Origin of the sequence: Burkholderia crassaminum (assembly GCF_964265005.1) — a bacterium.
GTDB lineage: Bacteria > Pseudomonadota > Gammaproteobacteria > Burkholderiales > Burkholderiaceae > Burkholderia.
In genome coordinates this window covers 2,728,841-2,839,894 of record NZ_OZ183800.1, presented here as the reverse complement: position 1 = coordinate 2,839,894, position 111,054 = coordinate 2,728,841, and the positions used below count along the sequence as shown (strand labels likewise).

The window sequence follows — 111,054 nt, the reverse complement described above, 5'->3', positions numbered from 1 at the left end:
GCCGGCCGTTGCCGGATAGCGCGTGAGCACGCGCACGAGCCGGCCTTCGTCGAGATACGGCAGCACATGATGCGCGCCGAGCCGCGCGAGCCCCATGCCTGCCACGGCCGCATCGCAGATGGCATCCAGGTCGGTCAGCACGATGTGTCCGTCGACCGGGACGGTCACCGTTTCACCATTCACCGTGAACGCCCAGTCGCGCACGCGACCCGTCGTCGCGGAGCGCAAGCGGATGCAGTCATGGCGCGCCAGCCCGGCGAGCGTCGCCGGTTCGCCGTGCTTCGCCAGATACGCGGGGGAAGCCACCGTCAGCAACCGGATCGGCACCAGCTCGCGCGCGACGACGTTCGCGTCGTCCTCGACGCCCGAGCCGATCGCGGCATCGAAACCTTCCTTTACCAGATCGACGTGGCGGTTCTCGAGGCTCCAGTCGAGCCGGAGGTCCGGATAGCGTTCGAGAAACGCCGGCATCAGCGGCAACACGTACTGGCGTCCGAACCCCGGCGCGACGCTGATGCGCAGCGTGCCGGCGGGGCGCGCGTCACGCTCGGTCAGGGTTGCCATCGCCTGGCTCAACGCGTTGGCCGCCGCCGACGTTTCCGCGTACAGCCTTTCGCCGGCTTCCGTCAGCGTGAGGCTGCGCGTCGTGCGGCGGAACAGCCGCGTGCCGAGGCTGCGCTCCAGCTTCGCGACGTGCTTGCTGACGGCTGCAGGCGTGACGCCCAGCCGGCTGGCCGCCGCGGAGAAGCTGCCGGCTTCCACGGTCCGGAGAAAGCTTTCCAGCACACGCAGATCGTTCATGACGATTCGATCGAAAGCGTTGAAATTGATTCGACGCATTATGGACTATTCGGCATGAATGGGCGCGACTAGGATGAGGTCCGTCGTGTCGTGTTCCGCGGTCCGGCAATACGGCGCGCATTCCATTTGCGATCAGGAGGCACATCATGTCCCACACCATTCTCGTGACCGGCGCGACCGGGAACATCGGGCGCGAACTCGTCGCGCAACTGACGGCGGCCGGCGCGCATGTGATCGCCAGCTCGAACAGCGGCAGGGCGGTCGACGGCGTCGAAACGCGTCGCGCGGATCTTGCCGATGTCGCGAGCCTGACGCGTGCGTTCCAGGGCGTCGACACGCTGTTCCTGTTGCTGCCGTTGCAGGCCGACATGGTGACGCTGGCCGGCAATGCGGTCGCGGCGGCCAAGGCGGCCGGCGTCTCGCATATCGTTCGCTCGTCGGGCGCGGGTGCCGATGCCGCGTCGCCGGTCGAGATCGGGCGCGTGCAAGGCGAGATCGACCGGCTCGTGATGGAGTCGGGCATCGCATACACGATCACGCGGCCCAACTGTTTCATGCAGAACTTCGTGACGTACTACGCAGGCATGATTCGCGACGGTGCGATGTATCTGCCGCAGGGCGACGCGAAGGTGTCGTTCGTCGATGTGCGCGACATCGCCGCCGTCGATGCGACGATCCTGCAGCACCCGGCGGATCATGCCGGCAGGATCTACGAGCTGACGGGCGGCGCAGCACTGTCGAACGCCGATGTGGCCGCACGGATCGGCGCGGCGCTCGGTCGCAAGGTCGCGTATGTGGCGGTGCCGGACGATGCGGCGATCGATTCCATGCGCGCCGCGGGTGCCGACGCGTGGTCGATCGATGTGCTGATGAGCCTGAACCGGATGATCGCGGCCGGTCAGGCGGCAGCCGTTAGCGCCGATGTGCAGGCGCTGCTCGGCCGGGCGCCGATCGCGTTCGAGCGGTTCGTTGCGGATCACGTCGAAAGCTGGCGCTGAGCGGAGCCGACGCCGCGCAGGTGCGGCCGCCGCCGCGGCAGTACGCGCGATGCACGTCGGGGTCGCGCGTGCGGCGTCGTCGACGCATTGCACGGTCGATGTGCCGGGCGACACCCGGGCAGCTTATGCCGTCCGGTGTGCGTTGCCGTGTCAGGCGTCGATCGCCGGCTCCGGAAACACCGGCTCGCCCAGCGTCAGCATCAACCGGTTTGCCCACGCGAAGATCGCGACCGCGTGCGACAGGTCGAGAATGTCTTCATGGGTCAGCCCTTCGGCTTCCAGCGCGGCGATATCGCTCGCGTCGACGGTATCGGGCCGCTCCGTCAGCGCGATCGCGTAGCGGACGATCGCGCGTTCGCGCGCTGTCGTGCCGGCCGTCGCCGGATCGTTGAATACCTGTTCGATCGCGTCGGTGCGTTTCGCGAGCTGCGCGAAGCGCTGCGCATGCACGGACGCGCAATACACGCAGCCGTTCACGCGCGACACGGCCGTGCTGGCCAGCTCGCGTTCCGCGCGCGACAGCCCGCCGGGGCCGTACATGATTGCGTTGAATACGCCCGAGCGTTGCCGCAGGATCTTGGGGAGATGGACGAGCAGCCGGTAATAGTCGGACGTCTTCGCGTGCGGGTGGCTCGCTTCGAGCACGGCAAGCTGATCGGGCGTCGCGGCATCGAGCGAAACGGTGTCGAGCCAGGCGCGCCAGCCGAGCGTGTCGGACGTGAAGCCGTGGGCGGTCGTCGTCATGCGGCCTCCGCTGCGGCACGTGCCTGAAGCGCTTGCGCGGCGACGGCGACGCGCAACTGGTACGCGACGAACGCAACGAGCTGCGACAGCGCGACGATCGCGGGCGTCGTGAGTCCGGCCGTCTTCAGCGCGTCGAGATCGGACGGGCGTGCATCGACAGGGGAGCGCGTCAGCAGGCGTGCATGCGCGAGGATCGCGCCGATGCGTCGAGGCAGTGCGTCGAACGCATCGGCATCCGCGCGTGCGATATCGTCGAGCGTGCCGCCTGCGTCGATCAGTCGTGCGCGATAGGTCTCGGTCAATGCCGGCGCATTCGATTGGTGTGCGACATAGCGAGCCGCGTGCAGTCTTTCGATCAACGAAAGGTCGGGCAGCGCGGGATCGAACAGGGCAGCTTCGCTCAGCCGCGTATGAAGCCGCACCTTCTCGCGCGCGCGGCGCAGTGCGGCGACTGCGTCGCCGTCGCGCAGGCCGGCCACCGCATCGATCGTGTCCCGCGCATCGGCCTGTGTGATGGATTCAGTCATCGTTTGGGGTTCCCTTCGTCGTCAATGTGTTCGATGGACACTCGCTCATGCATCCGCGTCGTGCCATTCGTCGCCTTGCAGTTCGGCGTTCGCGTATGCGACGAGCGCGTCGTAATGGCGCTCGCGGTCGGCGTCGAACAGCCGGCTCGCGATGCCGCGCGCCAGCCGTTTCGCACCCGCGCTGATCGCCGGGATATCGCCGGACAGCTTGCCCTGGCTCAGGCTCGCCGCATGGTTGAAGCAATGGATTTGCGTGACGGCCGGGCATGTACCGGGCTCGCGTTCCTGGAACGCGAACGCCGGGCCGAGATCGGGCGACTCGGCGAGCTCGTCGAGCCACGTGCCCGGTGCCGGCCGATAGCGATCCTTCCAGCGCCGCACTTGCGAGCCGAACGACGCGAATTCCGCACGCGTCGTCCAGTCTGAATGAAAGCCCGTCGCGAAGATCAGGAAGTCGATGGTGTAGCGCCCGCGCGGTGTCGTGACGTCGAGGCCGTCCGCGTGTTCGGCAAGCGTCTCGATCGGGCTGCCCGCATGAAAATGCGCATGTTCGTGGCGCGATACGCGCAGCACGCTGTCGCGGGGCGGCGGCGTCTGTGACGTCAGCGCGTAGTGCATGAAGCGCCACTTCGTCGCGTCGTCGAGATCGGCGTAGCCGTGCACGAGGCCCGGGCTGCCGATGCCCGTCAGCTTGTTGATGCGCGGAATATCCGCGCGGCGGAAGAACAGGTCGACGCGCGCGGCGCCGGCTTCGAGCGCGGTGCCCGCGTTGTCGAACGCGGACGCGCCCGCGCCGACTACACCGACGCGCTTGCCCGCGAGCGCCGCGAAGTCGATCGGCTCGGACGAATGCGCCCAGCGCGCGCGTGGCACACGGTGCGCGACGGGTGGCACATAAGGGCCGCCGAGTCCGTCACGGCCGGTCGCGAGCACGACGTGACGCGCGAGCAGCGTCTGCGCTTCGCCGTTGCCGCGCACGTCGAGTGCGAGCAGCCCGTCGTCGCGCGGGCGCAGCGCGACGAGCGCCGTGTCGTTGCGCACCTGCAGGTCGAGCACGCGCCGATACCAGCGCAGGTAGTCCATCCATTGCGTGCGCGGAATCTTGTAGAGCGCGTCCCACGCGTCGCGGCCGTACTGCGCTTCGAACCACGCGCGGAACGTCAGCGCGGGCAGGCCGAGCGAGGGGCCGGCGAGCTGCTTCGGCGAGCGCAGCGTGTCCATCCGCGCGAACGTGACCCACGGCCCTTCGTATCCGGCCGGCGAGCGGTCGATCACGCACTGGTTGTCGATGCCGAGAAGGCGCAGTTCGGCGGAAGCCGCGAGCCCGGCCATGCCGCCGCCGACGATCGCGACGTCGAGCACGCGTGTGCCGTCAGCCTCGCGCGGCGGTACCCACGACGGCGCGGGCAGGTCGAGCCAGCGCAGGTCTTGCGCGAGGCGGGCTTCGAGTGCGCGGAGTGCATCGAGTGGTGTCGTCATGCGGCCTCCGGGCGCGTGCGGCGCGACCGTGTCGTGCGTTGCGGGCTTGAAGGACGTGACGGGCGTCCGGCACGCAACCGGTCGCCGCGCAGCAGCGCGTCGTGGGCGGCGGCATCATGAAAGATCACGTCGTCGAGCAATGCGCGTGTCGTGCGGTGCAGCGCGTCGAGCAGCGCATCGACGGCCGCCGTGCGTGCCTTGCCGGCCGGCGTCGCGACGCCGAACGCGAACGGGATGTCGACGTCGAGCGGACGTGCGACGACACCGTCCACCGGTAGCGCCACGCCCGTCGCCGGATCGACGATGCCGATCCCGATGCCCGCGCGCGCGGCCATCACCGCATTCAGCGACGCATTGGTTTCGATGAATACGCGCGCGTCGACGCGCGCGGCCGCGAATGCCGCATCGATCCGCTGGCGCAGCCGGTGCCGGTTCGCGACCGTCACGATGCGGCGGCGCGCGAGATCGCGCAGCGCGATGCGCGGCTGTGCCGCGAGCGGGTCGCCGGCGGGCAGCACGGCGACGCACGGTGTCTGCGCGATCCAATGCACGTCGAGCCCCGCATGCGCCATCGGCAGCGTGACGACACCGACATCGGCCGTGCCGGCGAGCACCTCGTGCACGACATGCTCGGCCGATTCGCTGCGCAACTGGTAGTGCGGCGCCTGCGCGCCGTCGGGCAGCGCGGCGAGCGCGGCCGGCACGAGCGTCGCCGCGAGCGAGGGCGTGGCCGCGATGCGTACGGGTTCGGCGGTTTCATCGCCGAGCGCCCGTGCGCGTGCCTCGATCGCGCGCAGGCCGACCAGCGAGCGCTCGACTTCCTCGTAGAGCAGGAACGCGCGCCGCGTCGGCGTGACGCGCGGGCCGTGCCGGTCGAACAGCGCGTAGCCGAGATCGGCTTCGAGCTCCTGGATCTGCCGCGTGACGGCCGGCTGCGAGCGGCCGAGCAGTTCGCCCGCGCCGGTCACGCTGCCGGCCGACATGACCGCGGAAAAGGCTTCGAGTTGATGCAGCTCCATGACACCTTCCGATGATGCGATTTGCGCATTGTAGAAGTGTGAGCATGCGTGATTCATATAATGATTTTTGCTATCGACAGCGCGAAAACTGCGAAGCGTGCGATTGCTGCCGCGTCCGGTTGCACAGGCATGCGCATCGGTTGAGCGTGACGACGCGAAGGAAACGCCAATCGAATCAACGCGATGCGATACATGCCGATGCAACGTGCAACGCGAGTCGAACGGATGACCGTTCGCGGGCGCGATCCGCGCCGCGCCGCGCACGATATCGATAGATGCAAAACTTCGTTGGATCGTTCTGAACCGGATGGTTACATGCCCTCACTCTTTTCGACTGACTGAAGGTGGGGGCGGCATGAACGTTTCGGGGAACGACGTACGCGGCGCATGGCGTCGCGTGCTGGGCACGGTGGCGGCGCTCGCTGCCGCATGGGGCTTGTCGACGGGCGGCGCGCTCGCGGCGGGCGTGTCGGGCGAGCCGGTGGTGGTCGGCGTGAGCGGGCCGCTCACGGGCCAGGACGCGCAATACGGCGAACAATGGAAGCGCGGTTTCGACCTGGCGCTCGACGAGATCAACGGCAGTGGCGGCATTCACGGCCGGCCGCTTGCGGTCGACTTCCAGGACAGCCGCAGCGACCCGCGCCAGGCAGTCGCGATCGCGCAGAAGTTCGTGGCCGATCCGCGCATCGCGATCGAGCTGGGTGACTTTTCCAGCGCGACGTCGATGGCCGCGTCGCCGATCTACCAGCGCGGGCAGCTGATCCAGTTCGGCTTCACGAACTCGCATCCGGACTTCACGAAGGGCGGCGACTATCTGTGGAGCACCGCGCTGAGCCAGGCCGAGGAGCAGCCGCTGCTCGCGCGCTACGCGGTGAAGGAACTCGGCTTCAAGCGGATCGCGGTGCTGTACCTGAACACGGACTGGGGCCGCACCAGCAAGGACATCTTCGCGAAGGCGGTGGCCGGGCTCGGTGCGCAGGTCGTCGCGGCCGAAGGCTATCAGCCGGCGGAGAAGGATTTCCGTTCGACGCTCGTGCGGATCGGCGCCTCGAAGCCCGATTCGATCGTGCTGATCTCGTACTACGCGGACGGCGCTCAGATTGTGAGGCAGGCGCGCACGTCGGGCGTCGCGCTGCCGATCGCGGCGGTCGGCTCCGTGTATTCGCCGAAATTCCTCGAGCTGGGCGGTGCGGCCGTCGACGGCGTCTATACGGAATCGAACTTCTTCCCGGCCGAGCCGCGCCCCGAGGTGCAGGCGTTCGTGCAGCGTTATCGCGCGAAATTCCATGCCGATCCCGATTCGTTCGTTGCGCGCGCATACGATGCGCTGATCCTGTCGGCTGAAGTGCTGCGCCGCTACGGCACGACGCGCCAGGCCGCGCACGACGGCTTCGCGAAAATCAGCGACGTGCCGAGCGTGATTTTCGGCAAGGTGCGCTTCGATCCGCAGACGCGCCGCGTCGCCGGTGCGCGTACCGTGTATCTCGTCGTGAAGCAGGGGCAGTGGGCGCTGTGGGACGGCGCGAAACCGCAGCTCGCTGCGCGCTGACCCTGAACCGCATGCAAGTGACGGACGCATCGTGATGGCTTCCTGGCTCGACTACACGCTCAACGGCCTCATCGTCGGCAACATCTACGCGCTGCTCGCGGTCGGGCTCGCGCTGATCTTCGGCGTGTCGCACCTGATCAACTTCGCGCACGGCTCGGTCTACATGGTCGGCGCATTCATCGGCTGGCTGTGCCTGACGCGCTTCGGGCTGCCGTTGCCGGTCGCGCTCGCTGCCGTCGTTGTCGGCTGCGGCGCGCTCGGCGTCGCGATCGAACGGATCGGGTTGCGGCCGCTGCGCCACGCGGCGCGCATCGCGCCGCTGCTCGCGACGATCGGCATCAGCTTCATCCTCGACCAGCTCGCGCAGCTCGCCTTCGGCGCGGACCCGCGCGCGGTGCCGACGCCGCTGCCCGACTGGCACGTGCGGATCGCCGGCGCGACGTTGGGCTCGCTCGACCTGCTGATCGCGGGCATCGGCATCGCGGCGGCCGCGCTGCTGTACGGCTTCCTGCGCTTCACGCGGCTCGGCTGGGCCGTGCGCGCGACTGCGCAGGATCGCGACGCGGCGCTGCAGATGGGCGTGGACGTCGACCGCGTGAACCAGACTGTGTTCGCGATCGCGTGCGCGCTCGGCGGCGTGAGCGGGCTGCTGGTCGGCATGTACTACAACAGCATCGATCCGGCGATGGGCTTCCAGGCCACGCTGAAAGGCGTGGTTGCGCTGCTGATCGGCGGGCTCGGCAACGTGCCGGGCGCGATCGCCGGCAGTTTGCTGCTCGGCCTCGTCGAGAGCTACGGCGTCGCGCTGTTCGGCACGAGCTACCGCGACCTGTTCGCGTTCGGGCTGCTGATCGTGTTCCTCGTGTGGCGGCCGAACGGCCTGTTCAGCGCGAACCGCGCGCTGCCGCCCGAGCCGATGACGGGCACCTTCCTCGCGGCTGCGAAAGCCGTGCGGGTGCCGCGGCCGGTACTCGTCGGGCTGATTGCGCTGGCGGCCGTGCTGCCGTGGCTCGGCGCGTCGCCGTACGTGCTGCAGACACTGACCAACGCGTGGCTGTACGGGCTGCTCGCGCTGAGCCTCACGCTCGTCGCGGGCACGGTCGGGCAGATTTCGCTCGGCCATGCGGCGCTGCTCGTGATCGGCGCGTATGCGTCCGCGCTGCTGTCGTCGGATCTCGGCTGGTCGCCGGCCGTGACGATTCCGTGCGCGGGTGTCATCACGGCCGTGCTCGGCACGCTGCTCGTCTACCCGGCATTCCGGCTGCGCGGGCACTACGTGTCGATCGCGACGCTCGGCATCGGCGAAGTGGTGAGCCTCGTGATCCTGAACTGGGACGGCCTCACGCGCGGCCCGCTCGGCATCGCCGGCATCGCGCCGCTGCCGTGGGCGAGCACCGCGCGCGCCGCGTACTGGTTCACGTTCGCGGTGCTCGTCGTGTTCGCGCTCGTGCAGGTGCGGCTGCTGCGCTCGCATCTTGGCCGCACGCTGCGCGCGGTGCGCGAGGACGATGTCGCCGCGCGTGCGCACGGCATCGCGCCGAACCGCTACAAGGCGATCGCGTTCGCGGTCGGTGGCGTCGCGGCCGGCGTGAGCGGCGGGATCGCCGCGCACCTGTACAGCTACATCAATCACCAGACCTTCGATTCGCAGGTGTCGATCCTTGCACTGACGATGGTGATCCTCGGCGGCCTCGGCAACGTGCTCGGCGGCATCGTCGGCGCGATCGCGCTGATCGGGCTGCCGGAGTTGTTCCGCTGGGCGGCCGATTACCGGATGCTGATCTACGGCCTCGTGTTGCTGCTGCTCGTCCGGTTCCGGCCGCAGGGCCTGCTCGGCACGGTGTGAGGAGGAATGCGATGACCACCACCAATCGACCCTTGCTCGACGTACAGGGCCTGACGCGCCGCTTCGACGGCGTGACCGCGCTCGACGGCGCGAGCCTGACGCTCGCCGCGGGCGAACTGCTGAGCGTGATCGGCCCGAACGGCGCGGGCAAGTCGACGCTGTTCAACCTGATCGCGGGTGCGGATCGTCCCGACGCCGGCCGCGTGACGTTCGACGGCCGCGACATCACGGGCACCGCGCCCGAGCGCCTCGCGGCGCTCGGCATCGCGCGCACGTTCCAGCACGGCCGCGTGTTTGGCAACCTGAGCGTGCTCGACAACGTGCTGATCGGCGCGCATGCGCGGCTGCGTGCGGCGCGGCCGGGCTGGCCCGCGCTCGGCGCGGCGGCCGAGGTGTGGCGCGCGCTCGTGCGGCCCGCGGCGGTGCGGCGCGAGGAAGCCGCATTGCGCGACGAGGCGCGTGCGATCGTCGCCGGGTTCGGCGAACGGCTCACGCCGCGCATCGATCATCCGGCACACAGCCTGTCGTATGCGAACCGGCGGCGCGTGGAGATCGGCCGCGCGCTTGCGCTGCATCCGCGCCTGCTGCTGCTCGACGAACCGACGGCCGGGATGAACGAGACGGAGACGGCCGAGATGCTGCAACTGATCCAGTCGCTGAAGGCGCGCGGCCTGACGATCCTGTTGATCGAGCACAAGCTCGAACTCGTGATGCGGGTGTCCGACCGCGTGATGGTGCTCGACAACGGCGTGAAGATCGCCGAAGGCGCGCCGCGCGACGTGCGGCACGATCCGCGCGTGATCGAAGCCTATCTCGGCCGCCGCCATGCTGGCGGCACGCCGGCCGATCGCGCGGCGCAGGCGGCCGCATGACCGCCTCTTCTTCCGGATTGCGAACCAACATGACCGACGCGCTGCTGAAACTCGAACACCTCGACACGTTCTACGGGCCGGTGCAGGTGCATTTCGACGTGAACTTCGAAGTCGGCCGCGGGCAGATCGTCAGCCTGCTCGGCGGCAACGCGAGCGGCAAGTCGACGACGATGAAGCTGATTCTCGGCTTGATGCGGCCGAAGCGAGGCGTCGTGCGCTTCGACGGCGACGACGTGACGGCGCTCGCGACGCCGCAGCGCGTGCGGCGCGGGATCGCGGCCGTGCCCGAGGCGCGGCGGCTGTTCGGCGACATGAGCGTGCGCGAGAACCTGCTGATGGGGGCGTACACGCGCGGCGACCGTACGGCGGTGGCGGAGGACTACGAGCGCGTGCTCGACCTGTTCCCTCGGGTGCGCGAGCGGCTGACGCAGCGCGCGGGCACGCTGTCGGGCGGCGAGCAGCAGATGCTGGCTATGGCGCGGGCGCTGATGGCGCGGCCGAAGCTGATCTGCATGGACGAGCCGACGATGGGGCTGTCGCCGCTCTACGTCGACAAGGTGCTCGAACTGATCGACGCGATCAACAAACAGGGCGTGACCGTGTTCATGGTCGAGCAGAACGCGAGCCTTGCGCTGGAGATCGCGCATTACGGGTACGTGCTGCAGACCGGGCGTGTGGTGCTTGAAGGGCCCGCGAAGGCGCTGCTCGACGACGAGCGCGTGCGCGATGCGTATCTGGGCGGGGAGGCAGTGGCGGCGTAGGTGGCGACATGCAAGGCTGTCGGCAACATTGACGTTCCATGCTGATCGGCCGATCGCATGAGACCGCTAGGGGAGTTTTGCTAGCAAGCGGTCGATCAACGACGGGGGAAGCGTGATGATGCCGTCGCCGTCCGAGGCGGCGGCGTCATACACGACTGCGTCCCGGTCCCAAGTCAGTCTGACCGGTTCGTCGCGGGGATAGCTGAACAGGCGCTCCGCCAGCAAGTTCATGCTGCTGGAGCGATACAGGCGCAGCACGACATTTTCACCTGGCCCATAACAATACGTTGCCGTGTAGCGTTCATCGTCCGCGCGTGATCGCTCCGTATGGCACTTGTTCAGCTCGGCCGTTCTGTTGCGGACGTCTGCTCGCCATAAATAGGGAATAAGAATGGCGACCAGTGCCAACGCAATTGCAGCGCGCACGAAGTGTTTCGAAGCGAGTGTCATGACAGGGATAGATAGACGGGGTATTGAAGGCGAATGATCCGTCGATCGGAGTAGATGAGGAAATCGCCACCGCGACGATGCCTTGCTTGCCAGGCTCTGAAATCCTGATTCCGAACCGGGTAGAGGAAGTTGTCCTTCTTGCGCAGATCGCCGACACCAACCGGATAATCTATCCACGGTTGACCAGCCGCGCTTGCCGCAAGCGTCGCGGGGACGAGATTGACGCTTCGCGCATTCCAGTGGCCCAAATACTGAGATGGTTCGCCCGGTTCGCTTCCGAAGGTGTAGTTATCCTTGACGTAGACAGATATGTGCGTGACCGCAGCCGTGGTCCCATCAAGGCTGATCTCTGCACGCTCGATAGCCGCGTATAAATTGAATGATCCAAGCGCGCCGGTCAGATCGTCGGGAATGCCGTCGGACTCGATCAGGCGCTTCAGGTACTGCCATGCTTTTTGTTCGAAAGTCCCTTCTACCCGGGCGTATTGAACATGAAAGTGGCGATGGATCGACTGAATGTCGTCGCCGCATACGTCGGAGACGGACAGGATCGGATATCGGTTTTTGTACGGCAGCAAGCGGTCGCGCATCACGCGTGACGCGGCATTGCTATAAATCGCCGACGAAGTGAGGTTGTCGAACTGTTCTTTCGCTCTTGCGTATTTCAATACCCACTCCAGCTTCACCGTCGTCGTGTCGATCATGTCAGGGGGATATGGAACACCATCCTGATTGATCCCGTTTCGCTCGTCTTCAACGGTCGGGGAGTAATTCAATCGCCCGGCGAACCACTTTTCCATGAGTGCCGCTGATACCGGCATCATGAGTTTGCGCATTGCACCGGGTATTTCCTGAATGTCAAACGGCTCGACCGTTGCGCCATTCTTTTGCGGCTGGGGAATGGGGGGCTTCGGTGCGGAAGGCGTATCGAGCCATTTTTTGAATCTGGAGTAGGTGTTTATCATGCGCTCGATGTCGTCGAGCATCTTCATGGCAGGGTCGGGGCGAGCTGTCTTCCGTGACCTCATCGTTTCTTTCGCCGCTGGCTTCGAATCGGGAATGGGCGGCAGGCGGTCCATCGAGAGACGCAATCCACGGACTATTCTGCATCCCTCATCATCTTCGCAGCGTATCCATTTCCAAAGCAGCTTGTTCGGCTTGTGATACGGCAACTTCTGACCTTCGACTTCCATTTGGTTGCGTTTCCTCATGTCGTGAGCAAAGTGCAGCGCGATTCGAGCACAATCGTGGAAATCGCACAAATACTGTCACGCTTTTGTAACACTTGCCCGATTGAGAAAATGCGAATACCTGTTCCTGTAGCGAAATAGAGCGGGTCATCGTTCTGCATGGACGAACCGACGATGGGGCTGTCGCCGCTCTACGTCGACAAGGTGCTCGAACTGATCGACGCGATCAACCAGCAGGGCGTGACGGTGTTCATGGTCGAGCAGAACGCGAGCCTCGCGCTGGAGATCGCGCACTACGGGTACGTGCTGCAGACCGGCCGTGTGGTGCTCGAAGGGCCCGCGAAGGCGTTGCTCGACGGCGAGCGCGTGCGTGATGCGTATCTGGGCGGGGAGGTGGTGGCGGCGTAGCGGGCGGGGCGCCAGCCTATCGCCCGGCGATGGCCGCGTTCGCCGCTTCGGTTTTGCGCTGAAGCCTGCGCGCGGGCTCCGTCCGGTGCAGATGAACGGCGTAGGTGTCCCACGGCAGCTTGATGTCCTGCCCCGAACGCGCAGCTGCCTGGATCATCAGTCTTCCGGCTTCGCCGCGATGATAGCCGCCGTGCGTGACGACATGGGTCAGCATCTCTTCGCGCGTCATGTATCCGTTGTCGCCGTCGGTGAACGCAAAGGGAATCGATTCGGACAGCATCCCGGGCGTGGCGGTTTCGGCATAGTCGAGATACCAGCGATCGAGCGCGGCGAAGGCCGCACGTAGTGCGTCGGGCTCCGGTGTGTCGGGTGTGTTGTCGGACACGAAGCCATGACGCTCGCCGCTCAGGTGCGCGGCGAAAATCCGGTTCACGACGAGGCAATGGTTCATCAGCCGCAGCGCGAGGTGACGCTCGTCGGCGTGTTGCACCGCGTCGAGCCCTGCGATGGCTGCCAGCATTTCGTCATTCGCCCACGCCTGATAGCGCAGCATGCGGGACAGGAGTGTGTTCTCGCTCATGGCCGTTTCCTTGTGGGGTTCATCTAATATGTGAGCTTCGCCACCATTATTTTCAGTCGGAGCCCGCATGTCCACTCGCGTTTCCGATGCCGCCGCCGTGATGCGGAAAGCCCCGCGCCAGGCGCGTTCGCGCGCGACGGTGGACGTGATCGTCACGGCCGGGGCTCGCGTTCTGGATACGCAGGGGTGGGCCGGATTCACGACCAACGAGGTCGCGCAGGTTGCCGGCGTCAGCATCGGCTCCGTGTACCAATACTTCCCGAACAAGCTCGCTTTGGTCGATGCGATCCGGCGCCGCCATTTCGATGACGTGCTCGCCGTGCTGCAGCGCGCGCACGACCGTCAGGCGAGCCTCGGGCGTCGCGTTGAAGCCTTGATCGGCGACCTGATCGCCGCGCACCGCGATTACCCGTCGCTGCACCGGGCGCTGCTCGATCTTCCCGATCCGGGGGGGGCGATGGACGCGTACGACACGTTCCAGAACGAGTATTTGCGCCGGTATGCGTTGATCGTTGCCGCCTGTCACGGGCGGGCGCCCGGCAAGGCCGATGCGATGACGGCGCAGGTGCTGTCTTCCGCGCTCGAAGGCGTCGTGCACAACGCGGCCCGGCGGGGGTTGCTGGACGATCCGAAACTGAAGCGCGAACTCGTCAGGCTGGCGCGCAGCTACCTGGAGCGTCCTCGCGATACCGCGGCGAAAGCACGTTCGTGAGCCGTGGAGAAAATAATAATGGACACCGAAATTCAGGGTAGATTGATGCTCTCCTGATCTCGAATGCCACGGGGGCTACCGCGCCATGTTGACGTATTCCATTCAGAAAACCGGCTACGACTACAATCAACTCGACCCTCAGGGCGCGACCGACTACGCGTCGTTCGCGCGTGCATTCGACACGTTCCCGTGGGCGGCGCAGCATGCCGAATGGGACGATACTCAGGAAGGCCCGTTGCCGGCCCTTGTACTGCAGCATGCCGACGATCAGCGGGAGTTATGGGTGACTGCGCTGAGCGACGCGCATGCGGACGGCTTTCAGTTGAATGCCGTCTCCACGCGGATGAAGAAGGGGCTGTTCGGGATCGGCAAGGAAAAGCCGGAGCAGCATGTCGACACGATAGACGTCGGCACGCGTGCGGAAGTCGACGCGTTGTGCCGGCTGTTCTGCGATCGACAGTATGAAGAACTGGACCGACTGGTCGCGCGGCATGCGGAGCGCAACCGCTTCGACAACGACGACGATTGAGCGCCTGCCGCGCACGACCCGGCACAGGTCCGTCCCTTCATGCCTGCGCGGCGCCGATCCCCGCCGCGCGCGGAAACGTCAGCACGACCGCGAACCCGCCCGCATCGGGAAATGCAAACCCGATGCGCCCGCCGTGGGCCTTCATCACTTCCTGCACGATCGCGAGCCCGAGGCCCGACCCCGTGCGCCGTTCGCTGCCGTCCGGCGCGATTCGCACGAACGGTTGCAGTGCGGCATCCCAATGCTCGCGTGGAATGCCGCGACCGTTGTCGGTGACGGTCAGCGTCACGGCATCGCCGCCATTGCCCTTCGTCGCGATCGACACGACGATGTCATCCGCATGCCCATGCAGCAACGCGTTGTGCAGCACGTTCGACAGCGCCTCCTGCAGGCTGATCGCATCGCCGTCGATCCACGCGAGCGGTGCGTCGCTCGCGAATGCAACGGCCACATCGCGCTCGCCCGCGAGCGGAATCGCGCGGCCGAGCACGTCCTTCGCGAGCGCGACGAGTTCGACCGGTTGCAGCGGCACGGCCTCGGTGCGGTGGATCACCATCGCATGATTCAGCAACTGGCCGGTGAGCCGCCCGACATCCGAGCAGGTCGCGCGCAGCGCGTCGAGCCGCGCCGCGTGGCGCGCCGGATCGGCTTCGCCGTCGAGTAGTTCGATCTGCGCATCGAGCCGCGCGAGCGGCGTGCGCATCTGGTGCGCAGCGTCGGCGATGAAGCGCTGCATCGCGTTGATGCGTTCGGCGAGGCGGCGCATCAGCCCGTTGATCGACCCGATGATGGCGTCGATCTCGCTCGGCGTGTCGACGACCACCGGCCGCAGGTCGGCCGGGTCGCGCGCGGCGATGATCGTGCCGATCTGCGCGAGCGGGCGCAGGCCGCGCCGGATCGCGAGGCCGCTCGCGCCGATCGCGAGCACACTCATCAGCACGATCAGTGTCCATACCTTGAGGCTCATGTCGTTCGTGAGCTGCTGGCGCGCATTGGTGGTCTGCGCAACGGTCACGAGCGCCCAGCCCGGCGTGCTTTCCTCGGGCATGTAGCGCGCGATGGTCGCGGTGCGGATCCGGTGCCCCTGGTACACGCCGTTCGCGAACGCCGGGCCCTGTTTCGCGGCGGCGAGCGTCACGGGGCTCGCGAGATCGTTGTAGCCGGCCACGACCATGCCGCGCGAATCGACGACCTTGTAGTAGACGAGGTCGTAGCGCGACAGCGTCGACAACGCGGCCACCGGCGGATTCAGCGCGAGCACGCCGCCCTGCACGTAGAGGTTTTCCGCGACCTGGATCGATGCGCCGGCGAGCAACTGGTCGTATGCGCGTTCGGCCGCGACGCCCGCGTAGTAGCGCGCGATCGCCGCGAGCGCAAGCGCGCCGGACGCGACGACGAGCGCGATGAAGAGCAGCGTGCGCCCGAACAGCGTCTTCGGGAACCAGTCAGTGCGCCGCAATCTGATACCCCATTCCGCGCGCGGTACGGATCTCGACCGAGCTGCCTTGCAGCTTCTTGCGCACGCGTGTCACGTACTGCTCGACCGCGTTCGCGGTCGGCTCGTTGCCGAAGCTGAACAGCTGGTTCAGCAGTTCGTCCTTCGAGAAGATCCGCTGCGGGCGGCTCGCGAGGATTTCGAGCAGCGCGAATTCCTGGCGCGACAGCGACAGCGGCTGGCCATCGAGTTCCGCGAGACGGCTGCTGCGGTCGATCACGAGGCCGCCGAGCGTCAGCACGTCGTTCGCGTGGCCGCTGTTGCGGCGCAGGAGCGCCTGCACGCGCGCATCGAGCTCGCGGTAGTCGAACGGCTTCACGAGATAGTCGTCGGCGCCGAGGCCGAGGCCGCTCACGCGGTCGTCGATCGCCGAGCGCGCGGTGACGAGCAGCACGGGTGTCGTGCTGCCCGACGCGCGCAGGTTACGCAGTACCGCGAAGCCGTCCATGCCGGGCAGGTTCGCGTCGAGCACGACGAGGTCGAAGCGCTCGACGCGCAGCAGCCCGTTCGCGGTCGCGCCGTCGGTCTCGAGATCGGCGGCATGGCCGAGCCGCGCCAGGCGGCTGCGGATCGCCGCGCCGATTTCGGCATCGTCCTCCACGACGAGAATGCGCATGGTGCCGTTTCGCAGATGGGTGGGTTAGGGGTTTTCCCGGGGCCGGGATGTCAGCATTTTCTCAGACTCGGTCGATAACCTGTGTCGAGCCGGATGCAGCACGCAAGGACGGCATTAATACCAGAAATATTCAAGGAGACGGCAGCATGCAGCATGACACGGGCACGACGAGCGCGCGGCGCAGCGCGACGCGGGCCTTCGCGCGGCCGTTTGCCGTCCGTCGCACGGCGGCATGCGCATGACGACGTCGCCGCGCCGCCGCGCGCTGATCGCCGCCGGGCTCGGCGTGCTGGCCGCGCCGTCGCTCGTGCGCGCAAAGGCGCGCACGGTCCGGATCTCGAAAGGCTATGGCGTGTTGTACCTGCCGCTGCTCGTGATGGAGAAGCAGCGGCTGTTCGAGCGGCATGCGGCGCGCCACGGCGTGCGCGATGTCGCGGTCGACTGGGTGCTGCTCGACGGCGGCAATTCCGTCAACGACGCGATGATGGCCGGCACGCTCGATTTCGCAGGTGCCGGCGCGCCGGGTTTCATCGAGCTGTGGGCACGGGCGCGCGGCATTCCGAACGTCGAGGTGATCGGCATCAGCGGGCTGTCGACCACGTCGCTGTCGCTGAACGCCAACCGGCCGGGCCTCGTGTCGCTGCGCGACTTCACGCCGTCCGACCGGATCGCGGTGCCCGGCATCCGCACGTCGCTGTCGGCGGTGGTGCTGCAGATGGTCGCGAGCCGGCAGCTCGGGCCCGCACATTTTGCGCGGCTCGATTCGATCACCGTGAACCTGCCGCATCCGCAGGCGATGCAGGCGCTGATCCGCCGGGAGAACGGCGTCACCGCGCACTTCACGTCGCCGCCGTTCTCGACGCTCGAGCTGCGGCAGCCGGGCATTCACCGTGTCGTGAATTCGGTCGACGTGCTCGGCCCGCTGACGCTCGACGTCGTATTCGCGCCGAAGCGGCTCGTCGATACCGAGCCGGCGCTCGCCTCGGCGTTTCTTGGCGCGCTCGACGAAGCGAACCGCCTGATCGCGCAGGACCCGCGCGCGGCGGCCGCGCTCTATGCGGCCTCGTCGGGCGTCGGCGTGTCGCACGACGACGTGATGCAGATGCTCGCCGCGCCCGACACGCGCTTCTCGGTGCTGCCGAACCAGCTGATGGACTACGTCGAATTCCTGTATCTCGCCGGCACGATCAAGGCGAAGCCGCGCGCATGGCACGAGATGTTCGCGCCGATGCTCGACGACTACCGGTCGCGTTGATGCCGCCGCTTCCTTTCATCGACCCACCCCGCACCCGCGCGATCGTCGCGCACGGCGCCGATTCAACCGATTTGCAACCGAGACGCAACCGATATGCAACCGATATGCAACCGATTCACGCAAGGAGCCTGAAGTGAACGCTACCGACACCCTGGACCCCGCGTCCGCCGAAGAGCAGCGCATCATGTCGAAGATGGCGCGGCGCCTGCTGCCCATCCTCGTCGTGATGTTCCTGATCGCGTTCATCGATCGGCAGAACGTCGGCTTCGCGAAGCTGCAGATGGTGCACAGCCTCGGGATGACGGAGGCCGCGTTCGGGCTCGCGTCGTCGCTGTTCTTCATCGGCTACCTGCTGTTCGAGGTGCCGAGCACGCTCGCGCTGCATCGCTACGGCGCACGCGTATGGCTCGCGCGGATCATGCTGACGTGGGGCCTCATTACCGTGCTGATGGGCTTCACGACGTCGATGCCCGCGTTCTGCACGCTGCGCTTCGTGCTCGGCATCGCCGAGGCCGGCTTCTATCCGGGCGTGATCTACTACCTGACGTTGTGGTTTCCGCAGAGCTATCGCGCGAAAGTGCTTGGCATCTTCACGCTCGGCAGCGCGCTCGCGAACATGCTCGGCTCGCTGGTCGGCGGTGTGTTGCTGAGCCTGAACGGCGTGTGGGGGCTCGCGGGCTGGCAGTGGGTGTTCGTGGCGACGGGCATCCCGGCGGTGATCGTCGCGATCGTCGTGTTCCGCGTGCTGCCCGCATCGGTGCGCGATGCCCGTTTCCTGGACGAGCGCGAGAAGCAGATCGTCGAGGCCGCGCTCGAACGCGAGAAGCCCGCTCAGGCCGAGCACGGCCAGCCGTGGAAGGCGCTGCTCGATCCGCGCGTGATGCTGTTCGCGGCGACCTACATGCTGATGTCGACGTCGCTGTACGGCGTGACGTACTGGCTGCCGACGCTCGTGAAATCGTTCGGCGTGTCGAGCAGCACGAACGGCTTCCTGAGCATGCTGCCGTGGGCGCTCGCGGTGCTGCTGCTGTTGTGGCTGCCGGCGAAGCTGCGCCGCGCGAAGAGCATCGTGCGCACGATCGCGATCGTCGCGGCGCTCGGCGCGCTCGGCTTCCTGCTGAGCCTCGTGCTGCCGTCGACGCCGCTGCGCTTCATCGCGCTGGTGCTCGGCGGCGCATGCATCCCGCTGCTGTATCCGTGCTTCTGGTCGATGCCGCCGCGCTACTTTACCGGCGCGCGGGCGGCGGCGAGCGTCGCGGCGATCAATTCGATCGGCAACCTCGGCGGCTTCTTCAGCCAGAACCTGATGCCGTTTGCCGGCAAGGTGACGGGCACCGCGTTCGGGCCGATGATCGTGCCGATCGTGTGCCTCGCGCTGCTCGGGATCGGCGCGCTGGTCGCGTGGACGCGCTCCGAGCGGGGGATGGTGGCGGCGCGGGTGTGAGGCGGCGCGGCCGGATTGTGGTCCCGGATACGTTGGTCAGGCCGAATGGCCGACTGCCCGCGAAAAAGCGGGTGTGCTATCATGCATTACATATGTAATACACGGAGTGTGCGATGAAAACCGCGACCATGCCGGCGCTGCGTGTCGATCCGCAATTGCGGGAGGCGGCAGAGTCGGTCCTCGAGGAAAACGAGACGTTGTCTGCGTTCATGGAGTCGGCGCTGCGCGATGGTATTGCGCGTCGCCGCCTGCAGCGCGAGTTTGTCACCCGTGGCCTCGCATCGCGCGACGAGGCGCGTCGTACCGGTGAATACGTCGATGCCGCCGACGTGCAGGCCGAACTCGAGGGCATGCTGAAGGCTGCGAGAGCAGCGAAGGCGGCTGATTGATCTATCGGGTCCGATATACACGTGCGGCCCGTGAGGATCTGGTACGGATGTATCGATACCTGCTCGAACGTGATATCGATGCAGCGGCGCGGGCTGCGGACGCGATCGAACAAGGTGTCGCCATGCTCCGAATGTTTCCGTTCACATGCCGCAAGATCGACGATGGAAATCCGTTTCTACGTGAGCTGATCGTGTCTTTCGGCACGTCGGGCTATGTCCTGCTGTTCGAGATTGAAGCGGCCGAGCAAGTCACGATTCTAGCCGTACGACATCAACGGGAAGATGATTACCACTGACGCGTGATCGACGCGGCAACCGGCATTCGCCGATATTGCCGCCTCGATCAGCGATCGATCCGCGAACCCCCATCCCCGCCGTGCACGACCGCAACAGGCGTAGGCTGCAGCGGAATCTCCACCTCGACCGTCGTGCCTTCGCCGAGCGTCGTCGCAATCCGCAACGTGCCGCCGACCAGATACGCGCGCTCGCGTAACCCGACCAGCCCGAACGATCCCGACTTGCGCGGCACGCCGGGATCGAATCCCGCGCCGTCGTCGCGAATCGTCAGCTCGATCGCATGGCTCGCCCGCACGAGTTCGACGTTCGCATGCGATGCGGCCGCGTGCCGCGCAACGTTCGCGAGCGCTTCCTGGGCGATGCGGAATACCGCCGTCGCGTAAGGCTCGTCGAGTTGCAGTTCGGGCGGCTCGACGTGCAGCGAGCACGCAATCCCGTGACGGTGCCGGAAATCCTCCACGAGCCATTGCATGGCCGCGGCGAAACCGAGGTCATCCAGCATCAGCGGGCGCAGATCGGACGCGATGCGCCGCGTCGCGGCCACCGCACCGCGCGCGAGCGTATGCATCGCCGCGATCTTGCGCGCCAGCAGCGCATCGTCCTGCGGCACGCGGTCGATCAGCCATTCGAGATCGTTCTTCAGCGCCGCGAGTGTCTGCGCGAGTTCGTCGTGCAGCTCGCGTGCGATGCGGCGCTGCTCGGCTTCGCGTGCGCTCGCGCTGATCGCGGCGATCTCGCGCAGCTCCTCGCGCGACGCCTGCAGCGCGCGCTCGGCACGCACGCGTTCCTCGACTTCGCGCCGCAGGTCGCGGTTCGACGCGCTCAGTTGCGCAGTGCGCGCGGCGACGCGCTGTTCGAGCCGTTCGTTCGCGTCGTTCAATTGCGCGCTTTTCTGCACGACGAGCAGATGCTGGTAGCGCGCGCCGGCCAGCGCACGCACCGTCTGCGCATGCAGCCGGCCGTTTTCGAACAGCATCGCGAACAGCACGACGCCGGACGCGACGAGGCCGTACGCGCGCCCCGCGTAGAAGCCGAGATCGTAGCGCCCGTGGTTCAGCATCGACGACAGCGCGATGTCGAACAGCCACGCGACTAGCACCGTCATCACCCACAGGTCGAGCACGGAATGACGCCGCCGCCGCTGCCACATCAGCATCAGCGCCACCAGGTTCAGCCCCCAGACGATCGTGATCGCGTTCGTCATCGTCGCGGCCATGCGGTTGCCGTTCATGATGCGCGGCAGCAGGTCGTGGCCGGCGGTCGCGAGCAGTGCGAGTGCGGCCGTCGCGCCGAGCGCGGCCGCGATGCACAGCACCACGGGAATCGCCGCGCGGCGCTGCGCAGCCGCGATTGGCCCCGCGGCAGGCGATGCCGCGCGCAGCAGGGCATACGCGGCGACCGCCAGCGGAAAGCCGCCGTGCCAGAACAGGTAAAGCCAGGCGGTGGTCTGGTCGCCGGCGCCGAGCAGGCCGGTCGGTGCGAACAGCCCGGGAAAGGTCAGCATGTGAGTGCCGGCCATGAAGCCCGTGAACAGGTAGCCGCCCGCGAGCACGAGCAGCGGCTTCTCGCGCAGGATCGCGTACTGGCCGAGCAGCAGGCCGGCCGTCACCATGTCGTTGACGACGATCGCCGACTGGTACACGGGGATGAACGCCCAGCCCGGCGCAAGCGGCCTGCCCGCGAACGGCGCAAGCGCGGCGAAGATCACGGCGGACACGAGCACGGTCGCGAGCGCGAGCCGCCGTTCACGCCGGCCCGGCGGCAGCGACGACATGAACAGGCGCGACGCGTCCGGGTTGTCGTCGTCCGACGGTGAAGGCGGGAAGTGGAAGGCGGTCGTCATGCGTCGCTGCCGGGGTCGAGGTCGTGGCGCACCGCGTAGCGGACCAGCGCGGCTTCGTGCGGCAGTTCCATCTTCTCGAGGATCCGTGTCTTGTACGTGCTGACCGTCTTCGCGCTCAGTGCGAGTTCGGTCGCGATCTGCGTGACGGTCTGGCCCGCGACGATGCGGCGCATCACGTCGAGCTCGCGCGCGGACAGCCGTTCGTGCGGCAGCGCCGTGGCCGGCGCGCGCAGCGTGAGCGCGAGGCTCTCGGCTGCCGACGGGCTCACGTAGACGCCGCCCGCCGCGACCTTGCCCACCGCCTCCACGAGCTCGGCGGTCGCGCTGTCCTTGGTCAGGTAGCCGGTTGCGCCGGCCTTGAACGCGCGCGCCGCGTATTGCGCCTCCGCGTGCATCGTCAGCACGAGCGTGCGCAGCGACGGTGCGTGGTGTTTCACCAGGCGGATCAGCTCGATGCCGGTCGGCGCGGGCATCGACAGGTCGAGCAGCAGCACGTCGGCGGCGCCGCGCTCGACCAGCGCGAGCGTGGCCGAGCCGTCGCTCGCCTCGCCGACGATTTCGAAACCGCCGGCCGTTTCCAGGATGTGACGCAGTCCGTCCCGCATGACTGCGTGATCGTCAGCCAGAATTACCCTGATCATCTAGCGATCCTCTTCGGGATGACGCCGCGCACTGCTGTCGGGTGATCGCCGCGGCCGTTCTTCTGATCAATATATTCCGCCGAATCCGAAAACGATACACATCCGGGAAATTTTCGAGACAGGAGATCGGGGAATGGGTACTGAAACGAAATAATCATCGGGAAAAAGTACGCGGCGGCGCGGGCGAGAATCAGGGTATTCCCGGGTAATCGCGGCGGCCGGAACAGGGCGGCGCGGCGCGTCGCGAACCGTCCCGCGAACCGTCCGGATTCGGGACTAAACTGGTGCCCGATGCCACTACACCACCCGAGGAGCCCCACGATGATCGACCTTGCCGAAATCCTGCCGTCCGCACTGCCCGCCGCCGTCGCATGGGCCGAAGCGGAGGCGGCGCGCGGGATCGCGCAGGGTGCGCCGCTGACGCCGGCGCAAGCCGACGACGCGCGCACGGTGGGTGTCGCGCAGCCGGAACGGATCCGCGTGGTGATCGTCGAGCGCATGCCGTTTCCCGAGACGCCGACGCTGGCCGCGATCGCCCGCGACACGGGGCTGCTGTCGCCGGGGACGATCGGACTCACGCTCGGTCACGCGGTGTACGTGCTGCGCGGGCAGGACACGCGCCGCCTGCTGACCCACGAATTTCGCCACGTGCATCAGTACGAGGCCGCCGGATCGATCGGTGCGTTTCTCGCGCGCTATCTACAGGAGATCGCGACGGTCGGCTACCACGACGCGCCGCTCGAGGCCGATGCGCGGCAGCACGAGTTCGACTGATCCGTCACACCGGCGCGACCGCGCGCATCACCCGATGAACGTTCCCCATGCCATCGCCGGCCCGGTGTTCGCACGCCGGGTCGCTTCGCCATGGAGCGCGCAATGAGCGACACGATCCACGCGTGGATCGGCGCGATCGGTGCGCATCCGCTGCTCGTGCTCGCGATCGTGTTCGTGACTGCGTGCGCCGAGGCGATCGCGCTGATCGGCACGGTCGTGCCGGCCGGCGCCGTGATGTTCGCGGCCGGTGCGCTGATCGGCGCGGGCGCGCTCGACGGCTGGACGACGATCGGTGTCGCGGCGCTCGGCGCCGTGATCGGCGACGGGATCAGCTACGAGCTCGGGCGGCACTACCGCGGGGTGATCCGCAACGCGTGGGCGCGCTTCGGCTATGCGGCTGTCTACGGGCGCGGCGAGGAGTTCGTGCTGCGCCATGGCATGAAGAGCATCGTGCTCGCGCGTTTTATCGCGCCGGTGCGCGCGGTCGTGCCGGTGGTCGTCGGCTGCGCGACGCTGCCGCGCCGGTCGTTCTATCCGGTCAACGTCGTCTCCGCGCTCATCTGGGCGCCCGTGCACGTCGCACCGGGCATCCTGTTCGGGGCGTCGGCCGCGCTGGCCGCGGCGATCAGCGTGCGGGTTGCCGTGATCCTGCTGGTCGTCGCGGCGCTGGTCGCGCTTGTGTGGATCGGCGTGCGCGTCGCGCTGCGGCGCGGTTGGCCGCTGTTGCGTCGTGCGCTCGTCGAAGGGGTGCACGCATGCGCGCACCGCTGGCCGCGGTTCGGCGCGCGGCTGCACGACGCGATCGCCTATGTACGCGGCCTGCCGGGCGCGGTGCCCGTGCTCGCGCTGCTGTTCGTCGGCTGCGTGTGGTTGTTCGCGGGCCTCGTGCAGGATGTCGTCGCGAACGATCCGCTGATGCACGCGGACATTGCGCTGTATGCGTTCCTGCAGAACCTGCGCACGCCGCCGGTGGACGCCGCGATGCGCGCGCTTGCCGTGCTGCACGGGCACGATACGGGGCTGATCGTCGCGGCCGCGTTTCTCGTCTGGCTGATGATCCATCGCTGCTGGCTGACAGCCGCGTGGTGGCTCGTGACGGTCGGCGTCGCCGTTGTGCTCGTGCCGGCGTTCGGCGCGGGCGTGCCCGGCGCGACGCCCGCGAGCCTGCCGCCCGGTGCGCTGCACGTGCCGCTGCCCGATGCCGACGCCGCGTTCGCGATTCTCGCGAGCAGCGGCCTCGGCTGGGTGCTGACGCGCGACCGGCCCGCGCTGTGGCGAATCCCGGTCGTGACGGCGGTGGTGCTGTGGATCGTGCTCGGCGGCTTCGCGCGGCTGTATGTCGGCGACACGTGGCTGTCGGGCCTGCTTGGCGGCTGGAGCCTCGGGCTGGCCTGGTTCGCGTTGCTGGCCGGCGCCTATGCGTACTGGCGCGTGCGCGAGCATGTGCAGCCGAGGGGTGCGCTCGTCGCGGTGACCGTGGTGCTCGCGACGGCCGGCGTATGGACGGTTCCCGCGCAATGGCAGCTCGACCGCGCGGCACGCCCGCATGTCGGCGACGTGGTCGCGATGACCGTCGACCAGTGGCTGCGCGGCGGGTGGCAGCGCGTGCCGGTGCGGCGCACCGAGATCGGCGGCGACCGCGAGGAGTATCTGCCGCTGCAATGGAGCGCGACGTCGGACACGCTCGACCGGCATCTCGCGCAGGCCGGCTGGCAGCGCGCGACGCCGTGGTCGCCGGCCACCGCGCTGCGCTGGCTGTTGCCGCAGGCGCCGCCCGAGGCGCTGCCGGTGCTGCCGCGTTACACGCACGGCGAAAGCACGCGCCGCGTGTTCGTCCGCGTCGATCCGGGCCAGCCGGAAAGCCGCCTCGTGCTGCGGCTGTGGCGTTATCCGTACGTGTTGCAGGACGCGCTCGGCATGCGGCCGCTGTGGTACGGCGCGCTGTATCGCGAAACGCTGCATCGGCCGGCGCGGTTGATGACGATCGTGCGCTCGACGACGATCGACGATGCGGCGTCGATTGCGAAGGCGCTGGCGGTCGAGCCGACGATCGAGCATCCGCCGGCGGGAATGACGGCCGCGCCGGCCGAGATGCTGCTGGTGTGGATGGTCCGGCCGTGAGCGGGCGGTGCGCCGCTTACGCGTGCGCCGGCTGCGCAGGGACGACGGACAGGCGCAAGCCGACGGTCTTGAGCACCGCGAGCAGCGTTTTCAGCGTCGGGTTGCCGTTGGGGGACAGCGTGCGATACAGCGATTCGCGGCTGATGCCGGCTTCGGCCGCGACGGCGCCGAGCCCGCCGTACGCTTCCGCGACGGTGCGCAGCGCGAGCAGGCCGGCCGCGCGGTTGTCGGGATCGTCGAGCGACTCCATCGCGACGCGCAGGTAGGCCACCGCGAGTTCGCGGTCGGCGCCGAGTTCGGCGACTTCCGCGTCGTGGTGCGATACCGCACCTTTGAGCTGGGTCATGTTTGCCTCCGTTTCCAGTTCGACCAGTGTTCCTTCGCGCGCCGGATGTCGTCGGGTTGACTGCGCTTGTCGCCGCCTGACAGCAACAGCACCAGTGCGCCGCCGTACCGCCCGAAATACACGCGATAGCCGGCGCCGACGTGGACGCGCAGTTCGATCACGCCTTCGCCGACAGGCTCGCAATCGCCGAAGTTGCCTGTCTGCACGCGGCGCAGGCGTTCGCGAATCCGGGCCTGTGCAAGCTTGTCGCGCACGGCGTTCAACCATTCGGTGAAGGGCTCGCGACCATCGTCGCGCTGGTAGCGAAGAAGTTCGAACTTGGAGAGCATTGTAACTTATAAGCTACAAAAAGGGTGGGTGGAAATAGAGGTGGCCGTGCGAGCTGCCGGGTGGTGCGCGCAGGGGCGTACGCGCATTGGCGAGCCGGGACCACACACAACGCCGCATGCGCGGCAGTTGCAGTGCATGCGGCATCGTCGAGGTGCCGGATTTCAGGCAGCGAAACCGGCTTCCCGGACGACGATCATTCTTTCATCCGGTGCGCTGGGTGACGATTCGGCCGAATGGCCAAAGTCGGCGGCCCGATGACGGGCACGCGCGGTGGGAGGCGGGGCTGGAGGGAATGATGGGAAGGGCAAACCTGTCGGCGCCGGCGCATCGTGCGCCGTGCGAGCCGACAGGCCTTCGTGCCTTACTGCTTCGTCGGTGCGGCCGTCGCGACCTTGTCGAGCGCGGCGGGGATATACGTGTCGAGCTGCGTGGTCACCGATTCGTAGAAGTCGATCGGCTTGCCCCACGCGTCGGGCACGTCGACGTGCTTTCCGGACGCATATTCGGCAAGCGTGAACACCTTGCCGGCGGCCGACGGATAGAGCGAGAGCACCTTCTCCTTGTGCTTGTCGGTCATCGTCAGGATCACGTCGGAATGCTTGACGTCGTTTGCGTTCAACTGCACGGAACGGTGCGCGGACGTGTCGATGCCGCGGCGCTTCATCAGGGTCACGCCGTTTTCTTCGGGCTTTTCGTCGTACGGATCTTCGTCGACCGCGCGCGAAATCACCGCGATGTGCGCGTGGCGCTGCGCGATCAACTGGCGGGCGATCGCTTCCGCCATCACGCTGCGCCCGGTGTTGCCCGTGTCGACGAACGCCACCTTCTTCGGCTCGTCGGCGAACGCCGAGGTCGCGCACTGGATGCCGACGCAACAGAGCAGCGCAAGCGTGTTGAGGGTGTGCCTTCTTTTCATGATGTCTCCGCGAGGGTGGGGAGCCCCGGCGGCGCGCCAGGGCTTGCGGGAGATCATGACGGCCGCATGCGACAGAAAAAAATAAACAGCCGGATTTCGCAAGACGGCGTCGCTTCGTGGCAAGCGGGCCCGGTGACGACGCATGCGCCGTGCGCCCGCCCGGGGCCGCCGCGGACCACGGCCTCACGCGCGGCGCGCGCCCGCTTCATCGTCACGCTGTCACCGCCACGCGTTCGGCGGCAAACCCCGCGAGCGTCCGCAACGCGTCCCGCGCCGACCGCAGGTAAAACGCCTGCAGATGAAACACGTGCCAGCGCGCCGCATGAATCTCCAGCCGGCACGGCACGCCGCACGCCTGCGCATGACTGGCCAGCCGCTGCGCATCCGACAGCAGCACCTCCTGGTCGCCGGCCTGGACGAGCATCGGCGGCAGGCCGCGCAGGTCGGTGTCGAGCGGGCCGCGGGCCGCCACCGAACCGACGCCGTGATACCAGCGCAGCCCCTGTTCGAGCCAGCCGCGGCGGATCATCGGATCGTCGTGGCGGCGCGAAGCCAGCGTCGCGCCGCCGAGCGCGGGGTCGGTCACGGGCGAGATCAGCAGGAGCGCGGCGGCGGCCGGCTCGCCGCGCTCACGCAGTGCGATGGCCAGTGCCAGCGCCAGTGCGCCGCCGGCCGAATCGCCCGCGATCGCGATCCGGTGCGCAGCATGACCCTGCGCGCGCATCGTGTCGTAGACGGCCAGCGCATCGTCGAGCGCGGCCGGGCTCGGATGCTCGGGGGCCAGCCGGTAATCGGGCACCCACACCGGCAGGCCGGCCTCGTTCGCGAGCCGCGTCGTCACGCCACGATGCGTATGTGGCCCGCCGAGGCAGAATGCGCCGCCGTGCAGATAGAGGATCGCGCCGCCGGTGTCGCCGTGTTTCGGCGCGACCACTTCGACCGGCACGCGGTGCGCGTGGGTACGGTAGCGCAGCGTGCCGCCGGTGCCGGGCATCAGCGGCGACAGCAGCGCGACGACGCGGCGTTGCATGCGTGCGCCGAACGGCGGCCCGATCAGCGGCCGGAACGCCACGCGCAGGAAGCCGCGCAGCGATGCGGCCGTGAGCGCCTCCAGCCGGCCGGCGGGCGGCGCGACCACCACGTCGCGCGTCGGGGCGACCGATTCGGGCAACGGATGCGTGAAGCGGTAAGCGGACATCCCGGTGAAGCGGGTGATCCACCGGTAGGTCAGCGTGAAGCCCGGCCAGTTCGTGCTGTTGTGGCCCGATGCATCGACGTACCAGCTCTTGCAACTGTTCCACACCGAACCTTCGAGCCGCTGCTGTACGTGCGTGTTGAAGCGCCGGTAGCGGCACGCGTCGACGTCGATCTCGCGCGCGCCGTCGCGCCGCATCGCGCGCAGGCAGCGCATCACGTGCGCGATCTGGCTTTCGAGCATGTAGACGATCGAGTTGTGGCCGAGATTGGTGTTCGGGCCGTACAGCATGAAGAAGTTCGGAAAGCCGGGCACGGTGAGCCCGAGATACGCCTGCGCGCCGCGCCGCCACGCGTCGTTCAGGTCGAGCCCGTCGCGGCCCGTGATGCGCATCGGCGACAGGAACTCGGTTGCCGCGAACCCCGTGCCGTACACGATGGCATCGACCGGATGGTGCGCGCCGTCGACGGTCTCGATGCCGCTCTCCGTGACGCGCCGGATCCGCTGCGTGACGAGCTCGACGTTGTCGCGACTCATCGCGGCGAGGTAGTCGCTCGACAGCAGGATGCGCTTGCAGCCGATCGGGTAGTCGGGCGTGAGCCGCGCGCGCAACGCGGCGTCCGGCACGTCGCGTGCGAGCAGCGTGCGGAACGGCCGGCCGACCGCGACCTTCATCAACGTGTGCAGGCGCGTGAACGCGATCGCGCGCGATTCGTAGCGCAGGTAGATCGATGCGCGATGCAGCTTCATCGCCCACGGAAGCTTGCGGAACAGCGCCTGCTCCCACGGGCGGTACGCGCGGTCGGGGCGCGGCATCACGTAGGCCGGCGAACGCTGGAATACGGTCAGGCGCTGCACGTCGCCGGCGATCGCCGGGACGAACTGGATCGCCGACGCACCGGTGCCGACCACCGCCACGCGCTTGCCGGCGAGCGAATAGTCGTGATCCCAGTGCGCGGAGTGGAACGCGCGGCCGCGAAACGTGTCGATGCCGGGCAGGTCGGGCATCGCGGGGCGGCTCAGCTGCCCGGTGCCGCTGACGAGCACGGCGGCGCACAGTGCCGTGCCGTCGGCGAGCGTGACGCGCCACAGCGCAGCGGCTTCGTCGTAACGCGCATGCGCGACTTCGGCGCCCAAGCGCAGGTAGCGCGCGAGGCCGTACTTGCGCGCGCAATGCTGCAGGTACGCATGGATTTCGGGCTGCGGTGCGAACACGCGCGACCAGGCCGGATTCGGCTCGAACGAAAACGAGTACAGGTGCGAGGGCACGTCGCAGGCGGCGCCCGGGTAGCTGTTGTCGCGCCACACGCCGCCGACGTCGTGCGAGCGTTCGACGATCGCGAAATCGTGGATGCCCGCACGTTGCAGCGCGATCGCCATGCCGATGCCGGCGAAGCCGGCGCCGATGATGATCGCCGCGAGCGGTGCGACGGAGTCGGTCAGGTGGGCAGCGTCACGCGACGACATGGCGGGTTTCCTCCGGCTGGACGGTTTCGTGCGCGGCGCGCGAGGCAGGCATGGTGTCGGTATCCGTCGTTATCCTGACGGTTTCGTGCTGCTGCCGAACGGACGTGCGGCACACGCCGCGGATCAGGTCGACGGCTTTCTCGGCGATCATGATCGTCGGCGCATTGGTGTTGCCGCCGATGAGCGTCGGCATGACCGACGCATCGACGATGCGCAGCCCCTGCAGGCCGTGCACGCGCAGTTGCGGATCGACGACGGCGAGCGCGTCGTGCCCCATCCGGCACGTGCCGACCGGGTGATACACGGTGTCGGTGCGCCGCCGCAGGACGTCGCGGATTTCATCGTCGGTGTCGACGTTCGCGGTGAACAGGTCGCGCGTGGTCCAGCCGGCGAGCGCAGGCGCTTCCATCAGCCGGCGTGTGAGCCGGAAGCCCGCGACCATGTCGTCGAGGTCGCGCGGATCGGCGAAGAACGCGGGATCGATGCGCGGCGCCGCGAGCGGATCGGCGCTGTCGAGCGTGACCGAGCCGCGGCTGCGCGGCCGCAGCAGGCACACGTGGCACGACAGCCCGTGGCCGGCGTGCAGCTTGCGCGCGTGATCGTCGACGAGCGCGACGACGAAGTGCAGCTGGATGTCCGGCGCGTCGAGGCCAGCGCGGGTCTTCAGGAAGCCGCCGCCTTCCGCGAAATTCGACGTCAGCATGCCGCGCCGTTCGCGGCGAAAGCGCGCGAGCTCGCGCAGCATGCGCAAGCCGCCGCGCGCGGATACGCCCATCGTATCGACGCTGCGCGTGCGGTAGCCGAAGATGAAATCCGGATGATCCTGCAGGTTGCGGCCGACGCCGGGCAGGTCGGCGTGCACCGTGATGCCTCGTTGCTGGAGCTCGCGGCCGGGGCCGACGCCCGACAGCATCAGCAGCTGCGGCGTCTGCAGCGCACCGGCCGCGAGCACGACTTCACGCCGTGCGCGCAGTGTGCGGACCTCGCCATGCTGCCGGACTTCGACGCCGGTCGCGCGCGTGCCGTCGAACAGGATGCGCAGGACCTGTGCGTGCGTCTCGACCGTCAGGTTCTCGCGCCGGCCGATGTGCGGCAAGAGGTACGCGCGCGCCGCACTCCACCGTTCGCCGTGCTTCTGCGTGACCTGGTAGATGCCGATGCCTTCCTGCTGCGCGCCGTTGAAATCGTCGGTGAGCGGCAGGCCGGCCTGGCGCGCGGCCTCCAGGTAGCGCGCATGGAACGGGTTGCCGGTGCGCAGGTCGCTCACCCACAGCGGGCCGTCGCGGCCGTGCCACGCATCGTCGAAGCGCTCGTTGTGCTCGCTCAGGCGGAAGTACGGCAGCACGTCGTCGTAGGCCCAGCCTTCGTTGCCGAGCGCGGCCCAGCCGTCGTAGTCGACGCGATGGCCGCGGATATAGACCATCGCGTTGATGGCCGACGAGCCGCCCAGCGCCTTGCCGCGCGGCTGGTAGCCGATGCGCCCGCCGAGGCCCGGCTGCGGCACCGTGTCAAAGGCCCAGTTGTTGATGCGGGTTGGCATCATCGCGACCGCGCCGGTCGGCACGTTGACGAGCGTGCCGTCGCCGCGGCCGCCGGCCTCGAGCACGCAGACGGTCACGGCCGGGTCCTCGGTCAGCCGCCCGGCGACGACGCAGCCGCCCGAACCGCCGCCGACGACGATGTAGTCGAATGTCTTGCTCATGGATGCATCCTTTGATGGTCGATGGGTCAGGCGGGGCGCGGCAGCGCGCCCAGGCGGCCGGCGTGCGGCGGACGGATCGCGAGCAGCGGGGCGCGGGCAAGGGCTCGGGCAAGGGCTCGGGCGAACGCGGCGCGCCGGCGTGCGAAGCGGGTTGCGGGGTCGGTCGTGCGACTGTGTCGCATGGTGTCTCCTCCGGAGGGCGATGGCGTCGTTCGGGCGACGACTGGATGACGCCGATGGTGCTGGCCGCATGGGAAAACACCAATGCTGCTTCGGGACAATTGTTTTAGTATTTGGGCCAAATCGGCGCTTCGAGGGTTTCTCCGCATGAGCTTCTGGGATTTCACCCGGAGTCCGGCCAGCGCCCGGCTGCTGGTCGATTTCGGCGACGAACGCGGCGTGCCGTACGCGACGCTGCTGGCCGGCACGGGGCTCGCCAACGCACAGCTCGACGATCCGAAGGTCGAGGTGACGGCCGCGCAGGAGCTGCGGTTGACCGGCAACCTGCTGCGCGCGCTCGGGCGCACACCGGGCCTCGGGTTCGAGGTCGGCCTGCGCTACCACTTCTCCGCGTACGGCGTGTGGGGCTACGGGCTGATCGCGAGCGCGACCGCGCGCGACGCGCTCGCGCTGGCGATGCGCTTCCTGCCGCTCACCTACGCGTTCACCGTGATCACGTACCGCGAGGAGGACAGCACGTGCGTGCTCAATTTCGGCGCGCCGGAACTCGATGGCGCGCTGAGCCGGTTCCTCGTCGAGCGCGACATGACGGCAGCGGCCGTGCTGCTGCAGGAAATCGGCGGCGACGCATTCGCGTTGTCGCGCTTCACGGTGCAGGCGACGCGCGCACCGTCCGTACCGGTGCCGTGCATCGCCGGCGTCGAGCCGGCTTTTTCGGCGCGCGCGAATAGCCTCGCATTCGACCGCGTGTTGCTCGACCGGCTGCTGCCGCACGCGAATCCGCTGACGGTGTCGATGTGCGAGCAGATGTGCGGCCAGCTGCTCGAAGCGCGGCGCGCGCGGGTGGGCACGTCGGAGATGGTGCGCCAGTACCTGGGCGCGACGCCCGGCCCCGCGCCGTTCTCGCTCGAGGACATGGCGCGGCTGATGAACACGAGCCCGCGCACGCTCAAGCGCCGGTTGCAGGAGGAGGGCACGACGTTCCGGGCGCTGCTCGCGCAGGCGCGCGGCGCGATGGCCGAGACACTGCTCGGCGACGCGCGCCTGTCGCTCGCGGAGGTGGCCGAGCGGCTCGGCTTCAGCGACCTGTCGAGTTTCTCGCAGGCATTCAAGCGCTGGTACGGCGTGCCGCCGGGCGCGTATCGCAGCGCGGCGCAACGGGACAGCGGCCGTTCCTGAATCACGGTACGATCGCTGGCGTTCCTGCCGACATTCCAATCACGAGAGAACCCGCATGATCACGATTCGCCCGATGACCGACGACGATTTCCCGCGCTTCTGGCCGACCTATCGCGCCATCGTCGCTGCTCAGGAAACCTATGCATTCGATCCCGATTCGACGCCCGAAGCGGCGCGTGCGCTGTGGCTCGATGCGCCGCTCTGCACGTGGATCGCCGAAGAGGACGGCGTGGTCCTCGGCTCGTACTACCTGAAGGCGAATGCGGCCGGCCCCGGCAATCACGTGTGCAATTGCGGTTACATGGTGAGCGAGGCCGCGCGCGGCCGTGGCGTCGCGCGCCTGATGTGCGAGCACTCGCAGCAGGTTGCGCGCGAGCGCGGTTTCCTCGCGATGCAGTTCAACTCGGTGGTCGCGACGAACGAGGTGGCCGTCGCGCTGTGGCAGAAGCTGGGATTTGAAATCGTCGGCCGCCTGCCGCACGCCTATCGTCACGCGCGGCTCGGGTTCGTCGATTGCCTCGTGATGTTCAAGTGGCTCGGCGACACACCTGCCGCCGGAGCCTGAGCGCGCAACTGCCGAATCAGACGGCGAACGCGCCGTCGAACACGATCCTGTCGTCGAGCGCGAGCGTGCCGCGCGCGAAGATCAGGTCGAGATGGTGGCTGCCGTTTTCGCCGCCGCCGAGCCCGAGGTGCAGGCCCGGATGACGTTCCTCGAACCCCGCGTTGCGGCCGTATAGCCCGCGAATGCCGAGGTTCGTGCCGATGCCGAATTCCTCGATCCGCCGGTGGTTCGCGTGCCGGTCGAGGTAGGCCGCGAAATCGCGCCGGAAGCCCGTGTCGTCGGTCTCGAAACCGACGATCGTGCTGTTCTCGACCTGCAGCGTCGCGAGTCGCTCGGCCACCTTGTACTTGATCGCGAACGGCACGGTGCCGAGAAACGTGCCGCTGAAGACGACCGTGCCGTTGAGATCGGTGACGTGCGTCGCGATCTCGCCGGGCACGACGTCGAGGTTGCCCATCCCGTCCACGCTCGTCCATTTCTGGTCCGGTGCGAGCGAGCCCGTCAGCGTGTTGCCGGCTTCGTCGATGAAGCGGATCTGCGATGCGCGCGCGGCCGCGTCGATCAGCCGGCCGTTGCGTGCCGCGATGTCGTCGAGCGATTCGGCGAACGCCTCGTCGAGATGCGGGCCGTAATCCTTGAATAAAACCGACTTGCTCCAGTGCTCGACGATCGCGGGGCGGATCGCGGCGAGGAACGGCGGGCCGCTTGGCGACGGTGTCGGGAGGCACGACGAGTCGTACAGCAGTACGAACAGGTCGGCTTCATCGAGCGCGGCGGCGATGTCGGCGGGCGGGGTGCTTTCGAGGCAGAGGGTCGTGGCGTCGAACGAATCGGGCAGGGCGGCAAATGCGCGCAACGCGATGTCGCGGTTGCGGGTGTCGTGGCCGACCAGCAGTTTTCCCGATTCGCCGCGCGCCAGCTTGTCGCGCAGCGCCGGGTGGAAGCCGAGTGCGCGGTGCAGATTCAGCATGCGTGTCTCCGGAAACGGCGGAAGGGCCGCGGCCCTTCCGCGAGAACGGGTGGCCCGCTCAGACCGGCCAGAGCGCGGTGCCGAACGGCACCACGGCGTCCTCGACCATCATGTCGACGGCCTCGGGGTGCGTGTCTTCCTTCATCCAGTCAAGCAACTCGATCTGCTGGGTGTCCTGCATGTCAATTCTCCTGTGATGAACATGAGCGTTTCAACATGAATGCGCGGCTAAAAAGTTGCCACTCCTCATCAGGCATTTCGTGAATGCCGGATGAGTGGCGTTGATATTAGTCTGACGAATTTACGAATGCAATGCGTTGCAAGGTTTTTAGCCTCGGCATGCTAAACAAGGGGGATTGACGAGTCGCGTGCGGTAAAACACGGATAAAGCGAATGACGGATTCAATGTCATTTTTTCAATGACCTGAATCGGAATCGACGCATTGCATTCGGCGATTTTTCATCGGGAATTCGATCGCCTCGATCGATGGCGATCGACGTCGTTCGCGGCGGCCATGCGCGCGAACGCGTCGCCGGTCGGCGGGGGCGAGTCAGCGACTCGATTCGATGCCTGTTTCAGCCGAGCAGTGCCTTGCCGAGCGGTTTGACCGGCTCGGACCGAAGCACCAGCGACGTCGTGACCGCGCCGAAACGGGCGATCGCGTCGATGAGGGTTTCCAGTTGTCCCGGTGTCGGCACCAGGACCTTCAGCAGGAAGCAGTCCTCGCCGGTCATCCGGTGGACCTCGATCACGTGCGGCATTTCGGCGAACGCGCGCAGCGCAGGCTTGATGTGTTCGTGCGTCGTCTTCAGCCGGATGATGGCCATCATCCCCAACCCGAGCGCGGCCGGGTCGATCCGCGCGCCGTAGCCCGCGATGATGCCGCGTTCTTCCAGCCGCTTGACGCGCTCCGACGTGGCAGGCTGAGACAGCCCGATGCGTCGGCCCACTTCGGACAGCGGCATCCGTGCGTTTTCCTGTAGCGCCTCGAGGATCGAAAGATCCAGGCGATCGAGTTCTCCGTTCGACATGTCCGCTTTCCCGCTCCGTTAATTCATCGGCATATTGTCTCAATATCCGATGATTTGCCATTCCCGGCCGGTTTCCGGCAAGCCAGACTGCGAGCTCGCCTGTTCATGGAGACGGAGATGGAGATGGACCAAACGATCGTGATCGTGCCGGGAATCGGCAACTCGGGACCGGATCATTGGCAGAGCCACTGGGAGGCCGCGCTTCCCGGCGCGACCCGCATGGCGCCTGCGTCATGGGATGCTCCCGACCTGCTTGACTGGATGGCCGCGCTGGATGAAGCCGTCGCGCAAGCCGCGGCGCCGCCGGTGTTGATCTGTCATTCGCTGGGTTGCCTGCTGTTCGCGCACTGGCGTGCGGCGTCGGCGCGCGTCGTGCGCGGTGCATGGCTCGTTGCGGTGCCCGATCCGGGCGGCCTGCGTTTTCCGGCTGCGGCCCGTGCGTTCGCGAAGGTGCCGGGCGGCGATTTCGGCGGCTTGCCGGTGCTCGCGATCGCCAGTTCGGATGACGGGTACGACCCGTCCGGACACGGCATCGCATGGGCGAGCGAGCGTGGCGCGACGCCGCTGCTGCTCGGCCCGCGCGGCCACCTGAATGCGGCAGCGGGATTGGCGGAGTGGCCGGAGGGGCGCGCATTGTTCACGGCCTTCGTGGCCGGATTGCGGCGGTAGCGTACGCAAGCGGCGGCCGTTCTCCCATGCTTGCCGCCTGCCTGCCCGTGACGGCTCAAGTATGATCGGTCGACAGAATCGGAAGCCTATACAGACAGTCGGGATCGGCGCGCGCGGAACGCGGGTGCCGCCGTGACGACTTGCCCCGGCTTCGAACGACACAGGAGACACTCGATGCGCGCAGCGCCGCAACCGGAGCATGCCGGCCCGTCACAGCCGGACACCGGCGCGACCCGCCACCCCGCGGACCGTGATCCCGATCGTATGGCCGCGTGGCGGCTCGCGATCGGCCTGTCGCTCGGCAGCGCGATCGCGCTCGGCCTCGCGCGCTTTTCGTATGCACTGCTGCTGCCGCCGATGAAGGCCGATCTCGGCTGGACGTTCGCGCAGGCCGGCGCGCTGAACACGGCGAACGCGGCCGGCTACCTGATCGGTGCGCTGGCGTTTCCTTTGCTGTCGCGGCGCTGGCGCGCGGGCACGCTGCTGGCGGCCGGGTGCGTGCTGACCGCGCTGCTGATGGCCGCGTGCGGGCTCACGTCGGGCATGCATGCGCTGCTCGTGCAGCGGCTCGCGACCGGCGTCGGCAGTGCGCTGATCTTCATCAGCGGCGGCGTGCTGGCCGCACGGCTCGCGTCGGCGTCGCCGCGCGATGCGGGCTTGCTGCTCGGTCTCTACTACGGCGGCACGGGGTGGGGCATCGTCGCATCGTCGCTGCTCGTGCCGGCGACGCTCACGCATGGCGTGCATGGCTGGCAGCCGGCCTGGTTCGCGCTCGCGGTTGCGTGCGTGCTGTTCGCGGCGGTGGCCGTGTCGGCCGCGCGCCGCATCGAGCGTGCGCACGCGGCACCGGCCGCGCCGCGCGACGGGGCGACCTCGAGCGCTGCCGCGAGCTCGGCCCGCTTCGCACTCGCGCTGGCCGGTTATGGCCTGTTCGGCGTCGGCTATATCGGCTACATGACGTTCATCGTCGCGCTGCTGCGTGGCGCGGGGATGAGCGGCATGGTGGTTTCCGCGTTCTACGTGATGCTCGGCGTCGCGACCGTCGTATCGGCGCGCTTGTGGTCGCGGTTGCTCGACCGGATGCGCGGCGGCCAGGCGCTGGCCGTGCTCAATGCGCTGCTCGGCATCGCGACGCTGATGCCGGCGATGTTCGTGCATCCGGTGGCCGCGTTCGCGTCGGGCGTGCTGTTCGGCGCGACGTTCCTGTCGGCCGTCGCATCGACGACGGCGTTCGTGCGCCACAACCTGCCGCCCGACGGCTGGGCGAAGGGGATCAGCGCGTTCACGACGGTCTTTGCATTCGGGCAGATCGCCGGGCCGGTCGCGATCGGCTGGGTGTCGGACAGCGCGGGGCTCGCACGCGGGCTCGTGTATTCGGCGCTGACGCTGTTCGCGGGCGCCGCGCTCGCGGCCGGGCAGCGCGCGTTGCGTGCTGCCGCGTAATCACGCGCGACACGCGTCCTTCACCGGACGCACGCCGTGCGCGACACACGGTGAAACGCGCGGCTGAAGTAGATCAGGCTGTCGCCGTCGTCGCGCACGCGGATCGACGTCGCCTCGATGAACATCACCGAATGCGAGCCGACTTCCTTCATGTCGGCGATCGTGCCCTGCAGGCTCGCGAGCGCGTCGCGCAGCACGGGCACGTCCTGCTCGCCGCGATCCCACACGGGCAATTCGAAGCGCCGTTCCATCGGCAGGTCGGTGAGCCCCGCGAAGTGCCGCGCGAGCAGTTCGTGTTCGGCCGGCAGCACGTTGATGCAGACGTGGCGATTGCGTTCGAACGTCGCATGCATCGCGCTCGACCGGTTGAGGCACACGAGCAGCGTCGGCGGCGCGTCGGTGACGGAGCACACGGCGCTGGCGGTGATCCCGCAGCGGCCGTGCGGCCCGGCGGTGGTGATCACGTTGACGGCCGCGCCGAGGTGGGCCATCGCTTGCCGGAAGGCCTTCTGCGCGTCGCTCGGCTCGACGCGTGCCGGTCGCTGGATATCGGTCGTGGAAGACATGGGCGCTCCTGAGTGGACGAAGGCGGCGATCGTGCGGCGCCGCCGGTGCAGCGCCGGATCGCCGACGATGACCCAAGCGTACGTCGCGAAAATGCGGGCGACCATTCGCACGATTGACGATGGAGGTGGCGTTCTCGCCAACGCGTCTAAAGGTTCTACCTAGATGCGCGGCGCGGTGTGCGAAAAAAACCGCGATTGCACGTTCGTGCGGCCCGTGAAGGGGTTTTCAGCGGGTTTTCGGCTCGTTATGATGTGCCGCGCACCCCCAGCGAACGACGCGCGCGACGTGCCGGCAACCGGCCCCGTAGGCGGCGCGTGCGATACCCATACCGATATCCAGTGAGACACCCGCGATGACGTCACCCGCACCGATCGTATACATCGTCGACGACGACAGCGGCATGCGGACGTCGCTCGCCTGGCTGCTCGAATCGGTCGGCATCGCGTCCGAAGGGTTCGCGAACGCCGCGGAGTTTCTCGCGCGCTTCGACGTGAACCTGCCCGCCTGCCTGGTGCTCGACGTGCGGATGCCGGAGAAGAGCGGCTTCGACGTGCAGGCCGAACTGAACGCGCGTGGCGCGACGCTGCCGGTGATCTTCGTCAGCGGGCATGGTGATATCCCGATGTCCGTGCGCGCGCTGCAGAACGGCGCGATCGATTTCGTCGAGAAGCCGTACAACTCTCAGCAGATGCTCGAGCGCGTGCAACGCGCGCTGCGGCTCGCGCAGCAACGGCATGCGGTCAGCCAGCGCCACCGCGAGTTGCGTCAGCGGCTCGATGCGCTGACCGCGCGCGAGAAGGAAGTGCTGCGCGGCGTGGTGGACGGCAAGGGCAGCAAGCAGATCGCGTCGGATCTGTCGATCAGCGTGAAGACCGTCGACGTGCATCGCGCGAGCATCAAGGAGAAGCTCGGCGCGACGTCGATCGCCGCGCTCGTGCGGGACGTGATGGTCGTGTGGGGCGACGACGGGGAGTCGTCGCGATAGGGGGCCGCAGGTGCGCGGACGTACCCGCACCCGCACCCGCACCCGCACCCGCACCCGCACCCGCACCCGCACCCGCACCCGCACCCGCACCCGCACCCGCACCAACACCAACACCAGCACCAGCATCAACACCAGCACCAGCACCCGCACCCGCACCAACACCAACACCAGCACCAGCATCAACACCAGCACCAGCACCCGCACGTGTCCCGCGCGCGGCACCGGTCGGCCGCGCGCAATCGATGCGGGCCGCCGCTCAGCGCATGTACAACCCGCCGTTGATGTCCCAGCATGCGCCGTTCGCGAAATGCGCGTCGCCCGACGCGAGCAGCACGGCTGCATCCGCGACGAAACCGGCCGATCCGAGCTTGCCGCCCGGCAGGCTCGCGAGCACCTGACGCAGCTTCTCCGGTGCGACGCTTTCATGCACGATCGGCAGGTCGAGCGGGCCCGGCGAGATCGCGTTGACGGTCACGCCTTGCGCGCCGAGATCGCGCGCGAACACCTTGGTCAGCGTCAGCGTCCCGCCCTTCGCGGCCGCGTAGTGCGCGCCCGTCGCCGAGCCGCCGTTCTGTCCGGCGAGCGACGCGATGTTGACGATGCGGCCCGTACCACGTTCCGCGAAGTACTGGCCGAACACCTGGCAGCCGAACAGCACGCTGCGCAGGTTCACGTCGATCACCTGGTCGAACTGCTCGGCCGTGATTTCCATCGCGGGCACGACCTTCGATGCGCCCGCGTTGTTCACGAGCACGTCGATCGTGCCCCAGCGCGCGACGAGCGCATCGCGCGCGGCTTCGAAATCGCGTTTCGACGTGACGTCGAGCGAGAGCGCGATCGCGCGTTCGCCGCTAGGGTCGAGTTCGCGCGCATGCGCGTGAATGGCGTCGGCGGCGATGTCGGCCAGCGCAACGCGATAACCGGCCGCATGGAAACGTTCGGCGATGACGGCGCCGAGCCCGCGCGCGGCGCCGGTGACGAGGACGACTCGGTCTGACATGGTGCGTGATTCCCTGGTTCGCGAGCGCGTGCGGGGTGAAGCCGCGCCCGCATCGTGGTTCATGCGGCGAGTGCCGCTGCGAAGTGTGCCGCGATCGCGCAGACCCGCTCGTCCGCGCCCTTGCGCCCGATGATCTGCAGGCCGGCCTTCAGCGGCGAACCGGCCAGCGGCAGCGGGAGGCTGAGCGCCGGGTGGCCGCTCAGGTTGAACGGCCGGATCAGCGACGACATCGCAATCACCGATACACCGTCGCGCGCCTGCTGCAGCGTGATCGGCAGCGCGGGCAGCGTCGGCAGCACGAGCACGTCCGCGTGCTCGAGCGCGGCGTCGACCTGTGCGGTGAAGCGTGCGCGTACGGCTTCGGCTTCCGCGAGGGCGGCGGGTGTCGTCGTCGCGGCCGTGCGCAGCCGTGCATCGAGGTCGGCACCGAGCTTGCCGGTTTCGACGAGATGGCCGAACGCGCGCGACGTTTCCGCGTTGATCACGGTGAGCCCCGCCGCGAATGCGGCCGGCATTTCGTCGAGCACGACCGTGTGCGAACGCAGGCCCGACGCACGCACGGCCGCATCGAGCGCGGCGGCGATCGCCGGATCGGCTTCGACGTGGATCTGCGCGATCGTGCAGCCCGCCACGGAGTCAGCCGCTCGCGCACGATCGAAACCCGGCGCGATCGCGGCCATCACCGCGGCCAGCGTGCGGATATCGCGGGCGAACGGCCCGACGCAATCGAGCGTGGTATCGGCCGGCGCGACGCCGCGCCGCGACACGCGGCCGAACGTCGGCTTCAGCCCGGCCACGCCGCAGCAGGCGGCCGGCCCGCGGATCGAGCCGCCGGTGTCGGTGCCGAGCGCCGCGTCGACCGCGCCGAGCCCGACGAGCGAAGCGGAACCGCTCGACGAGCCGCCCGGGATGCGCGTCGCGTCCTGCGGATTGACGGGCGTGCCCGTGTAGTCGTTGATGCCGGTCATGCCGAACGCGAGCTCGTGCATGTTCGCCTTGCCGGCGATCTGCCAGCCCGCGTCGAGCAGCAGGCGGACGACGTCCGCGTGCTGTGCGGCCGGCGGTGCATCGGCGAGCGCGCGGCTCGCCGCGCGGGTCGGATGGCCTGCGATGTCGATCGTGTCCTTGATCGCGATCGTGGGGCCGGGGCCGCCGAGCGTGAAGGTGTCGATGAAGCCTGTCATGGTCGGTATCGTGCGGAAGCGGTGGAAAGCATCAGGCCCGCGGCGCGGCAACGAGCGGCCACGGGCCGTCGAGCACGCGTTCGGTGCGGAAATGGCGGATCAGCCATGCGGAGCCGCTGGCGGCCGGCGCGAAATCGACGGTCAGCCGCGCGGCGATCAGCTCGGCCGTGCTGTCCGCGTAGCGCGACGCCTGCAGCATGATCCAGCGGCCGCGCGCGCTTGCGTTGCCGGCGCCGATCTCGATCGACTCCGACGTCAGGAAGTGCAGGTTCGCCGAGAAATGCGGGTCGGGCGGCAGGTAGCGGCCCAGCATCGCGACGATCGCGGCCGTGCCTTCGAGGCGGCCGAACTTCTGCGCGTATTGCGGGCCGATGCCTTCCCACACGGCGTCGGCGGTGAACAGCCCGGCGAGCGACGGGCCGTCGCCGGCATCCTCGGGCACGTCGCACAGCGCCATGTAGCGCGTGATCGTCGCGCGCACCGCGCGCTCGGCATCGAGCGCCGCCATGCGCTGCACGAGCGCGTCGATCCGATCCGGTGACAGGTCGGTCATCGCGCGCCTCACGACGCGGGCTTCGCGGCCGGCGGCACGGTCAGCGCGCGGCCGACGCGCGCTTCGATCTTGCCGTAGCGCCACAGGTTGTATTCGCCGACCGGCGTCGTGCGATACAGGTTGCACACGGCGACCGTCGTGTCGAAATCGGCGACGTCGGCCATGATGTAGAAGGTCCACGGGGCGCCGTCGGCCTGGCCGACCACGAGGCGGTCGTCGTCCATCACGCCGAGCACGCGCACGCCGGGCATCGCCTCGACGGCGGCGAGCATCGCGCCATACGCCTGCCACACTTCGCCGATCTTCTCGCGCGGCAGGTCGAAGAAGTTCTGCGACACGCCGCAGCAGAACAGGACGCGCAGCGGCAGCGGATTCGAATCGGACATATCAGGTTCTCCAGAGGAATCGGTGAGGCGCATGAACCGGCCGGCGAAGCTGGTTCGGCGTCGGCTTCATGCGCGTTGAAAAACAGTTCGGTCGACGCAGGTTACAGATAGCCGGGAAACGGCGTCACGCCGGTGAACACCGCGCCGGCGCCGTCGAAGTTGCCCTCGCCGAGAAACGCGTGCTGCGTGACGACCATCGCGTCGCGCAGCAGCCGCTGCAGCGGATGCGACCGGTAGATCGCCGCGGTGCCGCCGAGGCGGTACGCGCGTTCGACGACGCTCGCGCCTTCGCGTGCGATATGCGTGGCCGCGAGCCGCAGCAGGCTGACCTGGTCGGGCGTCACGGGGTTGCCGGCGAGGATCGATTGCCACACCGTGTCGGTTGCGTCGTAGAAGAACGCGCGCGCCGAGCGCAGTTGCGCCTCGGCCTTCGCGAGTTCGATCCGGTAGTACGCACGATCGGCGAGACGCGGCGCGCCGGTCGTCGTCTGCCGGCCACCGGACATCCGGTTCACGACGTCGAGCGCCGCGCGCGCGAGGCCGAGGTTGACGACGGCCAGCACCTGCGCCGCATACGCGACGGTCGGGTAGCGGTACAGCGGCTCGTCGACGGTCGGCTCGCCGCCGCGCACGAAGGTCCAGGCTTCGGGCACGAAGCGATCGTCGACGCGCAGGTCGTGGCTGCCGGTGCCCTGCATGCCGACCACGCTCCAGTTCTCGACGATCTCGACCTCGGCGGCGCGGAACACGGCCGTGCGCGGCTTGTTCGGTGCGGCATCCTGCGCGCCGGGCACGGCGATGCCGACGCCGAGCCAGTCGGCACCCTTGCAGCCGCTCGCGAATTTCCACGTGCCGTTCACGCGCCAGCCGCCCGGCGCGGGCTGGGCCGGCTGCACCGGGAAGAGGCCGCCCGCGAACACCTGGTCTGGGCCGCTCGCGTACAGCTCGGCCTGGGTCTCGAGCGGCAGCGCGGCGAGATAGACGTTCGCGGAGCCGAAACTCGCGACCCACGCAGCCGAGCCGTCGGCGGTCGCGATCCGTTCGATCATGTCGAGGAACGCGGTCGGCGCGAGCGCATCGCCGCCGAAACGGCGCGGCGTGCCCGCGCGATAGATGCCGGCCTGCCTGAACAGCGCGATCACGTCGCGCGGCACGTGCGACAGGCGGTCGAATTCTTCGCGGCGCGCGGCGACGGTTTCGATCACGGCGTCGAGCGGCGACAGCCGGGCGGTCGGTTCGCCGGCCGCGTGGGGAGCGCTCGGCGCGGTGTCGAGGGCGAGGGCGGCGTGGGGCATGGCTGTCTCCTGGGGCGGATTGGGGTTCGAATGCGGGGTGCACAAGACGATGCAAGCAGTCTAGAAACGCCGAAAACACGCAGCAATTGGTGCGTTGGGCCGTGCGACTGGTGAGGTTCCGTGCCGCGCTAAAGAAATCTTCAGATGCGGGCGGCGCGCGCCGGTGCTATGTTGGGTTTCCGGTCGCGCGATGCCGCGCGACCTCTTCCGAAGCCGATCATGAGTTTCCCCGACGAAGACGATTTCCACCGGCTGCTCGACGCGCTGACGACCTGCGTGCTGCTGCACGACGCGCAGACGAAGGCGATCGTGTGGGCGAACCGTGCCGCCTGCATCGCGCTCGGTTTTTCCGTCGAGGAACTGCTGCCGCTGAAGGCGCCGGACATGACGCGCCCCGAGCCGAAATACCAGCGCGAGATCGCCGTGAGTGCGTGGGATCGCGCGCTCGTCGACGGGCCGCAGGTGTACGAGTGGTGCTACCGGTCGCGCACGGGCGTCGACATGCTGTCCGAGGCGACCGCCACCTACGTGCCGCTGCGCGGGCGCGATGTCGTGATGGTGCAGTTCCGCGACATCAGCGCCGAAGAGGCGGTGCGCCAGCAGTTGCGTCGTTACGAGGCGCGGTTGCGCGAGTTCATGCAGGATCTCGACGAAGGCATCGCGGTGGTCACGCCGCACGGCGGCGTGCAGTTCATCAGCGAGTCGGGCCGCCGCATGCTCGGGCTCGCACCCGACGAAGCGCTCGGCGAGGTGCTCGACTACTGCTCCACGGCCGACCGCGACCGGCTCGTCGCGCAATTGCGCGATGCGCCGTCCGCCTGCCCGTCCGCGCCGCAGCGCTACCGTATCGTGCGGCGCGACGGCTCGCCGTGCTGGCTGCGCATCCTGTGCCGGCAGGTCGAGATCGAGGACGATCTCGACGGGCTGCTCGTGCAGTTCCGCGACGTGAGCGATGAAGTCGCGATCGAGGATGCCCGCCGCGCCGAAGCGCGCATGCTCGAACACGCGGGCCGCTACAACGCGATGGGCGAGATGGCGAGCGTGATCGCTCACGAGCTGAGCCAGCCGCTCGCGGCCGTGCGCAATTTTATCGAAGGGGCGGTGCAGCGGCTGAACGGGCGCGGCAGCGTGGACGACGCGATCTGGGGGCTGCGCAGCGCTGACCGGCAGGCCGAGCATGCGGCGCTGATCATCAAGAGCGTGCGCGAGTTCATCGTGAAGCGCGAGCCGGTCGTCGCGCTCGCCGACCTGCGCGACATCCTCGCGGACGTCGCGTATTTCATCGAGCTGCGTGCGAAGGAGGCCGGCGTGACGGTCGCGATCGTGCAGGCCGATGCGCCGCTGCCGATCCGCTGCGAGCGCGTGCTGATCGGGCAGGTGATCCTGAATCTCGCGTTCAATGCGATCGAGGCGTTTGCCGGTTGCGAACGCGTGCCGCGCATGCTGACGCTCGGCAGCGCGAATGTGGCCGGCTACGCCGAGCTGCGCGTGATCGACAATGGCCCGGGCATCGCGGAAGGCGCGCACGACCGGCTGTTCGACGGTTTCTCGTCGTCGAAGGTTGGTGGCAACGGGATCGGACTGTCGCTGTGCAAGAGCATCGTGACGCGCCACGGCGGCCGGATCGGCGCGAGCCCGGCCGATGGCGGTGGGCTCGACTGCCGCGTGACGCTGCCGCTCGCGGGTAAAGCGCAGGCGTAGCCGCTGCGTCGCGTCACGGGTACCACGGGCACAACGGGCACAACGGGCACCACGGGCACCACGGGCACCACGGGCACCACGGGCACCACGGGCACCACGGGCACCACGGGCACCACGGGCACCACGGGCACCGCGGGCACCAAGGGCACCAAGGGCACCAAGGGCACCAAGGGCACCAAGGGCACCAAGGGCACCAAGGGCACCAAGGGCACCAAGGGCACCAAGGGCACCACGAGCACCACGAGCACCACGAGCACCACGGACACCACGGCGCGGCGCATGACGGAGCGACGCCCGGCCCATGATCAGCGCCCCAGCGCCCGTGCGGTCTGGCCGCCGATCCCGAAGTCGGTATTCGGGATGTCCTTGATGATGACGCGCGTCGCCTGCAACGGTGCATCGAGCACGGTCGCAGCGGTGTCGGAAAGTGCCGCGATCAGCGCGCGTTTTTGCGCGTCGGTGCGGCCGGCGATGAGGATCGCGACGATCACCGGCAGCGACGGCGGCGCGCCGTCGGCGGCCGTGCGCCCGCCAAGGCCGATATGCGTGGCGGGCAACTCGGTGAGCAGCACGCGTATGGATTCGAGCGGTGCACCGATCGCGTCGACGGTCGCACCGCTGAGTCGCGCGATCAGCTTGGCCTTGCGTGCGTCGTCATGGCCGGCCGGCAGGAAAACTTCGAGTGTGGGCATGGTCGTCCGGAAAGGTGAAGGTTGCCGGCTCACCTTTGCACTTGCAGCGGCGAACCGGCGACGGCTTACAGCAGGAAGCCGATCGCGCTGAGCGCTTCGGTCGAGTCGATCAGGCGCACGACCTTTTCGGCGATCCGCATCTCGCCTTCGGCATCGACGCGCAGCTTGTGCGTGACGTCGGCCGCGAACAGCGTCGCGACGCCACGCTTGTACGCGACGACGACCTGCGCCGATTTCAGCTCGACGGTGTCGGCGCTGCCGCTTTCCAGCGTGAAGCGCGACACGGTGCGCACCGTGCGCGCCGCGTCGGTGGCCGATGCCGAGTATCCGGACACCATCCGCTGCACGCGCTTTTCGCGCATGTCCTGGTCGTCGAACACGTAGTTCAGCGTCGCGGCGAAATCGGTCGTGTCGGGATCGATCGGCACCACGTAGTGGCCGGCCGGATCCCACAGGTCGAGCCATGCGCGATAGTCGCGGCGGTCGAGCATCTCGGCTTCGCGCCACACGAATTCGACCGCGCGGGCGAAGGTCTGCTCGGAAAAGAGGGCGTTGCGGTCGTCCATTATTGCTGCTCCATCATGTTGCGCCATTGCCGATAAGCCTCGCGCATCCCGGTTTCGTCGGTCGCATGCGCGGTCTTTTCGCCGTTCGCGGCGGTCGTCTCGCGGTTCAGCCCGCGATTCACGAGGATCGGCACGTCGGGGCCCGCATGTGCGCCGCGTTGTACACGCTCCCACGCCTCCGCGTCGTCGGGGCTGCCGAAGCCGAACGGGCCCTGGAAGTGCTCGTGGATGCGCAGGCGCTCGCGGTTCGCTTCGTCGGGGCCGCCGTCCATCGCGAGCGCGACGTGGCGGATCTCGGTTTCGTTCGCCGAGATCGGCCGCAGCACACGAAAGAACGCCATCGACAGCGCGAGGTTCGGGAACAGGTTCAGGTTGAAGCCGACGCCCATCAGCGAGCGCACGATGCGGCGCACTTCGTCCGGCGAATGGCGCTCGGCAAGCTTCGCCGCGAGCGGCGCGAAACGCTCGGGCAGCGGCGCGCCGTCGTCTTCGTCGAGGTCGATCAGCTCGGGCATCAGTACCGCGAGGCTGTGGCCGTTGCCGAGCCCGCGGCAGAACGCGTCTTCGCTCGTCATGAAGCTCGTGATAGCGGCGGCCGTCTCGTCGTCGATCGACTTCATCCACGACTTGTGCACGACGGGGAAGTGGTAGAGGTCGGTCGTGTTCTCGAGCTGGATCTTCCAGTTGCCCTTGAACTTGAACTTGTGCTCGCCGTTCGCCTTGATCGGGTAGCCGGCGCCCTGTTTCATGAACAGGTCGATCCACGGCTTCGCGCCGCCGAGGAAATCCTCGAGCGGTTCGATCGCGTCGTTGAAGCTCGCGAAGATCAGGCCCTGGTACACGCCGACGCGCAGCTTCACGAGCGGCAGGTCGCCTTTCTCGCACACGCCTTCGTAGCCGTCGCCGTACGGCAGCGCGCGCAGCGTGCCGTCGAGCGCGTACGACCAGCTGTGATACGGGCACGTGAAGCCCTTCGCGTTGCCCTTGTGCGATTCGCACACGGTCGCGCCGCGATGGCGGCAGCGGTTCTGCAGCACGTTGATGTCGCCGGTCTTGTCGCGCACGACGATCACCGGCTGGCGGCCGATCGTCGCCGTGATGAAGTCGCCCGGGTTCGGCAGCTCGCTCTCGTGCGCGACCCAGATCCAGGTGCGGTAGAAGATGCGCTCGAGCTCGGCTTCGAACAGCGCGGGATCGTGATACATCGCGGGCGCGATGCGGTCGGGTTGCGCGAGGCCGTGCAACGCACGGGTGTCGATCGTCTGGTAGGGAATGTCGCTCATCGTTGTCGTGGGGAAAGAGTCGCGAAATCGGGCCGCGCAGCGCACGGTATCGAGTACCCAGTCTCGTCTCCCACTACATATCCGTCAAATTGATCTAAAATTGGCTGATCAATAAATACGGCAAATGATGGAGGCTACGATGACGTCGGTCGATCATCTCGATCTGAACCTGTTGCGCGTGTTCCAGGCGATCGTCGAGGAACGCAGCCTGACGAAGGCCGGTGAGCGGCTCGCGCTGTCGCAGCCGGCTGTCAGCTATTCGCTCGGCCGGCTGCGCACGCTGTTCGACGATCCGCTGTTCGTGCGCACGCGCTCGGGCATGCAGCCGACACCGGTCGCGCTCGAACTCGCGGGCATCGTCGGCAAGGCGCTCGACATGGTGCGCGTGGCGCTGCGCTACGCGGAGCGCTTCGACCCGGCCACGAGCACGCGCACGTTCCGGCTGTCGTTGTCGGATGCCGGCGAGATGGCGTACTTGCCGGCGATCTGTCAGGCGCTGCGCGAGCGCGCGCCGCGCGTGACGCTGAGCGTGCAGCCGCTGCCGGTGGAAGAGATCGAGGAAGCGCTGCGTGCGAGCCGGCTCGATTTCGCGATCGGCAACCTGCCGGAGCTGATGCCGCGCACACGCCATCAGGTGCTGTTCGAGGAAACCTATGTGTGCATGACGGGCCGCCGGCGCGGATTGCCGAGCGGCGCCGCGCTGAGCCTCGAGCAATTCGTGCGCGCCGCGCACGTCAACGTGAAATCGGTCGAGCACAGCCACCACGCGCTCGACGATGCGTTGCGCGCGCAGGGCGTGGGCCGCAACATCGCGCTCGAAGTGCCGCACTTCGTCGCGTTGCCGAGCGTGCTGTCGGTCACGGATCTGTACGCGACGCTGCCGAAGCGGCTCGCGCAGATCCTGAACCGCGACAATGCGTTCCGCCTGTACGACTTGCCTGTCACGCTGCCGCCCGCGCCGGTGACGATGCACTGGCACGAGCATTTCCATGAAGACGAGGGCAACGCGTGGATGCGCATGCTGCTGACCGAACTCGTCGAGCGATTCGACAACGCGTGACCGATGAGGGCGAGGGTAACGCGTGGAGGTGCGCGTTGCTGGCCGAGGTCGTGGGACGTTTCGACGATGCGTGACCGATGAGGGCGAGGGCAACGCGTGGATGCGCGCGTTGCCGGCCGAAGTCGTGGGACGTTTCGACGATGCGTGACCGATGAGGACGAGGGCAACGCGTGGATGTGCGCGTTGCTGGCCGAGGTCGTGGGACGTTTCGACAACGCGTGACCGATGAGGACGAAGGCAACGCGTGGATGCGCGCGTTGCTTGCCGGGCTCGTCGCGCGGTTCGACAACGCGTGACCCATGATGACAAGGACAACGCGTGGAGGTGCGCGTTGCTTGCCGGGCTCGTCGAGCGTTTCGACAACGTGTGACCCATGAGGACAAGGACAATGCATGGATGTGCGCGTTGCTGGCTCGAACTCGTCGCGCGTTTCGACGACACGCAACGTCCTGAACGGCCGCCGCTCGTGCCGTCAGCGTCAAAGATCGAGCACGAGCACCGCCGAGCGCGCACGCGACACGCAGCAGCAGATCACCGTGTTGCTCGCGCGCTCGGCCTTGCTGAGACAGTGGTCGCGATGATCGGGCTCGCCGTCGACGACGCTCACCATGCAGGTGCCGCACACACCTTCGCCGCACGACGTGTCGACCTCGATGCCGATGCACGCGAGCGCGTCGACGATCGACGTGCCGGGCGTGACGTGTACCGATTGCCCGCTGCGCTGCAGGCGTACTTCGAAACCATCGGCCGCGCCTGCGCCGGCATCGCTATTGCCCGCATCGGCGCCGGCCGGTTCCGCCGCGAAGCGTTCGAGGTGGATCGAATCGTCGGGCAAGCGTGTCGCGGCTGCCGCGACGACCGCCTCCATGAACGGCCCCGGGCCGCACGTATAGACGTGTGCGTGCGTGTCGACCGATTCGACGCAGCGGCCCAGCTCGGCCGCGAGCGCGTCGGGCTCGACGCCGTAGTGGAACGTCACGTGCGACGCGAACGGCTCGGCTGACAATTCCTCGACGAAGGCCGCGTGTTCGCGGCTGCGCGCGAAGTAATGCAAGCGGTAGCGCGCGCCGCGCGTGTGCAGCGCATACGCCATCGACAGCAGCGGCGTGATGCCGATGCCGGCCGCGATCAGGACGTGCTCGCTCGCGTCATCCGTCAGACGAAACAGGTTGCGCGGCGCGCCGATCGACAGCTCGGCGCCCACTTGCACATCGTCGTGCAGCGAACGCGAGCCGCCGCGCGACTGCGCTTCCTTCTTCACTGCGAACAGATAGCTGCCGCGTTCGTCGGGGTTGCCGCACAGCGAGTATTGCCGCGTGACGCCGGACGGCGCGGTGACGTCGATATGGGCGCCCGGTTCGTACGCGTCGAACGGCTGGCCGTCGACGCGGGAAACCCGGAAACAGCGGATGTCCTGCGCCGCGTCGATCAGCGCGTCGATCCGGACCTGGTGGCGGTTCGCTTGCATGGGTAATCCGTGGGGTAGGGAGAACGCGGCGCGGCAGACACCGCGCCGTCATGCGATCGAGAATAGGGATGGGCATCGCATAAATCAAATCGATTAAAAAGCGATGCCTGAATCAGTGGGATGGATGATGGTCAAGCGGCGGAGCTGCCCGGTGTTCAGCGCGCGGCGATCGCCGCATTGCCCGCCTCGGCCGTTTCGGCCGCCTGCGGCGCCGCATGGGTGCGTTCGCGATCGAGGCTGCGGCGATAGTGCCGGCAACCGGCGGCGAGCAGCAGCGCGGCGAGCGTGGCCGCCGCGACGTTGACGATCGACATCGAATGACCGACCGCCGCCGGCGCACCGAACACGCGATCGGTGAACAGCGCGACGACGGTCGTACCGATCCCGAGTGCGATCAGGTTCGACACGAGCAGGAACAGCGCGGAGATCTGCGCGCGCATCTGGTTCGGCGCGAGTGTCTGCATGGCGGCGGTCGACGTCGGCATCGGGAACGACGCGAAGAACATCGCGACGACGAGCATCGCGAGCGAAGCGGGCAGCGAGTCGAGTTGCGTGAACAGCGTCGCGGGCATCACCATGCACGCGGCGCCGATCGCGCCGGCACGCATCGGCGCGTCGCTGCGGCCACGCCGCAGCATCCAGTCGTTGAGCCAGCCGCCGCAGAACACGCCGGCGGTGTTCGCGACCAGCAGCACGATGCCGAGCGTGTAGCCGGCTTCGACCGCCGTCATCCCGAAGCGGCGGATATAGAACGCGGGCGTCCAGCTCAGCAGGCAGTACAGCGTCATCGCGTAGAACGAAAAGCCGAGGTAATGGCACGCGAAGGTCGCGCGATGCGTGCCGACGAAGCGCAGCGAATCGCGCATCGACACGCGCCGCACGGCGCCCGAGCGATCCTGCGCGAGCCCCTTGCGCTGCGGGTCGCGCACGGTCGCCGCGAACAGCAGTGCGACCAGCAGCCCCGGCAGTCCGACAATCAGGAACGTGACCTGCCACGCATGCACCTGCCCGACCACCGGCAGCGTGAAGGCGCTCGCATGCTTGAGCAGCGCGATCACGTAGCCGCCGATCAGGAACGCGACGCCGCCGCCGATGAACGAGCCGAGCGAATACACGGCGATCGCGCGCCCGAGCTTCTCCTTCGGGAAGTAGTCGGCCAGCATCGAATAGGCGCCGGGCGACAGCGCGGCTTCGCCGACACCCACGCCCATGCGCGCGATGAACATCTGCACGAAATGCTGGCTGAGCCCGCACGCGGCGGTCGCGACGCTCCACAGCGCGATGCCGATCGAGATGATCCGCGGGCGCGCGTAGCGATCGGCGAGATACGCGACGGGCAGCCCCATCACCGCATAGAACAGCGAGAACGCGAAGCCGTTCAGCAAGCTGAACTGCGTGTCGGACAGGTGCAGGTCGCGCTTGATCGGCTCGATCATCAGCACGAGGACCTGGCGGTCGACGAACGAAAAGACGTACGCGAGCATGCAGATGACGACGACATACCATTCGTACGTATAGCGCTTGCCGTCGGCAGCGCGGGCCGTGGATGTGGACATGCGGATTCTCCAGGAGCGGGCGGTGGGGATGCGCGGCAGCGGCCTTGCGGGCCGGGCGCCGGCGCGGCGCGAAAGCGTGCGGGGGCACGTGTCGGAGACGCAGCGTAGTCGGCCAAATTCGGCCGCCATAGCCGGAGTGACAGCCGCGCCACACGGACATTTACCGACCCGGATAAAGAAAACACCAGGGTCTCGCGCGCCGGCCGCCGCGCGGCGCGCTTGCGGCGGGGCGCGCACGCATCATGCGGCGCATCTATAAGCGTTATAGAGCGCATTGCGTCGACGTCCGAAATTGTCGTTCCTAGACTCGGCCCGGTTTTGATCGGCAGCGTTGGCTCTTCATGGCGAACGCGCTTCACACCACGCGGCGCGATACAGACAGGCGCGGCAATATCTACGGGACGACGACGATGAACCAAACGAACGGGCGGGCCGACCGGCTTGCCGTACCGCTTGCCGCGCTGCTTGCCTGCACGGCGCTGCCTGCATTCGCACAATCGAGCGTGACGCTTTACGGCCGCGTCGACACCGCGATCGAATACGCGAACGCCGGGCCGAACCACGTGACGCGCATGGGCAGCGGCAACCTGTGGGCATCGCAGTGGGGGCTGAAGGGAGTCGAGGATCTCGGCGGCGGTTACGCGACGATCTTCAAGCTCGAAGACGGCTTCAACGCGGGCAGCGGCGCACTGTCGAACAGCAGCGCGCTGTTCGGCCGCGAAGCGTGGGTCGGCATCACCGGGCCGTTCGGCGGCGTGCAGTTCGGCGAGCTTTACACGATCCTGCACACCACACTCGTCACGTACAGCCTGCCGGGCCTCGGTGCGGGGCTCGCGTGGGGCAACGCGACCAACAACTTCGTCGGGCCCGCGTTCCTGCGCGTGCGCAACTCGATGCGCTATACGTCGCCGCGCTACGCGGGTTTCATCCTGCGCGCGATGGCCGCGCGCGGCACCAACGGCGCGGCCGGGCAGCCGGCGACGCTCGGCGATACGTATGGCGCGGGGCTCAACTACGTGCGCGGCGGCCTGTCGGTCGACGTCGACTACATGCAGCAGAAGTTCAGCCCGGTTGCCGCGTCGGCCCTCGGCGACACGAGCCCCGCTGCGAACGGCAACTACACGCTCGGCGCGATTTCGTACGACTTCAACGTCGTGAAGGTCGCCGCGCTGTACATGCGTCATCGCGGCGGCCCCGACGTCGCGACCGCGATCGACAGCCAGAGCGCGTATCCGCACAGCGACACCATGGAGCTGAGCGCGACGGTGCCGATCGGGCGCGCGTCGCTGCTGCTGAGTGTCGGCCACTACCGCAAGGTCGGGGACAGCGACGGTAACGCCGATTCGTACGGCATCCGCTTCGACTATCCGCTGTCGAAGCGCACGGTGCTGTACACGGGCGCCGCGATGGTGCGCAACGGCGCGCATGCGCGCTTCGTCGTCAACCGTGCGGCGGGCGGCGGCGTCGCCGTCGCCCAACCGGGGGCAACGGCGAGCTCGATCGTCGCGGGCATCCTCACGTCGTTCTGACCGGCGCGCGCCGGTGCCCGCTTGCGCCGCTCGCGTCGTTGGCGCTGTTATGCGCAGGCGGGCGGCTGCGGCGCGAGCCATGTGTCGAACGGCGCCTGCTGGCCGATGCTGAACAGTTCGAGCAGCAGCGCGCGCAGCCAGCGATGGCCGGGGTCGGCGTCGAAGCGCCGGTGCCAGTACGCATTGACGGCCCATTCGCCGGCCTCGGCGATCTCGTACAGCGCGCACGGCTGCCGCGCCGCGAACGTGATCGCGATCGTCTCCGGCAGGATCAGCGCATAGTCGCCGTCCTGCAGCAGCGCGGGCACCACCATGAAATCGGGTAGCGCCGCGCGCACGCGCGGCATCAGCCCGTGCCGTTCCAGCAGCTGCATCGATTGCGGATGCGACGTGACCGCGACGAAGCGCAGCGTATCGGGCGCCGCGCCGTCGAGCACGTAATCGTCGGGCAGTGCGACGCGCTGTGCAGTGCGGCGCGGCATCAGCAGCACGCAGCGCTCGTGCAGCAGCGCGGTGCGCTGGAAGTGGCTCGACGCGTCGGCGAAATGCCCGAGCGCGAAGTCGATGCGCCCCGATTCGAGCGCGACGTTGAGCTGGCCTTCGTCGACGTGCAGCGTCTCGATCACCGCGCCCGGCGCGCGGCGGTCGAAGGCGGCGAGCATCGTCGGCAGGAACGCGCTCGCGGCGAAATCGCTCATGTGCAGGCGGAACACGCGCTGCGTGCTGTCGGGCGTGAAGCGCGAGCCTTCGTCGAGCACGTCCTGCAGGATCGCGAGCGCCTTGTCGACCGATAGCGCGAGCCGCTGCGCGCGCGGCGTCGGCTCGACGCCGGTGCCGGTACGCACGAACAGCGCGTCGCGGAACATCAGCCGCAGCCGGCCGAGCGCATGGCTGACGGACGGCTGCGTGACGCCGAGCCGCAGCGCCGCGCGGCCGACGTGCCGCTCCTCGTAGACCGCGCGAAACGTCTTCAGCAAGTTGAGATCGAGATCCTGCACGCGCAGTTCGGACGCGTCGCTGTCGTGCGGCGCGGATTCGGCGCGGGTCGAGGCCGCCGGGCGGCCGGTTGCGGCGTGCGTCATCGGGATTGCCTCGCGGTGACGGAAGGCGCATGGCCGTAACGCCGCGCATACGCCTTCGCGAAATGGCCGAAGCCATGGATGCCGTGCGCGATCAGCACGTCGGTCACGCTGCGCGCGTCGCCGTGTTGCAGTGCCGCGCGCACGGCGGCGAGCCGGCGCTCGCGCACGTACGCTGCCGGCGTGGTGTGCAGGAACGCGCGAAACGCATGCTGCAGCGTGCGCGGCGCGACGCCCGCGACGGCCGCCAGCGTGGCCAGCGCGAGCGGTTCGCCGAGGTGCGCGTCGACGTGGTCGCACGCGCGGCGCACGTGCGCCGGTAGCAGCGGGGTGCCGCGTGCGAGCGCGTCGGTGTACGAGTGCGGCAGGTGCGTGAGCAGCAGCGACATCAGCCACGCGGTGAGATCGGCGCCGAAGGTGGTCGCGGCCGTGCCGATATCCGGCTGCGCGCCGAGCCGGCACAAGTATTCGAAGGTCGGCAGCACGAGTGCGGCGCCGGCGCCCGTGCCGCCGGCCGCGAGTTCGAACTGCAGCGGCCGCGTGAGCGTCGCGTTCAGCATGTCCTGCAGCTTGTGTTCGAGCGCGCCGCGTTCGAGCCGCAGCACGAGGTTGCGGCAATCGGGGCTCGTGCTCAGGCGGCTCGCCAGTGCGGGCGAAGACACGGTCAGCTCGCCGGGGCCCGCCTGCGCGACGACGGCGCCAGCCTGCAGCTCGCATGCGCCCGCGAGCGTCAGCCTGAACAGGAAATGACCGGTGTCGCTGCCGAAATCGATGCGCGTTTCGCGGCCGTAGCAGAGTTCGAGCAGCGCGCCGTGATGCAGCGGCACTTCGTATAGCTCCGCGTGAAACGGATCGCGGCCGCGCGCGGCCATCCGGTGCGGCCCGAGCCGATGCGCGACGGCGCGTTCGACTTCATCGGGCGCGTGAAGCGTGCCGAGCCGGTTCGGCGCATGGCGGGAAAGGGCGATATCCATTCGTGGGCCTCGGGTCGGATGTGTCGGCGTGTCGGCACGCGCGGGCGGCGCATGCGCCGCGCCGCGATTGTGTTGCGCGAACGGGCGTGCCGTTGCGCGTTTTGAAGCGACGCGGCGGGGGCGGCCGCGTAGTCTCGGTCACACTCGATCAACCGGAGACGATGATGAAGGTATGTGTTCTGGGCGGCGGCCACGGCTGCCATGCGGCGGCCATCGACCTGCTCGAGAAGGGCCATGACGTGACGTGGTGGCGGCGCGATCGCGAGCCGCATGCGCGGCTGCGCGAGCTCGGCGTGCTGAACGTGACCGACTATCGCGGCAAGCGGCCGGTGCCGCTCGGCGAAGCGCCCGGCGCGATCTGCCTGACCGACGATCTCGCGGCCGCGCTGCGCGGCGCGCGGCTCGTCGTGGTGCCGCTGCCGGCCACGTCGCACGATGCGCTCGCCGCACAGGTTGCACCGCTGCTGGAGGACGGCCAGGTCGTGTTCCTGCCGCCCGGCACGTTCGGCAGCAACGTGTTCGCACGTGCGGCGGCCGACGCCGGCAACCGTTCGCGTATCGCTTTCGCCGAGACGGGCACGCTGCCGTACCTGGTGCGCAAGCATGGCGACAACGAGGTCGTGATCAGTGCGTATGCGACGCGCCTGCCGACCGGCGTGTTTCCGGCGAATGCGGCCGGCTGGGCGTTCGACGTGCTGCGCGCGGGCTATCCGTCGGTCGAACCGGTCGAGGATGCGTTGTCCGGCGCGCTGATGAACGCGGGGCCGGTGATCCATCCGCCGCTGATCCTGATGAACGCCGGGCCGCTCGAACACTTCGATGCGTGGGACATCCACAACGAAGGCACGCAACCGGCGATCCGCCGCGTGACGAACGCGCTCGACGCCGAGCGCATCGCGGTGCGTGAAGCGCTCGGCTACCGCGCACCGCATTTCCCGCTCGCGGATCACTATGCGGCCGACGGCGACGAGTGGATGTACGGGCGCGGCGCGCACGGCAAGCTGACCGATAGCGGCGACTGGCGTGAGAAGATCGATCTGTGCACGCATCGCTACATGCTCGAGGACACCCGGCTCGGGCTGTCGCTCATCGTGTCGTGCGGGCGCTGGGCCGGCGTGCCGACGCCCGTCGCGCAGGGGCTGCTGAGCATCGCGAGCGCGGTCGCGGTGCGTGACCTGTACGCGGAAGGCCGCACGCTGGAGCGGCTCGGGCTTGCCGGGCTGTCGAAGGACGCGATGCGCGCGCTGCTCGACGCGGGGTACGCGGCATGAAGGCGGCCGCCGATGTGACGCGCGTCCACGTGCTCGGCGCGGGGCGCATGGGGCAGGGGATCGCGCTCGTGTTCGCGTTCGCGGGGCTCGACGTGACGCTGGTCGACTTCAAGCCGCGCGACGCGGCCGGATGGCGCGCATTCGACGCACGCACGCGTGACGAGATCGAGAGGCCGCTGCACGCGCAGGTTGCGCTCGGCCGCATCGACGCCGCGCAGGCGGAGGCCGTGGTCGCGCGCATCGCGCTCGTCGCCCGGGACGGTGCAGCCGAAGCGGTGCGCCAGGCCGACATCGTGTTCGAGGCGCTGCCCGAAGTGCTCGACGCGAAGGCCGACGCGTTGCGCTGGCTCGGCGCGCATGTCGATGCGCATGCAACGATCGCATCGACGACGTCGACGTTCGTCGTCACCGAGTTGCAGCGCCATGTCGCTCACCCGGCGCGGATGCTGAACGCGCACTGGCTGAACCCCGCGTTGCTGATGCCGCTCGTCGAGATCAGCCGCAGCGATGCGACCGATCAAACTGTAGTCGATACGCTCGCCGCGTTGCTCGAACGGGTCGGCAAGAAGCCGGTGATCTGCGGGCCCGCACCCGGCTATATCGTGCCGCGCATCCAGGCGCTCGCGATGAACGAGGCCGCGCGGATGGTCGAGGAGGGCGTCGCGAGCGCCGAGGACATCGACACGGCGATCCGCACCGGCTTCGGCCCGCGCTTCGCGGTGCTCGGGCTGCTCGAATTCATCGACTGGGGCGGCTGCGACATCCTGTACTACGCGTCGACGTACCTGGCCGGCGAGATCGGCCCGCGCTTCGCACCGGCCGCGAGCGTCGTGCGCAACATGGAAGCCGGTCGCGACGGCGTGCGCACGGGTGCGGGCTTCCACGACTATGCCGAAGTCGACGTGCCCGCCTACATGCGGCAGCGGCTCGGCGAATTCGCGCGGCTGCTCGATCACCTGGGACTCGCGCCGGCGTTCGACGGCGCACGGCGGGAGGGCGGCAACTAGGCAGCGCGTCGGGTTGGAGAGCGCGAGCGGCGACACGCGCCGGGAGCGGCTGTGCCGGCCGTCGTGCTCGCCGCCTGCCGGCGCGGATCGGCCCGCTTGCGCGGATCGAAGCGTCATGGTCACGCCGTGTCGCCGCGCGTGTCCGTAGCGGGAGCAGCGGGGGCAGCGGGAGCGGCCCCCACGACTCGCGTTTCGCGCATCACGCACAGCGTCGCGACCGTCACGAGGCCGAGCACGACGAGGAACAGCGATACGGGCCACGACGCGTGATAGCGCGCGAGCAGCGCGGTCGCGATCAGCGGCGACATCCCGCCCGCGAAGATCGATGCGACTTCGTGACCGAGCGCGACGCCCGAGTAGCGCACCTCGGTGCTGAACAGTTCGCCGACGAGCGCGGGCAGCGTGCCGATCATCGCGCCGTGGCTGACGGCCGTGCCGACCGTGAGCGCGAGCCACACGAGCGGTGTCGCCCGCGTGTCGAGCAGCCAGAAGAACGGGAATGCGCACGCGACGAGGCTCAGCGCGCCGATCAGGTACACGGGCTTGCGGCCGATCCGGTCGGACAGCCGGCCCCACGCGAGCATCGCGCCCATCTCGACGATCATCGCGATCATCACGCCGGTCAGCATCACGCCGTTCGGGATGCCGACGTATTTGCCGTAGACGAGCGAGAACGCGAGGAAGATGTAGGCGCCGCCGTTTTCGGCCACGCGCAGCCCCATCGCGAGCAGGATTTCCTTCGGGTGGCGGCGGATGCACTCGACGATCGGCAGGTGCGTGTGCGCGCCGCGCTTGCCGGCCTGCTCGAAGTCGCGGCTTTCCGGCAGATGGCGGCGGATATAGATGCCGATCGCGAAAATGGCGATGCTCGCGAGGAACGGTAGCCGCCAGCCCCAGGTGCGGAACGCGTCGTCCGGCAGCGCCTGCGCGGCGAGAAACGCGGCCGACGACAGCACGAAGCCGCCGCCCACGCCGAGCTGGCTCCAGGCAGCGTAGTAGCCGCGTTGCTCGGGCGGCGCGTTCTCGCTGATCATCAGCACGCCGCCGCCCCATTCGCCGCCGGACGCGATGCCTTGCAGCAGGCGTAGCGCGACGAGCGCCGCCGGTGCCCACAGGCCGACCTGCGCATAGGTCGGCAGCAGGCCGATCGCGAAGGTCGATGCGCCCATGATCAGCAGCGTCCACACGAGCGACGCCTTGCGCCCGTAACGATCGCCGACGTGGCCGAACACGATCCCGCCCAGCGGCCGTGCGACGAAGCCGAGCGCGAACGCCGCGAACGCGGCGAGGCTGCCCGCGAGCGGCGACGCGCCAGGCGGGAAGAACACGTGGCCAAACACGAGCGCCGCGGCCGTGCCGTACACGAAAAAGTCGTACCACTCCATCGCGTTGCCGGCGACGGAGGCGATGACGATCCGGCGCAGTTGCCGGTCGGCGAGCGGCCGGGCGGCGCTCGGGGATTGCACGGTGTCGGTCGGGTACATGGCGGACTCTGAAGGGGGAGGCGGGCGCGCGCCGTCTTTGCGGCACTGCGGGCTAGTGTTGTCGGCACTGCCTCCCCGGTCAAATCCGCAGAAAAAGGGGAGTGTCATCACTCCCGCAAATGATGGTCGCGGCGGGTGCGCGCGGCTATTTCACGCGCGCCTGCAGCAGCGCGACGATGCGCTGCACCAGCGGCGGCAGGTACGCGCCCGCCCGATGCATCGCGGCGATGCGCCGTCCGAGGTCGAGTTCGCCGGGCAGCAGGTCGAGCGCGCGCAGCCCGTTGAGCTGATCGAGCGCCTCGGTTCCACCGACGCACAGCAGCGGCGTGCCGCGCAGCAGGTGCAGCAGCGACGTGCTGCCGAAGTCCGTTTCGACGCGCAGGCGCGGGCCGGCGAAGCCGCGCGCGCGGAACGCGTCGTCGATCTGGCGCCGCACCGGCAGCGTCGTCTCGGGCAGCAGCCATTCCTGGTCGACGAGATCGGCGAGCGTGAGGCCGCGCTTGCGCTGCAGCGGATGCGCTTCGTCGGCGAGCACCGACAGGCGGTCGCTGAACAGCTCGACGCGCGCGAGTGTCGCGTCCGGCTGCGTCGGCGCGGGCGCCACGACGAGGTCGAGTTCGCCGGCCGCGAGCAGGTCGAGCAGCTCGCGCGCGAGCCGGCAGCGCAGCCGCAGCTTCGCGGCCGGCCGTTCGCCGATCAGTTGCCGGCACGCGCCGAGCACCAGCGCGGTCGGCACGGTCGGCGAGTAGCCGATCCGCACGACACCCTGCTCGCCGCCGCGAATCGCGCGCATTTCCTGCATCGCATCGTCGAATTCGAGCGCGATCCGCTGCGCGCGCGCGACGAACCGCGCGCCGGCCGGCGTCGGCGTCATGCCGCTCGCGGTTCGCTCGAACAGCGTCACGCCGACCTGCGTCTCCAGCCGCTGCATGGCCTTGGTCAGTGCCGGCTGCGACAGGCCCAACGCGTCGGCGGCCTTGCCGATGCTGCCGTGCCGTTCGACGGCCAGCAGGTATTCCAGATCGCGCGTATCCATCAGGGGATTCCCACTGGTTATGACTTTATAGCCAGTAATGCATTGTGGTGATGCCCGTGCATCTTACAGACTGGCGGCATCGTTCGACCAGGAGAATTCGCTTGAGCTTCGCCTACTTCCTGCGGCGCGCGGCCCGTTACTGGGGCGACCAGCCCGCCGTGCTGCATCGCGACCGCGCCGTCACCTACCGTCAGCTCGACGAGCGTTCGACGCGCCTCGCGAACGCGCTGCGCGGGCTGGGCTTCGCGCCCGGCGCGCGGATCGCCGTGCAGGCCCGCAACGCCATCGAGCTCGTCGAGATCGAGTGCGCGCTGTACAAGGCCGGCCTCGTGAAGGCCGCGCTGAATCCGCGCTTCACCGCGGCCGAGGCGGCCGACGTCGTCGGCAACTGCACGCCCGTCGCGTTCATCGGCGGCCGCGGCTACACGCATTACACGCCGGACTCGCCGGGCTTCGCGTCGGTGGAACGGTTCGTGTCGATCGACGGCGCGACCGACGGCTACCTCGATTACGAAACGCTGCTCGCGCAGGGCAGCAGCGCGATGCCCGACTACGCGCCGGCCATCGACGATCTCGCGGTGCTGCATTTCTCGTCCGGCTCGACGGGGCGCATCAAGGCCGCGATGCAGAGCTACGGCAACCGGCTCGCGTCGCTGCGCAAGATCGTGCTCGGCATGGACCGCCCCGCGCAACCCGGCGACCGGCTCGCGCTGATCGGGCCGATCACGCACGCGTCGGGCATGTTGATGCAGCCTTACCTGTTCTGCGGCGCGACGCTCGTGCTGTTCGATGCGTTCGAGCCCGCGCGCTTCCTCGCCGACGTGGCGCGGTTGCGCATCACGCATGCGTTCATGGTGCCGGCGATGATCAACATGGTGCTGAACGAGCCGGACCTCGTGCGCGCCGACCTGCGCAGCCTGAAAGTGCTCGGCTACGGCGCGGCGCCGATGGCGCCGGCGCGCATCGAGGAGGCCTGGTCGCGCATCGGCCCGGTGCTGTCGCAGGGCTATGGCGCGAGCGAGTCGACGTCGGGCGTCACGCGTCTCGGCATCGCAGATCACGCCTACGCATTGCTGTCCGATCATGCGCGGCTCGCGTCGTGCGGCCGGCCGCTCGGCGAGACGGAGGTGCGCGTCGTCGACGCGGACGGGCGTGAAGTCGAAGGCGACGCGCTCGGCGAGATCGTGATTCGCGGCGCGGACGTGTTCCAGGGTTACTGGAACGCGCCGGAGCTGACGCGCGAGGTGCTGGTCGACGGCTGGCTGCATACGGGCGATCTCGCGCGCACCGACGACGAAGGCTTCATCTACCTCGTCGACCGCAAGAACGACATGATCATTTCGGGCGGCTTCAACGTGTACCCGACGGAAGTCGAGGCGACGCTTTATCGGCATGCGGACGTGCTCGAGGCATGCGTCGTCGGCGTGCCCGACGAAAAGTGGGGCGAGGCCGTGAAGGCCGTCGTCGTGTTGAAGCCCGGCCGCGACGCGCAGGCCGCCGATCTGGTCGCGCATTGCCGCGCGCTGCTCGCCGACTACAAGCTGCCGCGCGCCGTCGATTTCGTTGCCGAACTGCCGAAGAACGCCAGCGGCAAGATCGCCCGCAAGCTCGTACGCGAGCAGTACTGGCACGGCGTCTCGCGCCGCGTCAACTGAAGGAGAACTCACCATGTTCGATCATCTGGATCGCCCCGAATTCGTCGCGCTGCGCGCGGCCGTGCTGCGCTTCGTCGACGACGAATTGCGCCCGATCGAGCGCGAGCTGCGGCTGGACTCCGAAGCCGTGTGGCCGCGCGACGTGCTGCGCCGCGTGTGGCGGCGTTCGTCCGAACTCGGCTTCTACACGGCGAGCCTGCCCGTCGCGATCGGCGGTAAGGGCCTGTCGATCGTCGAGACCTGCGCGCTGAAAGCCGACCTGGCCGCATCGGGCGCGGCGCTTGCGCCGCACGTGCTCGGCGAGCTGGGCGGGCCGCCGCGCGTCGGCAACATGCTGAAGTACGCGACGCCCGCGCAGCTCGAACGCTATTTCAAGCCGGTGATGCGCGGCGAGAAATCCACCTGCTTCGCGCTGACCGAACCGCACTCGGGCTCGGATGCGATGAGCATTCGCACCACGGCGGTCGAGGACGGAGACTCGCTGGTGATCAACGGCACGAAGCACTACATCAGCGGCGCGCCGTTCGCCGATTTCGCGATCGTGATGTGCGTGACCGACGCGGCCGCGACGCCGCCGCAGATCACGGCGGTGCTCGTCGATCTCGACCTGCCGGGCGTCACCGTCGAGCATGAATACGTGCCGATGTCGGGCCAGCACATCGATGCGGACATCCGTTTCGACAACGTGCGCGTGCCGCGCGAGAACGTATTCGGCGGCGTCGGCAACGGCTTCAAGCTCGGCATGTCGCGGATCAACGTGAACCGGCTGCTGCATTGCCCGACGATGCTCGGCCTCGCGATGTCGGCCTATCGCGCATCGCTCGACTACGCGCGCACGCGCCGGCAGTTCGGCGGCCCGATCGCGCGCTTCCAGGCGATCCAGCACATGCTCGCCGACATGGCCGCCGCGCTGTGGGCGTGCGAGAGCATGATCGCGCACACGGCCATGCTCGCCGACACGGGCGCCGACCTGCGCATGGCGGCGGCCGCGTGCAAGCTGTTCGTATCGGAACGCTGCTTCGAGGTCGCCGACAAGGCCGTGCAGATTCACGGCAACGTCGGCGTGACGCGCGGCCATCCGGTCGAGCAGACCTTCCGCAAGCTGAGGATGTTCCGGATCCTGACCGGCACGAGCGAGATCCAGCGCAACACGATCGCGAAGGCGATTCTCGAACCGGCCGGCGCGGGAGCGTGAGCGATGACGATCGATGCCCCGCACGCCGACGAACCGGCGCAGCAGCACGCGAAACCCGCATGGTCGTGCCTGAACGACGTGACGATCCTGGACCTGAGCCAGTTGCTGCCCGGCCCGCATGCGTGCGCGCTGCTTCGGCAGCTCGGCGCTGACGTCGTCAAGATCGAGCCGCCGCTCACCGGTGATGCAGCACGCCTGCTCGGCGACGCCGTGTTCGCGCAATTCAACCGCGGCAAGCGGTCGGTCGCGCTCGACCTGAAGGCGCCGGCGGATCGCGACCGCTTTCTCGATCTCGTGCGCCGTGCCGACGCCGTCGTCGAAGGCTTCCGGCCCGGCGTGATGGCGCGTCTCGGGATCGGCTACGACACGCTCGCGCGCATCAACCCGCGCATCGTGATGTGCTCGATTTCGGGCTACGGACAGGATGGCCCGAATGCGGCACGCCCCGGCCACGACCTGAATTTCCTCGCGGAAGCCGGCTATTGGGCGATCCCGGCGCAGGTCGACGACGTGGTCGGCCGGCCGCGCGTGCGGCTCGCTGACTACGCCGCCGCGATGCACGCGGCGTTGGCGCTGTCGGTGGCCGTGATGAGCGCGCGTGCGAACAGCCAGGGGCAGCACCTCGATGTGTCGATCCACGACGCGACGCTGGCGTGGACGGCGCCCGCCGCATGGGCGTCCCGCGCGCATGGCGCCGCGCCCGCCGACGCGCCTTGGGTGATGCCCGACAACGACCTGTTCGAGACGGCGGACGGCCGCCATCTTGCGCTCGGCATCCTCGAGGACAAGTTCTGGATGACGTTGGGCGATGCGCTCGGCGACGCGTTCCCGGCGCTGCGCGATCTGCGTTTTGCGCGCCGCGCCGGCCGGCAACGGCACAAGTGCGAGGTCAGCGAACTGCTGAAGTCGATGTTCGCGAGCCGCACGCTGGACGACTGGATGCGCATGCTGCGCGGCTTCGACCTGCCGGTGTCGCCGCTCCTCGACCCGGACGAGCTGTTCGCCGATCCGCACGTGCGTGCGCGCGGCGTCGCCCGCGAGATCGACGGAGCGCTCGCCGTGCGCTTCCCGGTGAAGTTCTCGCTGGGGCTGCCGGACGGCGACGAACACGTGCCGCGCCTCGGCGAGCACGACGCGTAGCGGCCGCGCACGACGGCCCTGACAGAAAACACGGAGACACGGATGACGACAGGCGACACGCAATACCGCCCGGCACGGGCATGGTCGATCGCGATCATGCTCGCGCTGATGATGCTGGTGAATTTTCTCGACAAGGTGGCGCTCGGGCTCGTGTCGGTGCCGATGATGCGCGAGCTGCATCTGAGCCCGACGCAGTTCGGCCTGATCGGCGGCAGCCTCAACTGGCTGTTCGCGGTCGCGGCCGTCGCGGGCGGCATCGCCGCGAACCGATGGCCGGCGAAGTGGCTGCTGTTCGGGATGGCGGCCGCGTGGTCGGTGCTGCAGTTGCCGATGCTGGTCGCGGGGTCGATCTGGGTCGTGATCGCGTGTCGCGTGCTGCTCGGCGCGGGCGAAGGGCCCGCGTCGCCGGTCGCCGTGCATGCGCTCTACAAGTGGTTTCCGGATGCGCGGCGCAACCTGCCGGTCGCGTTGCTGCATCAGGGTAGCGCGCTCGGCATGCTGATCGCCGGCCTGTCGATTCCGGTCGTGACGACGCACTGGGGTTGGCGCGCGAACTTCGCGGTGCTCGCGGCGCTCGGCGCGTTGTGGTGCGTCGCGTGGGCCGCATGCGGCGAGGAGGGCACGCTCGTGCGCGGGGGCCGCGTGGCGGGGGCGGCCGGCGTCGCGCGCGACGAACGCGTGCCGTACGGGCTGCTGCTGACCGATCGCACGGTGATCGGCAATTTCCTCGGGCATTTCGCGGCGAACTGGATCCTGGCGATGAGCCTGACGTGGATGCCGGCCTACCTGCAGCTCGGGCTCGGATTCGAGCCGCATGCGGCGGGGCGGATGTTCGCGCTGTTCGTCGCCGTTACGTCGCCGCTGAGCCTCGCGCTCGCGTGGCTGTCGCAGGTGCTGCTCGCGCGCGGTGTGCCGTCGCGTTACGGGCGCGGCGTGTTCGTCGCGACGACGCTGGCGATCGCGGGGCTGCTGCTGGCGGCGCTTGCGCTGCCGGACCTGCCGCGCGCGGCGAAGCTCGCGGCGCTGACGCTCGGCAGCGGGATGACGCTGACGATGTATTCGATCGGCCCCGCGATGCTGGCCGAAGTCACACCCGACGCACAGCGCGGCGGCGTGCTTGCGCTCAGCAACGGCTTCGCGTCGCTCGCGGGCCTCGGCGCGCCGATCGTGACGGGCTTGTTGATCGAGGCGGCCGGCGCGTCGACCGCGCGCGGCTTCGAGCAGGCGAGCCTCGTGTGCGGCGTGGTGCTCGTGCTGTGCGGCGTGTTCGGCGTGCTGTGTCTCGATCCGCAGCGTTCGCTGCGCCGCCTGGCGCAACGGCCGCACGACACGCCGGGCGCGATGCGCGAGTCGCGCGGCTGACGCCGCGGCATCGACCGTGCCGGAACCAGGAGCGCGCCTGAAGCGCAGTAATCCTTATCGATTGGCAGGAAAGAAAGAAGACAGACGATTCGACAACAAGGAGGAGACGCATGAGAAAGGTGATGGTGGCGGCGCTGATCGGCGCGCTTTCGGGGGCCGCGCACGCGCAGTCCAGCGTGACGCTGTTCGGCCGGATCGGTGGCGGCGTGCGCTGGGTCAACGGGTTGCCGGGCGGCAGTCAGGTCGGCTTCAACAACAACATCATCGCGGGCAACGAGTTCGGCCTGCGCGGCAAGGAAGATCTCGGCGGCGGGCTGAAGGCGCTGTTCGTGCTCGATGGCGCGTTCAACAGCGGCACCGGCGCGGTGAAGACGGCCGGCACGCTGTTTTCGCAAGCCGCGTATGTCGGCCTGTCGGGCGACTTCGGCCGCGTGACGCTCGGCCGCCAGTTCAACGCGGCCGAGGATCTCGGCATCGCGCTCGATCCGCTCGGCGGGCGCGGGCAGTCGCTCGCGGTCGAGCCGGGCGTGCTGTTCGACGGCAACTTCTTCACGCTCGATTCGCGTTTCAACAACACGATCAAGTATCTCGGGCAGGCGGGCGGGCTGCGGGTCGGTGCGAGTTATTCGCCGGGCGGCGTCGCGGGCGCGTCGCGCGCGGGCACCAACTATTCGGCGGCCGCGATGTATACGCTGGCCGACCTGATGGGCGGCGCGTCGTACGCGAAGACGTACAGCCCGGACGGTACGCAGTCGGCGCAGACGATCCAGGCCGGTGGCACGCTGCAGCTCGGCCGCGCACGCTTCTACCTGAGCTATGCGTCGCTGAACGTCACCGCGAACAAGGCCGGCGCGCCGTCGCGGCGCGACGACATCCCGTCGTTCGGCGTCGTCGTGCAGCCGCTGCCGTCGGTGCAGTTGAGCGCGGCCGCGTTCTACGACCGCGCGCGCAATCTCGGCAACGCGTCGGGCGCGGACGGCCACAAGCTGACGACCTATGCGATCGCCGAGTATTTCCTGTCGAAGCGCACCGAGCTGTATGTCGAAGTCGACCGCAACGGGATGACCGGCGCGTACATGCGCGACCCCGCGACGATCGCGGCGCTGAACCTGCGGCGCGGCGCGAGCGCGACGACCGGCGTGTCGATCGGCCTGATGACGCAGTTCTGAGATTTCCTTCAACCGCTTTTCCGGAGTGTGATTCGATCATGCGTACTTCATCCCGACTTGCCGCGGGGCTGCTGATGGCAATGTGCTGCACCGTCGCCGCCCATGCGCAATCCGACGCCGCGAGCGCGGCGGCCCCGTCGTCGGCACCCGTGCAGGACACCGCGCAGGCGTCTGCGCCGGCCGGCCTGTCGCCGGCGCAACGCAAGGCAGCCGACCGCAAGCTGCAACGCCGCGTCGGCACGGCGCTCGCGCGCACCCGAAACCTGAACGCGACGCGCATCCTCGTGCGGGCGCGCGACGGCAACGTGACGCTGGCCGGCTCGGTCACGGATACGAACCAGGCGAATCTCGCGGCGGCGGCCGCGCGGCGCGTCGACGGTGTCGCGTCGGTGTCGAACCTGCTGCGAATCGACGGCCAGCAACCCTGATTGCTGGGCACGTCGCCCGTTCACTTTCCACTACGAGGCATGACTCGGTGCGAATTCATCGAAGCTTGACGGCTACCCGTCGCACCCGCCGGCTGGCCGGCACCTTCGTGCTGGCCGGCGGGCTCACGCTTGCCGCGACCGCTGCGACCGCTGCGACCGCTGCGACCACTGCGACCACTGCGACCACTGCGACCACTGCGACCACCGCGACCACCGCGACCACCGCGACCACCGCGACCACCGCGACCACCGCGACCGCCGCGACCGCCGCGACCGCCGCGACCGCCGCGACCGCCGCGACCGCCGCGACCGCTGCGACCACCGCGACCACCGCGACCACCGCGACCACCGCGACCGACGCTGCCGCGCCGGGCGTGATGCGGGGCTTTCCACCGCCGGCCGACCAGGCCGTCAATAAGGCGAATGCATTCACGCCCGCGCGACTGCGCTGGGCGTTGAGCAACACGCGACTGCTCGCGCCGACGGCCGGCATCCGGCACGCGGCCGCGCCGATGCCGCTGCCCGAGCACCTGGCGCCCGGCCTCGACGCGCTGCCAGTGACGATCGGCGGCGAGACGCTGACGCTCGACGCGTACCTGCGCGCGACCCATACCGACGGCTTCATCGTCGTGCAGCGCGGCCGGATCGTCTACGAGCGGTATTTCGACGGCTTCCGGCCCGATCAGCCGCACGCATGGGCGTCGATGACGAAATCGGTGACGGGCCTGCTGGCCGCGCAGATGATCGAATCGGGGGTGCTCGACGCGGGCGCGCCGCTGTCGCGCGCGGTGCCAGAACTGGCCGACACGCCGTTCGGCAGCGCGACGCTGCAGCAGAACCTGGACATGGAAGTGCCCACCGCCTATACGCCGGGCGTGCCGCCCGATCTCGGCCTGTTCGGCGCGGTCGGGCTGGTGCCGCACCGCGAAGGCGCGCCGGCCAGCATCGTCGAGTTCCTGCAGACCGTGCAGCGCGTGCCGGACGTGGCGCCGGGCAGCATGTGGTTCTACCAGAACGGCTCGCCGGAAGCCGTCGCGTGGGCGATGCAGCGCGCGACGGGGCAATCGTGGAGCGCGCTGGTCGAGCGGTGGCTGTGGCGCGAATTCGCGGAAGACGATGCCTACGTCGCCGTGGACCGCAACGCGATGGCGATGGCGAGCGGCGGGCTCTACACGACGCTGCGCGATGCCGCACGCTTCGCGGAACGCGTGCGCACCGGGCTTGGCGGCGCGCCGGGCACACTGCCCGCCGCAACGATTCGCGCGGCGCTGCAGCCTGCGCATAACGAGGTGCTGTTCGCGAAGGGCAACGTGGTCCCCGGCAAGGACGGTTATGCGTATCGCGACTACTGGTATCAGGTGAACGACGGCGACGGCTCGTTCGCGGCGGCGGGGCGCTTCGGCCAGTCGATCCTCGTCGATCCGAAGGCCGCGCTGACGATCGTCAAGTTCTCGTCGTCGCCGGACTTCGCGCCGCGGGCACTCGGTGCGCAGGGCCAGGCGACACGGCAGCGCGCGGCGCTCGAACGCGGCGACGCGCTGAGCATGGTGGCGCGCGCGGTCGCCGAGAAACTGCGATAACTCGCCGTCCGGACGCGCGGTGCATCGGCTGTCAGGGAAAACCGTATAGCCGCATCGCGCGTCGCCGAATCGTCAGCTTGCTTACGCGAGCCATTCACGTCTGACCAAAACGCGCCGCATCGTGCGGACTTCCGCGCTTTCGTTTCTCTTGCGAGGTCGCCCGGACTTCGCTCATCTCCCTTCCCGTCGCCTGCCATTCGATTTTCAACTGCCGACCAGTTGAACATTTCATTTCTTGATGTGATTGCGGCTGGATACCATCCAGCGACTGTCTATACAACTCGATCGGGATGCATGGGCAGGACGACAAAACACAACACAACATCGATGAGCAGGTTTGGAGAGGAGATGACGGAGATGGTGCGAATGATGGACAGGAAGACGGGCGTCGCATGCATGAACGCGGCCATTGCAATGCTGTTTGCCGGCGCCGCGCACGCGCAGTCGACGGTGACGCTGTACGGGATCGTCGACGCGGGCGTGACCTACACGAACAACGCGAAGGGCCATGCATTGTGGCAATTCACGGGCGGCAATGAATCGGGCCCGCGCTGGGGCTTGATCGGCTCAGAGGATCTCGGTGGCGGCCTGAAGGCGAACTTCCGGCTCGAGAACGGCTTCAACGTCGCGAACGGCGCGCTCGGGCAGGGTGGCCGGATGTTCGGGCGTTCGGCGTGGGTCGGCCTGAGCGGCGCGAACTGGGGCGCGGTGACGCTCGGCCGCCAGTACAACTCGACGCAGGACATCCTCGGCTCGCTGCAGATGAGCAGCTTCCTCGCGCAGTACTCGACGCACCCGTTCGACAACGACGACATCAACAACACGTTCCGTCTCAACAACGCGGTGAAGTACGTATCGCCGACGGTTGCGGGCCTGCAGGCGAACCTCGTGTACGGCCTCTCGAACTCGACCGGCTTCGCGAACGACAACAGCTGGAGCGCGGGCGTCACGTACGTGAACGGGCCGCTCAACGCGGGCGCCGCGTATGCGCGCGTGAATCATCCGGCGGTCAGCACGAGCGGCGCAGTTGCTTCGGATAACTACTATCCGTCGTCGGAATCGGTGTTCGGTGCGAGCCTCGGGAACGCGATCCGCCAGCAGATCTGGGGCGCGGGCGGCAGCTACGCGATCGGGCCGGCCACGCTCGGCCTGTTGTACACGGGCTCGAACTTCGGGCAGGCGACAGGCGGCGCGCTGCGTTTCAACAACTATGAAGGCAGCCTGCGCTACATGATCACGCCCGCGCTGATGGCGGCGGCCGGCTACACCTACACGCAGGTCGCGCGCGCCAGCGACAGCGGCCACTACCACCAGGTATCGGCCGGCCTGCAGTACCTGCTGTCCAAGCGCACCGACGTGTATGTGAACGGCTTCTACCAGAAGGCGTCGTCGGGTGTCGGCCAGGCGTGGATCGACGGCACCGACAGCGCGTCGTCGACGACGTCGCAGGTGGCGGTGGTGGTCGGCATCCGCCAGAAGTTCTGATGTCCTGATGCGTACGCGCGTCTTCCGGAGGAGGCTCACATGAAATTCAAACTGTTGCTGGCGGCTTTGCCGTTCGTCGGGATGTATGCGGGCGGCTCGATTGCCGAGGTGCGGCCGCTGTTGTTCGGGCTGCCGTTCCTGCTCGTCTGGAACCTGATCTGGATGGCGGCGACGGCCGCGATCCTCGCGATCCTGTTCCATCTCGACGAGCGCGACGCGGCCCGCGCGGGCCGTTCGGGAGACGCGCGATGAACGCTTCGATCATCATCATCGCGGCGTTCGCCGTGTTCGCGCTCGCGATCGGCGTGATGGCGCGCCGCGGCCGCAAGCTCACGCTCGAACAGTGGGCAGTCGGCGGCCGCGGCTTCGGCTCGCTGCTCACGTTCCTGCTGATGGCCGGCGAGGCGTTCTCGACGTTCTCGTTCCTCGGCGCGAGCGGCTGGACCTACAGCAAGGGCGTGCCCGCGTTCTACATCCTGTCGTACGGCTGCCTTGCGTTCGTGATCGGCTACTGGATGTTGCCGGCGGTCTGGCGCTACGCGAAAGAGCGCGGGCTCGTGTCGTTCGCCGACTACTTCGCGTCGAAGTACGACAGCCGAGCGATCGGCGTGCTGGTGTCGGTCGTCGCGGTGTTCGCGATGGTGTCGCTGCTGATGATCCAGCTGCGCGGGCTCGGCGTGATCGTGTCGGAGATGTCGTACGGGCTGATTCCGCAGGCGGCCGCGATCTGGATCGCCGCGACGCTGATGGCCGTGTACATGGTCGTGTCGGGCATCCACGGCTCGGCGAGCATCGCGATCTTCAAGGACGTGCTGATCCTCGCGATCGCGATCTTCCTCGGCCTGTACCTGCCGATGCATTACTACGGTGGCCTGGGCGAGATGTTCGCGAAGATCGACGCCGTGCATCCCGAACTGCTGCGCATGCCCGAGCACGGCTTCAACCTGAGCTGGTACAACTCGACGATCCTGCTCACGTCGCTCGGCTACTACCTGTATCCGCACGGCTTCACCGCGATCTACGTCGCGAAGGACGAGCGCGCGCTGCGCCGCAACGTGATCCTGATGCCGCTGTACCAGGTGCTGATCGCGTTCCTGTTCCTCGTCGGCTTCGCGGCCGTGATGACCGTGCGCGGGCTCGAAGGCGCGCAGGCCGATCTCGCGCTGCTGCGCCTCGTGAAGCAGACGTTCCCCGCGTGGTTCGTCGGCATCGTCGGCGGCACGGGGCTGCTCACCGCGCTGGTGCCGGGCTCGCTGATCATGCTGAACGCCTCGACGACGATCGCGCGCAACATCTACCGCGAAGGCTTCGCGCCGAACGCGACCGACCGCGAGGTGACGCGCGTCGCACGAATCGCGCTGCCGATCTTCACGCTGGTGGTCGTCTACTTCGTGCTGCGCGGCGGCGCGACCTTCGTCACGCTCGCGATTTTCTCGTCGAGCCTGCTCACGCAGCTCGTGCCGATGCTCGCGTCGAGCTTCCTGAAGCGGCCGTTCGGCACGCGTGAAGGCGCGTTCGCGGGCATCGTCGCCGGCGCGATCGTGATTGCGATGACGAACTACTATGGCGTGACGCTCGCGTCGCTGTTCCCGGGCGCGTCGAACACGCTGACGTCGATCAACCCCGGGCTCGTCGCGCTAGCGGTGAATGCGGTGGTGTTCATCGTGATCAGCGCGGTGCAGCGCAAGCTGAAGGCGCGTATCGCGACGCCGGTCGGTTCGGCGTGAGCGCTTTTCATGGATGACGCCGTCGCCGGGCCGCCGGGGTTCCGCCCGGTGGCCCGGCCGCTGGACGGCAGCAAGACCCATCGAACCACAACAGGACACTGAGCGATGACTACCGAGGACAAGCGAGGGGATAACCGGGACGACAACCGCGAAGCGATCGACACGCTGATCGCGAACGGCTGCGTGATCACGATGGACCCGCAGCGACGCGTGATCGAGAACGGCGCGGTCGCGGTGAAGGGCGAGCGCATCGTCGCCGTGGGCGGCACCGATGAATTGCAGGCGCGTTACCGCGCCGCGCGCACGATCGACGCGCGCCGCAGGGCCGTGCTGCCGGGCCTGATCGATGCGCATGCGCACGCGGGCCACGCGATGCTGCGCACGATCGGCGGCGCCGACGGCGATGCGTGGTCGGCCGCGGCCGAGACGATCTATACGCGCGCGTCCGATGAAGCGTTCTGGGAAGCCGAATCGCATCTCGCCGCGCTCGAACGGCTGAAGGCCGGCGTGACGACGGGCGTGTCGCTGCTCGGCGGCGGCAATTCGATCATGCGCGTCGACGATCCGGTCTATGCGCGGCGCCATTGCGACGCGGTCGTGCGCACCGGTACGCGCTCGATCGTCGCGATCGGCCCGTCGCGCCCGCCCGCGCCGCGTGCCTATACGCGCCACACGCCGGACGGCAGCGACACGCGCGATATCGGTTTCGACACGATGTATGACGTGTGCGAGCGCATCGTCGACGAATGCCACGGCGATGCCGATGGCCGGATCCGCATCGCGCTGACGCTGCCCGTGTACGGGCCCGAACACGATCCCGAGCTCGCGCAGTACGAGCGCGACTTCCGCGATCAGGCCGCGCGCTATGGCGCGCTCGCGCGCGAGCGCGGGCTGACGTTCACGCAGGACGGCCACCGCGCGGGCACGCTCGCGTTCGCGCATCGCGAGCTCGGCTTGCTCGGCCCGACGTCGTTCATGTCGCACAGCATCGACCTGACCGACGACGACATCGCGGCATGCGTCGAGACCGGCACCGCGATCGTCCACAACCCGAGCGCGATCATGTCGATCATCGGGCGCTGCCCGGTGCCCGAGCTGATCGATGCGGGTGTGACGGTGGCGATCGCGTCGGACGGCGCAGCGCCCGATCGCGGCTACGACATGTTCCGCCACATGTGGCAGTGCATGCATTACCACCGCCGGCATTTCCGCGACCCGGACGTGCTGCCGCACGGCAAGGTGCTGGAGATGGTGACGATCGACGCGGCGAAGGCGCTGTCGATCGATCACGAGGCCGGTTCGCTCGAGGCCGGCAAGCTCGCCGACCTCATCCTCGTCGACCTGTTCCGGCCGCACATGATGCCGATGAACATGCCCGTGTATCGCGTGACGTGTTTCGCGAACGCGGCCGACGTGTGCATGACGATGGTGGGCGGAAGGGTGCTGATGGAGGATCGGCGCGTGTTGTCGGTCGACGAGCACGCGGTGCTCGAACGGGTGAATGAAGTCGCGGCAATCACGATCGAGCGCAGCGGGCTGCGCCATTTGCTCGACGAGCCGAAGACGCTGTGGGGGCGCAGCCGCTACTGAGCGATCGGGCGGGCGTGGTCGTGCGGCGGCGTGTCGGCGCGGCAGGCCCGCTCGTTCGTTCGGCAACGCCGCCCGGATCGTCGACGATGCCTCGGTCAACCGCCTCCAGTGCGGTCGCACGAACGACCGTATCGAATCAGCGTCATCGAAGGTGATCGCTGGCTTACTTCCTTCGCGACCGATAGAGCGTGGGCCAGTCGCCTCCTTGAACGCCACCACACGTTTTCTGCTGCGACTCAGCCGACATCCGGAACGCATGGCCATCCCAGATCCAGCTGGCCTGATAGCCGCAATCGGCCAGCCCGCGTCCCTTGCCAAAAGTCGACAGGGTGCCGGTAGCCGGGTCGAAGGACGGTTCGGTCAGTGAAGGGTCTGAAAAGCCCCCTTCAGGGATCGGCAGTTTGACGGGCTCCGGTTTTCCGCCACCGATGCGCGGGGCGATGAACACATCCGACGAACCCTGGTAGGCGCCCATGATGCATGGAAGAAACACGAGCGCCTTGCTCTTGTCGAGTGCATACGCTGTTTCATGGAGATACCGTGACGCATTCTCCTCACAACTGCTGGCATCCCGGATACGTTTCACGCGCGCGATCAGGCGCTCTTCTTCTTCTTGATCGGACAACTGCGATGCGATCTTCCGTTCCGGTACGACGGGAAGCGGCGGTGCAGGCGTGACCTGGGACGCGGGGGCAGGCCCCTTGCGGATCAACGCGGTAGTTCCCCCGATGCGCCCTTGCCGGTCATCGACACGCAGCAGCGCGGCGACCATGCCATCGAGCGGAACATAAGCGCTTGCATCTTCGCCGAACTGAAGCTTCGTGCCGTTGCGAAGCCGTGAGACGAAGGCCGCCACGGCCGCCGGTCGCGTGGTCGACAACGTCGCTATCCCTTTGTCTAATTTCGCGCGCCAGGCCGAGTCGTCCAGCCGCAGCGGCGCGTCGTCGACACGCAGGTCATCGAGATTGATGCTGGTGTCGGTGGCGACGCTCAGCCGTACCGTGAGCGCGCCGTTCGGCCCGGCCGCACGAATGAAGCGCAAGTCGGCGCCGTTCTCGCCACCGTTCGCGAGACCCTTCGCCTCGCAGGTCAAGCCGTTGTCGCAGGCGACCAGCCATGACTTGTAGGTGTCGTAGCTGGGCGCGCCGGGTTCCTGGGCAAGCGCTGCGCTGGCGAAAAGCGCAATGAGCACCGTGCTCACCGCGATGGCGCGAGTCTTCATGTGCTTCCACGGAGTTGAGGATGACGTGAATCGTAACGCAAGTGATGTGCCGGACATGAAAAGGCATTCCGGTGCGGTATTGTTTGAATCGACGCAAAGGCCGAAGCAAAAGCAAATGCTTCACGAATGACTGCGGTCGACTCGACCTTGCGTGATGCCGAATTGACCATGGCGTTATTGCCGCATTGTTCTGCATACGTGCGCTTGCCGATTTTTCGTTCCGGTTATGTCACGAACCCCGGGTACCGTTCGATTGATTGCAACGAGCCGACATGCTCGCGCCGGGGCTGGTTGTAACATGCGTGGTGATGAATCGGACCCACCTTGACGGAGTAAACGCATGGAGCCGGTAGGTATCTACGCTTCTGTATCGATTGGCAAGACACGGTTGAATCAGTTCTATGCCGACTGGGGTGATGCACTGATCGACGATGTTCGATGCATCCTGGGCAGGAAGCCGGGCCTGCAGCCGGACGGTTATGGCGGATACACGGATCCGGCGACCGGGTGGTATCACAACCCCGGCAACAAGCTGGTCGTCCGGTATGACGAAGCCACGCAGACGCTGTTCTATTTCTACCAGCTCGAATTGCGCGATCCGGACAGCATGGCCGGCATCCCGTCCTTTCAGGCATTTACCCGCATTGCCGGGTATCGGGACGCAGCCGGTGCGGACTATGTCGCGTTCTCGCCGAGTGCGCCGAATTTCCTGAGCGACGGGTTCTGGCGCGTCTATCGATTCACGCACGACGGGCTGAGCACGATTGAAACCGATGCGCTTCCGGGCGATCGACAGCGCGAGATGGACAGGTTGTCCTGGCAATACTATTGGGGGCCGATTGAAGCGATGTTCGAGAGGGCGGACCGACGCGAGGACGTTTCCTATTTCAATCACTTCTTCCCGCAACATTGCTTTGACCCGCCGCTTCTGTCGTTGCTGGGTATCGACATGCCGACCAACGATCCACGAATGACGCCGTCGCCATATCCGCGCAGTGACTGACGATGCGCTGATTCCTTCCTGATGCGGGCACCCGCAGTTTCAGTCACGGCGTGTCTGCGTCACGCGCGATTGGGGCCGAGCGCATTTTCGCTCCGATGGTTGGCTGAACACGGCAGGCCTGCGTGACGGATAAAATCCGTCACCATTCGGACAGGTGCCGACACATACCGGTGTTTTGGCCAGACGAGGCTGACGTCTTTGACTTCGTTCAACGAATCGTCGAGCACGGTGGTTATGTCGGGATGCCAAAGTTCGCCGGCAAGTGAAGGCCGAGTGAACAGGCCGATTCCGACACCCGCCAGCGCACCGGCGCGAAATGTTCCGATGTTGTTCGAAGACAGGTTGCCGCGAACGGCCTTTCATCGCCGAACGCGGGCACCTGCGAAGCGCCCCCCCGGAATCCGCGACGAACGCTTTTCCACCTATGCGACGCGCTCGGGCATCAACCGCACCACCGTTGCCGGTGCCGCCCTGAACCCCGGGCTGCGCGCATCGTTGGCGACCATATGCGGCGTCGCGTCGTGAGCGGCCAGCGCGGCCGCCGACGCCCAGCGCTCGATCAGCACGAACCGGTTTTCATCGTCGGCGACGGAATGCAGGTCGTACTGGAGGCACCCGGGTTCCGCGCGAACGATGGGCGCGAGGTGTTCATACGCGGCAATCTGCTCGTGACGCTTTCCGGGAAGGGTTTGAATCGAGATGACGAGCAGCACCTCGTCTGCGCTGTTCCGGCCTTGATGATCGACTTCGTTCATGGCGACTCCTGGCTCATATGACGTGATGCCGGACAAGCGAGGCGCCGCAAATGCGAAGAGCCCCGTCTTTTGCCGGCGGGGCCCTGGTGACATGCAGCTGCGAAGATTACCGCGTGCGCATCCCGGACGACCCACCGTTGCCGACGGTCGTCGTTGTGGTGATGCTTGCGAAGGGGATCGGATCGAGCTGCATAAATTCAAGATAACGCGATCGGCCGGGGCGCGTCAATTGCCCCGGTTCTCGATCCATCGCGTCAGCGACGGTAGATGAATTCCAGATCGGTCGAATCGCCGACCTTGAAATCGTACGTGCCGACGCGCGTGAACCCGGCCTTCTCATAGAACGCAATGGCCTTCGCGTTGCCGGACCACACGCCGAGCCATACCGGGCCGGGGCGTTCCGTTGCGAGATAGTCCAGTGCGGAGTCGAACAACGCGCGCCCGGCGCCGGTCCCTTGCGTACCCCGCCGAAGGTAGATTTGATGGATCTCCCCCGAACCGTCGGCGACTTCCGGGTGCGGGAGCTTGCACGGCCCCACGTGTGCATAACCCACCAGCTGCCCGTCGTCGCTTTCAGCGACCCACGTGCGGCACCCGGGATCGTCGAGCTGGCCCGTGATCGCTTCCACCGAATAGGTGCGGGTCTCGTACGCAGCCAGGTCGTTCGGCGGGTAGTCGATGCCGAAGCCATCCTCCAGAAAGGTTTCGCGAAACGTGTCGCGCTTCAATTCGGCCAGCGGGATGGCATCGGTCAGGTTTGCAACGCGGATCAGCATGGAGGATTGCTCGGTTCGTGGTCGGGCAGACAGTTTATCCCGGGTGACATCCGGTTCGCGAGCGCCCGGTCGACCCGCGTGCGCGGCGTGTCAAGGGCTATGGCGGTCGCCTGACCGTCGCGGCGGCGCGAATCACCGGCACGGCGGTCAAGTCGATGACGATGCCGGTGGTTGACCGTCGACGGACATGCTAGGATTTTCCACAAACAACTTCGGAGACTGCAATGCCGTTCATCTGCGAAAACGTTGAATGCCGCGCCGTGCTCGCTCGCGGGCAGATCAGGCCCCATCAGGAGGATGCGGGGTGGTGCTTCTACTGCCCGGACTGCAAAGCGAGGAACGAGTTGATGAATGTCGACATGGCCGGCGGGGCGGTCGAGCTGATTCAGCCGGAGCGGGCCAGCCCGCCGCACAAGGTGGTTGCGACGGCCCGTCCGCTGGAGGATGGCAGTTACGCGGCGCAGTTGAGCGTTCAGCGGGCGCTCGCCGTGAAGGGAACGTATGCGGCCGAAGAGCACTGGGATCAGCTCGGTGTGTTCGGCGACGCGCAGGAGGCTGTCGAGCACGCGAAGTCTTTCGCGACCGACCTGTTGCAGCGAGCGGCGTAGTCGCGCCATTCGATGCGGGCGGTGCGTGCATGTCGCGATCGTTCGCGACATGCGTCATCGCTTGTCCACCACGGCGATACAGTCGATTTCCACGAGGAAGTCCGGATTCGGCAATGACGCCACGATTGCGGTACTTCGGGCCGGGAATTTCCCGGCCTGGAAGTAACCCGCGTAGATGCGGTTCATTTCCTTGAAGTCTTCACGCCGCACCAGCATCACATCCACCTTCACCACGCGATCCCGGCCCGTGCCTGCGGCCTTGAGGATTCCGGTGACGTTCTCCATCGCCTGAGTCATCTGCCTGGTGAAGTCGCCGACCGCGAGCTTGCCGTTCCGGTCGTAAGCGGGAATGCCCGAAACGAACAGAAGATTGCCGGCTTTGACGGCCGGCGCGAGCGGCACGGGGATCACGTACTGATCGGGGGCCTGCACATATTCCAGCGGTGTCCCGGCGGAAGCGGCTTGCTGGCCCATGGGTGTCGTGCAGCCGCACAGAAGGAAACCGGATCCGATGAATCCGGCAGCAAGGCAGCGCGTTCGCATCGTGTTTTCTCCCGGGAGCGGTACGCTACGCGATCCGGCAGTGGGCGCCTGGCGAGACAGCGGATCGTGATCTCTTTCAGACAGTTCAGGAAACGGAAAAACGAAAGGTTAGGCTTCCTGCGCGGAATGGCGCCGCATTGCGAGGTGCGGATGGCGGGTGCTGCGTTTGTCCTGCGAAAAAGCCGGCTGACCATCGACCTCGGCAGGTCGTGAACGTGAAGAAGGGGCGTGGTGCATGCGCGTACCACGCCCCTTCGTGTGTTCCGCTTTCGCGGTCAGTTATAGATATCGAATGAAAAATACTTTTTCGCGATCCGCTGGTACGTCCCGTCCTGGATCAGGCTCGCGAGTGCCTGGTTGATCTGTGTGCGCAGCGCGTCGTCATCCTTGCGCACACCGATCGCCGAACCCACGCCGAGCGTCTTCGGGTCATGCAGCGGCGGCCCCGCGAATGCGAAGTTCGCGCCCTTCGCGGTTTTCAGGAAACCGAGATCGGCCTGCACCGACGATTGCAGCGATGCATCGAGCCGCCCCGACAGCAGGTCCTGGTAGACGAGATCCTGCGTCTGGTACGTGCGGACGATCACGCCCTTCGGCTCCCAGTACGTGCGTGCATAAGTCTCCTGCGTCGATCCCTGTTCGACGCCGACACTCTTGCCCTGAAGCGATTCGGGCGTCGGCTGCAGGTTCGAGCCGCGCCGCGCGACGAGCCGGGGCGGAACGTTGTTGATCTTGTCGGTAAACGCGATCTGCGCGAGGCGTTTCTCGGTCACGCTCATCGACGACAGCACGCCGTCGAACTTGCGCGCCTTCAGCGCCGGGATCATCCCGTCGAATGCGTTCTCGACCCACACGCAGCGCACCTTCATCCGTTCGCAGATCGCATTGCCGAGATCGATGTCGAAGCCGACGAGCTTGCCGTCGGGTGCGAGCGATTCGAACGGCGCATAGCTGGGGTCGACGCCGAGGCGCAGGACGGCCGGGTCCTTCGCGGCGGCGGCGCCTGCCGTCAGCGCGAGCGCAATGGCCAGAACGAGCTTTTTCATGATTGTCTCCAATACCGGTCGATGTTGTTTGTGGTGAAGCGAACTGGCGGCCGACAGGCGTGACTGCCCGCGCCCGGCCACGCGCGGGCGGCTGGACGCTTCGCCGCAAGCGGCCGGCGCAGCGTCCGGATTCGAAGGGGGGCTTTAGCGGGCGGCGCCGGTGATGCGCACCATGCTGTGCCGGTAGCCGGCGGGCGAGAACGCGGCGTTCAGTGCGGCCATCGCGGCGATCACGCCGAGATGCATCCACCAGGCGATCGCGAAGCCACCGCCTGCGTCGCGCAGCCAGCCGATCAGCCAGGGGCTCGCCGCGACGGTCAGGAAGCCGATGCCCTGCACGAACGCGGCGAGCGCGCCTGCGAGCCGCGCATCGGGCAGGTGGTCGAGCGTGACGATCAGGCTCATCGAGAAGAAGCCGCCGAGACCGAGGCCGACGCTCGCGACCCAGAACCACGGCGCGAACGCGGGCAGCGTCGCGAACCCGGCGAAGCCGGCCGCCTGCAGCGCGAGCGTGAGCCACAGCACGGCACGGCGGTCGGGCGAACGTTTCGCGAGCAACGGCATCGCGAGTGCACCGGTCGCCTGGAACAGCGCCATCCATGCGAGCAGGTTGCCGCTCGCTTGCGGGCTCATGCCGATGCTGCGGTAGAACGCGGGCAGCCATGCGACGAGGCTGGCGTAGCCGCTGTTGCTGAGCCCGAAGAACAGCGCGAGCTGCCACGCACGCGGAATGCGGGCGAACGCGGTGAGCGGCGCCGCCGCCGCTGCGGCGTGCACGGCGTCGCGCGGCGCTTTCGCGCGCCACAGCGCGAGCGTGACGAGTGCCGGCACGGCCCACACGGCGAGCGCGAGATGCCAGCCGCCGTGCGCGGCGAGCCACGGGCTCGCGACCGCGCCGAATGCGCCGCCGCCGACCAGCGCGGCCGAATAGAGGCCCATCGCGAGCGGCAGCCGGCCGGCGAACCAGCGCTTCGCGAGGCCGGGCACGAGCGCCTGGACCACGGCGACGCCGGCGCCCGCGACGATGGCGGTCGCGATCAGGCCGGTGCTGCCGCCGGTCCACAGGCGCGCCATGCAGCCTGCCGCGATCAGTGCCAGCGCGACGGTCAGCGCGCGCTGCTCGCCGACGCGTCGCGCGAGTCCGACACCGGCCCCGGCGACGACCCCCATCAGCACGAACGGCAGTGTGGTCAGCAGCGCGGCCGCGCGAAAGCCGAGGCCCGTGTCGGCGCGCACGATGTCGAGCACGGGGCCGAACGCGGTCAGGAACGGACGCAGGTTGAGGCCGGCCAGCACCAGCAGCGCGAGCGCGCCATAGGACACGGAAGCCGCATGCGGGCGGCGGACAGCTTGCGCGGTGCCGGGATCGGACATCGGGATGCTCCAGGGAGGGGCCGGTGGCCCAGTGATGCGATGCCGAAAGGGTAAGCGCGCGCTACGCCAGGCAAAAATTAAATATTCGACTGGGAATCAGTGCGGAATGCGATGGATTCGCGCGAGGCGACGGGGCCGGATGGGCGCGGCTGGCGGGGCGGGGTGCGCGGTGGATGTCACACGTCGTCAGGCTGCCGGCGCGCGCTGTTCCCCCTGCCGTTCTCCCGCGTGTTCGCGGGCCGCGACGAGTGCCCGAATGCGCGCGCGATCGGCCGGCGTCGCGGGCGTGAAGATCACGAGGCTCAGGTCGGGGCGGCCCGTGACCGAGAACGCCGAATAGTCGAGCGCGATCCGGCCGGCCTGCGGATGGCGGATTTCCTTCGTGCTTTCGTCGTGCGCATGGATATCGTGGTCGCGCCACATCGCATCGAATTCGGCGCTCGTCGCGCGCATCTCGTCGACGAATGCCTGCACGGCCCGCGTCGCGCCGCCGCGCGCGACGTCCGCGCGAAACGCGCCCACCGCGAAGCGCGCGACGCGTTCCCAGTTCGGCTGCGCGTCGCGCACGCCGTCGTCGACGAAGATCAGCCGCAGGATGTTGCGCGCGGGCGGCGGCAGTGTCGCATAGTCGGTCAGCGTCGCGGCCGCGGCGACGTTCCATGCGACGACGTCCCAGGTCGCGGTGCGCACGATCGCGGGGCTCGCATCGAGCGAATCGAGCACGTTCTGCAGGCGCGGCGTCACGCTGGCCGGTGCGTGATAGCGCACTTCCGGCGGATGGCCGACACCGATCAGGAACAGGTGCTCGCGTTCTGCGTCGTTCAGCAGCAGCGCGCGGGCGAGCCGGTCGAGCACGTCGGCCGACGGCGCGCCGCCGCGCCCCTGTTCGAGCCACGTGTACCACGCGGCGCTCACGTGCGCGCGCTGCGCGACTTCCTCGCGCCGCAGGCCCGGCGTGCGGCGGCGCGTGGCCGGCAGCCCGAGCGCGGCCGGGTCGAGTTTCTCGCGGCGGTCCCGCAGGTACGCGCCGAGCAGGTTGTCGGGGGCGTCGGCCATATCCTGTTAGTTCGTTTACCGGTAAACCGTCACGTCTTCACCGCGAGCGGCCGTCGACAGATAGTAATCCTCCATGCCATCCGGAGGTGCTGAACATGCGTGTCTTTGTTACTGGAGCGTCGGGATTCGTCGGCTCGGCCGTGGTTGCCGAACTCGTTGCCGCGGGGCACTCGGTGCTCGGTCTCGCGCGGTCCGACGCGGCCGCCGCGTCGGTTGCGGCGGCTGGCGCCGACGTCCATCGCGGGTCGCTGGAGGACCTCGACAGCCTCACGCGCGGCGCCGAAGCCGCCGATGCGGTGATCCATACGGGATTCAATCACGACTTCTCGCGCTTCGCGCAGAACTGCGAACTGGACCGTCGCGCGATCGAGACGATCGGCGCGGTACTCGCGGGCTCGGCGCGGCCGCTGGTCGTCACGTCGGGTCTCGCGCTCGTCGCGCCCGGGCGCGCGGCGACGGAAGACGATCCGCACGTGCCGGTGTCGTCCACCTATCCGCGTGCGTCGGAGGCGACTGCGGTCGCGCTGGAAGCGCGCGGCGTGCACGCGTCGGTCGTGCGCCTGCCGCCGTCCGTGCACGGCGACGGCGATCACGGCTTCGTGCCGCGCCTGATCGCGTTTGCGAGGGAGAAGGGGGTGTCGGCCTTTGTCGGCGATGGCAGCAATCGCTGGCCTGCCGTGCACCGGCTCGATGCGGCGCGCGTGTACCGGCTCGCGGTCGAGCGCGGCGCGGCCGGTGCGCGCTATCACGCGGTTGACGATACGGGCGTACGGTTCCGAGAAATCGCGGAAGTGATCGGCCGGCGGCTGAACGTGCCGGTCGTCGCGAAAACGGCGGCTGAAGCCGCCGAGCACTTCGGCTGGTTCGCGATGTTCGCGGGGATGGATGCGCCGGCAACGAGCGAGCGCACGCGTGCATCGCTCGACTGGGCGCCGACGCAGCCGGGGCTGCTGGCCGATATCGACCGGCCGCGGTATTTCGAAGGCTGAGCGGGCGGCGGGCGGGCCGTTGCTTGCAACGGGCCCACCCACCGCCCGCATGACACCCTTCAGACCGTGACGACGATCTTTCCGACCTGCGCACCGGCTTCCATGTATCGATGCGCTTGCACGATGTCGTCGAACGCGAACGTGCGATCGATCAGCGGCTTCAGTGCGCCGGCCGCGAGCCCGTCGACGATGAAGCGCTTCGCGCGCTCGAGCCGCTGCGCGTCGCCGGTGATCTCGAACAGCTCGTAGCCGCGCAGCGTCAGGTGGCGTGCGAGCAGGTCCATCACGGGCACCGGGATGTCGCGCGTGTCGAGCGCCCCGTACTGGAAGAACGTGCCGTTCGTGGCCAGCGCGCGCAGCAGGTTCGCCGCGTCCGGGCCGCCGACCGGATCGAATACTAGGCGCGCACCGGTGCCGCCGGTGATGTCCGCCACGCGCTGCGGCAGGTCGGCGGGGCTGCCGACGATCACGTGCTTCGCGCCCGTGTCGAACAGCGCCTGGCGCTTCGATTCGCTGCGCGTCAGCGCGATCGGCACCGCGCCGGCGTAGTTCGCGACCTGGATCGCCGCTTGTCCGACGCTGCTCGACGCGGCGCCGATCAGCACCGCGTCGCCGCGCCGCAGCCCGCCGAGTTCGATCAGCGCGCCCCAGGCCGTGACGAACATCATCCACGTCGCGGCTGCTTCCTCGAAGGAGAGGCTGTCCGGATGCCTGACCACCGCATGCGCGGGCACGTTGACGAGCTCGCCGTACATCCCGTAGTCGGCGAACGAGAACGCCGGCACGACGCTCACCGCATCGCCTTCGGCGAACGCCGTCACGTTGCGGCCGGCCGCCGCGACGATGCCCGCTGCCTCGTAGCCGAGCGCCGCGGGAAGGCGCGGCATGAACGTGTATTCGCCGCTGCGGTACATGACTTCCGCGCGATTGAGGCCGATCGCCTTCACGCGCAGCTGGATTTCATCGGGGCCCGTCGCGGGCACGTCGACGTCGTCGATCTGCAGGACTTCAGGGCCGCCGATACGGTGGAAACGAACGATGCGGGACATGGATGGCTCCTTCAATGAACGGGTGTCGATGAAGGAGCACTGTAGGCGGGTACCCGTGCCGGATAAACGCATGGGCGGATCATTGATTGTTATTCGAAGAATAACAATCGACGCGCACCTGTTCTATGCGGGATAACGCCGCGCAAACAGCTCGGTCAGCCAGTCGATGAAGGCGCGCACCTTGTCGGGCAGATGCGCGCGGTTCGGGTACAGCACCGACACCGGCTTCGGCACGGCAGGCACGCCGGGCAGCAGTTCGATCAGCAGGCCCGAGTCGATGCTCGGCTGCAACGCGGGCCGCAACGCGTGCACGATGCCGAGGCCGGCCAGCCCGCAGGACAGCAGCGCTTCCGAGTTGTCCGTGAGCAGGCTGCTCGCGAGCTTTACCGCGACCGTTTCGCCGTGCGGGCGGAACGTCCATTCGAGCACGCGGCGATTGCTGCCGGTAAAGAAGTTGACGGCGCGATGCGCTCGCAGGTCGTCGAGCGTACGCGGCAAACCGTGGCGGGAGAGATAGGCGGGCGACGCGCACGTGACCATCGGCACCGCGCCGACCGTGCGCGCGACCATGCTCGAATCCTTCAGTGTGCCGACCCGCACGACGCAGTCGATGCCTTCGCTGATCAGGTCGACCGGCTGGTCACTCGCGCCGAGCACGAGCTCGATCTGCGGATAGCGCTGCTGGAAATCGGGCAGCGCCGGAATCACGACCGTCTTCGCCAGCGCGAGCGCGATGTCGACGCGCAACCGGCCTTTCGGCATCGCGCGCTGTTTCGGGAACGACGCGAACGCGTCATCGATGCTGCCGAGCAACTGCACGCAGCGCGCATGGAACGCCTCGCCTTCGGCGGTCACGCTGACGCGGCGCGTGCTGCGGTTCAGCAGCCGCACGCCGAGTTCCTGTTCGAGCTGCTGCACGGCTTTCGTCACGGCCGGCCGATGCAGCTGCAGCGCGTCGGCCGCCTGCGTGAAGTTGCCGCGTTCGACGATCTGTACGTAGATCTGCATCGCTTGCAGGCGGTCCATGGCGCTCCCGGGTGTCGTGGCGAGCGGCCATCTTCGCATACCGCCCGGCACCGCAGTGACACTGCTGCGACACCCGCGCGCGGCCGCCCGTCGGGCCGCGCGTCATTCGACCGGATGCAGATCCTGAAGCAGCGTCGGCACGAGCTCAGACACGGTCGGGTGGATGTGCATCGCGCGGCTGATCGTCGTGTACGGCGCGCCCGCGGCCATCACGTCGAGCATCCCGTGCACGACTTCGTCACCCGTCACGCCGAGGATCGACGCGCCGAGGATCGCATGGCTGTCCGCGTCGACGATCACCTTCATGAAACCCTGGCTCTCGCCTTTTTCCACCGCGCGGCCGACGCGCGTCATCGGGCGCGTGCCGACAAGCAGCCGGCGGCCCGTCTGCTTCGCTTCCGCGAGCGTCATGCCGACGCGGCCGAGCGGCGGATCGATATACATCGCGTACGCCGTGATGCGGTCGGACACCTTGCGCGGATCGTTGTCGAGCAGGTTGGCCGCGACGATCTCGAAGTCGTTGTACGCGGTATGCGTGAACGCGCCGCGCCCGTTGCAGTCGCCGAGCGCCCAGATGCCGGGCACGTTCGTGCGCAACTGCTCGTCGACCTCGATATAGCCGCGCGCGTCGGTCGCGACGCCCGCACGATCGAGCCCGAGATCGTCGGTGTTCGGCACGCGTCCGACCGCGAGCAGCAGGTGCGAGCCCGCGACCTCGCGGCCGCCGCCGGCGCAATCGAGGCCGACCGCGATGCCGGTGCCGTCGCGCCGTGCGCTCAGGCAGGTCGCATCGAGCTGCACGTCGATCCCTTCGTTTGCGAGGATCTCGTGCACGGCTTGCGACACGTCCTCGTCCTCGCGGCGGATCAGGCGCGAGCCCTTCTCGATGATCGTGACCTGCGACCCGAAGCGGCGATACATCTGGCCGAATTCGAGCCCGACATAGCTGCCGCCGACGATCACGAGATGCTCGGGCAGGAAGTCGACGTCCATCATCGTCGAGTTGGTCAGGTACGACACCGTGTCGAGGCCCGGCATCGCGGGCACCTGTGCGCGCCCGCCGACGTTGATGAAGATGCGTTCCGCTTCGAGCAGTGCGTCGCCCACGCGCACCGCATCGGCGCGCTCGAAGCGGGCGTGACCCTGGAACACGGTGGTGTTCGCGAGCCCGCGCACCCATTGCTCGACGCCGTGGTTCGAGCGGCCGGAGATCTGGTCCTTGCGCGCCTTCACGGCTTTCATGTCGACGGTGACGGGGCCGCCGACCGACACGCCGTATTCGGCGGCCCGCCGCGCGAGGTGCGCGGCGTACGCGCTCGCGATCAGCGTCTTGGTCGGAATGCAGCCGGTGTTCACGCAGGTGCCGCCGAAGCGGCCGCGTTCGATGATCGCGACCTTCATCCCGGCGGCCGACAGCCGCGCGGCGAGTGGCGGCCCGGCTTGCCCGGTGCCGATGACGATCGCGTCGAAGTGTTGCGTCATGACGTCCTCCTGTGCGGGTGCAGCGAGGGAACGGGGCGGGCGAGCCGCGTGCGATGCCGGCGCACGGTCGCGCGACGGCGAGCGCTTATGGTAGCCCTGTTGGCGTGCGCTCGCGAGCGCTGGCGGGGCGGGCGGCGCGGGACGCGACGGAGTCCCGCCGTGCCAGCGCCGGCCGGCGTGCGATACAAGCGCTCGCGACGCGTTGCCCCGGTCGCGTCAGTCCTTGCGCTTCCACTGATCGAACGACACCGGCCGGTGCGCGTCGGCGCGCGTGACGGTGACGTGGTCGGGCTGGTCGTCGAGCGGAAACGATTCGGTGACGATCTGGTTCGAAAATACCCAGCCGCGCGTGTGCGGGTCGTAGCGGAATGTCACGTAGTCGCTCCAGTGCTGTCCGCACGCGACGAAGTTCTGCACGGTGAAATAGCGGCCTTTCACCGCGAAGCCGTTGTCGGCGGCATCTTCGGGATCGAACGGATCGCACTGGCCGCCCTCGTTCGCGCGCAGCACGACCTGGTCGTTGCGCGCGGCGAGCCGGAATGCGTGGTCGGCCTGCTCCTCGAAGATCAGCAGCGGGCGCGGCGACGGCTGCTCGCGCGTATCGACCGCCCGATGCACGACGACGAGGAAGCTGTGCCGTCCGTTGTCGAGATCCGGCCCGGCATGCGCGAGCAGCGGCTGGTAGCCGGGCGGCAACTGCGCGGCGATCGACTTCGGCAGGTCGCCGGCGCGGGCATCGAGCGATAGCGCGGCGAGCAGCGGGACGAGCATGATGGGCAGGTAAATAGCGCGCATGACGGGGTGTCCGGTTAAAAGAAGGAGGGGTGTGCCGATCGCGCAGGGCTACAAGTCCCGCCCGAGAAATTCGGTGCCCGGCACCGGATTGAACGTGACCGGCGGCGCGGGCGTGAAGCCGAGCGACGCATACAGTTTCCTTGCGGCCACGAACTCGGGCAGCACGTCGAGACACATGCGCGCATAGCCGGCCGCCTTCGCGTCGAGCAGCAGCCGTTCGACGAGCTGGCGGCCGACGTTCAGCCCGCGCGCTTCGGGGCGCACATAGACGCGCTTCATCTCGCACGTCGTGCCGTCGATCTCGCGAAACGCCGCGCAGCCCACCGCGCGCTCGCCGTGCCACGCGAGCAGCAGCCGCCCGCGCGGCGCCGCGTACTTGCCGGGCAGCGCGGCGATCTCGGGCTCGTAGTCCTGGAATGCGAGGCTGACGGTCGGGCTCGCGATGTACTCGCGGAAGATCGCCTCGACGACGCGGGCGTCGTCGGGATAGCGGGCGGCGCGGATCTCGATCATGGTGGGCGGCACGAATGGCGGGAAAGAGGGCCAGCATAGCAGCGCAACGCGGCTTTCGGCCATGCGCAAAGCGTGCCAGAATCAGCGGCTCGACCGTCGGAAGCGACACGCAGGCGTCGGCGATTCGGCGTCGCTCACCAAGGAGATTTCGATGACTGCATCGGCTGCCGTACTCGCCATCCTGGCTGCGCTGTTTCTCGGCGCGATGATTCCGGGCCCGAGCTTCGTGCTGGTTGCCCGCAATTCGATCGGGCTGTCGCGCCGCGACGGGCTGGCCACCGCGCTCGGCATGGGCATCGGCGGCATCGTGTTCGGCGGCGTCGCGCTGGCCGGGCTCTATACGCTGCTGCAGGCCGTCGAATGGCTGTATGTGGGCCTCAAGGTGGCGGGCGGGGCGTACCTGATCTACATGGCGTCGAAGATTTGGCGCGGCGCCGACCGGCCGATCGCGATGGACGATCCGGAGGCGCTGGCCGGCGGCAGTGCGCGCAAGTCGTTCTGGACGGGCCTCACGACCCAGCTCAGCAACCCCAAGACGGCGATCTGGTACGGCAGCATCTTCGCGGCGCTGCTCCCGCAGCATCCGCCGCTGTGGTGCTATCTGGCGCTGCCGCCGCTCGTGTTCGGCGTCGAGTTCGGCTGGTACACGATCGTCGCGCTGTGCTTTTCCACGCGCCGGCCGCGCGAGCTCTACCTGCGCGCGAAGAAGTGGATCGACCGCGTCGCGGCCGGCGCGATCACGCTGCTCGGGCTGCGGCTGATCCTGAACGCGCCGAAAGCGGGGATCTGAGCGCGTCCATTCCTGATCTGCATCCCACGGCGGCCGGCCATTCCCGTGGCTGGCTGCCGGCGCGCGCCGCGCGAGCCGCGCATCGGCATCAGGCTTCGCCGAACCGCTCCAGCAGCGCCGCGAACCGCGTGTCGTCGGGGAAACCCTTCACTTCATAACGCACCGGGCGATGCCCGGTGGCCGTCATCAGATCGCCGCACGTGTGCAGCAGCTCGGCCATCGGCACGTAGGCCGACTGTCCGGTCGACTCGCGATGGAGCGCGACGATATCCGTCTCCGGCAGCAGGGTCGGCACGCCGTCGCTCCATACGCCGACGCTGAACAGGCTGCCGTCCTGGCGCTTGTACACCGAGTAGGTCGCCACGAAAACGTCGGTGCCGTCGCGTTCATGCAGGTCGTTGAGCAGCGTCTGCTGATCCTGGTAGTCGCCCGCGAGCTCGCCGATGCGCAGCGCGTACAGCTTCGATTCGAGCCCTTCCGGCACGAAACGCCGCCAGGCGGTGCCATCCCAGCGCAGCATCAGCGGCGGCAGCGGGCGCGGCTGCGCCTGCGCCTGTTCGGCGAGGTCGACCATGGCTGCGAGCCCGGCCGGATTGCGGTCGCCGGTGAGCAGCAGCACCGCGCGGTTCGGTGCCATCACGACCGGCGCGCCGGCGATCGGCTGCCGGTGGAGCAGGTCGGTCAGCAGCAGCCGCGCCGCGTCGTAGGAATCGTCGAATTGCGACAGGAACACCCCGTTCGGCAGCGCGGCCCACGGCGTCGACGATGCGGCCCGCAGGTTGTCGATCGCGATCTCGCACGCGTCGTCGAACGAGATGCCCCATTTGTCGAGCGTTGAGGTCGACAGGCGCGCGATGTTGAACTCGCCGTCGTACGCGATGCCGATCTCGATGTTCTCGCACAGCGGCCGGAACGCCAGTTCTATTACGCCGGGTTGCCCGGCCAGTTGCAGCTCGGTCACGCCGCGCTCGGTCGCGCTGCGGATCACGGGCCGCAGCTTCGCGCGCGCGGCGGTGAAATCCGTCGGGGTCTCGTGCGCCATCATCGCGTTCGCCTGCCGTTTCAGCACGGTGTCGCGCTCGGACGGCTTCGCGGCCGCGTAGTCGCGGAACAGGTTGTGCAGGTTGATGATGTTCGACGGGGCATCCGACTGGACGAGGCAGCCTTTCTCGTCCACATGGCGCCAGGTGCGCGTGTCGCCCGATGCGCGCAGCGTGGCGATCAGGCGTTCGGCGAAGGCCTGCGGGGTCGGCGGTTTGCCGAAACGGTCGCGCAGGCGGGTGACGAGGTTGGCAAGCATCGTGTGCGGTCGGGCCGGGCCCGTTTGTTGTCGTTGTGGGTCGGTGGCACCCGGTCTCGGGGGCACAGCCCGCAGCCGGCACGCGTGGCTCGACGGGTGCTGCGATGGTAGCGCAACGCGGCAGGCATCGTCGGCGGTATTCGCAACCGGTGGGCGACGAGGCTGCGAGCTAGGGCGAGGGCGAGGGCGAGGGCGAGGGCGAGGGCAAGGGCAAGGGCAAGGGCAAGGGCAAGGGCAAGGGCAAGGGCAAGGGCAAGGGCAAGGGCAAGGGCAAGGGCAAGGGCAAGGGCAACGGCAACGGCAACGGCAACGGCAACGGCAACGGCAACGGCAACGGCAACGGCAACGGCAACGGCGCGGCAGAACCGCAGCAGCACCCCCCTCAGCAGCCCGCCAAGCCTTGCGTGGCGGGCGTTCGCGTGTGTCGCACGCCGCACCGGACGGCGCCGCTTCCCCGATTCTGGCGGTCGACCTCCCGGCGACGTGTAAACTGCTGCCTTTTTTGACGGTTTGCAGCATGGTGCAAGCACCTCCGCGCCCGGCGCTGAGCGGTCCGACGCTCGTCCGGCTGCTCGCGCGCCTGGCCGATGCCGACGTCGCGGAATCCCGGCAGACGCTGTCCGACCGGCTGAGCCAGTGGCTCGGCTGGACCGACGCGATCACGCTGTCGTCCGCGCTGAACGCGAGCCCGCCCGGCGTCGCGGCCGGTGTGCGCGGCTACGACGCGGAGCGCGACTGCGCGCGCGTGCGCCACGACCTCGCGCAGGCGATCATGGCCACCAACCGGCCGCGTGCGCGGCGCCGGCCCGGCGATCCGCCGCCGCCGGCCGCCGACACGGCCGATTTCGCGGACTTCCGCCAGCGTTATCTGTCCCTGCAGCAGGACATGGAAACGGCGATCGGCCAGTTGCGCGGTCGCCTGCGGGTCGCGCTCGCCGCGTGCTCGTCCGGGATGGCGCGGCTCGCGACGCTCGACACGATCATGGAGCGCGTGCTCGGCGCGCGTGAGCGCAGCCTGCTGTCGGCCGTGCCCGCGCTGCTCGGCACGCGTTTCGGGCGGCTGCGCGACGCGGAACGGCAGGCGCTGGCCGATGCCGAATCCGCAGCCGCAGCCGCAGCCGCAGCCGATCCGGCTGATAACAGCGCGGCGGTCGCCGACGGCACGGCCGTCGCGGCGATCGTGCCCGGTGCATGGCTCGATACGTTTCGCGACGAGATGCAAAGCATCCTGCTTGCCGAACTCGAAGTCCGGTTTCAAACGGTAGACGGGCTGCTCGCGGCCCTTCGCACCTGCTAATCAACACGATATGTCCAGAATTCGCCTTGATCTCGTTGTCTTCGTCGCCGGTCTGCTCGCTGTGTGCTGGATCGGCGTCGGCTATGTCGCGTCGAACCCGCTGGCGTCGGCCGTCACGCTGCTGATCGCCGCGTGCTACGTCGCCGGCGCATGGGAACTGCTGCGCTACCGGCAGGCCACCGCCACGCTGTCGCGCGCGGTCGCCGGCCTGGCCGAACCGCCCGCGAAGCTCGACACGTGGCTCGACACGCTGCATCCGGGCCTGCGCGGCGCCGTGCGTGCGCGGGTCGAAGGCGCGCGCGTCGCGCTGCCGGGCCCGTCGCTCACGCCTTACCTCGTCGGCCTGCTCGTGCTGCTCGGCATGCTCGGCACGCTGCTCGGGATGGTCGTCACGCTGAAGGGCACGGGCGCCGCGCTCGAAAGCGCGACCGATCTCGACGCGATCCGCGCGTCGCTGATCGCGCCGGTGAAGGGCCTCGGGTTCGCGTTCGGCACGTCGATTGCCGGCGTCGCGACGTCCGCGATGCTCGGGCTGCTGTCGGCGCTCGTGCGCCGCGAGCGGATCGACGCGGCCCAGCAGCTCGACGCGAAGATCGCGACGACGTTGCGCGTGCATTCGTCCGCGCACCAGCGCGACGAATCGTTCCGATTGCTGCAGCGCCAGGCCGACGTAATGCCGGCGCTGGTCGACCGCCTGCAGACGATGATGACGACGCTCGAGGCGCGCAGCGTCGCGCTGCACGATCGCCAGATCGAAAGCCAGCAAGCGTTTTTCGATCGGACCGAGCGCGCGTATGCGGGCCTCGCGTCGAATGTCGGCGACGCGCTGAAGGAAAGCGCCGCCGAAAGCGCGCGCGTGGCCGGCGCCGCGCTGCAGCCGGTCGTCGCCGCGACGATGACGGGGCTCGCGCAGGAGATGGCCGCGCTGCGCGACACCGTGACGGGCGCCGTGCAGCGCCAGCTCGACGGGCTGACGGACGGCTTCGAGAAGACCACCGGCAACGTGACGGCCGTCTGGAACCGCGCGCTCGACGAACAGCGCCGCGCGGGCGATGCCGTCGCGCAGCAGTTGCAGACGACGCTCGGCCAGTTCACCGAGACCTTCGCGCAGCGTTCGACGGACTTGCTCGACGGTGTTGCGACGCGCCTCGAATCGACCGAAAGCCGCCTGTCGGATGCGTGGCGCGATGCGCTGTCGCGCCAGGAGCACGTTGGCGAGACGCTTGCGAGCCAGCACGCACGTGCGCTGGGCGAAGCCGCCGCGACGTTCGAACGCCATTCGGGCGCGACGCTTGCCGCGATGCGCGAGTCGCACGCGGGGCTGCAGACCGACCTGGCGGCGCGTGACGAACAGCGCCTCACCGCGTGGAACGACTCGCTCGCCGCGATGGCCACGAAGCTCGGCGACGAATGGCAGCGCGCGGGCGTGCACAGCGCGGGCCGTCAGCAGGAAATCTGCGACGCACTGGCACAAACGACGCGCGACCTGACCACGCAGGCTTCGACGTTCGAACACCGCTCGAACGACCTGCTGTCGACGATTCGCGATTCGCACACGGGCCTGCAGACGCAACTGGCGGCGCGCGACGAAGAACGCCTCACCGCGTGGAACGACTCGCTGGCAGCAATGGCCACGAAACTCGGCGACGAATGGCAGCGCGCGGGCGTGCACAGCGCAGGCCGTCAGCAGGAAATCTGCGACGCACTGGCACAAACGACGCGCGATCTGACCACGCAGGCTTCGACCTTCGAACAACGCTCGACCGATCTGCTGTCGACGATCCGCGATTCGCACACGGGCCTGCAGACGCAACTGGCGGCACGCGACGAAGAACGACTCACCGCGTGGAACGACTCGCTGGCAGCAATGGCCACGAAACTCGGAGACGAATGGCAGCGCGCAGGCGTGCACAGCGCAGGCCGTCAGCAGGAAATCTGCGACGCACTGGCACAAACGACGCGCGACCTGACCACGCAGGCTTCGACGTTCGAACAACGCTCGACCGATCTGCTGTCGACGATCCGCGATTCGCACACGGGCCTGCAGACGCAACTGGCTGCACGCGACGAAGAACGACTCACCGCGTGGAACGACTCGCTCGCCGCGATGGCCGCGAAGCTCGGCGACGAATGGCAACGCGCAGGCGTGCACAGCGCAGGCCGTCAGCAAGAAATCTGCGACGCACTGGCGCAAACGACGCGCGATCTGACCACGCAGGCTTCGACCTTCGAACAACGCTCGACCGATCTGCTGTCGACGATTCGCGATTCGCACACGGGCCTGCAGACGCAACTGGCCGCGCGCGATGAAGAACGCCTCACCGCGTGGAACGACTCGCTCGCCGCGATGGCGGCCGCGCTGCGCGACGAATGGGCGCAAACGAGCGCGCAGGCGGCGACGCGCCAGCAGGACATCTGCGACACGCTGGCCCGCACCGCGAACGACATCACCGCGCAGGCGCAGGTGCATGCGAGCGACACGATCAACGAGATCGCGCGCCTCGTGCAGGCTGCGTCGGAGGCGCCGAAGGCCGCGGCCGACGTCGTCGCCGAGTTGCGCCAGCGCCTGTCCGACAGCCTGGTGCACGACACCGCGATGCTCGAGGAACGCAGCCGCCTGCTCGCGACGCTCGAAACGCTGCTCGGTGCGGTCAATCACGCGTCGACCGAACAGCGCACCGCGATCGACGCGCTCGTCAGCACGTCGGCCGACCTGCTCGACCGCGTCGGCGCGCGCTTCAACGACACCGTCGATGCCGAAACGCGCAAGCTCGACTCGGTGGCCGCGCAAGTCACGGCTGGCGCGGTCGAAGTGGCGAGCCTCGGCGACGCGTTCGGGATGGCCGTGCAGGTGTTCGGCGAGTCGAACGACAAGCTGCTGACCCATCTGCAGCGTATCGAGGCCGCGCTCGAGAAATCGCTCGCACGCAGCGACGAGCAACTGGAGTACTACGTCGCGCAGGCGCGCGAGGTGATCGACCTGAGCATGATGTCGCAGAAGCAGATCGTCGAAGACCTGCAGCAGCTCGCCGGCCGGCGGGCGTCCGTCGGAGCGTAACGCATGCACGACGAAATCGACGGCGGCGCGGAATCGGCGCCGGTGTGGCCCGCGTTCGCCGACCTGATGTCGGTGCTGCTCGGCGCATTCGTGCTGATCCTCGTCGGCGTGATCGGCATGCAGCTTCAGCTCACGTCGAAGCTCGAGGAAGCCGTGCGCGCACGCCAGCAGGAAGCGCAGCAGCGCAAGTCGCTCGAGCAGGCGCTCGCCGGGCCGCTCGCGGCCGGCCGCGTGACGCTCGTGAACGGGCGCATCGGCATCAGCGGCAACGTGTTGTTCGCGCTGAACTCCGACCAGTTGCAGCCTGCGGGCCGCGACCTGCTGAAGTCGCTGGCCACGCCGCTCGCCGCCTACCTGAAGACGCGCGACGAGATCCTGATGATCAGCGGCTTCGCCGACGACCAGCAGGTGCATGCCGGCAACCGCCAGTTCGCGGACAACTGGGAGCTGTCGGCCAAGCGCGCGTTGACGGTCACGCGCTCGCTGATCGATGCCGGCGTGCCGGCGTCGTCGGTGTTCGCGGCTGCGTTCGGCTCCGAACAGCCGGTCAGCTCGAATGCCGACGATGAAGGCCGCGCGAAGAACCGCCGCGTGGAGATCGCGCCGGTGCCGCGCAAGTCGGCATCGAACGGCGGGAGCGCGAAGTGACGGACGACGCGACGCACGTTCGCGCGACGCTCGACGCATGGCGCGAGCAGGGCGCCGACCGGCTCGATCCCGTGCGCTTTCTCCGGATCGACGCGCTCGAACGGCGTGCGGCCGCGCTCGAAGGCGATGCGCGCGGGCTGCTCGACGCGCGGCTCGCCACGCTGATCGAAGGCTTCGCGGCGGTCGTCGCGCGGGCTGACGAAGCGAAGGCCGCCGCGTGCGGCACCGCGCAAGCCGCCGAAGATGCGGCCGTACGCGGTCCGTCGCTGGCGGTGCTCGTCGAACGACTCGGCCGCGATGCGCAAGCCGACCGGCGCGGGCTCGATCCCGCGCTCGTCGATTATTTCCGCACGATGTGGTCGAAGGTCCGCACCGAACAGCAGTACCGCCAGTCGCTCGACCAGGTGCCGCGCAACGCGGGGCCGCTCAATTCGAACAGTCTCGTGCACCGGTCGCTCGCGACGATGCGCGAGTTGTCGCCGGAATATCTGCAGCAGTTCCTGTCGTACGTCGATGCGCTCGCGTGGCTCGAGGATCTCGCCGGCGGCGGCGCGCAGCCCGAGAAGGAAGTGCCGCGCGCGAAGACGGTGAAGAAGGGCGCACGCAGCAAGAGCCGGTAACGCGCGAGCACGCACCGTCGCGGCCGGGGGCCGGTCACATCGACGTCAGGCCCGACGCCGGTGCGCTTTGATAGCGGGCCGCGCTGATGAATTTCGAGAAGCGTTCGCACCAGATCACGATCGACGTGTATTGCGCGGGATTCACGTCGTCGGGAAGCGGCACGACGAAATTGCCGAATGTCTTCAGGTCGCCCACGCGCACGGCGCGCGCCTTGATTGCGAGGAACGACGCGCGCGTATCGACGAAGGCCGGCGCGAGATAGAGCTTGTAGTCGGGGCCCGGTGCGATGTCGCCCTCGAACGCGATCGACGAATCGGTCACGGTCAGTTTGCCGTCCGCCCAGTGCAGCGCGTCGCTGCCCGGCAGATTGCGTTCGAAGCGGCCGGTATGGCGTGCGTTTTCCGCGGCCACTTGCAGTTCGACGGCGCTTGCGCCTTCCGATGCCGTGAGGATCGGCAGCACGTAGATGCCCGCGGCAAACGCCGCGAGGCCCGTCGCGAGATGCGATGCGATCAGTATCCAGATTCTGGTTTTCATGTCGGACCCTTTGAACGAAAACGGTGGGCGGCGCAGGGCCACATGCCGGTAGTCGCGCGAGCCGGCGGAATCTGACAGGTGGATCGACTTTTTCGTTGAGCACGCCGTTCCTGCCGGCTGCTGCGTGACAGCAGCATCGCGACACGACACCCGGTTTTTTTCGTCGGCGCGTGTCATCTTTGCGCGCACCGCTCGACTCACTCTCCGTCGACAACGTCGTCGATGCTCAGGAGAGATCAGATGAACAAGCTTGCACTGTATGTTCTCGCGACGGTTGCCGCGACCGCTTCCGTTTCCGTTTCCGCGTGGGCCGCGCCGCAGTCCACCGTGACGCGCGCGGAGGTAAAGGCCGAACTGGCCGCGTTGCGTGCGGCCGGCTACCGCCAGACCGGCGAAGACCCGTACTATCCGGCACGGCTGGCGGAAGCGCTGAAGAAGGTCGGTTCGACCGGCACGTCGACGGCCGATACCAGCGGATACGGAACGGCAGCACCGGCCGCGAGCGAATCGGGTCCGATGGCGGCCGACAGGCCGATCTATCGCGGACGATGATCCAGGCCGGACGTTGCGCCTGTCGACGGGCGCAACGTCCATTTAATCCGGACTGCGATGGATTTAAGGATACGCAACGTCAGCGTGTCGGCGTGCCTTCGGCAATTTCCGCGCGGAGCGCGTGCAACGCGTCGGCCAGCGCCGCAGCGAATGGCGGATGCGCGGCGATGCCCGCCGCATCGAGCTGGCTGCCGAGCACCGGCAGCGTGATCGACGCGTGCTCGACGATGCGCGCCGACATCACCGACAGCGTCTCCCGCAGCGCCGCGTCCGCATGCGTCGCGCGCGGCGACGCATTCAGCACCGCGACCGGCTTGTACACGAAGGCTTCACATCCCACGACCCAGTCCAGCGCGTTCTTCATCACGCCGGTCACGCCGTGCGCGTATTCCGGGCTTGCGATCAGCACGCCGTCGGCGGCGTTCAGTCGATCGATCAAGTCGCGCACCGAGGCGGGCGACGGATATTCTGCGTCGGGATTGAACAGCGGAAATTCGCCGAGGCGATCGAAGCGCGTGATGTGCATCCCGGGCGGCGCGACGCGTGCCGCTGCATCCAGCAGCGCCGCGTTATACGACTGCGCACGCAGGCTGCCGCATAGCGCGACGACTTCGATGCGGCGCTCGGCGTGGGTTCGGGAGTCGGTGGTCATCGATGCGAGTCCGGGTTGGCGTGTTCCGCAGCGGCGGGCGTCGCGCGGGTCGCACGGATTATCGCATCGGTGTTCGGGCAGCGTGGTGCGCGAGCCCGGGCGCTACAATCGCCGAAACCGATTCTGCATGCGTGACCGGGCCGATGCGTGGAAACGGAATGACACAACAGGGGGCTGGCATGAACCGATGTTCCGGAACGACCGTTGCAGCGCGGAGTGCTGCGATCGGGTACAGGCGCGTGGCCGGATCTCGGGCCATCGCGCTGCCGGTGAACGGCTCGCGGTGTTGAAGCCGATGCCATTGCGCAAACGAATCGGCCATGCCGACTTGCCGCCAACGGTAGCGGCCGCGATTCCGGCCGAGCGCTATCTGACCGCATACGAACGTCCCGGCGCCGCGACGCTGGTCGTCCGGGTCATCGATCCATCACGCAACCGCCAGCGCGAACGCGAGTATTCGCATGCGACCGGCGCGTTCCTGACGCTCGCCGAGCGCCACGCGCTGTGCCCGCCGAACCGTACGTTCGCGATGCCGGGCGAGCGTGTGACCGTCCACGTCGGTTATCGTTTCGATCCCGACACGGATATCTGCAGCGAGACCTATGCCGCGTTCGACAATGCGACGTCGGCGTTGCTCGCGCAGAGCGAGCAGATGTGTTTTTCGCGCGCGATGCGTGATCCGGAAGACGTCGTGCGCGATGCGCTGCGCAGGGCCGAGTTCCCGCGCATGTATGCCGGCTGGATCGTGCCTGAGCGAATCGGCTATTGGGTCGGCGTGTTGTACCGGCAGCGGCGTCAGGCCGGCGAATCGGGTGCGCACGAGGATGCGGCGTTCACGGCCGCGCTGGTCGCGCAGATGAGGGCGATCGATCCGAACGTCGAGTGGCTGCTTCCGTCGGTGCTTGCCGAACTCGCCCGGATGGAGATGATGGACGAGCACGTATTGCGTGCGGCGTTCAGCGAGCGAACGGGTATCGCGATCTAGCGCGGCCCTGTCCGGCGCGAACGCTCACATGCAGGGCGCGTCGGCGATTCCGGCCGCGCATGCGAATTCCCCGATGTCCCACCCGTTGCCGAGTAACAGCCGCCGTGTATGCAGCGCGCCGTGCACGTCGTCGGCAACCGCTTCGCCGAGATAACGCAGCGCACGGCCCTCGATATCGACGAAGCCGTGCCGGTAATCCTGCGCGAGCGCCGTCCACAACCGTGCGGCGCCGGCCGACTGGCGCGCGCCGCTGATCAGGCACAGGCCCGCGTCGAGCCCCCATCGATACAGCGTCGTCGCGAGGCCTTTACGCTGCGCGGTTCCGCGCAGCCGCGTATGCGGCGCGCGCAGGTAGCGGTCGGCGCGACGCGGGATTTCAGGCAGGCGGTTGAACACCGTATAGCCGGCGAGCTGGCGCGCGGCCGGATCTTCGACGTACAGGAAGTATTCGCCGTCCGCCTCGCGGTGGCGGACGATCAGGCCGGAGCGGCCGAGCGCGACGGCCGGCAGGCCGTGCAGGCGGTGGCCCGGTTGGTGCAGGCGCGCGTAGAGCGTGTCGAGTTCATCGTCGATGTCGTGCTGGGAATGCTGTACGTCGATACGCATGGCAAAAGGCGCCCGTCTCGGGCGCATCGAGAAAGTGGTTCATCGCAAAAGGGGGGGAGAGGAATGGGTGCGGCCCCCGGGCTCGGCGAAGCGAGCCGGGGCCGCGAATCAGCTGGGGATGTGCTGGAAACCGGCGGCGATCGCGGCGAGGCCCGCGATGCAGAGTGCGAACAGGATCAGGACTTTGTGGATCACGTCTCTCTCCTCATGAATGCGCGGTGCCGAAGGGCGGCATCGCGGAGACGGTGAGCGGCGGGCACGGCCCGCGCGGCCGTCGTGCGGGACGACGGTCGAAGGTCCGGGCGACGGCGCACCAGTCGGGCGCCGTATTGCACGCGGACGGCCCGCACCATACGCGAGGCGATCCGGGTGGGCAATCGGACCGACGGAGAAAAGCGACGAAAAGCGGAGAATCGCATCGTTTCGCGACAATTGGCCGCACGAGGGCGTGCCGCCGCCCGAGCGGTTGGCCGGCTGGACAGTCGCCGCCGGGCCGTGCGCACGCGGCTGGTGCCGGCCTGACGAACCGACTACACTGCACGGTCTACGCAAAACGCACTACGCGCCACACAAGGATTCCTCCATGGGAGCTGGCCCGTCCACGGATCGCTGAGCCGCAACGACCTTCGTCAACCGGTCGTTGCGGCGATCTCCCGTTGTCCATCGCTGACCAGGCAGATCGCCGCCAGATTTCCCTTTCTGAGCGGATGCCTTGTCATGCCTGAACAATCCATGCCCGTGTGGGCCCATTCGTTGCCGTCGGCGCTCCTGCTGATGGCGCCTTTCGATCTCCTCGCTTCGCTGGCGATGGACGTGTACCTGCCGGTGATCCCGGACATGCCGTCCGCGCTCGGCACGTCGCCGGCCGTCGTCCAGTTGACGCTGAGCGTCTATATGGTCGTCCTCGGCCTGGGCCAGATGATTTTCGGCCCGTTGTCCGATCGCGTCGGCAGACGGCCGGTGGTGCTGGGCGGCGCGCTGTGTTTTGCGGCGGCTTCCCTGGCGCTTGCGATCACCACCGGCGGCGGCCTGTTCGTCGCGCTGCGCGTGCTGCAGGGGCTGGGCGCGTCGGCGGCGCTCGTTGCCACGTTCGCGACCGTTCGCGATGTCTACGCCGATCGCCCCGAAGGCCGCATCATCTACAGCCAGTTCGGCGCGATGCTGGCGTTCGTGCCGGCGCTGGGGCCGCTGCTGGGCGCAGCCGTCGCGATGGCCTGTGGATGGCGCGCGATCTTCGCGATGCTCGGCCTGCTGGGGCTGCTGGCATGCGCTCGCGCGTGGCCGCGCTGGCATGAAACGCGGCCGCGGACGGCAAACCGGCAGGGGCCGTCCGTCGCATCGATTCTCGGCAGCCGGCCGTTCCGGGTTCACACGCTCGCGTTTGCCGCCGCGATGGGCGCGTTCTTCGTGTTCTTCTCGACTGCGCCGCGCGTGCTGGTCGGCGTGGCCGGTTACTCGCGCGTGTCATTCAGCGTGGCCTTTGCGACCGTCGCGATCGTCATGGTCGTCGTCTCGCGCTTCGCCGGGAGATTCGTGTCGAAGTGGGGCGAGGCAGGCTGCGTGGCACGAGGCGCGCTCGCGATGATGGCTGGCGCGATCGCGCTGGCGCTCGGCACGGTCCTGACGAAGCCGTCGTTCGCGACGTTCGTGATGCCGATGTGGCTGGTTGCGGTCGGCATCGTGCTGATGTCATCGGTGGCGGCGAACGGTGCGCTGCGCGATTTCGGCGATGCCGCCGGCAAGGCGGTGGCGCTCTACTACGCGGTGCAGAGCGTGATCGTCACCGGCGTGGGCACGCTTGCGACGCTGGTGTTCGACGGCGCTACCGCGTGGCCGCTGGCAGCTTGCTGCTTCGGCATGGGCCTCGCGAGCTTCGTCGCGATCAAGGAGCTGACGCGCACGACCGGCCGTGAGCGTGACGGGCGTGCTCGCGGCGTCCCGTTCGACTGAGCACGCGCGGCGACACGCGGCGGTTTCGGGTGGCGCGGCGTTCCGGTGAAGTCATGGGCGCGCGGCCGGTGCCGTCAACCGGCCACCGCGCGCTCGTAGAGCGAAGCGATGTAACCGCTGGGCAGCGGGCGAAGCGCGACGCGTTCGAAGCCGAGTGCTTCGTAGTACGCACACAGCTTCGCGTTGCGCGGATCGCAATCGAGTCGCAGAAGCGTGCGCTGTTGCGCGCGTACCTGATCCGCACACCAGTCGATCGCATGGCGGCCGAGCCCGTGGCCGTGGAAGCCGTCCCGCACCGAGAGCCGGTGCAGATAACCGGCGACGCTCGCCTGCGGCCCCCAGTACTCCTCGTCTTCCCACATCAGCGCGAACATCGCGGCCGCAATGCCGTCCTGCTCGACGATGTGCAGGCTGCCGTCGTCGAGCATCGGTCGGACATCCTGTTCGGTGCGTGCGCCGTGTCCCCATGCCGGGTCGTCGTGCGCCGTCTTGAACACAACGGCATCCGTCAGGATGCGTGCGGCCATTGCCGCATCGTGGATCGTAGCCAGCCGCACCGTGGTGACGTTCATCGTTCGCCTGTTGCACCGTTCGCCAGGGAGCGCGCATTGTGCGCCGGAACCGGCACAACGTCGATGTGCGAACGCGAATCCGGATGCGGGCGGGGCAGCAGGCCCCGCCTTGCGCCGCCGCGTCAGGCCGGCGCGCGTTGCCCGAACGCCTGCCTGACCCGCGCGAACAGCCCGTGCTGCGCGATCCATTCGGCATACGCGCGATAGTCGGGGTCACGCATCAGGTGGCGCTCTTCCGTCTTCGCGCGCGTGTAGTAGATCAGGTTGACCGCGACGAGCCCCGCGCAGTGCATGAGCCCGACCTGCCAGCCGAGCGGCTCGACGAACGGCACCGACACCATCCAGTACGACAGGTTCTTCGTGATGTACGCCGGATGCTTCGTGAAGCGGTACGGGCCCGACGTGATGATCCCGCGGTTGGTGAGGTTCGAGAAACGCAGCCCGAACGAGATCGTGCACAGCGCGTAGGTCAGCAGCAGCAGGATGATCACCGTGCCCCAGATCACGCGCAGCGTCGGGGCCGACTGCAGCCAGTTGTCCCAGAACATCGAGCCTTCGTAGCGGATGTAGTTGTTCGAGAACAGCGACCAGAACGGCTGGTAGCACATCAGCGCGGCCACCCAGCCGAGCGTCGTCGGCTCGACGGTGCGCACATGGCTGTCGAGGATGCGGAACGTGCACAGGTAGCCGACGGTGCCGAACATCAGGTCCATCGTGAACGACAGGTCGTACATGAACACGAAGGTCGCGATCGTCGCCGGTGCGTGCATCGCGTTCGCGAGCGACGCGGTCAGGTGATCGGCGTCCTTCGACAGGTAGACGGTCATCAGCGGCAGGAAGAACGCCTTCACGCCCCAGCCGGCCAGCATCTCGCGCACCGGCTTCCAGCTCGCGGGCTGCTCGCGGCGGAACAGGAAGCGGCCCCACAGCAGGTACGCATCGTCGGTCTCGCGCTGGTGGCGGTCCATCCACGCGAAGTAGAACGGCGCGGCGACGATCACGTACGGCGCGAGCGAGCGCAGCAGTGACCAGAACGGCAGGTAGAACGCGCCGTGGTATTCGGGCAGCAGCCAGTAGATCACGCCGATGCCCGCATAGATCGACGTCAACGCGCCGAGCCGCGTCGCGACGCGCGCGATGCCGAGCGGCCGGACGGCCTGCCGCGACAGGCCCGCGCTCGGGCGCAGGTAGACGCGCGAGATGAAGATTTCGTGCAGCGCGATCGTGCCGATGATCGCGAGGCTGGCGATGACCGCGCGCGTGGCGGCATCGAGGGTCGGCTGGTTGCGCGTGATCCACAGGGCGAAGAGCCCGGCGGCGATACCGAGCAGGCCGGCGCGGAGGGGCGTGGCGGAACGGGGCGGGCGGTCCTGGACCGCGGCGATGCCGTCGAGCGTGGAATTCATGATCGGATCCTCGTACGGGTGAGGGCCGGCGCCCCCGCTTGGCGGGTGACGCCGGCCGTCGGCCGGGCTTTGTAGGGATGCGCGCCCGGCCATTGGCCTGTGGTTCTGATAGGTAAAGCGTTACTTCTTGGTGCCGCCGCCCAGCAGACCGCCGAGGAGGTTCGTCACCGGCGACAGCAGGTTGCCGGCGCCGCCCGCGGCACCGCCGTTCGAGCTGCCGGTCAGGCCGGCAGCTACGGTGCCGCCGCCAGCCGGCGTCGTGACCGTGCCGGCCGCACCGCCGGGGCTCGCTGTGCCGGTCGCGCCCGCGGCGCCTGCCGGCGTCGTCAGCGCACCCGCCACCGTGCCGACCGGGCCACTCGACAGCAGGCCGCCGAGCGTGCCCGTCACGTTGCCGCCCGGCGTCGTGACCGTGCCCGTGAGGCTGGCCCCGAGCGGCGTCAGCGAGTTGACGAGGTTGGTGACCGGCGCCAGCAGGCCGCCGACACCCGCGCCACCGGTGCCGCTGGTGCCGCCGGTGCCACTCGTTCCGCCAGTGCCGCTCGTGCCGCTCGAACCGAGGCCGCCGAGTGCGCCCGTCACCGTGCCGAGGAGGCCGGTGATCGGTGCCAGCGGGCCGCCGCTGGTGCCGCTCGTTCCGCCGGTGCCGCTCGAACCGAGGCCGCCGAGTGCGCCTGTCACCGTGCCGAGCAGGCCGGTAATCGGTGCCAGCGGGCCGCCGCTCGTGCCGCTGGTGCCGCCCGAACCGCTCGAGCTGCCGCCGCCGAGCCCGCCCGTCAGCGTGCCGAGCAGGCCCGTAATCGGGGCGAGCGGGTTGCTGCCGCCCGTGCCGCTGCTGGAGCTGCCCGCGTTGTTGTCGTGGACGAGGCCGCCGGTGGACGTCACCGTGTTGCCGAGCTGCGCCACGACGCCACCGAGGCCGGCGCCGACCGGGTTGTCGGTAGCGCCGCCGACCTTCGTGCCCGCGAGGGCGAGGCCGTTGCCGAGCGTGCTGAGCAGGCCGTTGAGCGGCGTGCCGAGGAGGGTGACGCCGCCGAGCGTCTGCGTGGCGCCCGGCGTCGTGACACCGCCGGTCAGCGTGTTCGTGATCGGGTTGATCACCTTGCCGACCTGCGTCTCGAGCTGCTGGACCGGCGAGCTGTTCAGCGCCGTGTTGAGGCCCGACGCGGTCGAGTTGACGGCGCCGCCGACGGTGTTGACGAGATCGCCGACGAGCGTCGTGACCGGCGACAGCGGCGACAGCGGGCCCGAGCCGAGGCTCTTCACCGCGTTGCCGAGGTTGTTGACCGCGCCACCGGTGCCGGTCAGCAGGCCGGTGGTCGACGTCAGCGTCGGTCCGAGCGGGTTGGCCGACACACCGATCGAGCCGAGGCCGGCCGCGACGCCGTTGCCGAGCGCCTGCACGCCGTTGCCGAGGCTCGTGACCGCGTTGCCGACGCTGTTGGCCGTCGTCGGGTTCGTGCCGGGGATCTGCACGCCGCCGATCACGCCGCCGCCATTCGCGACCGTCGTGCCGACTGCCGTCACGAGGTTGCCGGATTTCTGGAGGACGTTGCCGAGCGGGGTGACGCCGGTGCCGGAAGTGCCGGAGGTGCCCGACGTACCGGAGGTACCCGAGGTGCCGGAAGTACCCGAGGTGCCGGAAGTACCCGACGTGCCGGAAGTACCCGACGTGCCGGAAGTACCCGAGGTGCCGGAAGTACCCGACGTGCCGGAAGTGCCCGAGGTACCGGAAGTACCCGACGTGCCGGAAGTACCCGAGGTGCCGGAAGTACCCGACGTGCCGGAAGTACCCGACGTACCGGAGGTGCCCGACGTACCGGAAGTGCCCGACGTACCGGAAGTGCCCGACGTGCCGGAGGTGCCCGACGTACCGGAAGTACCGGAAGTACCCGACGTACCGGAGGTACCCGACGTACCGGAAGTGCCCGAGGTGCCCGAGGTGCCGGAAGTACCCGACGTACCGGAAGTGCCCGACGTGCCGGAGGTGCCCGACGTACCGGAGGTGCCCGAGGTACCGGAGGTGCCCGACGTACCGGAGGTGCCCGAGGTGCCGGAAGTGCCCGACGTACCGGAGGTGCCCGAGGTGCCGGAAGTACCCGACGTACCGGAGGTGCCCGACGTACCGGAAGTGCCCGAGGTGCCGGAAGTACCCGAGGTGCCGGAAGTACCCGACGTACCGGAACTACCCGACGTCCCACCACCCGACGTCCCGCCGCCCGACGTACCCGAAGTCCCCGAGCTGCCGCCCGTCCCTGACGTGCTCGGCTTGATCGTCGGCGGGGTCGTCGGTCCGTCGACCGAGCCGCAACCATATAGTGCGAGCAGCGACGAGACGGCCATCGTTACCGTCGTCTTCTTGAAGAGTTTGTGCATGTTGGCCTCGACATTGGAAGTGTGTCCAAGCCTCCACTGCAAATTCCGCGCCACGACAGTATTCGAGAAACGGTGTCGCGCTTTATTGCGGAAATCGGGAATATCGGTGCGATTTAAACGGAGTAACGGCGCTTTCGCGCGACGGGCGCGCTCGGTGCGCCGGCGTGGCGGTTGCGATGTTCCCGTGAGCCGCCGTAACGCGCAGCGCGATGTTACGTAGCGTTCGATATCGCGTCGCGCGGGCGGCTTCGAACCGAGGCCCGCATCTTTGACGAAACGTGCCGGCCCGATGAACATGGCGCGAACTCCCGGCTGCCGGCGACGCCGAAGCGGCCACGACTCCACACAGGACACGGACATGAGCGAACAGGACAGGGAATACGGCAAGGCGCGACGAACCGACGTGATGGGCGAGGCGTTCGTCGAGCGTGCGATGCGCGACCTCGACGGTTTTTCGCGCCCGCTGCAGAACTGGCTGAACGAGCACGCGTGGGGCAGCACGTGGCAGCGGGGCGGGATCGACCTGAAGACACGCAGCCTGTGCACATGCGCGATGCTGGCGGCGCTCGGCCGCAGCACGGAACTGAAGGGTCACATTCGCGGCGCGATTAACAACGGCGCGAGTCTCGTCGAGATCCGCGAGGTGTTGCTGCACAGCGCGCTGTACGCGGGCGCGCCGGCTGCGGTCGAGGCATTTCGCAGCGCGCGGGAGGTGATAGCGGATCTCGGGCTGTCGGTGCCCGACGACGAAGCCTGATTCCGCCGCCTCACCGGCTGCACCGCGCGGAATCAGGCCCCGGTTTCGATGAATTCCGGCTCAGTGCTCGACGCGCGCGGCCTGCGGTGCACCCTCGGCCGGCGCGGCGGCGACTTCGAGCAGCCAGTCGGCGGTCGCATCCGGAATCGTGACCGGCAGCATGTGCCCGCCCTCGACGACCTTCAGCCGCACCCGAGCCGATTTCTTCGCGAGCGCGTCGCCGTGCTCGCGCCAGTTCAGGATCGGATCCGCGCGGCCGTACAGCACGTCGACCGGCAGCGCGAGGTCCGCGTAGCGGCGTTCCATCGCGGGCAGGTCGACGGGCGCCGACAGCAGGTCGGTCGCCGTCGCGTAGAACACGTGCGGACGCATCCCGAGCAGGCCACCGCCCTTGACCGGGAAGTCGCGCGGCACGTCTTCCGGCGCGAACACCTGGCGCACGGCCTTGCGGCCGGTCAGGATCGTCAGCGGGATCGCGAAAGTCCACGACACGAAGCGGCGCACGAGCGGCGAGGGCAGCATCAGCGGCTTGAACGGTGCCGGCGGCTCGGTCTGCTGGTGCGACAGCGGCGCGATCAGCGCAAGGCGGCTCACGCGGTCCGCATGATTGAGACCCACCGCGAGCGCGATCGCGCCGCCGAGCGAGTGGCCGACCAGCACGGGCCTGTCGAGCCGCAGCGCATCGATGAACGCGGCGACCGTGCGGGCCTGCGCGAACACGTTCGCCTGCGAACCCGCGCCGCGCAGCGAGCGGCCGGCGCCCGGCCGGTCGATGAGGATCACGCGATGCTGCTGCGCGAGCCGCGTGAGCGGCAGGTATGCGAAGTTGCGCCACTGCCCCGCGAGCCCGTGGACGAACACGAGCGGCGGGCCGCTACCGTATTCGACGTAGTGGATGCGGTCGCCGCCGATGTCGACGAAGCGGCCTTCGGGCGGAAACGCGCGCGTCACGCGACGGGCCACGTAAGCGGAAAACAGCGCGAGCGCGGCGAGCACCGCGACGACGCCGAGCAGCACGTTCTGGATCAGATGGAGCGTAGGGGTCATGTCGGCCTCAACGGGTTTCGAGTGCGGGTTCGGCAACCGGCGCCGTTGCGGCCGGGCCGGTTTTCGCGCGGCGTTCGAACTGCATCGCCGAATCGGCGAGCGCGCTGAACTTCAGCGAGGCGAGATCGCGCACGTAGTTCTGGTGGAATTTCCACGGCTTGCGATGGCCCTGCTTCGGCAGGATGCCGGCCGCGCGCTGGATGTAGCCCGAGCTCAGGTTGACGGCCGGCACGTCGCCGAGTTCGCCGGCGCCGAGCCGCGGCACGCACGTGTCGTAGTCATTCGCGCGCATGTGGTTGAGCAGCCGGCATACGTAGCGCGCGATCAGCTCGGCCTTCAGCGTCCACGACGCATTCGTGTAGCCGAACGACGACGCGAGGTTCGGCACGTCGCTGTACATCATCCCCTTGTACGACACGGTCTCCGGCAGGTCGACCGCGCGGCCGTCGACTGTCACGCGCGCGCCGCCGAGCATCTTCACCTTCAGCCCGGTCGCGGTGACGATCACGTCCGCGTCGAGCTGCTGGCCGCTCTTCAGCTTGAGGCCGGTCGGCGTGAAGTGCTCGATCTCGTCGGTGACGATCGACGCGCGGCCCGCGCGGATCGACTTGAACAGATCGCCGTTCGGCACGAGGCATACGCGCTGGTCCCACGGCATGTAGCGCGGCGTCAGGTGCTTCGCGACGTCGAAGTCGGGGCCGAGCTGCTTGCTGGCCGCGCGGATGATGAACTTCTTCGTCTGGTCGGGCTTGCGGCGCGACACGTTGTACAGGTAGATCGTCAGCAGTACGTTCTTCACGCGCACGAGCCGGTGCGCGAGCCCCGACGGCAGCACGCGGCGCAACGCGTTCGCGATCTTGTCGCGCGCGGGCAGCGACACGATGTAGGTCGGCGAGCGCTGCAGCATCGTCACGTGCTGCGCGTCGGCCGCCATTGACGGCACGAGCGTGACGGCCGTCGCGCCGCTGCCGATCACGACGACACGCCGGTTCGCGTACGACAGGTCCTTCGGCCAGTGCTGCGGATGCACGAGCTTGCCCTCGAACGTGTCCATGCCGGCCCAGTCGGGCAGGTAGCCGGCATCGTAGTCGTAGTAGCCGCTGCACATGAACAGGAAGCGGCAGGTGTAGACGAGCGTGTCGGTCGTGCCGCCCTGCGTGCGCTCGATGCGTACCGTCCAGCGCGCGCGGTTCGAATCCCAGTCGGCCGCGACGACCTTCTGGCCGTAGCGGATCGTCTTGTCGATGCCGTAGGTGCGTGCGGTGTCGCGGATGTAGTCGAGGATCGTCTGGCCGTCGGAGATCGCCTTGTCGCTATGCCACGGGCGGAAGCTGTAGCCGAGCGTGAACATGTCGGAATCCGAACGGACCCCCGGATAGCGGAACAGGTCCCAGGTGCCGCCGCTCGCGTCGCGCGCCTCGACGATGGCCACGCTTGCATGCGGGCAGCGCTGCTTCAGGTGATACGCGGCGCCGATGCCGGACAGGCCGGCGCCGACGATCAGCACGTCGAGGTCGCGATTGTCGCCACTATCGCCAGTGTCGCGGCGGGCGCCGGGGGCGGGCGGCGCGTCGCGCCGGTCGGTCGTCGTCGAGGTCATGCGGGGTCCTTGGTGGGCGTGGTCGGGAGTGCGGCCGGGGCGTGGGCGTGTTCTCCCATGGGGACTTCCTTCGGGCGGAGGTTGCGGGCACGGGCGCGGCGCACGTGGCGCAGCATCAGCCACTGGTAGCCGGCGCCGAGCAGGCGTGCGATCCGGTCGAGCCGGCGCGCGTCGGCGCCGACCAGCACGCGGCGCGCATTGCGCTCGACACCCGCGAGGATCTGCCGCGCGGCGTCGTCGGCCGTCGTCGCGTTGATCAGGCGGTTCGCCTGGCGGCGATGGGTCGCTTCGTCCTGGCCCGTGAGTGCATGGATGCTGGTATCGACACGGCCCGCGTCGACAATGTTCGTCGCGACGCCGCCCGGATGCACGCAGGTCGCGCTCACCGGCGCACCGTCGAGTTCGAGCTCCATCCGCAGCGCCTCGGTGAAGCCGCGCACCGCGAACTTGGTCGCGTTGTAAGCGCTTTGCGTCGGCATCGCGACGAGGCCGAACAGGCTCGACGTGTTGACGACGTGCCCGTCGCCCGACGCGCGCAGATGCGGCAGGAACGCCTGTGTGCCGTGCACGACGCCCCAGAAGTTGATGCCGACGATCCATTCGAGATCGGCGATGCGCGCGGTCTCGGCGCTGGCCGCCAGCGACACGCCTGCGTTGTTGAAGACCAGGTTGACCTTGCCGTGCCCGGCGCGCACGAAATCGGCCCACGCGGACACCGCATCGCGGTCGGCGACGTCGAGCCGCCGCGTGCTCACGCGCACGCCATGCTGCGCGCACGCGGCCGCCGTGCGGGCCAGCCCGGTTTCGTTCACGTCGGCGAGCGCGACCTCGCAGCCGCGCCGCGCGAGCTCGACCGCGAGGCTGCGGCCCATGCCCGAACCGGCGCCCGTGATCGCGGCAACCTTGCCGGAAAACCCGTTCATCCGTTGCTCCTCCCGTTCCGCTTGCGCTGCGCTGGCGGCGCGTCTAATGTGGTGTTGATCGTCACCACTTTAGTTTTCGGGTGTCCTGATGTCAAATAGCGGAATGGAGAAAGCACTCGAAACGGAAAAACGGGGCCGCTCGTATGGCGGCGTGGCGCCCGAGGTGCGGGCCGCCGAGCGGCGCGACGCGCTGATCCGCGCGGCGACGCGTGTGTTCGGCACGGTCGGGTTCCGCAAGGCGACCGTACGGTCGATCTGCCAGGAAGCGAAGCTGAACGATCGCTATTTTTATGCGGCGTTCGACAGCACCGATGATTTGCTGCGCTGCACCTACCTGCATCACGCGCAGCAACTGCACGACGCGGTCGCGCAGGCGGTGGCCGCGCGTGGCGGCGATCTGCACGAGAGCATCGATGCCGGGCTCGCCGCGTTCTTCGCGTTCCTGCGCGACCCGTGCGCGGCGCGCGTGCTGCTGCTCGAGGTGATGGGCGTGAGCGCGGACACCGACATGACCTACCAGCGCATGCTGATCGACTTCGGCAAGCTGATCATGGCGATCGGCGCGCCGCGCGAAGCGGCGACGCCCGCGGAGCGCACCGAGCAGCGGCTGATCGGGCTCGCGCTCGTCGGCGCGATGACGAACGTCGGCGCGGCGTGGCTGCTCACGGAATATCGCGATCCGGAGGCGCAGATGGTCGCGAGTTGCCGGAAGGTGCTGCTGGGGACGTTGCGGGAGATCGGGTAACCGGAACGCATCACCGGTTGAAAATGAAAACCAGGCGTTAGCTGCACGGCGCTCCGGGCGCCGTTTCGTTTTCTTGCTCGATTTAATCGCCTTTTTCATAAATCAGAGCCGGCGATTTTCTGGGTGAAAAGAAGATGTCAATAAGCTGTCATCGTTTTTAATTCCGGTTCCATGTGGCGGTGGATTGATAAAAATAATGTGGTACGAATAAAAAGGCGGCGCAACGTGAAATCCGGTTCGTATTGCGCCGCTCGTGGCGCGACAATTATCGCGCCCCAGGCACGCTTGATCAGGAACCCGTATAGGCGCCTCGGGTCCAGCCATCGCCATCCCAGCACCACTCGGTCGTCGAGCCGCCGCTGGTTGCATACACGCGGATATGGATCGCGCTCCCGACCAGCCAGCACGTTGCGGACACGTTGTCGCCCGCCTGGTTGAACGCGCCTGTATACCAGGTGTTGCCGTCGTAGCAGCGCTCGGTGATCTTGTTGCCGTTGGCCGTGTAGACACGAATCGACGGTGTGGTTCCCCATGAAATTGCGGCGGTTTGCATTTCAGACTCCTTGTTTGAATAAAACGGGGAATTGAAACGTTTCGGTAAACGCAAATCAGCGTATTACCGGGAATAAGATTAGTAGAAAAATGGGAAAGTAAATGCCTGATTTTCTGGAAAAATAAAGGGCGTATTCGTTTTGAATGAGAAAGCCCGGAGCAAGGATATTGGAGGTGAATTGACGTGCCCGGATCGCCGGCGGTCGTGCCGGGCGGGCCGGCACTCCGGAATCAGCCGCCCGTATGTTTCGCGCGCACCGGCGCTGCCGGTGTCTCCCCGATCCGCGCCTTCATCGCATCAATAAACGCCCGCACCTTTGGCGAAGGCAGCCGCGTCGACGGATACACCGCATGAATCCCGGCCGGCGCGGAGCGCCACGCGGGCAGCAGCCGCACGAGCCGGCCGGCCGCGACGTCATCGGCGGTCGAAAAGTCCGTCAGCAGACCGAAGCCGCCGCCTGCGAGTACGATCGCGCGGCATGCGGTGGCGGTGTTCGACACG

108 protein-coding genes and 1 pseudogene (2 of these 109 only partly in view) are annotated in these 111,054 nt (G+C 68.3%); 49 read left to right on the top strand and 60 right to left on the bottom strand.

Translation table 11 applies throughout. The features are described 5' to 3' along the window. Nucleotides 1-801, bottom strand: partial view of a LysR family transcriptional regulator gene (locus ACPTTF_RS29755; protein ID WP_166954701.1) — the 5' portion only. It extends 123 nt beyond the left edge of the window; 801 of the gene's 924 nt are visible here — the first part of the coding sequence; its start codon is at nt 799-801; the stop codon falls past the left edge of the window. Between the two features lie 146 nt (nt 802-947). Here ACPTTF_RS29755 and ACPTTF_RS29750 point away from each other — a divergent pair, with 146 nt between their 5' ends. Continuing rightward, nucleotides 948-1,799, top strand: coding sequence for an NmrA family NAD(P)-binding protein (locus tag ACPTTF_RS29750; RefSeq protein WP_423369314.1), 852 nt, complete (start codon nt 948-950; stop codon nt 1,797-1,799). A gap of 150 nt (nt 1,800-1,949) precedes the next feature. On the opposite strand, the gene ACPTTF_RS29745 is transcribed toward ACPTTF_RS29750, so the two are convergent. Genes ACPTTF_RS29745 through ACPTTF_RS29730 form a run of 4 tightly spaced genes read right to left on the bottom strand, consistent with a single transcriptional unit; the run spans nt 1,950 to nt 5,568 of the window. Continuing rightward, on the bottom strand, nt 1,950-2,543 hold the full coding sequence (locus ACPTTF_RS29745; RefSeq protein ID WP_423369313.1) for a peroxidase-related enzyme: 594 nt from the start codon (nt 2,541-2,543) through the stop codon (nt 1,950-1,952). After that, nucleotides 2,540-3,070 (bottom strand): CMD domain-containing protein, encoded by a 531-nt coding sequence (locus ACPTTF_RS29740; protein WP_423369312.1) that lies wholly within the window; start codon nt 3,068-3,070, stop codon nt 2,540-2,542. Before ACPTTF_RS29740 ends, ACPTTF_RS29745 begins: the two co-directional genes overlap by 4 nt. A gap of 45 nt (nt 3,071-3,115) precedes the next feature. Continuing rightward, nucleotides 3,116-4,549, bottom strand: coding sequence for an NAD(P)-binding domain-containing protein (locus ACPTTF_RS29735; RefSeq protein WP_423369311.1), 1,434 nt, complete (start codon nt 4,547-4,549; stop codon nt 3,116-3,118). Then, on the bottom strand, nt 4,546-5,568 hold the full coding sequence (locus tag ACPTTF_RS29730) for a LysR substrate-binding domain-containing protein (RefSeq protein WP_423369310.1): 1,023 nt from the start codon (nt 5,566-5,568) through the stop codon (nt 4,546-4,548). The genes ACPTTF_RS29735 and ACPTTF_RS29730 overlap by 4 nt, the downstream gene beginning before the upstream one ends. 355 nt (nt 5,569-5,923) lie before the next feature. Between ACPTTF_RS29730 and ACPTTF_RS29725 the strand changes: the two genes are divergently transcribed. The 4 genes from ACPTTF_RS29725 to ACPTTF_RS29710 are packed head-to-tail and all read left to right on the top strand — an operon-like array spanning nt 5,924 to nt 10,596. Then, a complete protein-coding gene (locus ACPTTF_RS29725) occupies nt 5,924-7,117 on the top strand; it encodes an ABC transporter substrate-binding protein (RefSeq protein WP_423369309.1) in 1,194 nt (397 codons plus the stop codon). Between the two features lie 34 nt (nt 7,118-7,151). Further along, a complete protein-coding gene (locus tag ACPTTF_RS29720) occupies nt 7,152-8,963 on the top strand; it encodes an ABC transporter permease (RefSeq protein ID WP_423369308.1) in 1,812 nt (603 codons plus the stop codon). 11 nt (nt 8,964-8,974) lie between these two features. Continuing rightward, on the top strand, nt 8,975-9,835 hold the full coding sequence (locus ACPTTF_RS29715) for an ABC transporter ATP-binding protein (protein ID WP_423369307.1): 861 nt from the start codon (nt 8,975-8,977) through the stop codon (nt 9,833-9,835). Next, nucleotides 9,832-10,596, top strand: coding sequence for an ABC transporter ATP-binding protein (locus ACPTTF_RS29710; RefSeq protein ID WP_423369306.1), 765 nt, complete (start codon nt 9,832-9,834; stop codon nt 10,594-10,596). The genes ACPTTF_RS29715 and ACPTTF_RS29710 overlap by 4 nt, the downstream gene beginning before the upstream one ends. A 66-nt stretch (nt 10,597-10,662) precedes the next feature. Here the strand turns inward: ACPTTF_RS29710 and ACPTTF_RS29705 are convergent, their stop codons facing one another. Next, on the bottom strand, nt 10,663-11,046 hold the full coding sequence (locus tag ACPTTF_RS29705) for a hypothetical protein (protein WP_423369305.1): 384 nt from the start codon (nt 11,044-11,046) through the stop codon (nt 10,663-10,665). Beyond that, nucleotides 11,043-12,239 carry a DUF6402 family protein gene (locus tag ACPTTF_RS29700; RefSeq protein ID WP_423369304.1) on the bottom strand — a complete coding sequence of 399 codons (1,197 nt, stop codon included), beginning with the start codon at nt 12,237-12,239 and terminating at the stop codon, nt 11,043-11,045. The genes ACPTTF_RS29705 and ACPTTF_RS29700 overlap by 4 nt, the downstream gene beginning before the upstream one ends. Nucleotides 12,240-12,392: 153 nt before the next feature. Between ACPTTF_RS29700 and ACPTTF_RS29695 the strand changes: the two are divergent. Then, nucleotides 12,393-12,644: pseudogene (locus ACPTTF_RS29695) on the top strand (ABC transporter ATP-binding protein); the annotation flags it as partial. Nucleotides 12,645-12,660: 16 nt separating this feature from the next. Here ACPTTF_RS29695 and ACPTTF_RS29690 read toward each other — a convergent pair. Further along, entirely contained in the window at nt 12,661-13,380 is a 720-nt protein-coding gene (locus ACPTTF_RS29690) for a DinB family protein (protein WP_423369303.1), read from the bottom strand. Between ACPTTF_RS29690 and ACPTTF_RS29685 the strand changes: the two genes are divergently transcribed. Together ACPTTF_RS29685 and ACPTTF_RS29680 are read left to right on the top strand one after the other, a co-directional pair. Then, on the top strand, nt 13,292-13,936 hold the full coding sequence (locus tag ACPTTF_RS29685; protein ID WP_423369302.1) for a TetR/AcrR family transcriptional regulator: 645 nt from the start codon (nt 13,292-13,294) through the stop codon (nt 13,934-13,936). The genes ACPTTF_RS29690 and ACPTTF_RS29685 overlap by 89 nt on opposite strands. Before the next feature lie 85 nt (nt 13,937-14,021). Then, nucleotides 14,022-14,465: a hypothetical protein gene (locus ACPTTF_RS29680; RefSeq protein ID WP_423369301.1), complete on the top strand. Its 444-nt coding sequence runs from the start codon at nt 14,022-14,024 to the stop codon at nt 14,463-14,465. A gap of 37 nt (nt 14,466-14,502) precedes the next feature. Here the strand turns inward: ACPTTF_RS29680 and ACPTTF_RS29675 are convergent, their stop codons facing one another. Next, entirely contained in the window at nt 14,503-15,924 is a 1,422-nt protein-coding gene (locus tag ACPTTF_RS29675; RefSeq protein WP_423369300.1) for a sensor histidine kinase, read from the bottom strand. Beyond that, nucleotides 15,911-16,576: a response regulator transcription factor gene (locus ACPTTF_RS29670; protein ID WP_166954685.1), complete on the bottom strand. Its 666-nt coding sequence runs from the start codon at nt 16,574-16,576 to the stop codon at nt 15,911-15,913. The genes ACPTTF_RS29675 and ACPTTF_RS29670 overlap by 14 nt, the downstream gene beginning before the upstream one ends. A 238-nt stretch (nt 16,577-16,814) precedes the next feature. On the opposite strand from ACPTTF_RS29670, the gene ACPTTF_RS29665 reads away from it, so the two are divergent. The 4 genes from ACPTTF_RS29665 (at nt 16,815) to ACPTTF_RS29650 (ending at nt 19,960) form a co-directional block, all read left to right on the top strand. Further along, the gene (locus ACPTTF_RS29665) at nt 16,815-17,831 is read left to right on the top strand and encodes an ABC transporter substrate-binding protein (RefSeq protein ID WP_423369299.1); all 1,017 of its coding nucleotides are present in this window, start codon (nt 16,815-16,817) and stop codon (nt 17,829-17,831) included. A gap of 133 nt (nt 17,832-17,964) precedes the next feature. After that, on the top strand, nt 17,965-19,275 hold the full coding sequence (locus tag ACPTTF_RS29660; RefSeq protein WP_423369298.1) for an MFS transporter: 1,311 nt from the start codon (nt 17,965-17,967) through the stop codon (nt 19,273-19,275). A gap of 113 nt (nt 19,276-19,388) precedes the next feature. Continuing rightward, nucleotides 19,389-19,664: a YlcI/YnfO family protein gene (locus ACPTTF_RS29655; protein WP_111939050.1), complete on the top strand. Its 276-nt coding sequence runs from the start codon at nt 19,389-19,391 to the stop codon at nt 19,662-19,664. Continuing rightward, nucleotides 19,661-19,960, top strand: a complete 300-nt coding sequence (locus ACPTTF_RS29650; RefSeq protein ID WP_081062380.1) for a type II toxin-antitoxin system RelE/ParE family toxin — start codon at nt 19,661-19,663, stop codon at nt 19,958-19,960. Before ACPTTF_RS29655 ends, ACPTTF_RS29650 begins: the two co-directional genes overlap by 4 nt. Before the next feature lie 47 nt (nt 19,961-20,007). On the opposite strand, the gene ACPTTF_RS29645 is transcribed toward ACPTTF_RS29650, so the two are convergent. After that, nucleotides 20,008-21,804, bottom strand: coding sequence for an MASE4 domain-containing protein (locus tag ACPTTF_RS29645; protein WP_423369297.1), 1,797 nt, complete (start codon nt 21,802-21,804; stop codon nt 20,008-20,010). Beyond that, entirely contained in the window at nt 21,801-22,445 is a 645-nt protein-coding gene (locus tag ACPTTF_RS29640; RefSeq protein WP_423369296.1) for a response regulator, read from the bottom strand. Before ACPTTF_RS29640 ends, ACPTTF_RS29645 begins: the two co-directional genes overlap by 4 nt. Before the next feature lie 321 nt (nt 22,446-22,766). Here ACPTTF_RS29640 and ACPTTF_RS29635 point away from each other — a divergent pair, with 321 nt between their 5' ends. Together ACPTTF_RS29635 and ACPTTF_RS29630 are read left to right on the top strand one after the other, a co-directional pair. Then, nucleotides 22,767-23,219, top strand: coding sequence for a hypothetical protein (locus ACPTTF_RS29635; RefSeq protein ID WP_166954680.1), 453 nt, complete (start codon nt 22,767-22,769; stop codon nt 23,217-23,219). 102 nt (nt 23,220-23,321) lie between these two features. Continuing rightward, entirely contained in the window at nt 23,322-25,340 is a 2,019-nt protein-coding gene (locus tag ACPTTF_RS29630; RefSeq protein ID WP_423369295.1) for an LssY C-terminal domain-containing protein, read from the top strand. 16 nt (nt 25,341-25,356) lie between these two features. Here ACPTTF_RS29630 and ACPTTF_RS29625 read toward each other — a convergent pair whose 3' ends face one another. The 5 genes from ACPTTF_RS29625 to ACPTTF_RS29605 all read right to left on the bottom strand — a co-directional run bounded on the left by ACPTTF_RS29625 (nt 25,357) and on the right by ACPTTF_RS29605 (nt 31,296). Continuing rightward, nucleotides 25,357-25,686, bottom strand: coding sequence for a DNA-binding protein (locus ACPTTF_RS29625; protein WP_166954678.1), 330 nt, complete (start codon nt 25,684-25,686; stop codon nt 25,357-25,359). Then, nucleotides 25,683-26,015 carry a type II toxin-antitoxin system RelE/ParE family toxin gene (locus tag ACPTTF_RS29620; RefSeq protein ID WP_166954676.1) on the bottom strand — a complete coding sequence of 111 codons (333 nt, stop codon included), beginning with the start codon at nt 26,013-26,015 and terminating at the stop codon, nt 25,683-25,685. The genes ACPTTF_RS29625 and ACPTTF_RS29620 overlap by 4 nt, the downstream gene beginning before the upstream one ends. 362 nt (nt 26,016-26,377) lie before the next feature. Continuing rightward, the gene (locus ACPTTF_RS29615) at nt 26,378-26,932 is read right to left on the bottom strand and encodes a protein tyrosine phosphatase (protein WP_423369294.1); all 555 of its coding nucleotides are present in this window, start codon (nt 26,930-26,932) and stop codon (nt 26,378-26,380) included. A gap of 211 nt (nt 26,933-27,143) precedes the next feature. Continuing rightward, nucleotides 27,144-29,594, bottom strand: a complete 2,451-nt coding sequence (locus tag ACPTTF_RS29610; RefSeq protein ID WP_423369293.1) for a flavin-containing monooxygenase — start codon at nt 29,592-29,594, stop codon at nt 27,144-27,146. Then, entirely contained in the window at nt 29,581-31,296 is a 1,716-nt protein-coding gene (locus tag ACPTTF_RS29605) for a GMC family oxidoreductase (protein WP_423369292.1), read from the bottom strand. Before ACPTTF_RS29605 ends, ACPTTF_RS29610 begins: the two co-directional genes overlap by 14 nt. Before the next feature lie 327 nt (nt 31,297-31,623). Here ACPTTF_RS29605 and ACPTTF_RS29600 point away from each other — a divergent pair, with 327 nt between their 5' ends. Then, on the top strand, nt 31,624-32,655 hold the full coding sequence (locus tag ACPTTF_RS29600) for an AraC family transcriptional regulator ligand-binding domain-containing protein (protein WP_423369291.1): 1,032 nt from the start codon (nt 31,624-31,626) through the stop codon (nt 32,653-32,655). 55 nt (nt 32,656-32,710) lie between these two features. Continuing rightward, nucleotides 32,711-33,220 carry a GNAT family N-acetyltransferase gene (locus ACPTTF_RS29595; RefSeq protein WP_423369290.1) on the top strand — a complete coding sequence of 170 codons (510 nt, stop codon included), beginning with the start codon at nt 32,711-32,713 and terminating at the stop codon, nt 33,218-33,220. A 16-nt stretch (nt 33,221-33,236) separates the two neighbouring features. Here the strand turns inward: ACPTTF_RS29595 and ACPTTF_RS29590 are convergent, their stop codons facing one another. From ACPTTF_RS29590 to ACPTTF_RS29580, 3 genes are all read right to left on the bottom strand, one after another. Further along, nucleotides 33,237-34,190: a leucyl aminopeptidase gene (locus ACPTTF_RS29590; RefSeq protein ID WP_423369289.1), complete on the bottom strand. Its 954-nt coding sequence runs from the start codon at nt 34,188-34,190 to the stop codon at nt 33,237-33,239. A 58-nt stretch (nt 34,191-34,248) separates the two neighbouring features. Beyond that, a complete protein-coding gene (locus tag ACPTTF_RS29585) occupies nt 34,249-34,371 on the bottom strand; it encodes a hypothetical protein (protein ID WP_279573903.1) in 123 nt (40 codons plus the stop codon). Between the two features lie 395 nt (nt 34,372-34,766). Continuing rightward, nucleotides 34,767-35,222, bottom strand: a complete 456-nt coding sequence (locus ACPTTF_RS29580; RefSeq protein ID WP_423369288.1) for an Lrp/AsnC family transcriptional regulator — start codon at nt 35,220-35,222, stop codon at nt 34,767-34,769. A gap of 123 nt (nt 35,223-35,345) precedes the next feature. On the opposite strand from ACPTTF_RS29580, the gene ACPTTF_RS29575 reads away from it, so the two are divergent. Together ACPTTF_RS29575 and ACPTTF_RS29570 are read left to right on the top strand one after the other, a co-directional pair. Continuing rightward, entirely contained in the window at nt 35,346-35,891 is a 546-nt protein-coding gene (locus ACPTTF_RS29575) for an RBBP9/YdeN family alpha/beta hydrolase (protein WP_423369287.1), read from the top strand. Nucleotides 35,892-36,065: 174 nt separating this feature from the next. Further along, nucleotides 36,066-37,334 carry a YbfB/YjiJ family MFS transporter gene (locus ACPTTF_RS29570; protein ID WP_423369286.1) on the top strand — a complete coding sequence of 423 codons (1,269 nt, stop codon included), beginning with the start codon at nt 36,066-36,068 and terminating at the stop codon, nt 37,332-37,334. 20 nt (nt 37,335-37,354) lie between these two features. Here the strand turns inward: ACPTTF_RS29570 and hpaC are convergent, their stop codons facing one another. Then, nucleotides 37,355-37,900 carry a 4-hydroxyphenylacetate 3-monooxygenase, reductase component gene (gene hpaC / locus ACPTTF_RS29565; RefSeq protein WP_423369285.1) on the bottom strand — a complete coding sequence of 182 codons (546 nt, stop codon included), beginning with the start codon at nt 37,898-37,900 and terminating at the stop codon, nt 37,355-37,357. Between the two features lie 353 nt (nt 37,901-38,253). Here hpaC and ACPTTF_RS29560 point away from each other — a divergent pair, with 353 nt between their 5' ends. Further along, nucleotides 38,254-38,886: a response regulator transcription factor gene (locus tag ACPTTF_RS29560; protein WP_423369284.1), complete on the top strand. Its 633-nt coding sequence runs from the start codon at nt 38,254-38,256 to the stop codon at nt 38,884-38,886. Nucleotides 38,887-39,142: 256 nt separating this feature from the next. On the opposite strand, the gene ACPTTF_RS29555 is transcribed toward ACPTTF_RS29560, so the two are convergent. From ACPTTF_RS29555 to ACPTTF_RS29535, 5 genes are all read right to left on the bottom strand, one after another. Next, nucleotides 39,143-39,886, bottom strand: a complete 744-nt coding sequence (locus ACPTTF_RS29555) for an SDR family NAD(P)-dependent oxidoreductase (RefSeq protein ID WP_423369283.1) — start codon at nt 39,884-39,886, stop codon at nt 39,143-39,145. A gap of 59 nt (nt 39,887-39,945) precedes the next feature. Next, nucleotides 39,946-41,070 (bottom strand): amidase, encoded by a 1,125-nt coding sequence (locus ACPTTF_RS29550; RefSeq protein WP_423369282.1) that lies wholly within the window; start codon nt 41,068-41,070, stop codon nt 39,946-39,948. Between the two features lie 31 nt (nt 41,071-41,101). Beyond that, nucleotides 41,102-41,623: a nuclear transport factor 2 family protein gene (locus tag ACPTTF_RS29545; RefSeq protein ID WP_423369281.1), complete on the bottom strand. Its 522-nt coding sequence runs from the start codon at nt 41,621-41,623 to the stop codon at nt 41,102-41,104. 8 nt (nt 41,624-41,631) lie between these two features. Further along, complete coding sequence (locus ACPTTF_RS29540; RefSeq protein WP_021161073.1) at nt 41,632-42,009, bottom strand: hypothetical protein; 378 nt, start codon at nt 42,007-42,009, stop codon at nt 41,632-41,634. 101 nt (nt 42,010-42,110) lie between these two features. Then, entirely contained in the window at nt 42,111-43,304 is a 1,194-nt protein-coding gene (locus ACPTTF_RS29535; RefSeq protein WP_423369280.1) for an acyl-CoA dehydrogenase family protein, read from the bottom strand. A gap of 144 nt (nt 43,305-43,448) precedes the next feature. Here ACPTTF_RS29535 and ACPTTF_RS29530 point away from each other — a divergent pair, with 144 nt between their 5' ends. Next, nucleotides 43,449-45,005 (top strand): ATP-binding protein, encoded by a 1,557-nt coding sequence (locus ACPTTF_RS29530; RefSeq protein WP_423369279.1) that lies wholly within the window; start codon nt 43,449-43,451, stop codon nt 45,003-45,005. Between the two features lie 305 nt (nt 45,006-45,310). Here the strand turns inward: ACPTTF_RS29530 and ACPTTF_RS29525 are convergent, their stop codons facing one another. From ACPTTF_RS29525 to ACPTTF_RS29515, 3 genes are all read right to left on the bottom strand, one after another. Then, nucleotides 45,311-45,697: a tautomerase family protein gene (locus tag ACPTTF_RS29525; RefSeq protein ID WP_423369278.1), complete on the bottom strand. Its 387-nt coding sequence runs from the start codon at nt 45,695-45,697 to the stop codon at nt 45,311-45,313. Nucleotides 45,698-45,762: 65 nt separating this feature from the next. Continuing rightward, complete coding sequence (locus tag ACPTTF_RS29520) at nt 45,763-46,266, bottom strand: aromatic-ring-hydroxylating dioxygenase subunit beta (protein ID WP_166956674.1); 504 nt, start codon at nt 46,264-46,266, stop codon at nt 45,763-45,765. Next, the gene (locus ACPTTF_RS29515; RefSeq protein ID WP_423369277.1) at nt 46,263-47,546 is read right to left on the bottom strand and encodes an aromatic ring-hydroxylating oxygenase subunit alpha; all 1,284 of its coding nucleotides are present in this window, start codon (nt 47,544-47,546) and stop codon (nt 46,263-46,265) included. The genes ACPTTF_RS29520 and ACPTTF_RS29515 overlap by 4 nt, the downstream gene beginning before the upstream one ends. A 139-nt stretch (nt 47,547-47,685) precedes the next feature. On the opposite strand from ACPTTF_RS29515, the gene ACPTTF_RS29510 reads away from it, so the two are divergent. Continuing rightward, entirely contained in the window at nt 47,686-48,606 is a 921-nt protein-coding gene (locus ACPTTF_RS29510; protein WP_166954638.1) for a LysR family transcriptional regulator, read from the top strand. A gap of 478 nt (nt 48,607-49,084) precedes the next feature. Here the strand turns inward: ACPTTF_RS29510 and ACPTTF_RS29505 are convergent, their stop codons facing one another. Further along, nucleotides 49,085-50,074: a PDR/VanB family oxidoreductase gene (locus tag ACPTTF_RS29505; protein ID WP_423369276.1), complete on the bottom strand. Its 990-nt coding sequence runs from the start codon at nt 50,072-50,074 to the stop codon at nt 49,085-49,087. Between the two features lie 155 nt (nt 50,075-50,229). Continuing rightward, nucleotides 50,230-51,630 (bottom strand): spinster family MFS transporter, encoded by a 1,401-nt coding sequence (locus ACPTTF_RS29500; RefSeq protein ID WP_423369275.1) that lies wholly within the window; start codon nt 51,628-51,630, stop codon nt 50,230-50,232. Nucleotides 51,631-52,040: 410 nt separating this feature from the next. Between ACPTTF_RS29500 and ACPTTF_RS29495 the strand changes: the two genes are divergently transcribed. After that, on the top strand, nt 52,041-53,159 hold the full coding sequence (locus ACPTTF_RS29495; RefSeq protein ID WP_423391190.1) for a porin: 1,119 nt from the start codon (nt 52,041-52,043) through the stop codon (nt 53,157-53,159). Between the two features lie 47 nt (nt 53,160-53,206). Here the strand turns inward: ACPTTF_RS29495 and ACPTTF_RS29490 are convergent, their stop codons facing one another. After that, on the bottom strand, nt 53,207-54,241 hold the full coding sequence (locus tag ACPTTF_RS29490) for a LysR family transcriptional regulator (protein WP_423369273.1): 1,035 nt from the start codon (nt 54,239-54,241) through the stop codon (nt 53,207-53,209). Then, nucleotides 54,238-55,212, bottom strand: a complete 975-nt coding sequence (locus tag ACPTTF_RS29485; protein ID WP_423369272.1) for an AraC family transcriptional regulator — start codon at nt 55,210-55,212, stop codon at nt 54,238-54,240. The genes ACPTTF_RS29490 and ACPTTF_RS29485 overlap by 4 nt, the downstream gene beginning before the upstream one ends. 164 nt (nt 55,213-55,376) lie before the next feature. Here ACPTTF_RS29485 and ACPTTF_RS29480 point away from each other — a divergent pair, with 164 nt between their 5' ends. After that, entirely contained in the window at nt 55,377-56,483 is a 1,107-nt protein-coding gene (locus ACPTTF_RS29480) for an NAD/NADP octopine/nopaline dehydrogenase family protein (protein ID WP_423369271.1), read from the top strand. After that, complete coding sequence (locus tag ACPTTF_RS29475; RefSeq protein ID WP_423369270.1) at nt 56,480-57,490, top strand: 3-hydroxybutyryl-CoA dehydrogenase; 1,011 nt, start codon at nt 56,480-56,482, stop codon at nt 57,488-57,490. Before ACPTTF_RS29480 ends, ACPTTF_RS29475 begins: the two co-directional genes overlap by 4 nt. A gap of 119 nt (nt 57,491-57,609) precedes the next feature. Here ACPTTF_RS29475 and ACPTTF_RS29470 read toward each other — a convergent pair whose 3' ends face one another. Further along, complete coding sequence (locus ACPTTF_RS29470) at nt 57,610-58,974, bottom strand: MFS transporter (RefSeq protein WP_423369269.1); 1,365 nt, start codon at nt 58,972-58,974, stop codon at nt 57,610-57,612. A gap of 145 nt (nt 58,975-59,119) precedes the next feature. Then, nucleotides 59,120-60,010 (bottom strand): LysR family transcriptional regulator, encoded by an 891-nt coding sequence (locus ACPTTF_RS29465; protein WP_423369268.1) that lies wholly within the window; start codon nt 60,008-60,010, stop codon nt 59,120-59,122. A 101-nt stretch (nt 60,011-60,111) separates the two neighbouring features. Between ACPTTF_RS29465 and ACPTTF_RS29460 the strand changes: the two genes are divergently transcribed. The 11 genes from ACPTTF_RS29460 to ACPTTF_RS29410 all read left to right on the top strand — a co-directional run bounded on the left by ACPTTF_RS29460 (nt 60,112) and on the right by ACPTTF_RS29410 (nt 73,341). After that, complete coding sequence (locus ACPTTF_RS29460) at nt 60,112-61,665, top strand: AMP-binding protein (RefSeq protein WP_423369267.1); 1,554 nt, start codon at nt 60,112-60,114, stop codon at nt 61,663-61,665. A gap of 13 nt (nt 61,666-61,678) precedes the next feature. Next, a complete protein-coding gene (locus ACPTTF_RS29455) occupies nt 61,679-62,860 on the top strand; it encodes an acyl-CoA dehydrogenase family protein (protein WP_423369266.1) in 1,182 nt (393 codons plus the stop codon). Between the two features lie 3 nt (nt 62,861-62,863). After that, entirely contained in the window at nt 62,864-64,000 is a 1,137-nt protein-coding gene (locus tag ACPTTF_RS29450; protein WP_423369265.1) for a CaiB/BaiF CoA transferase family protein, read from the top strand. A 42-nt stretch (nt 64,001-64,042) separates the two neighbouring features. Further along, complete coding sequence (locus ACPTTF_RS29445; RefSeq protein WP_423369264.1) at nt 64,043-65,362, top strand: MFS transporter; 1,320 nt, start codon at nt 64,043-64,045, stop codon at nt 65,360-65,362. A gap of 110 nt (nt 65,363-65,472) precedes the next feature. Beyond that, nucleotides 65,473-66,531 carry a porin gene (locus ACPTTF_RS29440; RefSeq protein WP_423369263.1) on the top strand — a complete coding sequence of 353 codons (1,059 nt, stop codon included), beginning with the start codon at nt 65,473-65,475 and terminating at the stop codon, nt 66,529-66,531. Between the two features lie 38 nt (nt 66,532-66,569). Next, nucleotides 66,570-66,959, top strand: a complete 390-nt coding sequence (locus tag ACPTTF_RS29435) for a BON domain-containing protein (protein WP_166954611.1) — start codon at nt 66,570-66,572, stop codon at nt 66,957-66,959. Nucleotides 66,960-67,024: 65 nt separating this feature from the next. After that, nucleotides 67,025-68,539, top strand: a complete 1,515-nt coding sequence (locus ACPTTF_RS29430) for a serine hydrolase domain-containing protein (protein WP_423391189.1) — start codon at nt 67,025-67,027, stop codon at nt 68,537-68,539. Nucleotides 68,540-68,908: 369 nt separating this feature from the next. Beyond that, nucleotides 68,909-70,024 carry a porin gene (locus tag ACPTTF_RS29425; RefSeq protein ID WP_423369907.1) on the top strand — a complete coding sequence of 372 codons (1,116 nt, stop codon included), beginning with the start codon at nt 68,909-68,911 and terminating at the stop codon, nt 70,022-70,024. Nucleotides 70,025-70,063: 39 nt separating this feature from the next. Further along, complete coding sequence (locus ACPTTF_RS29420) at nt 70,064-70,276, top strand: DUF3311 domain-containing protein (protein WP_423369262.1); 213 nt, start codon at nt 70,064-70,066, stop codon at nt 70,274-70,276. Then, nucleotides 70,273-71,751, top strand: coding sequence for a sodium:solute symporter family protein (locus ACPTTF_RS29415; protein ID WP_423369261.1), 1,479 nt, complete (start codon nt 70,273-70,275; stop codon nt 71,749-71,751). Before ACPTTF_RS29420 ends, ACPTTF_RS29415 begins: the two co-directional genes overlap by 4 nt. Before the next feature lie 105 nt (nt 71,752-71,856). Further along, nucleotides 71,857-73,341: an amidohydrolase family protein gene (locus tag ACPTTF_RS29410; RefSeq protein ID WP_423369260.1), complete on the top strand. Its 1,485-nt coding sequence runs from the start codon at nt 71,857-71,859 to the stop codon at nt 73,339-73,341. A gap of 163 nt (nt 73,342-73,504) precedes the next feature. On the opposite strand, the gene ACPTTF_RS29405 is transcribed toward ACPTTF_RS29410, so the two are convergent. Further along, a complete protein-coding gene (locus ACPTTF_RS29405; protein ID WP_423369259.1) occupies nt 73,505-74,563 on the bottom strand; it encodes a DUF1176 domain-containing protein in 1,059 nt (352 codons plus the stop codon). Between the two features lie 340 nt (nt 74,564-74,903). On the opposite strand from ACPTTF_RS29405, the gene ACPTTF_RS29400 reads away from it, so the two are divergent. After that, complete coding sequence (locus ACPTTF_RS29400) at nt 74,904-75,566, top strand: hypothetical protein (protein WP_423369258.1); 663 nt, start codon at nt 74,904-74,906, stop codon at nt 75,564-75,566. Between the two features lie 59 nt (nt 75,567-75,625). Here ACPTTF_RS29400 and ACPTTF_RS29395 read toward each other — a convergent pair whose 3' ends face one another. From ACPTTF_RS29395 to ACPTTF_RS29385, 3 genes are all read right to left on the bottom strand, one after another. Further along, the gene (locus tag ACPTTF_RS29395) at nt 75,626-75,907 is read right to left on the bottom strand and encodes a hypothetical protein (RefSeq protein WP_423369906.1); all 282 of its coding nucleotides are present in this window, start codon (nt 75,905-75,907) and stop codon (nt 75,626-75,628) included. Between the two features lie 81 nt (nt 75,908-75,988). Further along, nucleotides 75,989-76,321, bottom strand: coding sequence for a putative quinol monooxygenase (locus tag ACPTTF_RS29390; protein ID WP_423369257.1), 333 nt, complete (start codon nt 76,319-76,321; stop codon nt 75,989-75,991). A 254-nt stretch (nt 76,322-76,575) separates the two neighbouring features. Beyond that, complete coding sequence (locus tag ACPTTF_RS29385; RefSeq protein ID WP_423369256.1) at nt 76,576-77,097, bottom strand: GNAT family N-acetyltransferase; 522 nt, start codon at nt 77,095-77,097, stop codon at nt 76,576-76,578. A 224-nt stretch (nt 77,098-77,321) separates the two neighbouring features. Between ACPTTF_RS29385 and ACPTTF_RS29380 the strand changes: the two genes are divergently transcribed. Next, entirely contained in the window at nt 77,322-77,705 is a 384-nt protein-coding gene (locus tag ACPTTF_RS29380; RefSeq protein WP_423369255.1) for a hypothetical protein, read from the top strand. Nucleotides 77,706-77,759: 54 nt separating this feature from the next. Here ACPTTF_RS29380 and ACPTTF_RS29375 read toward each other — a convergent pair whose 3' ends face one another. The 4 genes from ACPTTF_RS29375 to ACPTTF_RS29360 form a co-directional block, all read right to left on the bottom strand. Then, the gene (locus ACPTTF_RS29375; protein ID WP_423369254.1) at nt 77,760-78,179 is read right to left on the bottom strand and encodes a RidA family protein; all 420 of its coding nucleotides are present in this window, start codon (nt 78,177-78,179) and stop codon (nt 77,760-77,762) included. A gap of 344 nt (nt 78,180-78,523) precedes the next feature. After that, nucleotides 78,524-79,294 carry an ABC transporter substrate-binding protein gene (locus ACPTTF_RS29370; protein ID WP_423369253.1) on the bottom strand — a complete coding sequence of 257 codons (771 nt, stop codon included), beginning with the start codon at nt 79,292-79,294 and terminating at the stop codon, nt 78,524-78,526. A 144-nt stretch (nt 79,295-79,438) separates the two neighbouring features. Then, the gene (locus ACPTTF_RS29365; protein ID WP_423369252.1) at nt 79,439-80,668 is read right to left on the bottom strand and encodes a cyanate transporter; all 1,230 of its coding nucleotides are present in this window, start codon (nt 80,666-80,668) and stop codon (nt 79,439-79,441) included. 186 nt (nt 80,669-80,854) lie between these two features. Next, nucleotides 80,855-81,724 (bottom strand): helix-turn-helix transcriptional regulator, encoded by an 870-nt coding sequence (locus tag ACPTTF_RS29360; RefSeq protein WP_423369251.1) that lies wholly within the window; start codon nt 81,722-81,724, stop codon nt 80,855-80,857. A gap of 95 nt (nt 81,725-81,819) precedes the next feature. Here ACPTTF_RS29360 and ACPTTF_RS29355 point away from each other — a divergent pair, with 95 nt between their 5' ends. Next, a complete protein-coding gene (locus ACPTTF_RS29355; protein ID WP_423369250.1) occupies nt 81,820-82,713 on the top strand; it encodes an SDR family oxidoreductase in 894 nt (297 codons plus the stop codon). Between the two features lie 59 nt (nt 82,714-82,772). Here ACPTTF_RS29355 and ACPTTF_RS29350 read toward each other — a convergent pair whose 3' ends face one another. From ACPTTF_RS29350 to ACPTTF_RS29330, 5 genes are all read right to left on the bottom strand, one after another. Next, nucleotides 82,773-83,762: a zinc-dependent alcohol dehydrogenase family protein gene (locus tag ACPTTF_RS29350; RefSeq protein WP_423369249.1), complete on the bottom strand. Its 990-nt coding sequence runs from the start codon at nt 83,760-83,762 to the stop codon at nt 82,773-82,775. A gap of 123 nt (nt 83,763-83,885) precedes the next feature. Further along, nucleotides 83,886-84,788, bottom strand: a complete 903-nt coding sequence (locus tag ACPTTF_RS29345) for a LysR family transcriptional regulator (RefSeq protein WP_423369248.1) — start codon at nt 84,786-84,788, stop codon at nt 83,886-83,888. A gap of 102 nt (nt 84,789-84,890) precedes the next feature. After that, nucleotides 84,891-86,270: an FAD-containing oxidoreductase gene (locus tag ACPTTF_RS29340; protein ID WP_423369247.1), complete on the bottom strand. Its 1,380-nt coding sequence runs from the start codon at nt 86,268-86,270 to the stop codon at nt 84,891-84,893. A gap of 216 nt (nt 86,271-86,486) precedes the next feature. Then, nucleotides 86,487-87,065, bottom strand: a complete 579-nt coding sequence (locus ACPTTF_RS29335) for a hypothetical protein (protein ID WP_423369246.1) — start codon at nt 87,063-87,065, stop codon at nt 86,487-86,489. Between the two features lie 48 nt (nt 87,066-87,113). After that, nucleotides 87,114-87,578, bottom strand: coding sequence for a GNAT family N-acetyltransferase (locus tag ACPTTF_RS29330; RefSeq protein WP_423369245.1), 465 nt, complete (start codon nt 87,576-87,578; stop codon nt 87,114-87,116). A 151-nt stretch (nt 87,579-87,729) separates the two neighbouring features. On the opposite strand from ACPTTF_RS29330, the gene ACPTTF_RS29325 reads away from it, so the two are divergent. After that, nucleotides 87,730-88,368 (top strand): LysE family translocator, encoded by a 639-nt coding sequence (locus ACPTTF_RS29325; RefSeq protein ID WP_423369244.1) that lies wholly within the window; start codon nt 87,730-87,732, stop codon nt 88,366-88,368. An 88-nt stretch (nt 88,369-88,456) separates the two neighbouring features. Here the strand turns inward: ACPTTF_RS29325 and ACPTTF_RS29320 are convergent, their stop codons facing one another. Continuing rightward, nucleotides 88,457-89,668, bottom strand: coding sequence for a DUF1444 family protein (locus tag ACPTTF_RS29320; protein ID WP_423369243.1), 1,212 nt, complete (start codon nt 89,666-89,668; stop codon nt 88,457-88,459). Between the two features lie 517 nt (nt 89,669-90,185). Here ACPTTF_RS29320 and ACPTTF_RS29315 point away from each other — a divergent pair. Genes ACPTTF_RS29315 through ACPTTF_RS29300 form a run of 4 tightly spaced genes read left to right on the top strand, consistent with a single transcriptional unit; the run spans nt 90,186 to nt 95,291 of the window. Next, nucleotides 90,186-90,965, top strand: coding sequence for a DUF3348 domain-containing protein (locus ACPTTF_RS29315; protein ID WP_423369242.1), 780 nt, complete (start codon nt 90,186-90,188; stop codon nt 90,963-90,965). A 10-nt stretch (nt 90,966-90,975) separates the two neighbouring features. Further along, nucleotides 90,976-94,023, top strand: coding sequence for a DUF802 domain-containing protein (locus tag ACPTTF_RS29310; protein ID WP_423369241.1), 3,048 nt, complete (start codon nt 90,976-90,978; stop codon nt 94,021-94,023). A gap of 3 nt (nt 94,024-94,026) precedes the next feature. Next, nucleotides 94,027-94,671 (top strand): OmpA family protein, encoded by a 645-nt coding sequence (locus tag ACPTTF_RS29305; RefSeq protein WP_423369240.1) that lies wholly within the window; start codon nt 94,027-94,029, stop codon nt 94,669-94,671. Beyond that, a complete protein-coding gene (locus ACPTTF_RS29300; protein ID WP_423369239.1) occupies nt 94,668-95,291 on the top strand; it encodes a DUF2894 domain-containing protein in 624 nt (207 codons plus the stop codon). The genes ACPTTF_RS29305 and ACPTTF_RS29300 overlap by 4 nt, the downstream gene beginning before the upstream one ends. Nucleotides 95,292-95,325: 34 nt before the next feature. On the opposite strand, the gene ACPTTF_RS29295 is transcribed toward ACPTTF_RS29300, so the two are convergent. Continuing rightward, nucleotides 95,326-95,829, bottom strand: coding sequence for a DM13 domain-containing protein (locus ACPTTF_RS29295; RefSeq protein ID WP_423369238.1), 504 nt, complete (start codon nt 95,827-95,829; stop codon nt 95,326-95,328). Nucleotides 95,830-96,069: 240 nt separating this feature from the next. On the opposite strand from ACPTTF_RS29295, the gene ACPTTF_RS29290 reads away from it, so the two are divergent. Next, a complete protein-coding gene (locus ACPTTF_RS29290) occupies nt 96,070-96,381 on the top strand; it encodes a DUF4148 domain-containing protein (RefSeq protein WP_423369237.1) in 312 nt (103 codons plus the stop codon). A 79-nt stretch (nt 96,382-96,460) separates the two neighbouring features. On the opposite strand, the gene ACPTTF_RS29285 is transcribed toward ACPTTF_RS29290, so the two are convergent. Further along, nucleotides 96,461-97,033, bottom strand: coding sequence for an NADPH-dependent FMN reductase (locus ACPTTF_RS29285; RefSeq protein ID WP_423369236.1), 573 nt, complete (start codon nt 97,031-97,033; stop codon nt 96,461-96,463). Between ACPTTF_RS29285 and ACPTTF_RS29280 the strand changes: the two genes are divergently transcribed. Continuing rightward, nucleotides 97,026-98,018 carry a hypothetical protein gene (locus ACPTTF_RS29280; protein WP_423369235.1) on the top strand — a complete coding sequence of 331 codons (993 nt, stop codon included), beginning with the start codon at nt 97,026-97,028 and terminating at the stop codon, nt 98,016-98,018. The two genes, ACPTTF_RS29285 and ACPTTF_RS29280, sit on opposite strands and share 8 nt — an antisense overlap. A gap of 24 nt (nt 98,019-98,042) precedes the next feature. Here the strand turns inward: ACPTTF_RS29280 and ACPTTF_RS29275 are convergent, their stop codons facing one another. After that, nucleotides 98,043-98,624 carry a histone acetyltransferase gene (locus ACPTTF_RS29275; protein ID WP_423369234.1) on the bottom strand — a complete coding sequence of 194 codons (582 nt, stop codon included), beginning with the start codon at nt 98,622-98,624 and terminating at the stop codon, nt 98,043-98,045. A gap of 717 nt (nt 98,625-99,341) precedes the next feature. On the opposite strand from ACPTTF_RS29275, the gene cml reads away from it, so the two are divergent. Beyond that, nucleotides 99,342-100,574, top strand: a complete 1,233-nt coding sequence (gene cml, locus ACPTTF_RS29270) for a CmlA/FloR family chloramphenicol efflux MFS transporter (RefSeq protein ID WP_423369233.1) — start codon at nt 99,342-99,344, stop codon at nt 100,572-100,574. Between the two features lie 74 nt (nt 100,575-100,648). Here the strand turns inward: cml and ACPTTF_RS29265 are convergent, their stop codons facing one another. The 3 genes from ACPTTF_RS29265 to ACPTTF_RS29255 form a co-directional block, all read right to left on the bottom strand. Then, a complete protein-coding gene (locus ACPTTF_RS29265; protein WP_423369232.1) occupies nt 100,649-101,146 on the bottom strand; it encodes a GNAT family N-acetyltransferase in 498 nt (165 codons plus the stop codon). Nucleotides 101,147-101,268: 122 nt separating this feature from the next. Then, on the bottom strand, nt 101,269-102,552 hold the full coding sequence (locus ACPTTF_RS29260) for an isoprenylcysteine carboxylmethyltransferase family protein (RefSeq protein ID WP_423369231.1): 1,284 nt from the start codon (nt 102,550-102,552) through the stop codon (nt 101,269-101,271). 120 nt (nt 102,553-102,672) lie between these two features. Then, nucleotides 102,673-104,079 carry a collagen-like triple helix repeat-containing protein gene (locus ACPTTF_RS29255; protein ID WP_423391188.1) on the bottom strand — a complete coding sequence of 469 codons (1,407 nt, stop codon included), beginning with the start codon at nt 104,077-104,079 and terminating at the stop codon, nt 102,673-102,675. Here ACPTTF_RS29255 and ACPTTF_RS29250 point away from each other — a divergent pair. Beyond that, the gene (locus tag ACPTTF_RS29250) at nt 104,063-105,148 is read left to right on the top strand and encodes a highly repetitive protein (RefSeq protein WP_423391187.1); all 1,086 of its coding nucleotides are present in this window, start codon (nt 104,063-104,065) and stop codon (nt 105,146-105,148) included. The two genes, ACPTTF_RS29255 and ACPTTF_RS29250, sit on opposite strands and share 17 nt — an antisense overlap. Nucleotides 105,149-105,286: 138 nt before the next feature. Next, nucleotides 105,287-105,685, top strand: a complete 399-nt coding sequence (locus ACPTTF_RS29245) for a carboxymuconolactone decarboxylase family protein (RefSeq protein WP_423369229.1) — start codon at nt 105,287-105,289, stop codon at nt 105,683-105,685. Nucleotides 105,686-105,745: 60 nt separating this feature from the next. On the opposite strand, the gene ACPTTF_RS29240 is transcribed toward ACPTTF_RS29245, so the two are convergent. Genes ACPTTF_RS29240 through ACPTTF_RS29230 form a run of 3 tightly spaced genes read right to left on the bottom strand, consistent with a single transcriptional unit; the run spans nt 105,746 to nt 109,255 of the window. Next, nucleotides 105,746-106,732 (bottom strand): alpha/beta fold hydrolase, encoded by a 987-nt coding sequence (locus ACPTTF_RS29240; protein WP_423369228.1) that lies wholly within the window; start codon nt 106,730-106,732, stop codon nt 105,746-105,748. 7 nt (nt 106,733-106,739) lie between these two features. Then, nucleotides 106,740-108,332, bottom strand: a complete 1,593-nt coding sequence (locus ACPTTF_RS29235) for a flavin-containing monooxygenase (protein WP_423369227.1) — start codon at nt 108,330-108,332, stop codon at nt 106,740-106,742. Then, nucleotides 108,329-109,255 carry an SDR family NAD(P)-dependent oxidoreductase gene (locus ACPTTF_RS29230; protein WP_423369226.1) on the bottom strand — a complete coding sequence of 309 codons (927 nt, stop codon included), beginning with the start codon at nt 109,253-109,255 and terminating at the stop codon, nt 108,329-108,331. Before ACPTTF_RS29230 ends, ACPTTF_RS29235 begins: the two co-directional genes overlap by 4 nt. 103 nt (nt 109,256-109,358) lie before the next feature. Between ACPTTF_RS29230 and ACPTTF_RS29225 the strand changes: the two genes are divergently transcribed. Continuing rightward, nucleotides 109,359-110,000 (top strand): TetR/AcrR family transcriptional regulator, encoded by a 642-nt coding sequence (locus ACPTTF_RS29225; RefSeq protein WP_423369225.1) that lies wholly within the window; start codon nt 109,359-109,361, stop codon nt 109,998-110,000. A gap of 289 nt (nt 110,001-110,289) precedes the next feature. Here ACPTTF_RS29225 and ACPTTF_RS29220 read toward each other — a convergent pair whose 3' ends face one another. Beyond that, the gene (locus tag ACPTTF_RS29220; RefSeq protein ID WP_166954551.1) at nt 110,290-110,553 is read right to left on the bottom strand and encodes a fucose-binding lectin protein; all 264 of its coding nucleotides are present in this window, start codon (nt 110,551-110,553) and stop codon (nt 110,290-110,292) included. A 230-nt stretch (nt 110,554-110,783) separates the two neighbouring features. Continuing rightward, on the bottom strand, nt 110,784-111,054 hold the end of the coding sequence (locus ACPTTF_RS29215) for a LysR family transcriptional regulator (protein WP_423369224.1). 671 nt of this gene lie beyond the right edge of the window; the window shows 271 of its 942 coding nt (coding positions 672-942); its start codon lies off the right edge, out of view; it ends in the stop codon at nt 110,784-110,786.

Coding starts and splice junctions, on each gene's coding strand:
- ACPTTF_RS29425 (WP_423369907.1), top strand. CDS start 68,909: ATGGACAGGAAGACGGGCGTCGCATGCATGAACGCGGCCATTGCAATG.
- ACPTTF_RS29500 (WP_423369275.1), bottom strand. CDS start 51,630: ATGTCCACATCCACGGCCCGCGCTGCCGACGGCAAGCGCTATACGTAC.
- ACPTTF_RS29440 (WP_423369263.1), top strand. CDS start 65,473: ATGAGAAAGGTGATGGTGGCGGCGCTGATCGGCGCGCTTTCGGGGGCC.
- ACPTTF_RS29735 (WP_423369311.1), bottom strand. CDS start 4,549: ATGACGACACCACTCGATGCACTCCGCGCACTCGAAGCCCGCCTCGCG.
- ACPTTF_RS29470 (WP_423369269.1), bottom strand. CDS start 58,974: ATGTACCCGACCGACACCGTGCAATCCCCGAGCGCCGCCCGGCCGCTC.
- ACPTTF_RS29560 (WP_423369284.1), top strand. CDS start 38,254: ATGACGTCACCCGCACCGATCGTATACATCGTCGACGACGACAGCGGC.
- ACPTTF_RS29275 (WP_423369234.1), bottom strand. CDS start 98,624: ATGCGTATCGACGTACAGCATTCCCAGCACGACATCGACGATGAACTC.
- ACPTTF_RS29670 (WP_166954685.1), bottom strand. CDS start 16,576: ATGCGCATTCTCGTCGTGGAGGACGATGCCGAAATCGGCGCGGCGATC.
- ACPTTF_RS29540 (WP_021161073.1), bottom strand. CDS start 42,009: ATGTCCGATTCGAATCCGCTGCCGCTGCGCGTCCTGTTCTGCTGCGGC.
- ACPTTF_RS29260 (WP_423369231.1), bottom strand. CDS start 102,552: ATGAATTCCACGCTCGACGGCATCGCCGCGGTCCAGGACCGCCCGCCC.
- ACPTTF_RS29505 (WP_423369276.1), bottom strand. CDS start 50,074: ATGCAAGCGAACCGCCACCAGGTCCGGATCGACGCGCTGATCGACGCG.
- ACPTTF_RS29225 (WP_423369225.1), top strand. CDS start 109,359: ATGGAGAAAGCACTCGAAACGGAAAAACGGGGCCGCTCGTATGGCGGC.
- ACPTTF_RS29405 (WP_423369259.1), bottom strand. CDS start 74,563: ATGAAGACTCGCGCCATCGCGGTGAGCACGGTGCTCATTGCGCTTTTC.
- ACPTTF_RS29360 (WP_423369251.1), bottom strand. CDS start 81,724: ATGGCCGACGCCCCCGACAACCTGCTCGGCGCGTACCTGCGGGACCGC.
- ACPTTF_RS29510 (WP_166954638.1), top strand. CDS start 47,686: ATGACGTCGGTCGATCATCTCGATCTGAACCTGTTGCGCGTGTTCCAG.
- ACPTTF_RS29640 (WP_423369296.1), bottom strand. CDS start 22,445: ATGATCAGGGTAATTCTGGCTGACGATCACGCAGTCATGCGGGACGGA.
- ACPTTF_RS29680 (WP_423369301.1), top strand. CDS start 14,022: ATGTTGACGTATTCCATTCAGAAAACCGGCTACGACTACAATCAACTC.
- ACPTTF_RS29700 (WP_423369304.1), bottom strand. CDS start 12,239: ATGGAAGTCGAAGGTCAGAAGTTGCCGTATCACAAGCCGAACAAGCTG.
- ACPTTF_RS29330 (WP_423369245.1), bottom strand. CDS start 87,578: ATGATCGAGATCCGCGCCGCCCGCTATCCCGACGACGCCCGCGTCGTC.
- ACPTTF_RS29595 (WP_423369290.1), top strand. CDS start 32,711: ATGATCACGATTCGCCCGATGACCGACGACGATTTCCCGCGCTTCTGG.
- ACPTTF_RS29570 (WP_423369286.1), top strand. CDS start 36,066: ATGCGCGCAGCGCCGCAACCGGAGCATGCCGGCCCGTCACAGCCGGAC.
- ACPTTF_RS29285 (WP_423369236.1), bottom strand. CDS start 97,033: ATGACCACCGACTCCCGAACCCACGCCGAGCGCCGCATCGAAGTCGTC.
- ACPTTF_RS29495 (WP_423391190.1), top strand. CDS start 52,041: ATGAACCAAACGAACGGGCGGGCCGACCGGCTTGCCGTACCGCTTGCC.
- ACPTTF_RS29235 (WP_423369227.1), bottom strand. CDS start 108,332: ATGACCTCGACGACGACCGACCGGCGCGACGCGCCGCCCGCCCCCGGC.
- cml (WP_423369233.1), top strand. CDS start 99,342: ATGCCTGAACAATCCATGCCCGTGTGGGCCCATTCGTTGCCGTCGGCG.
- ACPTTF_RS29265 (WP_423369232.1), bottom strand. CDS start 101,146: ATGAACGTCACCACGGTGCGGCTGGCTACGATCCACGATGCGGCAATG.
- ACPTTF_RS29220 (WP_166954551.1), bottom strand. CDS start 110,553: ATGCAAACCGCCGCAATTTCATGGGGAACCACACCGTCGATTCGTGTC.
- ACPTTF_RS29450 (WP_423369265.1), top strand. CDS start 62,864: ATGACGATCGATGCCCCGCACGCCGACGAACCGGCGCAGCAGCACGCG.
- ACPTTF_RS29710 (WP_423369306.1), top strand. CDS start 9,832: ATGACCGCCTCTTCTTCCGGATTGCGAACCAACATGACCGACGCGCTG.
- ACPTTF_RS29390 (WP_423369257.1), bottom strand. CDS start 76,321: ATGAACGAAGTCGATCATCAAGGCCGGAACAGCGCAGACGAGGTGCTG.
- ACPTTF_RS29600 (WP_423369291.1), top strand. CDS start 31,624: ATGAGCTTCTGGGATTTCACCCGGAGTCCGGCCAGCGCCCGGCTGCTG.
- ACPTTF_RS29370 (WP_423369253.1), bottom strand. CDS start 79,294: ATGAAAAAGCTCGTTCTGGCCATTGCGCTCGCGCTGACGGCAGGCGCC.
- ACPTTF_RS29725 (WP_423369309.1), top strand. CDS start 5,924: ATGAACGTTTCGGGGAACGACGTACGCGGCGCATGGCGTCGCGTGCTG.
- ACPTTF_RS29380 (WP_423369255.1), top strand. CDS start 77,322: ATGCCGTTCATCTGCGAAAACGTTGAATGCCGCGCCGTGCTCGCTCGC.
- ACPTTF_RS29295 (WP_423369238.1), bottom strand. CDS start 95,829: ATGAAAACCAGAATCTGGATACTGATCGCATCGCATCTCGCGACGGGC.
- ACPTTF_RS29515 (WP_423369277.1), bottom strand. CDS start 47,546: ATGAGCGACATTCCCTACCAGACGATCGACACCCGTGCGTTGCACGGC.
- ACPTTF_RS29350 (WP_423369249.1), bottom strand. CDS start 83,762: ATGTCCCGCATCGTTCGTTTCCACCGTATCGGCGGCCCTGAAGTCCTG.
- ACPTTF_RS29345 (WP_423369248.1), bottom strand. CDS start 84,788: ATGGACCGCCTGCAAGCGATGCAGATCTACGTACAGATCGTCGAACGC.
- ACPTTF_RS29605 (WP_423369292.1), bottom strand. CDS start 31,296: ATGAGCAAGACATTCGACTACATCGTCGTCGGCGGCGGTTCGGGCGGC.
- ACPTTF_RS29665 (WP_423369299.1), top strand. CDS start 16,815: ATGACGACGTCGCCGCGCCGCCGCGCGCTGATCGCCGCCGGGCTCGGC.
- ACPTTF_RS29375 (WP_423369254.1), bottom strand. CDS start 78,179: ATGGGCCAGCAAGCCGCTTCCGCCGGGACACCGCTGGAATATGTGCAG.
- ACPTTF_RS29320 (WP_423369243.1), bottom strand. CDS start 89,668: ATGCTTGCCAACCTCGTCACCCGCCTGCGCGACCGTTTCGGCAAACCG.
- ACPTTF_RS29635 (WP_166954680.1), top strand. CDS start 22,767: ATGATCGACCTTGCCGAAATCCTGCCGTCCGCACTGCCCGCCGCCGTC.
- ACPTTF_RS29310 (WP_423369241.1), top strand. CDS start 90,976: ATGTCCAGAATTCGCCTTGATCTCGTTGTCTTCGTCGCCGGTCTGCTC.
- ACPTTF_RS29720 (WP_423369308.1), top strand. CDS start 7,152: ATGGCTTCCTGGCTCGACTACACGCTCAACGGCCTCATCGTCGGCAAC.
- ACPTTF_RS29490 (WP_423369273.1), bottom strand. CDS start 54,241: ATGACGCACGCCGCAACCGGCCGCCCGGCGGCCTCGACCCGCGCCGAA.
- ACPTTF_RS29715 (WP_423369307.1), top strand. CDS start 8,975: ATGACCACCACCAATCGACCCTTGCTCGACGTACAGGGCCTGACGCGC.
- ACPTTF_RS29685 (WP_423369302.1), top strand. CDS start 13,292: ATGTCCACTCGCGTTTCCGATGCCGCCGCCGTGATGCGGAAAGCCCCG.
- ACPTTF_RS29480 (WP_423369271.1), top strand. CDS start 55,377: ATGAAGGTATGTGTTCTGGGCGGCGGCCACGGCTGCCATGCGGCGGCC.
- ACPTTF_RS29240 (WP_423369228.1), bottom strand. CDS start 106,732: ATGACCCCTACGCTCCATCTGATCCAGAACGTGCTGCTCGGCGTCGTC.
- ACPTTF_RS29745 (WP_423369313.1), bottom strand. CDS start 2,543: ATGACGACGACCGCCCACGGCTTCACGTCCGACACGCTCGGCTGGCGC.
- ACPTTF_RS29475 (WP_423369270.1), top strand. CDS start 56,480: ATGAAGGCGGCCGCCGATGTGACGCGCGTCCACGTGCTCGGCGCGGGG.
- ACPTTF_RS29355 (WP_423369250.1), top strand. CDS start 81,820: ATGCGTGTCTTTGTTACTGGAGCGTCGGGATTCGTCGGCTCGGCCGTG.
- ACPTTF_RS29340 (WP_423369247.1), bottom strand. CDS start 86,270: ATGACGCAACACTTCGACGCGATCGTCATCGGCACCGGGCAAGCCGGG.
- ACPTTF_RS29525 (WP_423369278.1), bottom strand. CDS start 45,697: ATGCCCACACTCGAAGTTTTCCTGCCGGCCGGCCATGACGACGCACGC.
- ACPTTF_RS29325 (WP_423369244.1), top strand. CDS start 87,730: ATGACTGCATCGGCTGCCGTACTCGCCATCCTGGCTGCGCTGTTTCTC.
- ACPTTF_RS29620 (WP_166954676.1), bottom strand. CDS start 26,015: ATGCTCTCCAAGTTCGAACTTCTTCGCTACCAGCGCGACGATGGTCGC.
- ACPTTF_RS29655 (WP_111939050.1), top strand. CDS start 19,389: ATGAAAACCGCGACCATGCCGGCGCTGCGTGTCGATCCGCAATTGCGG.
- ACPTTF_RS29335 (WP_423369246.1), bottom strand. CDS start 87,065: ATGCGCGCTATTTACCTGCCCATCATGCTCGTCCCGCTGCTCGCCGCG.
- ACPTTF_RS29610 (WP_423369293.1), bottom strand. CDS start 29,594: ATGTCGTCGCGTGACGCTGCCCACCTGACCGACTCCGTCGCACCGCTC.
- ACPTTF_RS29625 (WP_166954678.1), bottom strand. CDS start 25,686: ATGACCCAGCTCAAAGGTGCGGTATCGCACCACGACGCGGAAGTCGCC.
- ACPTTF_RS29530 (WP_423369279.1), top strand. CDS start 43,449: ATGCGGGCGGCGCGCGCCGGTGCTATGTTGGGTTTCCGGTCGCGCGAT.
- ACPTTF_RS29705 (WP_423369305.1), bottom strand. CDS start 11,046: ATGACACTCGCTTCGAAACACTTCGTGCGCGCTGCAATTGCGTTGGCA.
- ACPTTF_RS29630 (WP_423369295.1), top strand. CDS start 23,322: ATGAGCGACACGATCCACGCGTGGATCGGCGCGATCGGTGCGCATCCG.
- ACPTTF_RS29400 (WP_423369258.1), top strand. CDS start 74,904: ATGGAGCCGGTAGGTATCTACGCTTCTGTATCGATTGGCAAGACACGG.
- ACPTTF_RS29645 (WP_423369297.1), bottom strand. CDS start 21,804: ATGACGACCGCCTTCCACTTCCCGCCTTCACCGTCGGACGACGACAAC.
- ACPTTF_RS29750 (WP_423369314.1), top strand. CDS start 948: ATGTCCCACACCATTCTCGTGACCGGCGCGACCGGGAACATCGGGCGC.
- ACPTTF_RS29410 (WP_423369260.1), top strand. CDS start 71,857: ATGACTACCGAGGACAAGCGAGGGGATAACCGGGACGACAACCGCGAA.
- ACPTTF_RS29465 (WP_423369268.1), bottom strand. CDS start 60,010: ATGGATACGCGCGATCTGGAATACCTGCTGGCCGTCGAACGGCACGGC.
- hpaC (WP_423369285.1), bottom strand. CDS start 37,900: ATGTCTTCCACGACCGATATCCAGCGACCGGCACGCGTCGAGCCGAGC.
- ACPTTF_RS29555 (WP_423369283.1), bottom strand. CDS start 39,886: ATGTCAGACCGAGTCGTCCTCGTCACCGGCGCCGCGCGCGGGCTCGGC.
- ACPTTF_RS29545 (WP_423369281.1), bottom strand. CDS start 41,623: ATGACCGACCTGTCACCGGATCGGATCGACGCGCTCGTGCAGCGCATG.
- ACPTTF_RS29575 (WP_423369287.1), top strand. CDS start 35,346: ATGGACCAAACGATCGTGATCGTGCCGGGAATCGGCAACTCGGGACCG.
- ACPTTF_RS29415 (WP_423369261.1), top strand. CDS start 70,273: ATGAACGCTTCGATCATCATCATCGCGGCGTTCGCCGTGTTCGCGCTC.
- ACPTTF_RS29315 (WP_423369242.1), top strand. CDS start 90,186: ATGGTGCAAGCACCTCCGCGCCCGGCGCTGAGCGGTCCGACGCTCGTC.
- ACPTTF_RS29615 (WP_423369294.1), bottom strand. CDS start 26,932: ATGAAAAGAAGGCACACCCTCAACACGCTTGCGCTGCTCTGTTGCGTC.
- ACPTTF_RS29580 (WP_423369288.1), bottom strand. CDS start 35,222: ATGTCGAACGGAGAACTCGATCGCCTGGATCTTTCGATCCTCGAGGCG.
- ACPTTF_RS29420 (WP_423369262.1), top strand. CDS start 70,064: ATGAAATTCAAACTGTTGCTGGCGGCTTTGCCGTTCGTCGGGATGTAT.
- ACPTTF_RS29445 (WP_423369264.1), top strand. CDS start 64,043: ATGACGACAGGCGACACGCAATACCGCCCGGCACGGGCATGGTCGATC.
- ACPTTF_RS29230 (WP_423369226.1), bottom strand. CDS start 109,255: ATGAACGGGTTTTCCGGCAAGGTTGCCGCGATCACGGGCGCCGGTTCG.
- ACPTTF_RS29245 (WP_423369229.1), top strand. CDS start 105,287: ATGAGCGAACAGGACAGGGAATACGGCAAGGCGCGACGAACCGACGTG.
- ACPTTF_RS29535 (WP_423369280.1), bottom strand. CDS start 43,304: ATGCCCCACGCCGCCCTCGCCCTCGACACCGCGCCGAGCGCTCCCCAC.
- ACPTTF_RS29590 (WP_423369289.1), bottom strand. CDS start 34,190: ATGCTGAATCTGCACCGCGCACTCGGCTTCCACCCGGCGCTGCGCGAC.
- ACPTTF_RS29435 (WP_166954611.1), top strand. CDS start 66,570: ATGCGTACTTCATCCCGACTTGCCGCGGGGCTGCTGATGGCAATGTGC.
- ACPTTF_RS29455 (WP_423369266.1), top strand. CDS start 61,679: ATGTTCGATCATCTGGATCGCCCCGAATTCGTCGCGCTGCGCGCGGCC.
- ACPTTF_RS29550 (WP_423369282.1), bottom strand. CDS start 41,070: ATGACAGGCTTCATCGACACCTTCACGCTCGGCGGCCCCGGCCCCACG.
- ACPTTF_RS29365 (WP_423369252.1), bottom strand. CDS start 80,668: ATGTCCGATCCCGGCACCGCGCAAGCTGTCCGCCGCCCGCATGCGGCT.
- ACPTTF_RS29585 (WP_279573903.1), bottom strand. CDS start 34,371: ATGCAGGACACCCAGCAGATCGAGTTGCTTGACTGGATGAAGGAAGAC.
- ACPTTF_RS29730 (WP_423369310.1), bottom strand. CDS start 5,568: ATGGAGCTGCATCAACTCGAAGCCTTTTCCGCGGTCATGTCGGCCGGC.
- ACPTTF_RS29290 (WP_423369237.1), top strand. CDS start 96,070: ATGAACAAGCTTGCACTGTATGTTCTCGCGACGGTTGCCGCGACCGCT.
- ACPTTF_RS29305 (WP_423369240.1), top strand. CDS start 94,027: ATGCACGACGAAATCGACGGCGGCGCGGAATCGGCGCCGGTGTGGCCC.
- ACPTTF_RS29740 (WP_423369312.1), bottom strand. CDS start 3,070: ATGACTGAATCCATCACACAGGCCGATGCGCGGGACACGATCGATGCG.
- ACPTTF_RS29385 (WP_423369256.1), bottom strand. CDS start 77,097: ATGCTGATCCGCGTTGCAAACCTGACCGATGCCATCCCGCTGGCCGAA.
- ACPTTF_RS29485 (WP_423369272.1), bottom strand. CDS start 55,212: ATGGATATCGCCCTTTCCCGCCATGCGCCGAACCGGCTCGGCACGCTT.